The organism is Ornithinimicrobium panacihumi (assembly GCF_052073805.1).
Classification (GTDB): domain Bacteria; phylum Actinomycetota; class Actinomycetes; order Actinomycetales; family Dermatophilaceae; genus Ornithinicoccus; species Ornithinicoccus panacihumi.
Map to the genome: position 1 here is coordinate 167,505 of NZ_JBQGWG010000003.1, position 113,504 is coordinate 281,008.

Annotated in this window: 103 protein-coding genes, 3 tRNA genes and 2 pseudogenes (2 of these 108 cut by a window edge); 50 read left to right on the top strand and 58 right to left on the bottom strand. The window is 71.0% G+C overall.

Annotated elements, in window-relative coordinates; translation table 11 throughout:
• Positions 1-532, top strand: partial view of a polysaccharide pyruvyl transferase family protein gene (locus ACTMMA_RS04635; protein ID WP_441188928.1) — the 3' portion only. Its footprint begins 311 nt before the window's first position; only the last 532 of its 843 coding nucleotides appear in the window; its start codon lies beyond the left edge, outside the window; the stop codon is at positions 530-532.
• 99 nt (positions 533-631) lie between these two features.
• On the opposite strand, the gene ACTMMA_RS04640 is transcribed toward ACTMMA_RS04635, so the two are convergent.
• The 6 genes and pseudogenes from ACTMMA_RS04640 to ACTMMA_RS04665 form a co-directional block, all read right to left on the bottom strand.
• Positions 632-1,612: an ABC transporter substrate-binding protein gene (locus ACTMMA_RS04640; RefSeq protein WP_441188929.1), complete on the bottom strand. Its 981-nt coding sequence runs from the start codon at positions 1,610-1,612 to the stop codon at positions 632-634.
• A gap of 96 nt (positions 1,613-1,708) precedes the next feature.
• Positions 1,709-2,407: an ABC transporter permease gene (locus tag ACTMMA_RS04645; protein WP_441188930.1), complete on the bottom strand. Its 699-nt coding sequence runs from the start codon at positions 2,405-2,407 to the stop codon at positions 1,709-1,711.
• Positions 2,404-3,042, bottom strand: a complete 639-nt coding sequence (locus ACTMMA_RS04650) for an ABC transporter permease (protein ID WP_441188931.1) — start codon at positions 3,040-3,042, stop codon at positions 2,404-2,406. The genes ACTMMA_RS04645 and ACTMMA_RS04650 overlap by 4 nt, the downstream gene beginning before the upstream one ends.
• Positions 3,043-3,104: 62 nt before the next feature.
• Positions 3,105-3,818, bottom strand: a pseudogene (locus ACTMMA_RS04655) (ABC transporter ATP-binding protein); the annotation flags it as partial.
• 116 nt (positions 3,819-3,934) lie between these two features.
• On the bottom strand, positions 3,935-5,095 hold the full coding sequence (locus tag ACTMMA_RS04660; protein WP_441188932.1) for an acyltransferase family protein: 1,161 nt from the start codon (positions 5,093-5,095) through the stop codon (positions 3,935-3,937).
• Between the two features lie 109 nt (positions 5,096-5,204).
• Positions 5,205-6,296, bottom strand: coding sequence for a glycosyltransferase (locus ACTMMA_RS04665; protein ID WP_441188933.1), 1,092 nt, complete (start codon positions 6,294-6,296; stop codon positions 5,205-5,207).
• Positions 6,297-6,442: 146 nt separating this feature from the next.
• Between ACTMMA_RS04665 and ACTMMA_RS04670 the strand changes: the two genes are divergently transcribed.
• Complete coding sequence (locus tag ACTMMA_RS04670; RefSeq protein ID WP_441188934.1) at positions 6,443-8,155, top strand: glycosyltransferase; 1,713 nt, start codon at positions 6,443-6,445, stop codon at positions 8,153-8,155.
• A gap of 17 nt (positions 8,156-8,172) precedes the next feature.
• The gene (locus ACTMMA_RS04675; protein ID WP_441188935.1) at positions 8,173-8,709 is read left to right on the top strand and encodes a hypothetical protein; all 537 of its coding nucleotides are present in this window, start codon (positions 8,173-8,175) and stop codon (positions 8,707-8,709) included.
• A 13-nt stretch (positions 8,710-8,722) separates the two neighbouring features.
• On the opposite strand, the gene ACTMMA_RS04680 is transcribed toward ACTMMA_RS04675, so the two are convergent.
• Positions 8,723-9,874 (bottom strand): glycosyltransferase family 4 protein, encoded by a 1,152-nt coding sequence (locus tag ACTMMA_RS04680; protein WP_441188936.1) that lies wholly within the window; start codon positions 9,872-9,874, stop codon positions 8,723-8,725.
• 326 nt (positions 9,875-10,200) lie between these two features.
• Here ACTMMA_RS04680 and ACTMMA_RS04685 point away from each other — a divergent pair, with 326 nt between their 5' ends.
• A complete protein-coding gene (locus ACTMMA_RS04685) occupies positions 10,201-10,989 on the top strand; it encodes a glycosyltransferase family 4 protein (protein ID WP_441188937.1) in 789 nt (262 codons plus the stop codon).
• Positions 10,990-11,107: 118 nt separating this feature from the next.
• Here the strand turns inward: ACTMMA_RS04685 and ACTMMA_RS04690 are convergent, their stop codons facing one another.
• The gene (locus ACTMMA_RS04690; protein ID WP_441188938.1) at positions 11,108-11,422 is read right to left on the bottom strand and encodes an ATP-grasp fold amidoligase family protein; all 315 of its coding nucleotides are present in this window, start codon (positions 11,420-11,422) and stop codon (positions 11,108-11,110) included.
• A gap of 221 nt (positions 11,423-11,643) precedes the next feature.
• Between ACTMMA_RS04690 and ACTMMA_RS04695 the strand changes: the two genes are divergently transcribed.
• Positions 11,644-12,804: a polysaccharide pyruvyl transferase family protein gene (locus ACTMMA_RS04695; RefSeq protein ID WP_441188939.1), complete on the top strand. Its 1,161-nt coding sequence runs from the start codon at positions 11,644-11,646 to the stop codon at positions 12,802-12,804.
• A 13-nt stretch (positions 12,805-12,817) separates the two neighbouring features.
• Here ACTMMA_RS04695 and ACTMMA_RS04700 read toward each other — a convergent pair whose 3' ends face one another.
• Positions 12,818-14,392, bottom strand: coding sequence for an oligosaccharide flippase family protein (locus tag ACTMMA_RS04700; RefSeq protein ID WP_441188940.1), 1,575 nt, complete (start codon positions 14,390-14,392; stop codon positions 12,818-12,820).
• A 94-nt stretch (positions 14,393-14,486) separates the two neighbouring features.
• Between ACTMMA_RS04700 and ACTMMA_RS04705 the strand changes: the two genes are divergently transcribed.
• Complete coding sequence (locus ACTMMA_RS04705; protein ID WP_441188941.1) at positions 14,487-15,437, top strand: glycosyltransferase family 2 protein; 951 nt, start codon at positions 14,487-14,489, stop codon at positions 15,435-15,437.
• Positions 15,438-15,442: 5 nt separating this feature from the next.
• Here the strand turns inward: ACTMMA_RS04705 and ACTMMA_RS04710 are convergent, their stop codons facing one another.
• From ACTMMA_RS04710 to ACTMMA_RS04735, 6 genes are all read right to left on the bottom strand, one after another.
• Positions 15,443-16,483 (bottom strand): glycosyltransferase family 4 protein, encoded by a 1,041-nt coding sequence (locus ACTMMA_RS04710; RefSeq protein WP_441188942.1) that lies wholly within the window; start codon positions 16,481-16,483, stop codon positions 15,443-15,445.
• On the bottom strand, positions 16,480-17,634 hold the full coding sequence (locus ACTMMA_RS04715) for a glycosyltransferase (protein ID WP_441188943.1): 1,155 nt from the start codon (positions 17,632-17,634) through the stop codon (positions 16,480-16,482). The genes ACTMMA_RS04710 and ACTMMA_RS04715 overlap by 4 nt, the downstream gene beginning before the upstream one ends.
• Entirely contained in the window at positions 17,631-18,647 is a 1,017-nt protein-coding gene (locus tag ACTMMA_RS04720; RefSeq protein ID WP_441188944.1) for a glycosyltransferase family 4 protein, read from the bottom strand. The genes ACTMMA_RS04715 and ACTMMA_RS04720 overlap by 4 nt, the downstream gene beginning before the upstream one ends.
• Complete coding sequence (locus ACTMMA_RS04725; protein WP_441188945.1) at positions 18,644-19,513, bottom strand: glycosyltransferase family 4 protein; 870 nt, start codon at positions 19,511-19,513, stop codon at positions 18,644-18,646. Before ACTMMA_RS04725 ends, ACTMMA_RS04720 begins: the two co-directional genes overlap by 4 nt.
• A 254-nt stretch (positions 19,514-19,767) precedes the next feature.
• Positions 19,768-21,093 carry an O-antigen ligase family protein gene (locus tag ACTMMA_RS04730; RefSeq protein ID WP_441188946.1) on the bottom strand — a complete coding sequence of 442 codons (1,326 nt, stop codon included), beginning with the start codon at positions 21,091-21,093 and terminating at the stop codon, positions 19,768-19,770.
• Positions 21,090-23,096, bottom strand: a complete 2,007-nt coding sequence (locus tag ACTMMA_RS04735; RefSeq protein WP_441188947.1) for a glycosyltransferase — start codon at positions 23,094-23,096, stop codon at positions 21,090-21,092. Before ACTMMA_RS04735 ends, ACTMMA_RS04730 begins: the two co-directional genes overlap by 4 nt.
• A 52-nt stretch (positions 23,097-23,148) precedes the next feature.
• Between ACTMMA_RS04735 and ACTMMA_RS04740 the strand changes: the two genes are divergently transcribed.
• Complete coding sequence (locus ACTMMA_RS04740) at positions 23,149-24,696, top strand: tyrosine-protein kinase domain-containing protein (protein ID WP_441188948.1); 1,548 nt, start codon at positions 23,149-23,151, stop codon at positions 24,694-24,696.
• A 287-nt stretch (positions 24,697-24,983) separates the two neighbouring features.
• On the opposite strand, the gene ACTMMA_RS04745 is transcribed toward ACTMMA_RS04740, so the two are convergent.
• Positions 24,984-25,838, bottom strand: coding sequence for a nucleotidyltransferase family protein (locus tag ACTMMA_RS04745; RefSeq protein WP_441188949.1), 855 nt, complete (start codon positions 25,836-25,838; stop codon positions 24,984-24,986).
• A gap of 88 nt (positions 25,839-25,926) precedes the next feature.
• Here ACTMMA_RS04745 and ACTMMA_RS04750 point away from each other — a divergent pair, with 88 nt between their 5' ends.
• Positions 25,927-27,210, top strand: coding sequence for an NAD(P)/FAD-dependent oxidoreductase (locus ACTMMA_RS04750; RefSeq protein ID WP_441188950.1), 1,284 nt, complete (start codon positions 25,927-25,929; stop codon positions 27,208-27,210).
• Positions 27,211-27,289: 79 nt separating this feature from the next.
• Positions 27,290-28,471: a CaiB/BaiF CoA transferase family protein gene (locus tag ACTMMA_RS04755; RefSeq protein ID WP_441188951.1), complete on the top strand. Its 1,182-nt coding sequence runs from the start codon at positions 27,290-27,292 to the stop codon at positions 28,469-28,471.
• Here the strand turns inward: ACTMMA_RS04755 and ACTMMA_RS04760 are convergent.
• From ACTMMA_RS04760 to rfbA, 3 genes are read right to left on the bottom strand one after another with little or no spacing between them, the layout of a single operon-like run.
• The gene (locus ACTMMA_RS04760; protein ID WP_441188952.1) at positions 28,458-29,990 is read right to left on the bottom strand and encodes an ATP-dependent DNA ligase; all 1,533 of its coding nucleotides are present in this window, start codon (positions 29,988-29,990) and stop codon (positions 28,458-28,460) included. The two genes, ACTMMA_RS04755 and ACTMMA_RS04760, sit on opposite strands and share 14 nt — an antisense overlap.
• 10 nt (positions 29,991-30,000) lie before the next feature.
• Positions 30,001-30,270 (bottom strand): hypothetical protein, encoded by a 270-nt coding sequence (locus ACTMMA_RS04765; protein ID WP_441188953.1) that lies wholly within the window; start codon positions 30,268-30,270, stop codon positions 30,001-30,003.
• 39 nt (positions 30,271-30,309) lie between these two features.
• A complete protein-coding gene (gene rfbA, locus ACTMMA_RS04770) occupies positions 30,310-31,173 on the bottom strand; it encodes a glucose-1-phosphate thymidylyltransferase RfbA (RefSeq protein WP_441188954.1) in 864 nt (287 codons plus the stop codon).
• Positions 31,174-31,283: 110 nt separating this feature from the next.
• On the opposite strand from rfbA, the gene ACTMMA_RS04775 reads away from it, so the two are divergent.
• Positions 31,284-31,841, top strand: coding sequence for a helix-turn-helix domain-containing protein (locus tag ACTMMA_RS04775; protein WP_441188955.1), 558 nt, complete (start codon positions 31,284-31,286; stop codon positions 31,839-31,841).
• Between the two features lie 115 nt (positions 31,842-31,956).
• On the opposite strand, the gene ACTMMA_RS04780 is transcribed toward ACTMMA_RS04775, so the two are convergent.
• Both ACTMMA_RS04780 and ACTMMA_RS04785 read right to left on the bottom strand, forming a co-directional pair.
• On the bottom strand, positions 31,957-33,324 hold the full coding sequence (locus ACTMMA_RS04780; protein WP_441188956.1) for an amidase: 1,368 nt from the start codon (positions 33,322-33,324) through the stop codon (positions 31,957-31,959).
• A gap of 66 nt (positions 33,325-33,390) precedes the next feature.
• Positions 33,391-34,056 (bottom strand): alpha/beta fold hydrolase, encoded by a 666-nt coding sequence (locus tag ACTMMA_RS04785; RefSeq protein ID WP_441188957.1) that lies wholly within the window; start codon positions 34,054-34,056, stop codon positions 33,391-33,393.
• 195 nt (positions 34,057-34,251) lie between these two features.
• Between ACTMMA_RS04785 and ACTMMA_RS04790 the strand changes: the two genes are divergently transcribed.
• From ACTMMA_RS04790 to ACTMMA_RS04815, 6 genes are all read left to right on the top strand, one after another.
• Positions 34,252-36,045 (top strand): carbon starvation CstA family protein, encoded by a 1,794-nt coding sequence (locus ACTMMA_RS04790; protein ID WP_441188958.1) that lies wholly within the window; start codon positions 34,252-34,254, stop codon positions 36,043-36,045.
• A gap of 47 nt (positions 36,046-36,092) precedes the next feature.
• On the top strand, positions 36,093-36,368 hold the full coding sequence (locus ACTMMA_RS04795) for a cory-CC-star protein (RefSeq protein ID WP_441188959.1): 276 nt from the start codon (positions 36,093-36,095) through the stop codon (positions 36,366-36,368).
• 48 nt (positions 36,369-36,416) lie between these two features.
• A complete protein-coding gene (locus tag ACTMMA_RS04800; RefSeq protein WP_441188960.1) occupies positions 36,417-37,490 on the top strand; it encodes an ArsA family ATPase in 1,074 nt (357 codons plus the stop codon).
• Positions 37,491-37,620: 130 nt separating this feature from the next.
• Positions 37,621-39,039: a sensor histidine kinase gene (locus ACTMMA_RS04805; RefSeq protein WP_441188961.1), complete on the top strand. Its 1,419-nt coding sequence runs from the start codon at positions 37,621-37,623 to the stop codon at positions 39,037-39,039.
• 59 nt (positions 39,040-39,098) lie between these two features.
• Positions 39,099-39,755: a response regulator gene (locus tag ACTMMA_RS04810; RefSeq protein ID WP_441189085.1), complete on the top strand. Its 657-nt coding sequence runs from the start codon at positions 39,099-39,101 to the stop codon at positions 39,753-39,755.
• The gene (locus ACTMMA_RS04815; RefSeq protein WP_441188962.1) at positions 39,752-40,474 is read left to right on the top strand and encodes a DUF4097 family beta strand repeat-containing protein; all 723 of its coding nucleotides are present in this window, start codon (positions 39,752-39,754) and stop codon (positions 40,472-40,474) included. The genes ACTMMA_RS04810 and ACTMMA_RS04815 overlap by 4 nt, the downstream gene beginning before the upstream one ends.
• Before the next feature lie 184 nt (positions 40,475-40,658).
• Here ACTMMA_RS04815 and ACTMMA_RS04820 read toward each other — a convergent pair whose 3' ends face one another.
• Together ACTMMA_RS04820 and ACTMMA_RS04825 are read right to left on the bottom strand one after the other, a co-directional pair.
• A complete protein-coding gene (locus tag ACTMMA_RS04820) occupies positions 40,659-44,315 on the bottom strand; it encodes a S8 family serine peptidase (protein ID WP_441188963.1) in 3,657 nt (1,218 codons plus the stop codon).
• A gap of 60 nt (positions 44,316-44,375) precedes the next feature.
• Positions 44,376-45,905: an amidase family protein gene (locus ACTMMA_RS04825; RefSeq protein WP_441188964.1), complete on the bottom strand. Its 1,530-nt coding sequence runs from the start codon at positions 45,903-45,905 to the stop codon at positions 44,376-44,378.
• Positions 45,906-45,961: 56 nt separating this feature from the next.
• Between ACTMMA_RS04825 and rfbB the strand changes: the two genes are divergently transcribed.
• From rfbB to ACTMMA_RS04845, 4 genes are all read left to right on the top strand, one after another.
• The gene (gene rfbB, locus ACTMMA_RS04830) at positions 45,962-46,972 is read left to right on the top strand and encodes a dTDP-glucose 4,6-dehydratase (protein WP_441188965.1); all 1,011 of its coding nucleotides are present in this window, start codon (positions 45,962-45,964) and stop codon (positions 46,970-46,972) included.
• Positions 46,972-48,483, top strand: coding sequence for a sugar nucleotide-binding protein (locus tag ACTMMA_RS04835; protein WP_441188967.1), 1,512 nt, complete (start codon positions 46,972-46,974; stop codon positions 48,481-48,483). The genes rfbB and ACTMMA_RS04835 overlap by 1 nt, the downstream gene beginning before the upstream one ends.
• Positions 48,484-48,667: 184 nt before the next feature.
• Positions 48,668-50,407 carry an ABC transporter ATP-binding protein gene (locus ACTMMA_RS04840; protein ID WP_441188968.1) on the top strand — a complete coding sequence of 580 codons (1,740 nt, stop codon included), beginning with the start codon at positions 48,668-48,670 and terminating at the stop codon, positions 50,405-50,407.
• Positions 50,404-52,500, top strand: coding sequence for an ABC transporter ATP-binding protein (locus ACTMMA_RS04845; protein ID WP_441188969.1), 2,097 nt, complete (start codon positions 50,404-50,406; stop codon positions 52,498-52,500). The genes ACTMMA_RS04840 and ACTMMA_RS04845 overlap by 4 nt, the downstream gene beginning before the upstream one ends.
• A gap of 223 nt (positions 52,501-52,723) precedes the next feature.
• Here ACTMMA_RS04845 and ACTMMA_RS04850 read toward each other — a convergent pair whose 3' ends face one another.
• Entirely contained in the window at positions 52,724-53,677 is a 954-nt protein-coding gene (locus ACTMMA_RS04850) for a hypothetical protein (RefSeq protein WP_441188970.1), read from the bottom strand.
• 88 nt (positions 53,678-53,765) lie between these two features.
• Here ACTMMA_RS04850 and ACTMMA_RS04855 point away from each other — a divergent pair, with 88 nt between their 5' ends.
• Positions 53,766-53,837 carry a CstA-like transporter-associated (seleno)protein gene (locus tag ACTMMA_RS04855; protein WP_441189086.1) on the top strand — a complete coding sequence of 24 codons (72 nt, stop codon included), beginning with the start codon at positions 53,766-53,768 and terminating at the stop codon, positions 53,835-53,837.
• A gap of 146 nt (positions 53,838-53,983) precedes the next feature.
• Here the strand turns inward: ACTMMA_RS04855 and arfB are convergent, their stop codons facing one another.
• From arfB to ACTMMA_RS04890, 7 genes are read right to left on the bottom strand one after another with little or no spacing between them, the layout of a single operon-like run.
• Complete coding sequence (gene arfB / locus ACTMMA_RS04860; RefSeq protein WP_441188971.1) at positions 53,984-54,433, bottom strand: alternative ribosome rescue aminoacyl-tRNA hydrolase ArfB; 450 nt, start codon at positions 54,431-54,433, stop codon at positions 53,984-53,986.
• Positions 54,430-54,639, bottom strand: a complete 210-nt coding sequence (locus ACTMMA_RS04865; protein WP_441188972.1) for a hypothetical protein — start codon at positions 54,637-54,639, stop codon at positions 54,430-54,432. Before ACTMMA_RS04865 ends, arfB begins: the two co-directional genes overlap by 4 nt.
• Before the next feature lie 9 nt (positions 54,640-54,648).
• Entirely contained in the window at positions 54,649-55,005 is a 357-nt protein-coding gene (locus ACTMMA_RS04870) for a hypothetical protein (RefSeq protein ID WP_441188973.1), read from the bottom strand.
• Between the two features lie 3 nt (positions 55,006-55,008).
• Positions 55,009-55,281, bottom strand: coding sequence for a class I SAM-dependent methyltransferase (locus tag ACTMMA_RS04875; RefSeq protein ID WP_441188974.1), 273 nt, complete (start codon positions 55,279-55,281; stop codon positions 55,009-55,011).
• A 19-nt stretch (positions 55,282-55,300) separates the two neighbouring features.
• On the bottom strand, positions 55,301-56,449 hold the full coding sequence (locus ACTMMA_RS04880) for an ABC transporter permease (RefSeq protein WP_441188975.1): 1,149 nt from the start codon (positions 56,447-56,449) through the stop codon (positions 55,301-55,303).
• A complete protein-coding gene (locus tag ACTMMA_RS04885; RefSeq protein ID WP_441188976.1) occupies positions 56,446-57,624 on the bottom strand; it encodes an ABC transporter permease in 1,179 nt (392 codons plus the stop codon). The genes ACTMMA_RS04880 and ACTMMA_RS04885 overlap by 4 nt, the downstream gene beginning before the upstream one ends.
• 2 nt (positions 57,625-57,626) lie before the next feature.
• Complete coding sequence (locus ACTMMA_RS04890; RefSeq protein ID WP_441188977.1) at positions 57,627-58,571, bottom strand: ABC transporter ATP-binding protein; 945 nt, start codon at positions 58,569-58,571, stop codon at positions 57,627-57,629.
• A gap of 105 nt (positions 58,572-58,676) precedes the next feature.
• On the opposite strand from ACTMMA_RS04890, the gene ACTMMA_RS04895 reads away from it, so the two are divergent.
• The 3 genes from ACTMMA_RS04895 (at position 58,677) to ACTMMA_RS04905 (ending at position 62,310) form a co-directional block, all read left to right on the top strand.
• Positions 58,677-59,435: a methyltransferase domain-containing protein gene (locus tag ACTMMA_RS04895; protein WP_441188978.1), complete on the top strand. Its 759-nt coding sequence runs from the start codon at positions 58,677-58,679 to the stop codon at positions 59,433-59,435.
• The gene (locus tag ACTMMA_RS04900; protein WP_441188979.1) at positions 59,432-61,081 is read left to right on the top strand and encodes an FAD-dependent oxidoreductase; all 1,650 of its coding nucleotides are present in this window, start codon (positions 59,432-59,434) and stop codon (positions 61,079-61,081) included. Before ACTMMA_RS04895 ends, ACTMMA_RS04900 begins: the two co-directional genes overlap by 4 nt.
• Before the next feature lie 80 nt (positions 61,082-61,161).
• Positions 61,162-62,310, top strand: coding sequence for a cytochrome P450 (locus ACTMMA_RS04905; protein WP_441188980.1), 1,149 nt, complete (start codon positions 61,162-61,164; stop codon positions 62,308-62,310).
• 27 nt (positions 62,311-62,337) lie between these two features.
• Here ACTMMA_RS04905 and ACTMMA_RS04910 read toward each other — a convergent pair whose 3' ends face one another.
• Both ACTMMA_RS04910 and ACTMMA_RS04915 read right to left on the bottom strand, forming a co-directional pair.
• Positions 62,338-62,769 carry a hypothetical protein gene (locus ACTMMA_RS04910; protein WP_441188981.1) on the bottom strand — a complete coding sequence of 144 codons (432 nt, stop codon included), beginning with the start codon at positions 62,767-62,769 and terminating at the stop codon, positions 62,338-62,340.
• 16 nt (positions 62,770-62,785) lie between these two features.
• The gene (locus ACTMMA_RS04915; RefSeq protein ID WP_441188982.1) at positions 62,786-63,706 is read right to left on the bottom strand and encodes a phytoene/squalene synthase family protein; all 921 of its coding nucleotides are present in this window, start codon (positions 63,704-63,706) and stop codon (positions 62,786-62,788) included.
• Positions 63,707-63,752: 46 nt separating this feature from the next.
• Here ACTMMA_RS04915 and ACTMMA_RS04920 point away from each other — a divergent pair, with 46 nt between their 5' ends.
• On the top strand, positions 63,753-64,883 hold the full coding sequence (locus ACTMMA_RS04920) for a lycopene cyclase family protein (RefSeq protein ID WP_441188983.1): 1,131 nt from the start codon (positions 63,753-63,755) through the stop codon (positions 64,881-64,883).
• Positions 64,884-65,023: 140 nt separating this feature from the next.
• Positions 65,024-65,752, top strand: a complete 729-nt coding sequence (locus ACTMMA_RS04925; protein WP_441188984.1) for a UPF0158 family protein — start codon at positions 65,024-65,026, stop codon at positions 65,750-65,752.
• A gap of 239 nt (positions 65,753-65,991) precedes the next feature.
• Here the strand turns inward: ACTMMA_RS04925 and crtI are convergent, their stop codons facing one another.
• From crtI to ACTMMA_RS04945, 4 genes are read right to left on the bottom strand one after another with little or no spacing between them, the layout of a single operon-like run.
• A complete protein-coding gene (gene crtI, locus ACTMMA_RS04930) occupies positions 65,992-67,470 on the bottom strand; it encodes a phytoene desaturase family protein (RefSeq protein WP_441188985.1) in 1,479 nt (492 codons plus the stop codon).
• The gene (idi, locus tag ACTMMA_RS04935; protein WP_441189087.1) at positions 67,467-69,191 is read right to left on the bottom strand and encodes an isopentenyl-diphosphate Delta-isomerase; all 1,725 of its coding nucleotides are present in this window, start codon (positions 69,189-69,191) and stop codon (positions 67,467-67,469) included. Before idi ends, crtI begins: the two co-directional genes overlap by 4 nt.
• A 56-nt stretch (positions 69,192-69,247) precedes the next feature.
• Positions 69,248-70,528 (bottom strand): glycosyltransferase, encoded by a 1,281-nt coding sequence (locus ACTMMA_RS04940; protein ID WP_441188986.1) that lies wholly within the window; start codon positions 70,526-70,528, stop codon positions 69,248-69,250.
• Positions 70,525-71,787: a glycosyltransferase gene (locus ACTMMA_RS04945; protein ID WP_441188987.1), complete on the bottom strand. Its 1,263-nt coding sequence runs from the start codon at positions 71,785-71,787 to the stop codon at positions 70,525-70,527. Before ACTMMA_RS04945 ends, ACTMMA_RS04940 begins: the two co-directional genes overlap by 4 nt.
• A 177-nt stretch (positions 71,788-71,964) precedes the next feature.
• Here ACTMMA_RS04945 and ACTMMA_RS04950 point away from each other — a divergent pair, with 177 nt between their 5' ends.
• Both ACTMMA_RS04950 and ACTMMA_RS04955 read left to right on the top strand, forming a co-directional pair.
• Complete coding sequence (locus tag ACTMMA_RS04950; RefSeq protein WP_441188988.1) at positions 71,965-72,768, top strand: CPBP family intramembrane glutamic endopeptidase; 804 nt, start codon at positions 71,965-71,967, stop codon at positions 72,766-72,768.
• Positions 72,769-72,771: 3 nt separating this feature from the next.
• Positions 72,772-73,785, top strand: coding sequence for an NAD(P)H-binding protein (locus ACTMMA_RS04955; RefSeq protein ID WP_441188989.1), 1,014 nt, complete (start codon positions 72,772-72,774; stop codon positions 73,783-73,785).
• A 43-nt stretch (positions 73,786-73,828) separates the two neighbouring features.
• Here the strand turns inward: ACTMMA_RS04955 and ACTMMA_RS04960 are convergent, their stop codons facing one another.
• From ACTMMA_RS04960 to ACTMMA_RS04985, 6 genes and pseudogenes are all read right to left on the bottom strand, one after another.
• Entirely contained in the window at positions 73,829-74,401 is a 573-nt protein-coding gene (locus ACTMMA_RS04960) for a protein-L-isoaspartate O-methyltransferase family protein (protein ID WP_441188990.1), read from the bottom strand.
• Positions 74,402-74,419: 18 nt separating this feature from the next.
• A complete protein-coding gene (locus ACTMMA_RS04965) occupies positions 74,420-75,337 on the bottom strand; it encodes an exodeoxyribonuclease III (protein WP_441188991.1) in 918 nt (305 codons plus the stop codon).
• A 14-nt stretch (positions 75,338-75,351) separates the two neighbouring features.
• Positions 75,352-75,693, bottom strand: coding sequence for a hypothetical protein (locus ACTMMA_RS04970; RefSeq protein WP_441188992.1), 342 nt, complete (start codon positions 75,691-75,693; stop codon positions 75,352-75,354).
• 132 nt (positions 75,694-75,825) lie between these two features.
• Positions 75,826-76,410, bottom strand: a complete 585-nt coding sequence (locus ACTMMA_RS04975; RefSeq protein WP_441188993.1) for a PHP domain-containing protein — start codon at positions 76,408-76,410, stop codon at positions 75,826-75,828.
• On the bottom strand, positions 76,410-76,580 hold the full coding sequence (locus ACTMMA_RS04980) for a hypothetical protein (RefSeq protein WP_441189091.1): 171 nt from the start codon (positions 76,578-76,580) through the stop codon (positions 76,410-76,412). The genes ACTMMA_RS04975 and ACTMMA_RS04980 overlap by 1 nt, the downstream gene beginning before the upstream one ends.
• A gap of 32 nt (positions 76,581-76,612) precedes the next feature.
• Positions 76,613-76,681: pseudogene (locus tag ACTMMA_RS04985) on the bottom strand (hypothetical protein); the annotation flags it as partial.
• Positions 76,682-76,965: 284 nt separating this feature from the next.
• Between ACTMMA_RS04985 and ACTMMA_RS04990 the strand changes: the two are divergent.
• From ACTMMA_RS04990 to ACTMMA_RS05000, 4 genes are all read left to right on the top strand, one after another.
• Entirely contained in the window at positions 76,966-77,418 is a 453-nt protein-coding gene (locus tag ACTMMA_RS04990; protein ID WP_441188994.1) for a DIP1984 family protein, read from the top strand.
• 421 nt (positions 77,419-77,839) lie between these two features.
• Positions 77,840-78,664, top strand: a complete 825-nt coding sequence (locus tag ACTMMA_RS04995) for a hypothetical protein (RefSeq protein WP_441188995.1) — start codon at positions 77,840-77,842, stop codon at positions 78,662-78,664.
• Positions 78,657-78,998 (top strand): hypothetical protein, encoded by a 342-nt coding sequence (locus tag ACTMMA_RS18190; protein ID WP_502361875.1) that lies wholly within the window; start codon positions 78,657-78,659, stop codon positions 78,996-78,998. Before ACTMMA_RS04995 ends, ACTMMA_RS18190 begins: the two co-directional genes overlap by 8 nt.
• On the top strand, positions 78,922-79,194 hold the full coding sequence (locus ACTMMA_RS05000) for a GNAT family N-acetyltransferase (protein ID WP_502361876.1): 273 nt from the start codon (positions 78,922-78,924) through the stop codon (positions 79,192-79,194). Before ACTMMA_RS18190 ends, ACTMMA_RS05000 begins: the two co-directional genes overlap by 77 nt.
• 36 nt (positions 79,195-79,230) lie before the next feature.
• Here ACTMMA_RS05000 and ACTMMA_RS05005 read toward each other — a convergent pair whose 3' ends face one another.
• Complete coding sequence (locus ACTMMA_RS05005) at positions 79,231-80,532, bottom strand: serine hydrolase domain-containing protein (RefSeq protein ID WP_441188997.1); 1,302 nt, start codon at positions 80,530-80,532, stop codon at positions 79,231-79,233.
• A gap of 188 nt (positions 80,533-80,720) precedes the next feature.
• On the opposite strand from ACTMMA_RS05005, the gene ACTMMA_RS05010 reads away from it, so the two are divergent.
• A complete protein-coding gene (locus ACTMMA_RS05010; RefSeq protein WP_441188998.1) occupies positions 80,721-81,701 on the top strand; it encodes a hypothetical protein in 981 nt (326 codons plus the stop codon).
• Positions 81,702-82,087: 386 nt separating this feature from the next.
• On the opposite strand, the gene ACTMMA_RS05015 is transcribed toward ACTMMA_RS05010, so the two are convergent.
• Both ACTMMA_RS05015 and ACTMMA_RS05020 read right to left on the bottom strand, forming a co-directional pair.
• Positions 82,088-82,174, bottom strand: a tRNA-Leu gene (locus ACTMMA_RS05015).
• 105 nt (positions 82,175-82,279) lie between these two features.
• A complete protein-coding gene (locus ACTMMA_RS05020) occupies positions 82,280-82,870 on the bottom strand; it encodes a DUF3267 domain-containing protein (RefSeq protein WP_441188999.1) in 591 nt (196 codons plus the stop codon).
• A gap of 135 nt (positions 82,871-83,005) precedes the next feature.
• On the opposite strand from ACTMMA_RS05020, the gene ACTMMA_RS05025 reads away from it, so the two are divergent.
• Genes ACTMMA_RS05025 through ACTMMA_RS05050 form a run of 6 tightly spaced genes read left to right on the top strand, consistent with a single transcriptional unit; the run spans position 83,006 to position 90,862 of the window.
• On the top strand, positions 83,006-83,890 hold the full coding sequence (locus ACTMMA_RS05025; RefSeq protein WP_441189000.1) for an FHA domain-containing protein: 885 nt from the start codon (positions 83,006-83,008) through the stop codon (positions 83,888-83,890).
• Entirely contained in the window at positions 83,891-84,358 is a 468-nt protein-coding gene (locus ACTMMA_RS05030; RefSeq protein WP_441189001.1) for an FHA domain-containing protein FhaB/FipA, read from the top strand. It abuts the gene before it with no gap.
• Between the two features lie 3 nt (positions 84,359-84,361).
• On the top strand, positions 84,362-85,807 hold the full coding sequence (locus tag ACTMMA_RS05035) for a PP2C family protein-serine/threonine phosphatase (protein ID WP_441189002.1): 1,446 nt from the start codon (positions 84,362-84,364) through the stop codon (positions 85,805-85,807).
• Positions 85,804-87,204, top strand: a complete 1,401-nt coding sequence (locus ACTMMA_RS05040) for an FtsW/RodA/SpoVE family cell cycle protein (RefSeq protein ID WP_441189003.1) — start codon at positions 85,804-85,806, stop codon at positions 87,202-87,204. Before ACTMMA_RS05035 ends, ACTMMA_RS05040 begins: the two co-directional genes overlap by 4 nt.
• A complete protein-coding gene (locus ACTMMA_RS05045) occupies positions 87,201-88,658 on the top strand; it encodes a peptidoglycan D,D-transpeptidase FtsI family protein (RefSeq protein WP_441189004.1) in 1,458 nt (485 codons plus the stop codon). The genes ACTMMA_RS05040 and ACTMMA_RS05045 overlap by 4 nt, the downstream gene beginning before the upstream one ends.
• Positions 88,655-90,862, top strand: a complete 2,208-nt coding sequence (locus ACTMMA_RS05050; protein ID WP_441189005.1) for a protein kinase domain-containing protein — start codon at positions 88,655-88,657, stop codon at positions 90,860-90,862. Before ACTMMA_RS05045 ends, ACTMMA_RS05050 begins: the two co-directional genes overlap by 4 nt.
• Positions 90,863-91,036: 174 nt before the next feature.
• On the opposite strand, the gene ACTMMA_RS05055 is transcribed toward ACTMMA_RS05050, so the two are convergent.
• The gene (locus tag ACTMMA_RS05055) at positions 91,037-91,831 is read right to left on the bottom strand and encodes a DUF881 domain-containing protein (RefSeq protein ID WP_441189006.1); all 795 of its coding nucleotides are present in this window, start codon (positions 91,829-91,831) and stop codon (positions 91,037-91,039) included.
• 60 nt (positions 91,832-91,891) lie between these two features.
• Between ACTMMA_RS05055 and ACTMMA_RS05060 the strand changes: the two genes are divergently transcribed.
• Positions 91,892-92,152: a cell division protein CrgA gene (locus tag ACTMMA_RS05060; RefSeq protein WP_441189007.1), complete on the top strand. Its 261-nt coding sequence runs from the start codon at positions 91,892-91,894 to the stop codon at positions 92,150-92,152.
• Between the two features lie 172 nt (positions 92,153-92,324).
• Here the strand turns inward: ACTMMA_RS05060 and ACTMMA_RS05065 are convergent, their stop codons facing one another.
• Together ACTMMA_RS05065 and ACTMMA_RS05070 are read right to left on the bottom strand one after the other, a co-directional pair.
• A complete protein-coding gene (locus ACTMMA_RS05065) occupies positions 92,325-93,158 on the bottom strand; it encodes a rhomboid family intramembrane serine protease (RefSeq protein ID WP_441189008.1) in 834 nt (277 codons plus the stop codon).
• 91 nt (positions 93,159-93,249) lie between these two features.
• Entirely contained in the window at positions 93,250-93,768 is a 519-nt protein-coding gene (locus ACTMMA_RS05070) for a peptidylprolyl isomerase (RefSeq protein ID WP_441189009.1), read from the bottom strand.
• 102 nt (positions 93,769-93,870) lie between these two features.
• On the opposite strand from ACTMMA_RS05070, the gene ACTMMA_RS05075 reads away from it, so the two are divergent.
• The 6 genes from ACTMMA_RS05075 to ACTMMA_RS05100 all read left to right on the top strand — a co-directional run bounded on the left by ACTMMA_RS05075 (position 93,871) and on the right by ACTMMA_RS05100 (position 101,933).
• The gene (locus tag ACTMMA_RS05075; protein ID WP_441189010.1) at positions 93,871-95,073 is read left to right on the top strand and encodes a hypothetical protein; all 1,203 of its coding nucleotides are present in this window, start codon (positions 93,871-93,873) and stop codon (positions 95,071-95,073) included.
• A gap of 314 nt (positions 95,074-95,387) precedes the next feature.
• Positions 95,388-97,763 carry an acyltransferase family protein gene (locus ACTMMA_RS05080; RefSeq protein WP_441189011.1) on the top strand — a complete coding sequence of 792 codons (2,376 nt, stop codon included), beginning with the start codon at positions 95,388-95,390 and terminating at the stop codon, positions 97,761-97,763.
• A gap of 114 nt (positions 97,764-97,877) precedes the next feature.
• Complete coding sequence (locus ACTMMA_RS05085; protein ID WP_441189012.1) at positions 97,878-99,095, top strand: ATP-grasp domain-containing protein; 1,218 nt, start codon at positions 97,878-97,880, stop codon at positions 99,093-99,095.
• Positions 99,085-100,158, top strand: coding sequence for a hypothetical protein (locus ACTMMA_RS05090; RefSeq protein WP_441189013.1), 1,074 nt, complete (start codon positions 99,085-99,087; stop codon positions 100,156-100,158). Before ACTMMA_RS05085 ends, ACTMMA_RS05090 begins: the two co-directional genes overlap by 11 nt.
• Positions 100,155-101,345: an alpha/beta hydrolase gene (locus ACTMMA_RS05095; protein ID WP_441189014.1), complete on the top strand. Its 1,191-nt coding sequence runs from the start codon at positions 100,155-100,157 to the stop codon at positions 101,343-101,345. Before ACTMMA_RS05090 ends, ACTMMA_RS05095 begins: the two co-directional genes overlap by 4 nt.
• Before the next feature lie 36 nt (positions 101,346-101,381).
• On the top strand, positions 101,382-101,933 hold the full coding sequence (locus ACTMMA_RS05100) for an NYN domain-containing protein (RefSeq protein ID WP_441189015.1): 552 nt from the start codon (positions 101,382-101,384) through the stop codon (positions 101,931-101,933).
• A gap of 105 nt (positions 101,934-102,038) precedes the next feature.
• Here the strand turns inward: ACTMMA_RS05100 and ACTMMA_RS05105 are convergent, their stop codons facing one another.
• Both ACTMMA_RS05105 and ACTMMA_RS05110 read right to left on the bottom strand, forming a co-directional pair.
• The gene (locus tag ACTMMA_RS05105; RefSeq protein WP_441189016.1) at positions 102,039-102,266 is read right to left on the bottom strand and encodes a helix-turn-helix domain-containing protein; all 228 of its coding nucleotides are present in this window, start codon (positions 102,264-102,266) and stop codon (positions 102,039-102,041) included.
• Positions 102,266-102,865 carry a DUF2975 domain-containing protein gene (locus ACTMMA_RS05110; RefSeq protein WP_441189017.1) on the bottom strand — a complete coding sequence of 200 codons (600 nt, stop codon included), beginning with the start codon at positions 102,863-102,865 and terminating at the stop codon, positions 102,266-102,268. The genes ACTMMA_RS05105 and ACTMMA_RS05110 overlap by 1 nt, the downstream gene beginning before the upstream one ends.
• Positions 102,866-103,086: 221 nt before the next feature.
• Here ACTMMA_RS05110 and ACTMMA_RS05115 point away from each other — a divergent pair, with 221 nt between their 5' ends.
• Entirely contained in the window at positions 103,087-105,201 is a 2,115-nt protein-coding gene (locus tag ACTMMA_RS05115) for a cell wall-binding repeat-containing protein (RefSeq protein ID WP_441189018.1), read from the top strand.
• Between the two features lie 202 nt (positions 105,202-105,403).
• On the opposite strand, the gene ACTMMA_RS05120 is transcribed toward ACTMMA_RS05115, so the two are convergent.
• The 3 genes from ACTMMA_RS05120 to ACTMMA_RS05130 all read right to left on the bottom strand — a co-directional run bounded on the left by ACTMMA_RS05120 (position 105,404) and on the right by ACTMMA_RS05130 (position 105,779).
• Positions 105,404-105,476 (bottom strand) — tRNA-Ala (locus ACTMMA_RS05120).
• Positions 105,477-105,529: 53 nt separating this feature from the next.
• Positions 105,530-105,661 carry a DLW-39 family protein gene (locus ACTMMA_RS05125; protein ID WP_441189019.1) on the bottom strand — a complete coding sequence of 44 codons (132 nt, stop codon included), beginning with the start codon at positions 105,659-105,661 and terminating at the stop codon, positions 105,530-105,532.
• A 44-nt stretch (positions 105,662-105,705) separates the two neighbouring features.
• Positions 105,706-105,779, bottom strand: a tRNA-Ile gene (locus tag ACTMMA_RS05130).
• 133 nt (positions 105,780-105,912) lie between these two features.
• Between ACTMMA_RS05130 and ACTMMA_RS05135 the strand changes: the two genes are divergently transcribed.
• Genes ACTMMA_RS05135 through ACTMMA_RS05145 form a run of 3 tightly spaced genes read left to right on the top strand, consistent with a single transcriptional unit; the run spans position 105,913 to position 107,947 of the window.
• The gene (locus ACTMMA_RS05135; protein ID WP_441189020.1) at positions 105,913-106,863 is read left to right on the top strand and encodes an ABC transporter ATP-binding protein; all 951 of its coding nucleotides are present in this window, start codon (positions 105,913-105,915) and stop codon (positions 106,861-106,863) included.
• Positions 106,860-107,708, top strand: coding sequence for an ABC transporter permease (locus tag ACTMMA_RS05140; RefSeq protein ID WP_441189021.1), 849 nt, complete (start codon positions 106,860-106,862; stop codon positions 107,706-107,708). Before ACTMMA_RS05135 ends, ACTMMA_RS05140 begins: the two co-directional genes overlap by 4 nt.
• Positions 107,709-107,713: 5 nt before the next feature.
• A complete protein-coding gene (locus ACTMMA_RS05145) occupies positions 107,714-107,947 on the top strand; it encodes a helix-turn-helix transcriptional regulator (RefSeq protein WP_441189022.1) in 234 nt (77 codons plus the stop codon).
• A gap of 48 nt (positions 107,948-107,995) precedes the next feature.
• On the opposite strand, the gene ACTMMA_RS05150 is transcribed toward ACTMMA_RS05145, so the two are convergent.
• The 4 genes from ACTMMA_RS05150 to gyrB all read right to left on the bottom strand — a co-directional run.
• The gene (locus tag ACTMMA_RS05150; RefSeq protein ID WP_441189023.1) at positions 107,996-108,553 is read right to left on the bottom strand and encodes a hypothetical protein; all 558 of its coding nucleotides are present in this window, start codon (positions 108,551-108,553) and stop codon (positions 107,996-107,998) included.
• Positions 108,554-108,883: 330 nt separating this feature from the next.
• Positions 108,884-109,609 carry a DUF3566 domain-containing protein gene (locus ACTMMA_RS05155; protein ID WP_441189024.1) on the bottom strand — a complete coding sequence of 242 codons (726 nt, stop codon included), beginning with the start codon at positions 109,607-109,609 and terminating at the stop codon, positions 108,884-108,886.
• Complete coding sequence (gene gyrA, locus ACTMMA_RS05160; protein ID WP_441189025.1) at positions 109,606-112,416, bottom strand: DNA gyrase subunit A; 2,811 nt, start codon at positions 112,414-112,416, stop codon at positions 109,606-109,608. The genes ACTMMA_RS05155 and gyrA overlap by 4 nt, the downstream gene beginning before the upstream one ends.
• 80 nt (positions 112,417-112,496) lie before the next feature.
• Positions 112,497-113,504 carry the final stretch of a DNA topoisomerase (ATP-hydrolyzing) subunit B gene (gene gyrB, locus ACTMMA_RS05165; RefSeq protein ID WP_441189088.1) on the bottom strand. The gene runs 1,119 nt beyond the window's last position, so the window shows 1,008 of its 2,127 coding nt (coding positions 1,120-2,127); the start codon falls outside the window, past its right edge; its stop codon occupies positions 112,497-112,499.

Here is a 113,504-nt window from a genome sequence, read left to right on the forward strand (position 1 = left end):
CCTGGCGGTCCGAGGCCCGTTGACCCGCGACCTGCTCGACCTACCCGGCTCCACGCCCCTCGGCGACCCCGCCATGCTTGTCTCCCGCTTCGTCGCCCGACCCCGCCAGCGCGGTGGCGTCGCCGCTGTCCCGCACGGACATCACGCCGTCTGGGCCTCCACCTACGACGACCTGATCGCACGCCCCGGCGTGAACCGAGTCCGCTTCAACCAGGGCGTGACCACCGTCGTCCGGCAGATCGCCGCCGCCGACCTGGTCGTCAGCTCGTCCCTCCACGGGCTGATCGTGGCCGACGCCTACGGCATCCCCGCGGTGTGGGCCGTCCCCACCGACACCGACCGCCACGTCGCCGACATGAAGTTCGCCGACCACCACCAGGCGATCGGTCTGACCCGCCCACGCTTCGACCTCACCCCGGACACAACCGTCGACGAGCTGCGTGCCGCAGCGACCGTCGCAGACCCCGACCGCGTCGCCTCCGCCGCACAATCGGTCCGGGCCGCGCTGCTCGCCTGGCGCGACTCCCGCTAGCCCGAGACTGACCGACAGAAGCCCCCGGACGACACGAAGCCTCCGGGGGGCTTCGTCGTGCCCCAGATCGTCCGGTTATGGGTCACCTGAGCACCTCGCTCACATCCCGTCGACGAACTCCCGCGCCACCTCGGCAGTGTCCTGGCCGTCGCTGACGACCTTGACCATCATCTCGGTGAGGTTGTCGGTGGTCAGCGCGGCGGAGACGGCGTTCAATGCCTCTTCCACGGTGGGGTTGACGGCGTCTTTGCTGATCAGCGGCACGACGTTCTGCGCGGCGAAGATCGACTCGGGGTCCTCCAGGACGACGAAGTCGTTCTCCCCGATGGCGGGGTCGGTGGAGAAGATGTTGGCGACGTCGACCTGACCGTTCCTCAGCGCCTGCACGGTGAGGTTGGACCCGGCGGCCAGCGAGCGGAACTGCTTGAACGTCAGCCCGTAGATCTTCTCCAGCCCATCCACGCCGTTGGGCCGCGTCTCGAACTCCGGCGGCCCACCGAGCACGAGGTCCTGCGCCTTCCCCTCGAGGTCGGCGATCGAGGCCAGCCCCAGCTCGTCGGCCGTCTCCCGCGTCACGACGAGGCTGTCCTTGTCCTCCGCTTGGCTGATCTCCAGCAGCTGCAGGCCCTCGGGCAGGTTCTTCTCCGCCTCGGCGAGCACCTCCTCGGAGGAGGTCACGGTGATCGCCGGGTTGAGGTAGGTGGCCAGGCCGCCGGTGTACTCCGGGATGAGGTCGATCGACCCGTCCTCCAAGCCAGCCATGTAGGTCTCGCGGCTGCCGATGTTGAGCTGGGTGCTCACCTCGACGCCGGCATCGGAGAGCGCGGCGGCGTAGATCTCGGCGAGCAGCTCGTTCTCCGGGAAGTTCGCCGAGCCCACGATCACCGAGCCCGCGTCACCATCTCCGGTCGCGTCGGCGCCGGCGTCCGTGCCGGCGGTCCCACCGGCATCGTCGTCGGTCTGACCGCCCCCGGCCGGGGTCTCCGGCGCGTCCGCATCGAGCGGGTCGCCGCCGCCTCCGCAGGCCGACAGCGTGACCAGCGCCGAGAGGGTGAGGGCGAGGACGGGCGTGCGGCGCATGAGGATCTCCCGGTGTGGACGACGAATGGACTTCGTCCAGTCTGACCCGGATCTCGCCTCCGCGCTCCTCGAGCCAGGAGAGGCGAGGGTATGCGGTCAGTGCGCGTCTCGAGCGGACAGCCCCGGGGACACGACCAACCGCTGCGCTCCCGCCAGGGCCAGGTCGACGGCGAGCGCGACCGCTGCCACCACCAGGGCACCGCCTGCCATCTGGCCGTAGTCCCGGCTCGCCTGACCGTCGATGAGGAAGCGTCCCAGCCCGCCGAGTCCGACCACGGCAGCGATGGTCGCGGTGCCGATGATCTGGAGCATCGCCGAGCGCAGGCCGGACATGATCAACGGCAGCGCGCCGGGGATCTCGACCTGGCCGAGCACCTGGGTGCCGGTCATCCCCATGCCCCTGGCGGCATCGCGGGCAGCGGCGTCGGTCGCCTGCACGCCGGCGTAGGTGCCCGACAGGATCGGGGGGATCGCCAGCAGGACCAGCACGATGAGCGCGGGTGCCTCGAAGGCGAGCTCACCGCGCAGCCGGGGCAGCAGGAGCAGCACGGCGATGAAGAGGACACCGAGAGAGGGGATGGCCCGGAAGGCCCCCGTGATGTTCACTGCCAGCCACCGGCCCTTGCCGGTGTGACCCACCCAGAGGCCGAGCGGGACGGCCACCAGCGCGGCGAGCAGCAGGGCGATGAAGGAGTAGCGCAGATGGGTGAGAGTCTGGGCGAGGATGCCACCGGCGCCGGACCAGCTGGCCGGGTCGGTGAGCCACTCCCAGGTGGCCAGGACGGCGGCGTTCATGCGGCCGCCCCGCGACGCAGCCAGGGAGTGAGCAGCCGAGACAGGAGCGCGATGAGGGCGTCCAGCGCCAAGGAGAGAGCCACGCAGGCCACGACCCCCACGACGATCGGCCCCATCGCGTTGCGGTTGAAGCCGTCGGTGAAGAGCTGCCCGAGCTGGGAGACCCCGATGAGGGCCGCGATCGAGACGATGGAGACATTGCTGACGGCCGCGACACGCAGCCCCGCGGTGATGACGGGCACGGCCAGCGGCAGGTCGACCGCGATCGTGCGCCGGAGCTCGCCATAGCCGATGGCCGTCGCAGCCTGACGGACGCTTCCCGGCACCGACGACAGGCCGTCGGCGACCGTCCGGGTCAGCAGGGCGACGCTGTAGATCGTCATCGCCACCAGGACGTTGGCGTCGTCGAGGACGCGCGTGCCCAGGAAGAGCGGCAGCATGATGAAGAGGGCGAGCGAGGGGATCGTGTAGAGCAGGCCGGTGCCACCGACGATCCAGGCTCCCAGCCACCGCACCCGGCTGGCCACCCATCCGAGCGGGAGGCTGATCACCAGGCCGAGGAGCAGGGGCACCCCGGCGAGGTAGAGGTGGCGCACGGCCAGGTCGAGAACCTCGGCCCAGTCGACCCCACGCATCAGGACTGCGCCTCGGCCGAGTCCCGAAGCGTCTGGTAGCGCTCGAACTTATCCATCACGCCGCCGACGAAGCGCCCGACGAAGTCGTCCGCCGGGTGGGCCAGCAGCTCGGCCGGGGTGTCGAACTGCGCGAGGATGCCGCCCTGGCGCAGGACGGCGATCTTGTGCCCGAGGCTCAGCGCCTCGTCGATGTCGTGGGTGACCAGGACGACGGTGATCCCGAGGTCCTCCTGGAGACGGCGCAGCTCGGCCTGCAGATCCGCGCGCACAAGCGGGTCGACGGCGCTGAACGGCTCGTCCATCAGCACGATCTCCGGCCCGCTGGCCAGGGCCCGCGCCACGCCCACGCGCTGCTGCTGGCCACCCGAGAGCTGGGCGGGATAGCGGCGGGCCTGGTCGGCGGTGAGCCCCACCTTCTCGATCGCCTCGAGCGCTGCCGCCCGCGCCCGACCCTTGTCCCAGCCGAGGAGGCGCGGGACGGTCATCACGTTGGCCAGGACCGTGCGGTGCGGGAAGAGACCGGCGTGCTGGATGACGTAGCCGATGCTGCGCCGCAGCTGGGCGGCCGGGCGGGCGGCGACGTCCTGGTCGTCGATGAGGATGCGGCCGGCGCTCGGCTCGACCATGCGGTTGATCATCCGCAGCGAGGTGGTCTTGCCGCAGCCGGAGGGCCCGACGAGGACGGTGATGCGACCACGAGGGATCTCCAGGCTCAGGTCGTCCACCGCGGTCGTGCCGTCGGCGTAGGTCTTGGTCACGCTCTCGAAGCGGATCACCCACCGACCATATTCACCCTGGCCCCACTTGTCCTGCTCCGGCTGTGAGGGCCTCACCTTAGCCCTCGGGTCCGACTAGTCCCTGGGGCACGCTCGTGTCCACAGCTGCAGAGTCCTCACCCGGTCCTCGCTGCTCGCCGACCAGCGGCCTTGGACCATCGGATGCAGGGCTCCTCAACGAGCACATAGAGCACGTAGCCAACGACGAGGACGATTCCCAGTCCTACGGTCCACAGGATGGCGAGCAGGGCGAGCCCATCGGACATGCCCAGGCCCCGCTTCAGGAGCTCGGAGAAGTAGTAGACGATGGGCTGGTGGACCAGGAAGAAGCTGTAGGCCATGTAGCCCACGCGTGAGACCAGGGGGGTCGCGAAGACCGCTTCGACGGGCGCCGCCCCGATCGCCAGGACGATGAGAGCGCAGAACGAGATGGAGAGTCCGATCTCCCGCATCGGGAACCACTCCAGGGCCCCCGAGAACCGGATGGAGACCGCTGCCGCATAGCCCAGCACCACCAGCAGAGCGGCGAGGAGGAGCGGGACCAAGGTGAGCTTGTACCGGTGGCGCATCACGATGACGGCAGCCAACATGCCTGCACCGAACTCGACCAGGCGCCCGATCCCGGTGGCGCCCCACAGGAAGCTCTCGGGAAAGGTGTTCGAGACGAAGAGGGGGCCTAGGAGGTGCCACCCGATGCTGACGACGGCGGCACCCAGCAGGACCCAGACGCCCCACCTGGCCATAGCCAGGACCAGGATCGGGAAGAGCAGGTAGAGCTGCATCTCCAGTGACATCGTCCAGAGGCTTCCGTTGATGCCGGCCCAGTAGTCGGGGAAGAACATGTGGGTAAAGGTCAGGTGCGAGACGAGGTCGCCCCAGGACACCGGCTCCGTCGGAGCAGCCGTCCGGCCGGTGAGGTTGTAGAGCGCCTTCAGCAGGTAAGGCAGGGCGAGGGCCAGCGCGAGCGCGGCGTAGTAGGGCAGGACAATTCGCTTCGCTCGCCGCTCGAGGTAGACACCGATCTTGAACCGGTCATAACGCGTCGGGTCGATGGCAAAGGGCAGGAAGAGCGCGAAACCGGTGATAACGACGAAGAGATCGGGGCGGGTGTTCTGACTGATGATGTCGGTGATCACCGGGATCTGCGGACGTCCGGAGAACTCCCACGAGTGGAAGAGGAATACGAGCATGAAAGCGAGTGCCCTCAGTCCGTCGACAGACCGCACCCGGCCCGGCTGGTTGACTCCCGGCTTCTCGCCGACCCCTATCGCCCACACGCCGCGAATGCTACCGGCTGGTCACCGCCCAATGACCGACCGGTCTTGATCCGCTGAGCTATCAGGAGCGGCCGGTGGGCATAGCCACCTAACGGCCCTTCTGCTGCGCTCAGGACAGGAGCGAGGCGACCTCGGCACGGATCCGCTCGGCAAAGCGCTCTTCGCCGAAGCGGCGTGCGTGCTCCCGCAGGACTGCGGGATCCCACCCCAGCGCCTGGACGCGGTCGAGCGCACTGCGCAACGTCTCGACCTCCAGGCGGTCGAAGAAGACGCCGGTCTGCCCGTCCACGACCGTGTCGAGATAGCCGCCGCCCCTCAGTGCGACGACCGGCAGGCCCCAAGAGTTCGCCTCGATGGGGGTCAGGCCGAAGTCCTCGCGGCTGGGAGCGATCAGTCCCTGGGCCCGGGCGTAGATCCAGCGCAGCTCGGCGTCGCTGATCCCGGAGACGATGCGGACGTTGGGTGGCAGGTCGGCCATCAGCGCGTCTCGCTCCGGGCCGGCCCCCACGACGACGAGACGGTCCCACCTGCCCCGCATGGCGTCGATCGCCAGGTCGACGTTCTTGTAGGGCATCAGCCGCGAGACGACCATCCAGAAGTCGCTGCCGTCCCAGTCGGCCAGGTCGGGGTGGGCGGCCTGCTCGCCCTCGTGGTCGATCCCCGGAGGCGGCGGCACGACGTCCGCCTCGATGCCGTAGGTGCGCGCGATCCGCTCACGGACGACCACGGAGTTGGCCAGGTATCGGTCGGCCTGTTGTGCAGCGACCCGGTCCCAGCGCCGCAGCGCCGGCCCGAGCGCACGCACTCCTAGTCGCCTGGAGGAGAACCGGCCGGCATCACCGAGATACTCCTCGGTCTGGTAGAGCCAGCGCGCCGGGTTGTGGCAGTAGACGAGCAGCCTTCCCGTGCCTTTGAAGCCATGCGCCCAGCCGCTGCTGGAGGCCACGACCACGTCGGCGTCGATCCGCATCCGGCTGGAGGCCGGCGCCAGCAGCGGCAGAGCGACCCGATGGTCGCTGCGGAAGGCGCGTACCGCATTGAGAGGGCTGGTCACGATGTCGTGCTCGGCGAACTCTGGGAAGGTCCCCTCCGGGGAGTAGAGCGTGGTGTGGATCGGAGCCTCGGGGAAAACCCTGCTCAGGGCCAGGACCACACGCTCTGCTCCGCCCTTCTGGGTGAGATAGTCATGGGCGATCGCCACCGGAACGCGCCTGCGCCGACTCACCACACCACAACTCCCTGCTCGTTCGGCCCCAGTTGCAGGATACCCCTGCCTCCACCACCCCGATCTGGAGCCACCGCGACTAGCCTGGTCGCATGGGGAGCCACGCTCACGCCTTCGACCATGTGCTCCTGACACGCTTCAGCGCCGTGCTGAGGCACGGTCAGAGCGCCCCGGACGAGGACTGGCTCTACTACCGGCTCGGCTTCTTCCTCGACGCCTGCCTGGCGTCCGTGCGCTCGCAGCGCGGAGCCCAGCCCTTCGACTGGCTCGTCCTGTTTGACGACCGGTGCTCCGAGGGTTTTCGGGCCGACGTCGAGCAGCTCGCCGACGGCACGTTCACTCCGATCTGGACGCACGAATCCTTCCGACGGGACAGCTTCGCCGAGCACGTCGCCGAGCGGACATCCGCGCCCTACCTGATCACCACGCGGATCGACAGCGACGACGCTCTGGCCGTGGACTTCATGGCGGCGGTGCAGAGGCAGTTCGCCGAGCAGGAGCGACTCTTCGTCAACTTCCCGCGGGGCATCCAGATCGACCGGAGCGGAGCGGTCTACCGCAGCGACATCCTCTCCAGCCCGTTCCTGTCTCTCATCGAGAAGCGCGTGGAGGGACGCCTCCCGGACACCGTCTTCGTCACCAAGCACGCCCGCGCGCGGGGACATGGGCCGCTTCGCGAGGTGCGATCACCGGTCATGTGGGCGCAGGTGCTCCACGGGACCAACCTGTCCAACATCGTCAACGGGACGCGCACCTCTCCACGCGTCGTCGCCGAGCGGTTCGACTTCGATCTTGGGTATGACGCTCACGTCACCGGACGCCGCCTGCGCACAGCGCAGGCAACTCACCTGGGCCAGCTCGTCAAGCTCTGGTCCGCCCATCCGGGCGAGCTCACCAAGTGGGCAGAGGCGAGTGCCCGGACCCTGCGTGGGACCCACGAGCGCCCCCAGGAGGATGGGGCTCCGACACTGAGCGACAAGGTTCAGCAGTGGGAGCAGGACACCCGCACTCGGCTCCGCCACCAGCGCTGGCACCTGACAGAACGGGCAAACCGTGCCCTGCCCGGCCGGGCACGTGTCGTCTCCGGCGACCCAGAGGAAGTGTTGCGCCGGGACAAGGTTGTGGTCTTGGCCGAGTGGTCGAGGAGCTCGACGGTGCGCCCTGACGCCCTCCGGGCTTTGTCAGCGTACGCGGAGGCTGGTTACGGGACCTTGGTGGTTGCCGCAAGGGATCCATGGACACGGCTACGGAGACAGCCCGTCCCCAGGGGCACGGCCGTGCTTCGTCGGCCGAACCTTGCCTACGACTTCGGCTCCTGGCGCGATGCCTTGAGCAGTTACCCACAGATCGCCGCCAAGGAGCTGGTGATCCTCACCAATGACTCCCTCATCGGACCCCTCGGGTCGATCGACGAGCTCTTGCGCCGGATCGAGAGTTCCAAAGAGGACGTCTGGGCGCCCACGTCCGTGCTCCGACCGCGCCCGCACCTGCAGAGCTACCTGCTCGCGTTCAGAGGCGGCGTCCTCGCCAAAGAGCCGTTGCGTGGGTTCTTCGCGGATATCCGCCCCTTGGGAAGCAAGCGAGAGGTGGTCGAGACTTACGAGTTCGGTCTGACGCAACTCATCGACGAGCGCGGCCTGACGTGGCGGGCCGGTTGGTCACATGCCGAGTTAGGACTTGGCACTTCCGTCGACATCCCGCTCTCTGGCTGGCAGAAACTTCTTGATGCAGGCTTCCCCTTCATCAAGCGCACACTGCTCTCCCACCCTGGGTATGCCCATCACCGCGCAGCCGTCGAGCAAGTGGTCTCGGAGCGATGCTGCGATCAGCGCTGACCCCGCCGCGGCGGGTCGTGACGAGCCTTCTGCTCCTCACCCTCACGCTGAGCCTCGTCTGGTTCCTCCTCTGCATCGACAAGATCGCGACGCCCCGGATCGACGAGGTCCAAGAGGTCGATGCGGTTTACGTCATCGGTCCGGTGGAGACCCGTATCGACGAAGTGCTGGCCACGATGGACAGTGGGGTCGCCCCAGTCCTCCTCGCGACGACATCCATCAACCAGAGCACCGGGGAGCCCTACGCCACAGGCCACTGCGGGGAGGAGCGCAAGGGTTACCGCGTCGAGTGTGTTCTGCCAGACCCCTACACAACTCGTGGCGAAGCGAGACTGCTTGGGGAAAAGATCGAGGAGAACGGCTGGGAACGGGTGGCGGTGATGACCAGCACGCCGCACGCCGCCCGAACGAGGCTACTGATGGAGCGCTGCACAGACGCAGAGGTGCTGGTCTGGACCGTGCACGATGGCAAGCGGAGCTGGTCGGGGTGGGCCAGCGCGTTCGTCTACCAGTCGGCTGCGTGGGCGAAGGCTCAGATCGAGCGGGACTGTTGACGCCGAACCTGTCCTACTTTCCCAGCGTGGTCTGGTAGATACGCTCGTAGTCGGCGACCACCCGCTCCCAAGTGAACTGTTTCACCGACGCTCGGCCCGCTTCGGCCAACCGAGCAGCGAAGTCCGCGTCATGGAAGACGCGTTCGATCGCAGCCGCGAGCGCCGGACTGTCCTCCGGATCGACAAGCAGCCCGTCGGCTTCGTTTGTGACGAAGTCCCGCGGACCCCCCAAACAGGTAGCTATCAAAGGAGTGCCGCTTGCCCATGCCTCAAGTGCCACGATGCCGAAGGCCTCCCTGCGGCTTGGCATAACAACAACGGTCCCCTGCGCCATGATTCGTTGGATCTGCTCAGGGCTCTGCTTCCCCAAGAAGTGGACACGGCCGCCGAGACCGAGCTCAGCTGTGAGCTCCTCCAGAGACTCGCGCTGTGGGCCGTCACCCACCAGGACCAGAAGGGAGTCCTTGACCCCCACCTGGGCAAAGGCTCGGATCAGAAGATCAAAGCCCTTCACTTCCACCAGCCGACCCACCGCTACCACTGTCGGGGGCTCCCTGCGACCGTCGGAGCACGGCTCTTCGGGCTCGACGATCTCGACGCCGTTAGGTACCACGACCATCTCACCCACTCCGAATTCGTTCTGGAGATCTTCGACGACGAGAGCGGAGCAGCCAGTTACGACTGCGGCCTGGACGCAAGCCGCTCGAAGACCCTTCCTCAGCAGTGCCGAGCGCTGAAAGGCGCCTCCAGCATCCATGAAGGTTTCGCCATGAGAAGAGACAATGAGGGGCGTGCGGAGGACCCTGGAGAGCACAGACGCATAAATGCCGCTTGGCGCGAAGCAGTGGACGTGGAGGATCTCGGGCCGGAACGCTCGCGCGGCGTTCAGCCATCCCAGAAGGGCATTGGGCATCCTGATCAAGAACCGAGTCGTGCTCTCCAGTCGACGGGCAGGGAGAGGCGTCTGCAGATAGCGGACGTGGATGCCATCGATGACCTGAATGCCCAACCGCTCGCCGCGGTCCACGGTCCAGACCTCGACGTCATGTCCGCGGTCATGGAGCCGCCGGGCGACGTGTCGGACATGTTCCTCGACCCCCCCGAAGTGGGGATGATAAGAACTGGATACAAGTGTCACCCTGCGCGGACGGATCGGAGGCTCCATGTTCACTCCTTTCGCGTCACAGGAATCGACCGTCGCCACGCAACCTTACGAGAGCCAGGGCAATGCCACATCTCGCCATCGCCAAGACCGCCTCTGCCAATCCAATGGGAGCTCAAGCTTACGAGGCCGCCATCCGGCAACGAGCGGAACGGGCACTGCGCCAGCACAGCCCCGACTGGACCATCTCGGATCTTGTGGCGCGATCTCTTCGTTCCCCTCTGCCAGGGAACCGTCGCCTCCCAATGGGCTGGCTGTTCACGGCCACGCCGCGTGCCCGGCGCACGGTAGGCAGGAAGCTCTATCCACTTGGCAGCGTGGTCCACCGGATGGATCTGATCCTTCCGCCACCTCCCGGAGCGAACGTAGTCACACTCCATGACATGGTTTCCTGGGACTTCCGCGACGAGTCAGACCCCGTGCGCGCTGCTATTGATGAGTTGCGCACTGCCGACACTGTGATCTGCGTGTCGCAGTTCACGGCTCAGACAGCGCAGGAGCGGATGGGGCTGAACAACACGGTGGTCGTACCCAACGGCGTCTCCGAAGACTACTTCAACGCGACCCCTCTCCCAGCGGAGATCCGGCGAAAGATGGGCCTGCGTGATCCCTACCTGCTCTACGCCGGGGGGTCGGCCCAACGAAAGAACCTTGCTGGCCTCGCTGATGCCTGGCGACTGGTCGCCCACCGACGTCCAGACTGGCAACTCGCACTGTCAGGCGCGACGAATCCAGGACGGCTCCGGCTGTTCGAGGGACTGCCCCGAGTGGTGCATCTCGGCCGGGTCGCAGATGAGTACATGGTCGGCCTCATGGCTGGAGCGGGCGCCGCCGTCGTGCCGTCTCTCTACGAAGGCTTCGGCCTGCCCGCTCTCGAGGCGATGGCAGCGCGGGTTCCCCTCGTTGCCAGCAACCGAGCATCATTGCCCGAGGTCATTGGTGACGGGGGAACGCTCGTCGACCCCACCCCCGAGGGCCTTGCCGAAGGCATAGAGTTCGTGACCTCCTCCGTAGCCGCCGTCGATTCCTTGTGCGCGGTGGGTTTGGAACGGGCGCGACAGTTCACCTGGGAGCGTTCGGCGGCCGATCACGCCAAGGTTTGGGCGAGCTTGGCTTGATGGAGGTGCCGGCGGGGAGCACGTCGCGTCCAACCAACTCGCCCCCTGGGTCGATCCCGTGACACCTTCTTCGCCCTCGACCGAGCGAGGTCCCGATCTTGTCTGACTAGTTCACTCTTCAAGTGGCTGACAGATCTGGCAGCCGCCAAAGCTCACCCAGCAGTTCATCGACTTGACCGGTGACCCCGCGCAGGCCGCCCGCGGGATAGGCCGTGAGCTCACCAAAGATCGGGATGCCGTCGACCTCGTAGAGATCGACACGGATGTGGTCGAGCCCTGCTCCCAGCAACTCAGCGGTCTCAGCCAACCGGCTCCACGTGCCTGGGAAAGAGCGCGCAACCCCCCTCGGGAGGCGCAACTCGGTCCACGGGAGGTATGAGCCTTCGCCGTCGTACCAAGTGACACCTGCACTCTTGTCCCCGAGCGAAAACACCCGGCACCCGGGCGACGCGCCCGTCGAAGACGAAGAACTTGAAGTCGGTGAGCGGCTGGTCTGGGGAACCGAGCCTTTCCTCCGCGAGGATCACCCGCTCCGCCTGCCCGTAGGCCCATTCACCGGTCCCCGACGCTCGATCTAGCCAGCACCAGGCCAGAATTCTGCCCAAGAAACTGAGCCCGGAGGGCAGGCGCGGGTCGTGCAGGCATAATCGGAGCATGGCCCCGGTGACGTCGACCCCTCCTCCCGCCGAACCGGATGGCCCCGCGGTCGCCGAGACCGGAGGAGAATCCCCCCGTCCTGAGGGAGGCAACCCGGTCCACTACAAGCTGCTGGAGTATGACACCGGAAATATCGGTGACGAGATTCAGAGTCTGGCTGCCCGTCAGTTCTTGCCCAGGGTCGACGGCTATGCCAACCGCGACCACTTAGGCACGCTTACGCGCGGGTGGTCGACTCCGACGAAGATGATCCTGAACGGCTGGTGGCTGCACGGCACGGACTGGCCGCCGGATTCCGAGTTCCTCGACCCGCTCCTGATCTCGATGTTTTTCGACAAGAGGACCGCTGCCGTGCGCGAGGCAGTCTTGGCGCCAGGGAGCCGGGGCTTCCTCACCGAGCATGGTCCCGTCGGAGCGCGAGATCTGGCGACGCTCGATTTCCTTCAGAACAACAACATCCCGGCCTACTTCTCAGGCTGCCTGACGCTGACCCTGCGTCGTGATCCGGCCGCGAGCCGCGAGGACTACGTGCTCGCCGTGGATGTCCCTGACGAGGTCTTGACGGCGATGCGAGCTCGGACCCAGCGAAGGGTGGTAGCCATCTCGGTAGACCACGATGACGAGATGTCCAGAGACCTGCGGTTCCGGCTGGCGGAGCTCTACCTGCTCTTCTATCAGAGCGCTTCGTGCGTGGTCACGACCCGTCTCCACGCGCTGCTGCCTTCACTTGCCCTGGAGACTCCGGTCCTCCACGTGCGAAAGGCCGGGGTCTTCGATCCGCAGCGCCTCAGCGGCCTCTCCGATCTCGCCCATTCGGTGACAACGGAGGAGTACCTCGAGGGTGACGTGTCCTTTGATCTCGATGTCCCCCCACCCAACAGCGGCCGCCACCTTGAGCTGCGAGAAGCGCTGACGCAGAAGGCGCTGGCCTTCTGCGGGACGTCGGCCCCGGTGCCGCCTGCTGTCGCCGGCCTCCTGCGCGACCCCTCCAGCCTGGCTGTCGTGGCCGAGCTGGTCGGCGACCAGGTAGAGCGCGGCTTTCGGGGGAGGTTGGTGCAGCGACGGCTCGATGAACCACCCCGCGATCGACTCCATCGCACCTTGCGGACGTGGCGTCAGGCCTCGCGTGCGACGGCCCGGCGTCTCCTGCGCGGCTGATCGGCACCCAGCATCATTGGTCGGCCCGCGAACCTCGGAGGGGGGTCAGGAGTGCGCCTGTCATCGGCCGCAGCCGAGCGGGGAACGCGCCCGTGATCGCGCGTACATCGGCCGCCGACAACCCGGTCCTGCTGATCCGGAGCCCGGCGATGAAGGCACCCCCAGAGATGCCCGCCACCGCCGCGGCCTGGACCGGTGCGCTGAATCCAGTCGACCGCACCACGAGCCACGCCAGGACCGCCAGGAGGCAGCCGAGGAGCAGCGCCCCCAGGCTCTGGAGGAGTTCGCGCCAACGCACGTCCAAGGCACGCGCTTCGCCCACGGTCTGCATGAGGGCTCGCACGATCATGGCGGCGGCGCAGGCCAACACCGCCCCCCAGACCCCCACGAGGGGGATCAGGGCGAGCGCGACAGCGAGATCGACCGCCAAGCCCGCAAGATTGATGTACAGCATCCTGCCGCCACCAAGTCTCGCCATCAGGAACGCCTGATGCGGGGCTCCAACCAGGGTCACTGCACCCGCGAGTCCTAGGGCGATCGTCATGTCGCTGGCGGGGGCATACTCCGTGCCGTAGATCAGGGGCACGAGGCACGCCATGGCAGGGAGGACCGTGGCAACGACGGCACCTCCCACGGCGCTCGCCGCGCGTGTGGTCCGCAGGAAAGCCCGCCGCACCGCGCCCTGGTCCACCCTCGCCAACGCCGAGACCGCCGGGACCAGCGGTCCCACGAAGGCCTGGGCCGGCGCGTAGACGTGACCAGCGACCCCGAAGGCGAGACCGAATAGCCCCATCGCCACCTCATCGGCGAACCAGTCGAGAAGCACCAGCTCCGTCCGATTGCTGACGAGGGCGCCGATCATGCCGGCGATCCCGGTGGGGATGGCGAACCTCCAGAAGGAGCGGGGTAGGCGCCACGGGGCACCAGGGCGCAGGACGGCCCCCCGGTAGATCTGGGAGATGCTGATGAGCGGGAGTGCCAGCACGAGTCCGCTGACGACGGTTCGGGCGCCCCAGACTGCGTCGGGCGTGCCGAGAGTCAATACCGCGACCGTGACCGCAGCGAGGGACAGGGCGTTGCCGATCATCGCAAGCTGGGCGGTGCGGTCCGTCCGGTTCTCGATCGTCAGGGCTTCCTTTGCCGTGCCGAACAACGCTGGCGCCCCGACACCGAAGACCAGCGCTACCATCAAGAGCCACCAGTCCAGGCGCACGAGGCTGATCACCGCAAGAGCGACGAGGGGGCCGGAGACCAGGAGTCGGAAGCCTTGCGCGCCTGAAAGGAGCCGCTTGACGTCCCCGTGGTCCCCCGCCGCGTGCGCCTTGGCGCCGAACTGGACGAGGGCCGTGGTCACGCCGAGGCCGGCGATCACGCTGGCGATCGTGATGACCGTCGTGAGGTAGGTCAGCCGGCCATAGTCGGCAACGCCCAGGACTCTGGCGACGAGGATGTTGACCAGGAAGGCCAGTGGCAGGGAGACGAGGGTGTGGATTCCGGTCCAGAGCGCCCCGCGCACGGCCCGGCGCTGCAGCTGGCCCCGGTCCAGAGCTTCCGACCGCTCCCCTGCAGCGTCCTGATCCCCGTCCACCGCTGCACCCTACTCCCTCGTGACCCGGTCCCCGGGAATCGACCGCATCACCTTACGCTGGACCTGCCCACTCCCGACCGGACTAGGACGAATTATGACAGACCCCACCTTGACCGTCTGCATCGTCACCTATGAACGGTCCTCCTTCCTGAGCCGATGCCTGGCGGGACTGGCCCCCGAGGCCGATCAGCTCTCCCGCGTTGTGGTGGTCGACGCCTCGGCCGCAGCCTCTCCCCCCACCGGGGATCTTGAGGTCGGCGATCTCAGATACATTCACGCGCCAGAGTTGGCTGGTTGGATGACCAGGTCCCGCAACCGAGCCCTCCTCGAGGTCGACAGCGACCTTGTTGCCTTCCTCGACGATGACGTTGTCGTCCGACCGGGCTGGGCACGGGAGCTGAAGAGCGCCTTCCAGCAAAGCGGAGCCGACGCCGTGGCGGGTCGTACGTGTGACGGCCACCCCGGCGAGGAGGTCGCGGTGGAGCCGATCGGTCTGCTGAAGGCGGACGGCCGGCTCAGCGCGGGTTTCGCCGCCGATACCTCGATGCAGGACGTCGACCACGGCATCGGCGCCAACATGAGCTTCACCCGCGAGGTCCTCCGAGAACTCGGCGGCTTCCGTGACGACTACCCCGGGACAGCGCTGCGGGAAGACACAGACATGTTCCTTCGGGTGAAGCAGCTCGGCAGACGCGCCGTCTTCGCTCCCGGTGCGGTCGTGGACCACCTCCCCGCCCCACATGTGCGGGGGAGCCGATTCGACACCAGATACAAGCTCTACGGTCGACGAAACCACCTGGTGCTGCTGACCCGTCACTCTGGGATCAGCTCACAACTGCCCTGGCGGTGGGTCGGCGGACAGTTCCAGGACGTCCTGCGGGCCCGTGGCCTGCGCCGCAAGGCGGAGCGGCTGGGCGTCGTGACCCTGGGGGTCGGCTTCGGTCTGTCCGCACTTCCCAGGACGTCCCGGTGGGGACCGACCGATCCCCGCCGGAGCGGCCCTGCGGCGGACAGGATCCGGGCTGCCCTGTCACCGAGCGATTGATGTGACTACGTCGTGATGCTGGCGAGGACCTCGTCCGTGTCCGCGAGTGCTCGCTCATCGGTGTAGAGCCCCGCCCGCTCCGAGGCCCATCGACTCTGTTCCGGATAGCGCGCCACCACGGCGGCGATCCTCCTGGCCAGCTCCTTGGTGTCTCCAGGGGGGTAGAGAGCGTCGACGGGGGCACCGGCGAGGATCTCGGCCGGCCCACCATGATCCGTTGCCAGGACCGGTAGGCCAGCGGCCAGTCCTTGGACGATGACCTGGCCGAAGGGCTCCGGGGCAACCGAGCAGTGGACCAACAGGTCGTGCGAGGCGAGCAGCGATTGCACGTCGTCGACGTGCCCGAGCATCACCGCCCCGGGCTGGCTGGCGGTGAGGGCACGCAGGTCTTCCGCGTACCTCTCCTCTCCGAAGTGATGCCCACCGGCGATCGACAGGCTCGCGTCGATCCCGATCTCCTCGCGGAGCACCCTCAATGCCCGGACCGCGACGTCAGGGGCCTTCCACGGAGCGAGGCGGCCCAGGAACAGAAGGCGCAGCGGGGAGCGGGGAGTCGATCTCATGTCGGTAGGGGGCATCTCGGCGGTGACGCCGCACATGCTCTGGATGACGTCGATGCGTTCGATCGGGATCTTCAGCGCTCGGCGAATGGTGGCCGCGGTCCACTCGGAGTTGGCGAGGTAGTGGTGGACGCGCCTGGCCGTGACCTGCTTGGTGAGCGCCAGCGCGAGCGGTGACATCGCGCTGTCGGTGAGGCCGTCGCGAACCCAGTAGACCAACCGGGAGCGCCGGGGCGCGACCAGGGCCGTGAGGAAGGCGGCCCGCATGGAGTTGACCACGATCAGCCCTCCGCCCTTGAGTGCCCGACGGAGCCCGAGAAGGCCGGCTGCTGTCACGGTCTCGGTTTCCAGGCCTTCCCAGACGCCGCCCGGCTCGAGCGTGACCAGACAGGTCGGCAGCGTGGTGGCTTCCAGGTAGCGCCGCAGGGCCAGCTCCCCACCGCCCGGCTTGTTGGTGTGGGAGACGAACGTGACCGGACCCGTCATCTGCCGTGCCCACTCGCCCGGGCGATGACGGAGGCCATCTCCTCGACCCGTCTAGACCAGGTGGGGATGTCCGGCGGCAGCTCACCGGTCCACGGGACCGGGTCCGTGATCAGGTCGGTCACGGCCTGCGGGAACTCCTCAGCCAGGACGCTGCGGACCAGTGGATCAGGGGCGTCGACGAAGCCCGGCACCGGGGTCGAGACCACCGGCCGGCGCGCGGCTCGGTATTCGTAGGCCTTGATCGGGTCGAGCGACGCCGTGAACTCAGTCAGCACATGCGGGACGAGGAGCACGTCAGCATGCTGGAGGTAGGCGGGCACCAGGCTGCTGGGACGTGCCCCAAGCAGGCGCACCCCTGCCTCCCTCAGCCTGCGCAGGTCCTGGTCCGGCAGCGGCGCAGGGCCGACGAGGACGAGGTGGGCCGGCTCCTGCCCGGCCGCAGGTTCGGCCAGCCTGCGCGCTACCTCCAGGCACAGGTCGACATCGACCCGGTCGCGGTGGGCGGTGCCCAGGTAGACGGCGGTCCTGCCGTGGGGCAGGTCGGCCGGGCGAGGCTGTCGTGTGCGGTAGGGCTCGACGTCCACCGCGTTCGGGATGAGGTTCACCCGCCGGTGGGCGGACTTGCTCCGTCGCAGGCTCTCGGAGCAGACCACGACCTCCTGACAGTGGGAGAGCAGGGCATCCTCCTGGCGCCGGAGGCGCACCAGCTCGGGCTCGGGACGGTCTGCCAGCAGCCAGTCGTCCGTGATGTCGTAGAGCGCGGGCCAACCCGTCAACCTGAGCACCTCGGCGCCGCCCGGATCGTTCACCCAGAGGCATGGCCGGGTCATTCCGAGCCGGTCTGCCTGCCTTGCCACCGCTCGGGCTCGACGCTGGTCCCCACGCGGGTCGATACGGCGGGGAAGCAGCTTGCGCGGTCGATAGGCCCACAAGCGCCCGCTTGCCACACCGTCGAGATGGATCTCGCGGAGACCGGCGTCCCCGTCGCGGGGGAGCCGGCCGCTGCGGATGGCGTGCAGGTCGTCGATGGCTGGCTCGACGAAGAGCACGCGGTCGACCGCACCCTGGCGCAGGAGACCGGCGACGAGGTGCTGGTTGCGGCGCCACACCTCGTCCCACACCTCGAGCGAGACAACGACCAGGTCCGTCATGCCAGCACCTTCGCGTAGATCGCGTCCGTCCCCCGGACCTGAGCCTCCACCGTGAACCGCTCCCGCTGCACCGCCTGGAGCGCCCCCCCGTAGCGCTTGAGCCGGCCCGGATCGGTGGCGAGCTCGCGGAGCAGGCGACCCCCAATTCGATGGTCCCCGGGAGGGAAGAGTTGAGCGTCCGGCGCGCCGCCGACGGTCTCCAGATAGGCTCCCGAGGCTGCGGCGAGGACCGGCAGTCCGGAAGCCATTGCCTCGAGCACACTCAGGCCCAGGCCTTCGACCCGGCACGGGGCCAGTAGCACCGAAGCACGTTGCATCAGCTCGCCGACGTCGTCACGGAAACCCAGCCAGTCCACTCGATCACTCATCCCCAGGTCCCGGGCCAACTGAGCCAGGGCGTCTCGCTCAGCCCCCCGGCCGACGACCTGCAGACGCCAGGCATCCCCGAGGGCTGCCTCAGCGAAGGCGCGGAGGGCGACCGCAGTCTCCTTCTCGGGCTGGAGACGCTGCACGACGAGGACCACAGGCTCACGGGGAGCTCGCGGCGCGGCGACGGTGGAGACCCCTGGGTAGACCACGGTCGGATGGGTGTCGGCGTGCTCCGCGACGTACTCGCTGATCGCGATCTCGGCCGCGAGGCAGCGCCGAATCAGCGGCGAGATCAGCCTGGTACCGGTTGCTGTCCCCCTCGGTCGGGCGAAGTGCCGGGTGGCGACGAGCGGAGGCCGGGAGCTGAGGCCCCGGCCCAGGACGGCCGAGACCTCGCCGGCGGTCATGTGCGCATGGATCACGTCGGCTTGTCGCCAGCGACGCACCTGCATGGAGGTCTCACGGACCGTCTCGCCCGTGACGTGCTGCACCCCGCCGCCGGTCAGCACCGGGGTCATCGCTGCCTGGCCCCCACCGATCACGGTCACCTGGTGGCCAGCCTCGACCTGGCCCAGGGCCAGGCTTGCCACATGCCGCTCGACCCCGGCGAACCCGTCGGAGCGGATGACGTGAAGGACCTTCATGCGCCCTCACGCTCGACAAGGTCGCTGAACAGCTCAAGGTAGCGCGCTGCGACGAGCGGCCAGCTCGACCTGGCGGCGAGCTCCCGGGCTCGTTCGGCGATCTCGGCCCGGGGCAGGGGCACTGCGGCGAGCTCTTCGAGGCCGGCCCGAACCGCTCCGGACTTCCGGTCCACGATGCGGCACACCATCGGGTCAACGAGGGTCTGCGGATTGGATCCGACCGGGGTGGAGACGACCTGGAGGCCGGTGGCCAAAGCCTCCAGAACCACCAGGGGGTTGGCCTCGTAGGCGCTCGGGAGGACGAGGACGTCGGCGGCCGCCAATGCCAACCGCGGGTCCGGGACCCTCCCGAACCAGTGGACGCGCGCGGCGAGATCGCTGGTCAGCAAGGCACGCTGGGCATCGACCTGCTGAGAAGTGCCCCCGACGACGATGACATGGTGGTCGGCCAGTTCGCTCGCCGCCTCCAGGAGGAGGGGAAGCCCTTTGCGCTCGAACTCGTGGCCGACGAAGGCCGCCACCCGGGCCTTGCTAGGAATCCCGTGGGCAGCGCGCGCCGCCTTCCTCTCAGCCTCCGTGGGCGGCACGAAGCGGTCGAGGTGCACGCCGTTGGGGATCACCCAGGCACGGGCTGGCGTCAGTCGGTAACGGTGCACGACCGTGGCCTGATCCGCCTCGCTCAGGTTGACCACGACCCGGTGGGTTCCGGCGCGGTAGCGGTAGATGTCACGTGCAGTGGTGAACAGGTGGAGGGGGTTGCGGACCATCCGCCAGGCGAAGTAACCACGGGCCCGCATCGCCGACGTGAGAACGCCGTGGTTGACGTACACGTCACCTGCCAGGGCGTCGTTATGGCAGATGCTCACCGCCCCCGCGGGAAGGGACGACACCGCGCGACGCGCCCGGACCGTGCCGACGGTGGAGAACCAGAGGACACGCCCGGCATGCCTGAATCTCCCCCTTAAACCGGGAGCCGGATCGGCGAGGAAGCCGCACCCGGCCTCCTTTGGGCCGAAGCGGCGAACGTCGTGACCCTGCTCCTTCCACTGCTGCTCCAACGCCCACGCCACTCCGCCGACCCCCGTGCCGGGCGCGAATTCGGGAGAGATCTGAAGAATGATCATGCCGCCACCGGCGCTCGAGGTGCCTTGAGCGCACCGTCGTAACGCCTCGCCGAGGCATCCTCGTGCGCTTCCACCCCCAGGCATACCCCGACGATGAGGAAGGGGACCGAGACGGAGATGCTCACCCAGAACAGGTCGAACTGCGCCTGGGCCAGCCTGGCCAGGACGAGGGCCAAAGCCACTGTGCCGACCGTCGGGCTGAGTTGCCAGGTGCGTCTGAGCAACACGACCCACAGCACGAGGAACCCGGCCAACCCGACCAAGCCGGTCGAAGCCATGACCTCAAGGAAGGCGTTCGGCGGCTGGAAGGCACCAGGAGCGTCGGGCTGGGTCCAGTAGCGCAGCCCGTGCCCGAACCAGGGGGACCGGGTCCAGATCTGGAAAGACTCCACATACCATTCCAACCGCTGGAACCAGGAGTTGTGCTGGTTGCCGGAAGCGATCTGGCCCTGGACCATCGTGACGACGATGTAGCCGATCGGGAGCACGGCCGCCAACGCGAGGCCAAGGCGACGGCGCTCGTTGTGCTTGCGCAGCGAGACGACGAGGAGTCCGACGGCTAGGCCAATCAGCGCCTGCCTAGCCTGAGATGCCGCGATGGCCGCCACCAATATCACCATCGCGGGCACGGCCCAGCCCCTCGTCCATCCCATCCAGGCCGGTCGCGCGTAGAGCAGGATGGCTGCCACCGTCAGCAGGGAGCCGATGAAGTTCTTGTGCATCGGCCATGGCCACCTCGGGTAGACCGCGCCGAAGTTGCCGGAGGCAAACTGCAACACCGCCTGGGCCAGGGTGGGGAGCGCGAGCAGGAGACACGAGACGAGAAACACGGTGAGCCCCACACGGGCATACCCTGCGCGCCCGACGGCCCACCCGACGATGAGTGCCCCGCTGACCAGGAGCCAGGCGTGGACCCACTCGACGGCGTTGGCGCGGAACGGGTTGGCGATCAGGGTGAAGATCGTCAACGCCTGGTAGGCGGCGTTGGCCCAGAGAAGGTCGCGAAGGGGCTTGCTGAAGGGTCGGGGCGAGAAGATGAGGGCCGGCCAGAAGGCGAGCGCCAGGGCCCAGTCGGAGACGGTCATCTCCAGGGGGCCCCCGCCGGCCCGCTTCACCACGACGATGAGTCCCATGGCCACGAGGGGCAGCACGGCCGGGTTGGCGAGGGCGACGATGCCAATCAGGACGATCATCACGCCGGCGAGGACTAGGGCGGGCTGATCCGGCACCGCCATCCCCACGCCGATGGCCAGGGCGGCGGCGGCGCAGCCGACGAGGACGAACGCCGCGATGCGCAGCCACTCGCGCCGGTCCGGACTCATGTGCCCACCTTCTCGCGCTCGAGCCGAAGGGGTCGAGGGTGGTCCCGCGCCTCTACGGCCCGCGGCCCTTGGCGGAGGACCCTGGCGCGCTCGCGGGCGTCCTGCCCACGCTCACCCCTGAGCACCAGCGTGCGCAGCATGGATCCCTTCCACTGACCCAACCGGGCCAGCTGCCAACCAAGGGGCCCGAAGTGCTTGCGGAGATAGCGCTCCTGACCCGCCTGGAAGTAGACGCCCCGACGCACCGGGTCGCTGCTGGTCGCCGCGCCCACGTGCACGGCCTGGACCTCGGGGACGAGAAGGTGCCGCCAGCCGAGCAGGCTCGCCCGCCGGGCCCAGTCGGTCTCTTCGGCATAGAGGAAGAAGTCCTCGTCGAAATGCCCGACCTGCTCGATCGCCTCGGCGCGCAGCAGCAGGACGGAGCCGATGACGTAGTCCTGGTGCCGGTCGTTGAGCCTCCCGAGGCCAGCCGCCTCCAGCCAGGAGCGCAGCGGGGAGGGGAACGGCCAGGCGACGCGCGACGGCCGCCCCTCGGCGTTGACCTGCGCCGGGGCCGCGCTGGCCAGGTCCGGCTCGGCACGCAGCCGGTCGTGCAGCGCCCGGACACCGTCGACGTCTATCACCGCGTCCGGGTTGAGTAGCAGGACGTCGGCCCCAGGACGCAGCCGGTTGCCCAGGACGTGGTTCACGCCCGCTCCGAAGCCGCCGTTCCAGCCCGGGTCGAGGTAGCGCACGCCCAGATCCGCGCACAGGTCGCGGATCTCCGGCAGAGAGGAGTTGTCCACGACCGTGACGTCCAGCCCACGGACGGGGATCAGCGCAGAGCGCAGCAACTCGGCCGAGCCGTACGCGACCACGACGACCTCAGGGTCCTGGTCGTCGGCCACGGCCGACCGGGACGCCTTGGTCATCCGCCGGTAGGTCGCGTCGTAGGCCTTCGCCACCTCACCCCAGGAGCATTCACGGGCTCGTAGTAGGCCCGCCTCGCGTGCGGTGCTCCACCGATCCGGGTCCCGGCTCAGCTCCAGGAGGGCCGAGCCCAGCGCCGCCGGATCGCCCTCTGGCACCAGGATGCCCACGCCGCCCACCACGTCGGACAGCGCGCCTGAGTCGCTGGCGACCACGGGTATCCCGGCGGCCATCGCCTCGATGGCGACCCGGCCGAACTGCTCGACCCACCCGGCAGTGGTCAGCGACGGGATGGCGAGCACGTCTAACTGCTGCAGCAGTGCGGGCAACTCGTCCTGAGTGGCAGCCCCGTGGAAGCAGACTCGCCCCGCGAGGTCAGGCCTGGCGGCACGGGTGCGCAGCTCCGCCTCTTGGGGCCCTGCGCCGATGACAGTGAGCTGCAGCTCGGGCCGGCAGGCCACGGCCTCGAGGAGCACGTCGACCCCCTTGTGGCTCGCGAGCCGACCCACGTAGCCGACCCGAACGTCGGCATTCCCCGTCGGCGGCGTGCGATCGGCCGGGGTGAACCGCTCGACGTCCACGCCGAGGGGGATCACGTCAGGGACGCCGGGGAATCCCTTGCGGACGCAGATCTCTCCCGCCTCGCTGTTGCAGACAATGAGCGCCCTCGCGTGCCGCAGCGCCCACCGTTCCCACCAACGGAACGGAATGGGATAGCGCTTCTCAATGTTCTGGGCCGAGTAGAGCGCGTAGGGGGCCGGGTTTCGCCTGAGTCTTCTGAGGATGAGCGCTTGGAGCGTGCTGACCGCGAAGGGCTCCTCGTGAAGATCGAGGACGTCCCACTCCTCGCCCATCGCACGCCATAAGGGGCCCGGCTCGTAGGCGAAGAGCGCGGGATGTCTACCCGTGGTCCCCACCGGCACCACGGAGCCCGAGGGCTCGGAGGGGTCGGGCGTGTAGGTGACGACCGCGCCGCCTTCGTTCCAGCGGCGTGCTGTGAGGAGGCGAACCTGATGGCCCAGCCCCCTGAGCCGGCCCTCTCGCGCCCTCCATGCGGTCATCACCCCGCTGTGGAACAGGCGGAGCACCCTCATGCGCATAGACTACGGGAGGAATAGACCGTCCATTTCGCGGGAGGAGGGCCCCGTGACCATCCGTGAGTTCTTGGAGACGCTGCGCCATAGGTGGCGGATCATCGTGGCGACCATGCTGATCGTGCTGGCGGCGACCGCGTGGGTGACGATGCAGACACCGGCCGTCTACGAGTCCAGCACCAGGGTTTATCTGCTCGCGGGCGGAGAAGGGACGCAGGGCAACCTCTACAACATGCCCGGCAGCGAGAAGGAGACCCTGATCCAGGTCGCGGCGTCTCCGATCGTGCTCGACCCGGTGCGGGAGCAGCTCGGCCTCGGCGCCGGGACCCCGATGAGCGTCAGAGCCAGCACCGTCGGGGACACGAACCTGCTCGACGTCGTCGCCCGCAGCGACGACCCGCAGAGGGCCGCCGACATCGCCACTGCGGTCCCGCAGCAGCTCGCGACCATCGCCCGCAACTACGCACCCAGCCTCTCTCAGAGCGGCCAGACCGTGGAGGCCCAGGTGGTTTCTCCCGCCGGCCCGCGATCGACACCTGTGACGCCGAACGTGCCCCGCAACCTCACGCTGGGTGCCTTGGCGGGACTCATGCTCGGTGTCGCCTTCGCGCTGGCGCGCCAGGCGATGGACCTGCGGGTCCGGGAGCCGCGGGACATCGAAGCGATCAGCGAGCGTCCGGTGCTGAGCAGCATCCCGCTGCGCAAGAGCGGGGACCCGCACGGCATCTATCTCGACCTCGACCCGTTCGGCTCCCAGGCCGAGGCGATCCGCCGGCTCCGCACGAACCTGATGTTCGTCGACGTGACGACCGGCAAGCACTCCTTCGTCATCAGCTCCACGTTGCCGGGCGAGGGCAAGACGACCACGGCCATCAACCTCGGCCTGGCAATGTCTGACGCCGGTACGAAGGTGCTGCTCATCGACGCCGACCTGCGCCATCCCTCCGTCGCCACCTCGATGGGCCTGGAAGGCGGGGTCGGGCTGACGACCGTCCTGCTCGGCGAGGCCGAGGTGGACGACGTCATCCAGCGTTGGGGCGGGACCAACCTCCACGTCTTGGCGGCGGGCGAGATTCCTCCCAACCCCAGTGAGCTGTTGGGGTCGGCCAAGATGCAGGCGCTGTTCGCCGATCTGAGCGAGCGTTACGACTTCATCCTGGTCGACACTCCCCCCGTGCTCCCGGTCACTGACGCCGTAGTCATGGAAAAGCTCACGGGCGGGATCCTCATGGTCGTCGCGGCCGGAGACACCCGGAAACGCCATGTCTCGGAGGCCCTGCGTGTGCTGAGCACCGCTGACAGTCACGTGGCTGGGTTTATCCTGACGAAGACCGCCGGATCGATCAACGACTACTACTACCAGTACCACGGCAACGACCGTCGCGACCGCACGCGCACGAAGGTCAAGGGGCCGCGGTCGCAGCGCACTCGCCCCTCGCGTCGAGACAAGAAGATGCAGGAGTCCCACCCACACGCGGCCACTGCTGCGGCTCAGCGGGAGCAGCGGGCCGTCGAGCCGTTGCCTGGGTTCTCTACGGAAGCGGTCGAGGTCCGCAGCCGCAGCCGTGAGCGGATGGATCGGCGAGCGGGTCGCGGCTGAGGTTCAGCCCGCTGCGACCAAGAACCCGAGATCGCGCAACTCCTGCAGCACCTCGTCGACGACCTGCATGTCCAGGGCGTCCTGCGACACGCCCAAGTCCTCCGCGACCCTTGTCAGGAGGTCAGGGCCCTCGGCTCCCCCCAAGGCCGCCCGCGCCACTACTGCCAAGGGCCCCGAAATCGCGTGGAGGGACCCATCCGCAAGGTCTGCGGCATACAGGACTCCGCCATGGTCACCGTCCCCAGGCCGATCGACAATTCCCCAAGCGGGGTGCTGGCGCCAGAGGGTCATCGCCGCGCCTTCCTGCTCCGAGCCATCTCCACCGCAGCCTGACGCCCTCTGCGGACGAACTCACGGGCCACTTCCCGCGGAGAAGGTCGATGGCCGCGGATGTTGGCGAGGTGGTCGGTGTTGACCAGTGGAGCACGGGCGATGAGGACCGCCTTGGCCACCACGGTGGGGGCCGCCTTGATGCGGGCACGCCATTCCTCCACCCGCCCTGCGTCGTGGGTGACCGCCCACCAGAGATCGTGCTCACGGTGTTCTGTGAAGCGGTCCAGCTGACCCAGCGCCGCAGCCCAGCCGACCTCGGCACCCAGGCTCGACACGATGGCCGCGACCTCTCGCCCCCGGTCGCTGGCGCGAAGCTCCTCAACCCGGGGAGATGGCGCAGACTGGGCCGAGTTGCGCGCCTCGTTGACGGCGAAGATGAGCGCCTGGGCCGTGAGCGAGGGGACAGGGCAGGTGAAGGAGGCGAGCTGCACGTCCTCCCGGTCGACCCACAGACGATCGAACGTGGTCTCGTCGCGGCCGAGTCCGGGAAAGAAGCGGTGGACGTCGGCATAGCCGAAGTGCGGGTGCCAGTAGGTCTGTGCGTGGCCGAAGGGGGACCCGGTGTGGAAGCGGGAACGTCGCTCCCAGGGGCCCTCCTCAAGAGCCTTGATGAAACGCTTGACGTGCGAAGGACGCACCAACACGTCGGCGTCGCTGCCTGTACCGCGGGAGCGCCACTCCGGCGCGAAGGCCATGCCCTTGACATGGAGGACGTCGAGACCGTGCCGTCGGGCCAGGTGCTGCAGGGCGGCATGGCAGAACTCCACGCGCACAGCGAGGTCCACCTCCGGTGCCCCGTTCGCCTCCACCTCCCCATCGTGCCACGGGCACGTCGAGTCTCCACGCCGCCACCACCCGCAACAGGACAACGGAGCAAACGCGACATAACCTCGCTTCATGCGTGATACAGAGGTTCTCGTCGTCGGCGCCGGCCTGGCAGGGCTCACCTGTGCCCTCAGGCTTGAGGCTGCCGGGGTCGACGTGACCGTGATCGAGGCGGGGGACGCGCCAGGTGGCCGGGTCCGGACCGACCGGGTGGACGGCTTCCTGCTCGACCGCGGCTTCCAGGTGCTCAACCCCATCTATCCCCGAGTCCGGCACTACGCCGACGTCGACGAGTTGGGGCTGCGGAGCTTCACCGCCGGCCTGGCGCTGCGCTCCTCACGCACCCCCGACCTCCAGATCCTCGCCGACCCCCGGCGCGAGCCACAGCTGATCCCCCAGACCCTGCGCTCGGGCAAGCTCCACCCGGCCAGCCTGGCCGCGCTGACCCGCTGGGCAGGCTCCGCCCTGGTCTCCGACTGGGCGATCGAGAATCTCACCGGCGACGACGACACCCGCGCCGAGTCGATGGACCGCTCCGGCCTCATCGGCCCGCTGCGCAAGGTCATCGACCGCTACCTGGCCGGCGTGCTCCTTGAGGACGAGGGCAGCACCTCCACCGCCTTCACGCGCCTCATGGTCCGCAAGCTCTACCGCGGCGTCCCCGGCCTGCCCACCGGCGGCATGCAGGCGCTCCCCGACCAGCTGGCGTCCAAACTCGTCCGCCCTGTTGAGCTCAACACCCGCGCGGTCGAGATCAGCCCCGGCCGAGTCCGCACCGAGGATGAGCAGGAGATCACCGCCGACCTGGTGGTCGTAGCGACCGACCCGATCGCCGCCGCAGACCTCGTCGGAGCACCCGTCCCGCAGGGCAAGGGCGTGACGACCCACTGGTTCAGCGCGGACGAGGCTCCCACGGACCTGAAGATGATCGTCCTGGACGTCCGGGACGAGCACGGGCCCGTCGTCGACACCTGCGTCATCTCCAACGTGGCCCCCGACTACGCCCCCGAGGGCAAGCACCTGATCCAGGCCAGCTCCCTGCTGCCCACCAACGGCAGCCCGGTCGCCGACGACGAGGTGCGTAAGCACGTCTCAGAGATCTACGGCGTCGATGCCTCCGGCTGGCAGCTGCTGCGCCGCGACGACATCCCCTACGCCGTGCCCGCCCAGCCAGCTCCGTTCGTGGCCAACCGGGGGATGGAGATCGAGCCCGGCCTCATCGTCGCCGGCGACTGGGTCGACCACGCCTCGATCCAGGGCGCGATGGTCAGCGGCGAGCGCGCCGCCGAGGGCTGGCTGCACCGGCTCGACGGCGGCCAGCGCGAGATGCAGGACCCCGTCGACACCGGTCTCTGACGCCGCTCGCCCCGGCTGCGGTGCCGTCCCTGCCCTGCGCCAGAATGGGCGGAGACGCACCGCATACAAGGAGATCGCCGTGGCCGCACACCCTGGACCCCTCGCCGGAACCGTCGTCCTGGACCTCACCCGCGCCCTCGCCGGGCCGCACGCGGCGATGATGATGGCCGACCTCGGCGCACGCGTGATCAAGGTGGAGTCGCCCGGGACCGGTGACGAGACGCGCATCTGGGGCCCCCCCTTCGTCAAGGACTCCACCGGCGCGGACGTGGCGACCTACTTCCTGTCCTGCAACCGCAACAAGGAGTCCATCGCCCTGGACCTGAAGTCGGAGGAGGGCAAGGAGATCCTCACCGAGCTGATCAAGCGCAGCGACGTGCTGATGGAGAACTTCCGCCCCGGCGTCCTGGACCGTCTCGGCTTCCCCACCGACACCCTGCTCGAGCTCAATCCCCGCCTGGTCGTCCTGGCCATCTCCGGCTTCGGCCACGACGGGCCCGAGGGCGGGCGGCCCGGGTACGACCAGATCGCCCAGGGCGAGGCGGGACTGATGTCGATGACCGGCTCCGGCCCGGAGGACCCGCAGCGGGTCGGGGTGCCGATCGGTGACCTGCTCTCGGGCATGTATGGCGCCTACGGCGTCCTGGCCGCCCTGCTGGAGCGCGAGCGCACCGGCAAGGGCCAGGTCGTGCGCACCTCGCTGCTGGCCTCCTTCGTCGGCGTGCACGCCTTCCAGGGCACCCGCTGGACGGTGGCCAAGGAGGTGCCCCGCGCGCAGGGCAACCACCACCCCTCGATCTGCCCCTACGGCCTCTTCCGCGCCGCCGACGGCGCCGTCCAGATCGCCTGCGGCAACGAGGGCCTGTGGCGCAAGCTGTGCGCCGAGTTCGGCATCGACGCCGAGACCCCGGGCATGGCCACCAACTCCGAGCGGGTCGCCAACCGGCCGGCCGTCATCGAGCTGCTGGAGCGGACCTTCGCCGACATCTCCGGCGAGGAGGTCCTGGCCCGCGTCGCCGCAGCAGGCGTCCCCTCCGGGCGGGTCCGCGACCTGCAGGAGGTCTACGAGTGGGACCAGACCCGGTCCCAGGGCCTGCTCATCGACGTCGAGCACCCCACGCTCGGCCCGATCCAGCTGCCCGGGCCGCCGCTGCGCTTCTTCGAGGCCGACGGCACCGAGGTCACCAAGACCGACCACGCGACCCCGCCGCTGCTCGACCAGCACGGCGAGTCGCTGCGGGCCTGGGTCAAGGAGTCCTGAGCGAGTCCAGGGTGTCCGCCTCGTCGGCGGTCTTGTCGTCCCGGTAGCGCAGCACGCGGGCGAAGCGCAGCGCGATGCCGCCCGGATAGCGCCGTGAGGTCTGCACGCCGTCGTAGGCGATCTCCACGACCTGCTCGGGCCTGACGCGCACCACCCAGTCGTCGCGGGAGGTCTCGAGCTCCAGGAAGCGCTCGGTCTGCCACGCCAGCATGGCGTCGGTCATGCCCTTGAAGGTCTTGCCGACCATGACGAGCTCACCGCTGTCGGGGTCTCGCGCGGCCAGGTGGATGTTGGACAGCCGGCCCTTGCGCCGCCCGCTGCCCCACTCGACGGCCGTGACCACGAGGTCAGCCGTGCGACGCGGCTTGACCTTGACCCAACCCGCCCCGCGTCGACCGGCCGCGTAGGGCGCCTGCGGGTCCTTCACGACCACGCCTTCGTGGCCCCGGTCGAGGACCTGACCGAAGAAGCTCTCCGCCTCTTGGATGTCGGCGGTGAGCAGACGGTCCACGACCAGGCCCGGGGCCAGCCGGTCGATCTCCTCCCACCGGGTCGTCGCCGGCTCGTCGACCAGGTCTCGGCCATCCAGGTGCAACAGATCGAAGAGGTATGTGGTGACGGGAGTCGTGCGGGCCAGCTCGGCCGGGTCGGCGCTCGAGGCGGTCCGCGCCCCGGTGACCTGGAAGGGCTCCGGCCTCCCGTCGGGGCGCAGCGCGATGACCTCGCCGTCCAGGACGGCACGGGCCGCAGGGAGGGAGAGGACGGCCTCGACCACTTCGGGGAGGCGGTCGGTGATCTCGTCCAGGCTGCGGGTGAAGAGCCTGACCGGATGCTCGGCCTCGCGGTCGAGGTGGATCTGGAGCCGGATGCCGTCGAGCTTGGTCTCGACGGCCAGCTCACGATCACCGGGCACCGCGGCCGCGACGTCAGGCTCGGACCCGGCCAGCATCGGCCGCAGGGGTCGTCCGACCTCGAGCGAGATCTGCTCCAACGCCGGGGCGCCCCCGGTCAGGGCAGCGGCGGCGACGGGTCCGGTAAGACCCGCCAGCATCACGGCACGGCGCACGAGCGTCTCGGGGACGTCCGCGGCCCGGGCGATGGCCGGCAGGAGCACACCGTCACCGGCGCCCTGACGCAGCTCCCCGGTGATGAGCCCGACGAGCCAGCGCTGCTCCTGCTCGGTGGCCCGGGAGAAGAGGTCCCGGACCGCAGCACCACGGGCGCCCGCAGATCCCTGGCCGCTCAGGGACCGCAGTCGGGTGAGCGCCTCGTCCACCTCGAGGACCGTCAGGGTGGGTTGGGTCGCCGGATCTGGCAGGGAGCGCAGACCTCGCCAGCTCACGCCGACGGTGCGCTGCGGCAAGGTGCCGGCCAGGTAGTCCGCGACGATCTCGATCAGGCGGTCCTCGCCCTCTGCCCCCGCGAGCCGGAGGGTGTCGGCCAGGAGCGCGGTCTTGTCCGTCCTCGATCTGGTGGCCGAGACCGCCGCGGAGGTCTCCATGATCGTGGCCAGACGCATCGTGGCCTCGTCAGGCCCGCCGGCGTGCCGCCGAGGCGGCAGCCACCACCCCGGCAGCGACCAGCGTCGTCAGGCAACCCAGGGGCAGGGGCAGGCAGCAGCCACCGACCGTGACCCGGGTGTTGCCCTTGGCCCAGGTGCGGCTCGGGATGGGGCCCATGCCACCCTGCTCGGAGACCCAGCGGTCCTCCTGCTCCGCACGTCGGCGGGCCTCATCCTCGGCCCAGGGATCGAGGGGTTCGTCACCGGGGCGGCGGGTGTCGTCGAAGGGAGCGCTCATAGGTGACGATCCTCCACCCGTCGTCCGCTCCGCGCGACGTCAACCGTCCAGCAGGCCCAGCAGGTACTGGCCGTAGCCGGATTTCAGCAACGGTTCGGCACGCTCGGCGAGCCCGGCGTCGTCGATGAAGCCCATCCGCCAGGCCACCTCCTCGGGGCAGCCGATCTTCTGCCCCTGCCGGGCCTCCAGGGTGCGCACGAAGTTGGACGCGTCGTTGAGCGAGTCGAAGGTGCCGGTGTCCAGCCAGGCGGTGCCGCGAGGCAGGACCGTGACCTCCAGCTCCCCGGCCTCCAGGTAGCGACGGTTGAGATCGGTGATCTCCAGCTCGCCACGTGCGGAGGGCTTGAGCTCCTTGGCCCACTCCACGACCCGGTTGTCGTAGAAGTAGAGGCCGGGGACGGCATACCGGCTCTTCGGGTCGGCCGGCTTCTCCTCCAGCGAGATCGCGCGACCTGTGTCGTCGAACTCGACGACGCCGTACTCCGAGGGGTTCGAGACCTGGTAGCCGAACACGGCAGCACCGGTGATGTCCTGGTGCTGGCGCAGCTGTGTGCCCAGGCCAGGTCCGTAGAAGATGTTGTCGCCGAGCACCAGGCAGGAGGTGTCGTCGCCCACGTGGTCCTCGCCGAGGATGAAGGCCTGCGCCAGCCCGTCGGGGCTCGGCTGCTGCGCATAGGTGATGTTGATGCCGAGCTGCGAGCCGTCCTGCAGCAGCCGCTCGAACTGGGGAGCGTCGTGCGTCGTCGTGATGACCAGCACGTCCTGGATCCCGGCCAGCATGAGCGTGGACAACGGGTAGTAGACCATCGGCTTGTCGTAGACCGGCACCAGCTGCTTGCTCACCCCGATCGTGATCGGGTGCAGCCTCGAACCCGTCCCTCCTGCCAGCAAGATCCCGCGCATGGCCCCAACCTACTGGGACCGTGTCCACAGGCTCCGGGCCCTCTCCTGCGGGAATGCCCTCATCCGTGGCTCAATCAGGTATGCAGCGACCAGATCTACCGCAATCAGGTATGCAGATCGTCTCCACGGAGCCCGTGGGGCCCGATCCAGGCGCCATCCTGCGCGCAGCCCGCCATCGCAAGGGTCTGACCCAACGGGCCGCGGGTCGACTGTGCGGGATCGCCCCCAGCGTCTTCTCCGACTACGAGAGGGGTGCCAGGGATCCGTCCCTGGGCACCCTGCGCCGCCTCCTGCACGGACTGGGCTTCGACGTCGCCCTGACGCTCGTCCGCCGGGTGACCGACGACACGCAGCTGGGCGGCCCGCTGGGAGCACTCGTCCTGCGCCACCAGGATCAGCTCGTCGAGGCGCTGCTCGCCATCGGTGCGACCAGGGTCTGGGTGGTGGGACGGGTGGTCGAGGGTGACGAGGGTCCCGATGACGGGATCCGCTTCCAGGTCGACGTGCCGTCCGAGCGCTTCACAGATGCCTACGGCGCGATCATGGATGTGCTGGGCCCGCTCCCCTTCTTCCTGGACACGGTGGACCCCCGCCTTCGGTCGGTCGACGAGGCCCTCCTCCTGCCGGAGCCGCCCTACGTCGAGCTGACCGACCTCTCGACGGACTGATCGACGATCCGCGAGATCCCCCCACCCATGGGGGTGTGGCTGCCACGCCCTCCGGGCCGGAGCGCCCGCCCGGACCGGCACCAGCGCTCCGGCGCCTGATCTCGCGGATCGTCGATCAGGCCTCCAGCCACCGCGTCGCCCGCAGAACGCCGACGTCGTCGAACGGACGCCCGACCACCTGGACCCCGACCCGCCGGCCGTCAGCCATCGCCCCGGCGTCGACGGTGCCAGCCGGCTGGCCGGTCATGTTCCACGGCATCGTGAAGTTGATGTGCCACATCCCGCGCCCGTGGTCGGGATATGGCATCGGCTGCTCGGCGGGGAAGGCCGCGCACGGCGCGACCGGTGAGACGATGAAGTCGGGGTCGCCCGCGGCGGCCCAGGCCGCGACCGTCCGGGCCTGCACCGCCCCGAAGCAGTGGTAGGCGTCTATCAGCGCCGTCCCGTCCACGTCGGCGCCGCGCCTCACCCAGTCGGCGATGTAGGGCAGCACCCGCTCCTGCGCCTCCGGTGCGAGCCGGGAGAAGTCTGCCCACGACCGCGCCTGCCAGAACACGTCGACCCCGTCGAGCAGGTCCTGGGTCAGCCACGGGCGCACCTCCACGACCTCGGCCCCGGCGGCGGCCAGCCGCTCGGCGCTCGCCCGCACCACGGCGACGATCTCGGGGTCGGGAGCTGCCCCATACCCCGAGTCTGTCCAGACCCCGACCCGCACGGAGGTGAGATTCGGCTCCCCACCCAGCCAGTCGATGTCCTGCGCCGGCAGGCTGGTCCAGTCGACCGGGTCGGGCCCTGAGAGCACCGACATCAGCAGGGCGCAGTCGGCGGCGCTGCGGGCCATCGGGCCAGCGACGCGACCCAGATACGGGCTGTGGAGGGGTATGCGGCCCGCGCTCGGCTTGAGCGTGGCCAGGCCCAGCCAGGTGCCCGGGAGCCTGATCGAGCCACCGATGTCGGTCCCGACGTGCAGCGGCCCGTAGCCGGCGGCGGCCGCGGCACCCGCGCCCGAGCTCGAGCCGCCGGTGGTCAGGGTCGGGTCCAGCGGGGAGCGGGTGATGCCGTGCAGGCTCGACACCCCCGAGGAGAGCATCCCCCAGTCGGGCATGACGGTGGAGCCCAGCACGAGCATCCCCGCCTCGTCGACGCGACGGGCGATCGGGGAGTCGACCTCGGGCACGACCGGCGTGACCCCGGCGTTGCCGGCGGGCATGGGGCGGCCGGCGCGGGCGATGTTCTCCTTGAGCGTGACCGGCACGCCGTCGAGCGGACCGCGCTGGGTGCCGCGCGCCCAGCGGTCCGCTGACTCGGTGGCGCGGGCGTGGAGGAGGTCTGGGTCGTCCCGCTCGTAGAGCGCGTTGAGCTCGGGCTCGCGCTCGTCGATCACGGCCTGGACGTCGGCCAGCACCTCGACCGGCGAGAGCTCCCCGGTGGCGTAGGCGGCGCCCAGCTCGACGGCGCTCAGGAGGGCGGGGCGGGTGGTCATGGTCGGACCATACGCCCAGGGGTGCGGTGGTCGCTGGCTGTCGGCCGGGTCAGCGTAGGTGGCGCGTCAGGCGGTCTGCGCGGCCTCCTCGCCCTTCATCGCGACCAGGTAGAGGAAGGTCTCGATGCGGGTGGCGAGCGCGATGGGCGTCTCATACATCGGGTAGTGACCGCAGTTGGTCAGCACCTCGACCTCGCTGTCCGGGTGCAGCGGCAGCCACGTCTGGCGGATCGACTCCTCGGTCGCGATCGGGTCGTACTCACCCGTGATCGCCAGCGCCGGGACGCGCCCCACCGGCACCTGCGCCGCGTGGTCGGTGTCGGCCCAGGCGTGGAAGTAGCCCTCGAAGGCCTCGGCGTCGCTCTGCGCGTGGCTCCAGTAGACGAGCTTGTCGATCCACTTGGCGGACAGGCGGTTGCCGGTCGTGATGTCGATGATGGCCTCGCGCCCGGTGTCGTCGCGGGCGGCCGACTCGTAGAGCTCGCGGCCCTCGTCGTCCAGGACCCGGCCGGAGGCGGGGGTCGGGCAGATGCCGACGATGGCCTCGACGCGCTCGGGAGCCAGGGCGACCACGCGCTGGATGACCGAGCCACCCATCGAGTGACCGACGAGGGAGAAGGTCTTGGCGCCGATGTCGTCGGCGAGCTCCAGGACGTCCTGGGCCATCTGGTCGATGGTGTAGGGGCCGCCGGAGCCACGGCGCTCGCCGTAGCCGCGGTAGTCCGTGTCCAACCTACGCCTGACGCCGCGTCAAGGAACCGGCGGGGTATGGGGTTCTCGCGCCGGTTTTCCTGCTGCGCAAGGGGGTGAGGTCACAACTGCATAACTTTTTCTCAGGTTTCTCACTGGATGACTTTCGTCACACTGGCCCCTCGATATGGTCGGACCGTTCGTTGCCCCCTATCCCCTGAGCAGATCGGCACCGCCATGAACTCCTTGGTCCTCGCCCTCATCGGTGTGGCGATGATCCTGGCCGGCTACTTCCTCTACTCGAAGTTCCTCGCGTCCAAGATCTACGCCCTCGACGACTCGCGTCCCGTGCCCTCCCACGAGCTGGAGGACGGGGTCGACTACGTCCCCACCAACAAGTACGTGCTGTGGGGCCACCACTTCACCTCGGTCGCCGGCGCCGCCCCCATCGTGGGCCCGGCCGTGGCCGTCATCTGGGGCTGGTTCCCCGCCTTCCTGTGGGTCACCATCGGCACCATCTTCTTCGCCGGCATGCACGACTTCGGCGCGCTGTGGGCCTCGGTCCGCAACAAGGGCCAGTCGATCGGTGCGCTCTCGGGCCGCTACATCGGCGCCCGCGGCCGCAACCTCTTCCTGGTCGTCATCTTCCTGCTGCTGCTCATGGTCAACGCGGCCTTCTCGGTCGTCATCGCCAACCTGCTCATCGCCACCCCGAGCGCGGTCATCCCGACCTGGGGCGCGCTGTTGGTCGCGCTGCTCGTCGGCCAGGCGATCTACCGCTGGAAGATGAGCCTGCCGCTCGTCTCGGTCGTCGGCGTGGTCGCGCTCTACGCGCTGATCTGGATCGGTGACAACAACCCGCTGGCGCTGCCCGAGACCGTCATGGGCCTGCCGGCCAAGTCGGTCTGGATCATCCTGCTGTTCGTCTACGCCGCCATCGCCTCGATGCTGCCGGTGTGGATGCTGCTCCAGCCGCGCGACTACATCAACGGTCTGCAGCTGTTCATCGCGCTGGGCATCCTCTACGGTTCGGTCCTGCTGGCCCGCCCGGAGATCGTGGCCCCGGCCTACAACGAGAACGTCCCCGCCGGGACACCGTCGCTGGTGCCCCTGCTCTTCGTGACGATCGCCTGTGGTGCCATCTCCGGCTTCCACGGGATGGTCTCCTCCGGCACCAGCTCCAAGCAGCTGGACAAGGAGAGCGACGCCCGCTTCGTCGGCTACTTCGGTGCCGTCGGCGAGGGCCTGCTGGCCCTGGGCGCGATCATCGCCACCACCGCCGGCTTCGCGACCCTGTCCGACTGGGAGGGCGTCTACCAGAAGTTCAACGACGGCGGCGTCGCGGCCTTCGTCGAGGGTGGCGGCAACATCGTCGAGGCCGGCCTGGGCCTGCCGCAGTCGCTGTCGGCCACCATCATGGCGACCACCGCGATCCTCTTCGCGGCCACCACGATGGACACCGGCGTGCGTCTGCAGCGCTTCGTCGTCCAGGAGATCGGCGAGATCGCCGGCGTCAGCCTCAAGAAGGGCATCGCCACCGTCATCGCGGTCGGCATCGCCCTGGCGCTGACCTTCGGCGCGGGCGCCGACGGCTCGGGCGGCATGCTCATCTGGCCGCTGTTCGGCACCACCAACCAGCTCATGGCCGCGCTGACCCTGTCGATCATCGCGATCATGCTGCTGCGCCGTGGCCGCACCGCCCTGCCGGCGCTCATCCCGCTGTTCTTCGTCGGCGTGATGACGATCTTCGCGCTGGTCATCCAGCTGGGCACCTTCTGGGAGGCCAAGAACTGGCTGCTCCTCGTCCTCGACATCGTCATCCTCGTGGCCGCCCTCTGGGTGCTCGTCGAGGCCGGTGCCGCGATGAAGAGCGCCCGCGACTACCAGGGCGACGACGACAAGGAGCTGCTGTCGATGTCGGCGGCCGAGATCGCCATCGGTGGCGAGGGTCCGTCCGACCACGACGACTCCGACGCCGGGCACCACCACCTGCGGGGCCAGGGCGACCGTCGCCCGGGCGACCACAGGTAGAAGGCACCGAGGGAGTGCGGGGCGAGAGCACCGCATACCCTCGAGGCATGACGAACGACCCGCAGCCCCGCAGCCGCCTCTCACAGGTGGCCGCGGGGCTGCGCGACTTCTACAGCGGGCCGTATCGGCGGACCTTCGCGCGCGCGCAGCAGGACGAGGACGACCTGTTCATGGTGATCGTGATGGCCGAGGCGCTGGGGGTGCCGAACCCGGTGAGCTACTACACGGTCGAGCTGCTGCCGATCGTCTACGAGCAGTTCCACGACTGGCACCGGCGAATGGGGCTGGACCGCTCCCCGCTGGACCACTTCTCCTGCTGCTGAAGCCCCGGCCCCACCGCCGCCCGATCGCTGCCCACCCGAAAGGCGCCCATGACCTCCCCGACCACCACCGGCGTGCTCCAGCAGCTGGCCTCCCAGCGCGAGGTCCTCTTCATCGGCGGCAAGGGCGGGGTGGGCAAGACCGCGGTCGCGTCCGCGCTCGGGCTGGCGCAGGCGCGCGCGGGGCGCCCGGTGCTGGTCGTCTCGACCGACCCGGCGCACAACCTGGGGCACCTGTGGCAGCGGCGGATCGGGGACGTGCCGGTCGAGCTGGCGCCCGGGCTGCGGGGGCTGGAGCTGGACCCGCAGCGCACCACCGAGGAGCACCTGTCGGCCGTGCAGGTGACCATGCAGCGGTTGATGCCCGAGCACCTGCAGGGGGAGGTCAAGAAGCACCTCAACCTGGCCCGCGACGCTCCCGGCACCCACGAGGCGGCGCTGCTGGAGCGGATCGCCGAGGTCGTCGCCGACCGGCGCGAGGGCGAGCTGATCATCTTCGACACCGCCCCCAGCGGGCACACCGCGCGGCTGCTCGCGCTGCCCGAGCTCATGCAGGCCTGGACCGAGGGGCTGCTGCGGCGGCAGGACCGGTCGGCGCGTTTCGGCGCGGCGCTGCGGGGGCTGGAGGGGGCGGACTACGACGCGGCCGAGCTGATCGGGTCGCGGCGACTGCCGGATGCGACCGGGGTGACGGGCACCCCCGGCTCGCGGACCTCGATCGGGCCGCGCAGGACCCAGGACCGGCGGGCGCGGCGGGACATGGAGATCCGGGAGATCCTGGACCGGCGGCAGGCCGGCTTCCGGGCGCTGCGCGACGTGCTGCAGGACCCCGCGCGGGCGTCCTTCGTGATCGTGCTGGCGGCCGAGCGGCTGCCGGTGCTGGAGACCATCGAGCTGGCCGAGCAGCTGTCGCGGGCCACGATGCAGGTCGCGGCGCTGGTGGTCAACAAGCGCTCGCCCATGGACGGTGGCGAGCTGCTGGCGGCGCGGCACGAGGTGGAGAACGGCTATCTCGCCCAGCTCGCCTCGTCGCTGCCGAAGCTGCCCGTGGTGGAGGTGCCGCTCCTGCCGGGCGAGGTCGTCGGGGCCGAGGGGCTCATGGCGTTCGCGCGGCACCTGGCCTGATCCCCCCCTACTTTCGCGACCGGCGACACGGTCTGTATGACGAGAGATGGCTGCGGACGGGGGTTATCCCTACCCCGGTCCGGTGGTGAGCGCCCTGCCCGTCAGGGCGGAGGATCACTACGGTTGAGACATGCTCACGCTCACGCCGTCCACCGACGGCCCCCGCGACCCCGTCCCTGCGGACGCGGTGCTGCCAGGAGGCCCGGCGGGCTCCGACGCCCGACGGTCCGGAGACCTGGCGACCAAGCCTGCCCGTGACCTGACTCCTCGCCCCGCCAGCGGGGTCGTCGGGTGGGTCGCGCGCTGGATCGACGGCTGGTGGGCGGTGGCCCTGCGGGGGCCGAGCGCCCTGATGTCCGTCCTCACGATCACCCTGCTCGCGCTGGCGACCGTCGGGTTCTTCAGCATCCCGGCCGCCGGGGTCGGGCTGCTCATGCTGGTCCCGGCGATCTGGGGCTTCTGGGGGCTGGGGCGTCTCGAGCGACACGTCCTGCGGGCCTTCACCGGGACCGACATAGGGCCGCCGGCCCCGGGCACGACGGTGCGGTGGCGGCGGGCGCTCGGGCTGGACCAGCCCCGTCTGCAGGCCGTCGGGTGGGGTGCGCTGCAGGGCCTGTGGGGACTGCTGGCCGGGGCGATCGTGCTGGGGCTTCTGACCCAGGCGGTGAGCCTGGTCATCGTGCCGTTCATCGCCACCGCCGCTCCCGACGGCGCGGTGCGGATCTGGCTGACGACGGTGCAGGGCCCGGTGGGGTATGCGGCGGCCGTGCTCGTCGGTCTGGCGCTTCTGGTCCTCGTGCCCTTCCTCGCACGGGGTCTGGCGATGGTCGACGTGGCCCTCGGACGCTGGCTGCTCGGGGTCGACCCTCAGCGGCAGCTGCGCGAGATGAGCCAGCGCGTCGACACCCTCACCACCACCCGTGAAGAGACCATCGACTCGGTCGAGGCCGAGCGGCGCCGGATCGAGCGCGACCTGCACGACGGCCCCCAGCAGCGGCTGGTCTCGATCGCGATGACCCTGGGCCTGGCGCAGACCCAGCTCGACCGCGACCCCGAGGCGGCCCGGGCGCTGCTGGACGAGGCGCACGCCGCGAGCAAGGAGGCCATCACCGAGATGCGCCAGGTCGCCCGCGGGATCGTGCCGCCCATCCTGGCCGACCGTGGCCTGGACGCCGCCGTGTCTGCGCTCGCGGACCGCAGCCCCGTGCCGGTCACGGTCAACAGCCGGCTGCACGAGCGGCTCGACCCGACGATCGAGGCGATCGCCTACTTCTGCGTGTCCGAGTCGCTGACCAACATCGCCAAGCACGCCGGCGCGCGGCGGGCGACCGTCGACCTCGGTCTGGCCCGCACCCTGCAGGGCGACCGGCTCGCGATCACCGTCACCGACGACGGCGCGGGCGGGGCCGTCGTCGGCGCGGGCAGCGGCCTGACCGGTCTGAAGCAAAGGGTCGCCTCCGTCGACGGCGACCTGCACGTCCACTCACCCGTCGGCGGTGGCACCACCGTCGCCATCACGCTCCCGGTGCGGGGCCGGAGGAACGCATGAGCCAGCACGCACCCCATACCCCGCAGACGTCGCCGGAGGAGAGCCAGGCAGAGGCGCCGCTGCGGGTGATCCTGGCCGAGGACTCCGTGCTGCTGCGCGACGGGCTCGTGCGGCTGCTCCAGGCCGCGGGGCTGCAGGTCGTCGACGCCTGCCCGGACGCGGAGACCTTCCTGACCAGAGTGCGCGAGCACCGTCCCGACCTGGTCGTCGTCGACGTGCGGATGCCCCCGACCTTCACCTCCGAGGGGATCGAGGCCGCGCTGAAGGTCCGCGCCGAGCTGCCGGAGACGGCGGTGCTGGTGCTGAGCCAGTACGTCGAGGAGCGCTATGCCACCGAGCTGCTCGCAGGGCGCGCCAAGGGCGTGGGCTACCTGCTCAAGGACCGCGTCGCCGACACCCAGGACTTCATCGACGCGCTGCACACGGTCGCCGGGGGCGGCACCGCGTTGGACCCGGAGGTCGTCAGCCAGTTGATGTCGCGCGCCCGCAACCAGGACCCGTTGGAGCGGCTCACGCCCCGCGAGCACGACGTGCTGCGGCTCATGGCGCAGGGACGCAGCAACAACGCGATCAGCAAGGAGCTGTTCATCGGGGAGGGTGCGGTGGAGAAGAACGTGTCGTCGATCTTCGCCAAGCTGGACCTCGCGCCGACGAATGTGGACCACCGGCGGGTGCTGGCGGTGCTGCAGTGGCTCGAGCACGGGGAGGATGAGTGAGCAGGGCGGGATATGGGGCAGGCGCGGGCTACGGGACGCTGCGGGCCTTCGGGGCCGGCCTGACCGCGCTGATGGTGGCCGGGAGCGTGGTGTCGGCCACGCCGGCGCTGGTGCGCAGCACCGAGCTGGTCGAGCTGGCCTGGCCCGAAGGATCGACGGGCCTGCGGCTCACCCCTGGGCCGGGGACCGTCACGATCCGGGAAGGCTCCACGCCGGGGATCGAGATCGAGCAGACGACCTCGTTCACCGACCCGCAGGCGCGGGTGACCGAGGCCGCGGACGGCACGACGGTGCTGGACCTGTCCTGCCCGCAGGGTGTGCTGAAGCGGTGCCACGCCGACTGGTCGATCGTCGTGCCCGAGGGTGCCTCCCTGGACCTGACCGAGGTCATCGGGGACGTGCGGCTCGAGGAGGTCACCGGTCCGGTGGCTGTGTCGGGGTCGGTCGGGGACGTGTCGCTCACCGGCAGCCCGTCGACCGTAGACGTGCGGTTGTCCGTCGGCAACGTGGACGTGGATCTGGCCGATCCGGCCTCGGAGGTGACCGTGCAGACCAACGTGGGCGACGTCGAGCTGAGGCTGCCGGGCGAGGTGGCCTACGACGTGCGGACCCGCTCCGACGTGGCCGCAGAAGTGGTGGAGGTCGCGCGTGACGCCGACTCGCCATACCGGGTGGACGTGAGCACCAACGTGGGCGACATCCGGATCACGAACGACTGAGATCGCGGCTCTGGCGGCGACGGAGCCCTCACCGGGCCCCTACGGGTTTGCTCGCTGTGGGCGAGCAAACCCGTAGGGCGTGCAGAGGGGGTCAGTGGCAGGGGCCGGGACACGCGCGGGAGCCCCCCGCACCGGTGTGGTGCGGGGGGCTCCCTTGGTGTGGTCGGTCAGCTGAGAGCCGACCTCACGGGTAGACGAGCTCGCCGAGCTGGTCCTGGATGGCCTCGGAGACCGAGGCGTAACCACCGGCGATGTGGATCTCGTTGGGCTGCAGGTCCATCAGCGCCGACAGGGTCACACCCGGCAGCGACGTGGGTCGCGTCAGGAGGACGGGGCTGTCGTTGATGGCTGCGATCGGACCGGCGGACAGGGCGTCCGGGTAGTCCGTGCCCTTGGCGATCCACGCCTGGGCCGTCGGGGTGTCGTACAGCTTCGCGACGTTGGCGGCCACCGCGTAGCGGTCCTTGCCACCGATCCGGACGACCTCGTCGGCGTAGGCGGCCAGCTCGGCCTCGACATCGGTGGAGATGGTCGCAGGACCACCCACGATGACGATGCGCTCCGGGGTGAACCGGTCGAGCTGGGCCTTCGTGACACCCGGCAGGGCACCCTCACGGGTCAGCATGACGGGAGCACCCTCCATGCCGGCGCGTGCCGCAGCGGTGAGCGCGTCCGGGAACACCTGACCACTGGCGATGAAGACGGTGCCGGTGTTGGTCGGGTAGTTCGCAGCCACGTTCGCGGCAACCGCGTAGCGGTCCGCGCCACCGATCCGGCTGACCGCGCCGTAGTTGGCGAGGTCGGCCTCGACGGCACCGGAGATGGTCGCCGGCCCACCCAGGATCACGATCTCGGACGGAGCGAGCTGCTGCAGCGCCATCCGGGTCGGCGCGGGCAGCTTGCCCGAGCGGGTGAGCAGGATCGGGTGCTCCTCGGTCCCGGCCAGCGGGGCGCCGGCCAGAGCGTCGGGGAACACGTGACCCGAGGCGATGTAGACCTTGTCGGTGCCCTGCGGGAAGTGCTCGACGGCAATCTCGCTGGCCACGGCGTAACGGTCCTGACCCAGGTAACGGGTCACCATCGACTCCTCGGCGGTGTCCTCCCAGGCGATCCCGAAGGCCGGGCTCTCCCAGGACTCGACGGCCGCGGTGCGGGTGTCGTTCCAGGCCTGGGCCTTGGTGACCTCGACCTGGAGGATGTAGTCACCCGAGGGGACCTGCACCCGGGCGCCGTTGTCCGCGACGACCTTGCCGTCCCAGACGTAGACACGGATGCTGTTGATCGCCGCGGTGCGGGAGAGGTAGTCCTCCTCCTTCACGACGCCCAGGGACGCGCCCTTGGTGCCGTCGGCGTTCGCCTCGAAGGCGGTCCAGACCATCTTGCGGGCCTGGTGCTGGAAGGACATGGCCACGCTCGGGACGTCACCGTCGGTCATGGTGTAGTCCACGCCACCCTCGGGGAAGACGTTCCAGCTGCCGTTCTCGTCGGTGCACTCGACGCCGACGAAGTACTCGCAGCCGGTGAGCTTGGCCAGGACCGGCAGCTCGAAGTCGACGACGGTTTCGCCGGCCTCGTTGGTCGTGTAGTAGTCCGTGAGGACCTCGACGTCCTGCAGGTCGCCCGAGTAGCCACCGTAGGCCACGGTGTAGACGTCCTCACCGGAGGTGAAGTGGACGTAGCCGCCGTAGATGAGGTCGGGGTCGACCTGGCTGATCGTCACGTCGACCGTGGCGGTGCCACCGGCGGGGACGGTCACGCTCTCGGCGCCCAGGGTGACGTCGGCCGCCGCGATGTAGTAGCCGTAGTCGTGGGCGGTGCCGGAGGTGGCCAGCGCCGACTCGGTGGAGACCGCGTAGGTCTGCTCGCTGTCGGTGCGGTTGGTCAGCGTGATCGTGTGCGTGGACGTGACGCCGGCCGCCTGCTGACCCAGCTGGATCAGACCCGGCTCCAGGGTGATGTCGGCCAGGATGGCGTCGTCGACCTGGATCATGCCCGCGCCCTGCTTCTGCACGGTGTCGATGAAGCCCGAGCCGGGGGCGATGTAGGACTCGAGCTGGACCGAGGTGTTCTGCAGCCGCTCCTTGATCTCCATCGGAGCCTGGCCCGGCTCGGCCTCGAGCATCAGCGCGACGGCGCCCGCGACGTGCGGGGAGGCCATCGAGGTGCCGGAGAGCGAGGCGTAGGGGGCCTTCTCCAGCGGGTAGGTCGCGTAGATGGAACCACCCGGGGCGGAGACGTCCGGCTTGAACCGCATGTCGGCCGTCGGGCCGTAGGAGCTGAAGTCGCTCATCCGGCCACCGGTCGGGTTGGGGGCCGAGGTGGTCTCACCGGTGAAGGTCGCGGTGACCTCCTCGCCGGCGAGGGAGCGGTTGGCCAGCGCGATGCCGTCGGTCTGGGAGACCATGATGACGGGGACGGTCACGGGCGGGTCGCCGGCGACGGTCGGGTTGATGACGCCGGGCGCGTTGTTGTAGATGACCACGCCCGCGGCGCCGGCCTGCTGCGCGTTGTAGGACTTCTCGTAGAACGAGCAGCTGCCACGCGACACGAGGAGCCACTTGCCGGCGATCTCAGCCTTCTCGGCGTCCGTGTAGGGGTCGGTGCTGCAGCCGAACGACTCCGGGGAGCCGGCCTCGCGCACGGCCACGAGGGGAACGGTCTGGTCCATCGGGACCGGGCCGGCGTCCGCCTCGACGTAGGGGATCTCGTTGCCCAGCTCGTCGGTGAAGGCGGCCGACATGTAGGCCACGTTGTCGACGGAGCCGACGCCGATGGTCTCGGTGCCGACGCCGGGCGAGCCGGCGGCGTGCAGACCCAGGTCACCCTCGTTGCCGATGGAGGCGACGACGACGACGCCCTCGGCGGCGAGCGCGTCGGTGGCCCGCGAGGTCGGGTACTCCGCCCAGGAGGAGAAGGCCGAGCCGACGGACAGGTTCAGCACGTCCATGCCGTCCTCGAGGGACTTCTCCATGGCGTGCAGCATGATGTCGGCGTCGGTGGAGCCGCTGCAGCCGAAGACGCGGTAGGCGCCGAAGGTCACGTTGGGGGCGACGCCGTCGACCTCACCGCTCGCGCCGACGATGCCGGCGACGTGGGTGCCGTGGCCCTGGCAGTCGTCAGGGTTGTTGTCCGGGAAGGGCTTGGGCTGGTAGGCGCCCGTGGAGGGGTCGGCGTTGTAGGTGTCGCCGACGAAGTCGTAACCGTGGGTCACGCGGGCGCTGGGGAAGGGGGTCGAGCCCGGCGTGCCGTTGCCACCCAGGTCGGGGTGGTCGATGTCGATGCCGGTGTCGAGGATGCCGACCTTGATGCCCTCACCGGTGAAGCCCAGCTCGGAGACCACGATGTCCGCGCCGGTCATGCCGCGCGCGGTGAACATCTCGGGGTCGACGGTGCCCTCGGGCAGCTCGGGAGCCTCGATGATGCCGACCGGGAAGATCGCCTCGACGACCTGGGAGGCGGCCAGCGCCTCGAGGTCGTCGGCCTGGGCGGTGACGGACACGCCGTTCCACAGGGAGCCGAACTCCTGGCGGACCTCGACCTGGACGTCGGCCTCGGCTGCGTCGGCGAGGAAGGCCTCACGCTCGGCCTGGATGGCGCCGATCGAGCCACCCTCGGTGACGGACGCGCCGGCGAATTGGATGAAGTAGGCGTTCGGGGTCTGCTCGACACCGGAGAGGACGTTGTCCTGGATCTTGCTCTCAGGCGCCGGGGTGGGTCCCGGCGCGATGGGTCCTTCGACCGCGGCGGCCGTGAGCGGAGCCAGCGTGGCCCCCATCAACGACAGCGCGGCGAGACCCGTGAGAGCACGGCGGGGGCCGGAGCCCCTGTGTGCTGATGTCACGCGTATATCTCCCTTGAATTCGCAACGAGGTCCACGGCAGAAGCCGCGGCCTCTTGCAGCCTATGTCGCTGTGCGCAACCTGGGAATAACGTTCTGGTAACGATCAACCACACGCGCCACTCGGAGAAGATCGAGGTCGCGACCGGGGGCGGCGACGAGCTGGACGCCCACGGGGAGGCCGGTGGCGGCGTCGGCGCCGACGGGGACGGAGCCAGCCGGGACGGAGTTGGCCGGGACGGCTCCAGCGGGGACGGAGATGGCGGGGACGGCTCCAGCGGGGACGGAGATGGCGGGGCAGCCGGTCGCGGAGATGAGCGAGCACGAGCGCATCCACTCCACGTAGGTCCTCATCTCCTGCCCCGCCAGGGTCCGCGGCCAGCGCTCCTCGACGGGGAAGGGCAGCACCTGGGAGACCGGCACCACCAGCACGTCGAAGCGCCCGAACCACCGCGCCACCTTGGCGTCGAGCCGAGCGCGGGCCACCGTGGCGTCGACGACGTCGGCACCGGTGAGCTGGAGGCCGCGGTCGACATTCCACAGCACCTCCACCTTGACGGTGCCGTCGTGGCGGTGGTCGCGCACCAGGTCCCGCAGCGACAGCGCCATGTCCAGGGCCCGGTGCACCTCGAAGACCCGGTCGGCGCCCCGCAGGTCGGGACAGTCCTGCTCCACCGCGGCACCGAGGGAGGTGAGGAGCTGCGCCATACCCTCCACCGCGGAAGCGGGCCCAGGATCGACCGGGACGTCCAGACCGAGGTCCGTGCTCCATCCGACCCGCAGTCCGTCGAGGTCGTCGCGGACCGGCTCGGTCAGGAGCGCGCCGACGTCGCCGACGGGGCACGGGAGCGGGACGTCCGGGTGCGGGCCGGCGACCGCCGCGAGCATGAGGATGATGTCATCGACCGTGCGCGCCATCGGACCGGTGACGGACAGCCAGGCGCGGGGGTTGGGGTTGGGACCCATCGGGACGACGCCGGCGCTGGGACGCATCCCGACCACGCCGTTGAAGGACGCCGGGTTGCGCAGGCTGCCGCCCATGTCGGAGCCGTCTGCGAGGGTCTGGATGCCGGTGGCGAGGGATACCGCCGCGCCGCCGGAGGAGCCGCCGGCCGAGAGCGCGAGGTCGTGCGGGTTGCGGGTGACCCCGAAGACCTCGTTGAAGGTGTGCGAGCCGGCCGCGAACTCGGGCACGTTGTTCTTGCCCGTGCTCACCACGCCGGCCCGCTGGAGGCGCTCGACGATGATCTCGGAGCGGGCGGGGACGTTGTCGCGCAGCAGGGGGGAGCCCATCGTCGTGCGGATCCCGCGGGTGAGGTGGGTGTCCTTGTGGGTCATCGGCAGGCCGTGCAGGAGCGGGAGGTCGGTGCCGTCACGGGCAGCACGGACGGCGGCCTCGTCGAGCTCGTGCGCGCGGGCGTGGGCCTGGTCGGCGACGACGGTCACGATGGCGTTGACCTGCGGGTTCACTGCGTCGATGCGGGCAAGGTGCTGGTCTAGCGCCTCACGCGCGGAGATCTCGCGGCGGCGGAGGGCGGCGGTCAGCTCCAGGGCGGTGGGGGTTTCCTCGGGCGCGAGGAGGGTATGCGGCATGCGCCCACTCTCCCAGGGGGCGGGCGCCGTCGGGGGTGCTGGCTAGGGTTGTGGCCATGCGGAGGCTTCTGGTGACCGGTGGAGCAGGGTTCATCGGGTCGAATTTCGTGCACTACCTGGTCGAGCAGACGGACGTGCACGTGACGGTGCTGGACAAGATGACCTATGCGGCGTCGCGGGAGGCGCTGGCGGGGCTGCCGCCGGAGCGGGTCGAGCTGGTCGTGGGTGACATCTGCGACGCGGCCCTGGTCGACGAGCTGGTCGGGGGGCTGTCCGGCGAGGGTGATGCGCTGGTGCACTACGCGGCCGAGTCGCACAACGACAACTCCCTCAACGATCCGTCGCCGTTCGTGCAGACCAACATCGTGGGGACGTTCACGCTGCTGGAGGCGGTGCGCCGGCACGGGGTGCGGATGCACCATGTCTCCACGGACGAGGTCTACGGGGACCTGGAGCTGGACGATCCGGAGCGGTTCACGGAGGCCACTGCGTATGCGCCGTCGTCGCCGTACTCGGCGTCGAAGGCGGGGGCGGACCATCTGGTGCGGGCGTGGGTGCGCTCGTTCGGGGTCGCGGCGACGTTGTCGAACTGCTCCAACAACTACGGGCCGTGGCAGCACGTGGAGAAGTTCATCCCGCGGCAGATCACCAACCTGCTCTCCGGTGGGCGGGTCAAGCTCTACGGGTCGGGTCAGAACGTGCGCGACTGGATCCATGCCGACGACCACTCCTCGGCGGTGTGGACGATCCTGGAGAAGGGCCGGATCGGGCAGACGTACCTGATCGGCGCGGACGGGGAGAAGTCCAACCTGGAGGTCGTGCGGTTGATCCTGGAGGCGATGGGCCACGCCCCGGACGACTTCGACCACGTCAACGACCGGCCCGGACACGACCTGCGCTATGCGATCGACTCGACCAAGCTGCGGACCGAGCTGGGCTGGAGGCCGGCGTACGGGTCGTTCGAGGAGGGCCTGGAGCGGACGATCGAGTGGTACCGGACGCACCAGGACTGGTGGGCCCCCAAGAAGGCGGCCGTCGAGGCGGCCTACGCGGCCCAGGGGCAGTGATGGGTGAGGGGCGTGCGGGAGGTGAGCGGCCGCATACCCAGGTAGCCGTGCGGGAGACCGCCATCCCCGGGCTGCTGGTCGTGGACCTGGTGGTGCACGGGGATTCGCGCGGCTGGTTCAAGGAGAACTGGCAGCGGGCCAAGATGGTCGCCGCCGGGCTGCCGGACCTGGGGCCGGTGCAGCACTCGGTGTCCTACAACGCGGCGGTGGGGGTGACGCGGGGGATCCATGCCGAGCCGTGGGACAAGTTCGTCTCGGTGGTGCACGGGCGGGTGTTCGCGGCGTGGGTCGACCTGCGCGAGGGGCCGACGTTCGGGGCGGTGCACCACGAGGAGCTGGACGAGCACACCGCGGTGTTCGTGCCGCGCGGGGTCGGCAACTCGTATCAGGCGCTGAGCGAGGACGTCGTCTACTCCTACCTGGTCAACGACCACTGGAGCCCGACGGCGACCTACACGATGCTCAACCTGGCCGACGAGACCGTGGCGGTGCCGTGGCCGATCCCGATGGAGGAGGCCGTGGTCTCCGAGAAGGACCTGGGGCATCCGCGGCTGGACGAGGTGGTGCCGATGGCGCCGGCGCAGGTGGTCGTGCTCGGCGCTGGTGGGCAGCTGGGGCTGGCGCTGGCTGAGGTGCTCGCGGAGGTGTCGCCGGGGGCGCGCCTGGTGGGGCGGGACGAGCTCGACCTGGGCGATGCCGCGGCGGTGTCGGGCTTCGACTGGTCCGGGGTGGGGACGGTCATCAACGCGGCGGCGTTCACCGCGGTCGATGCGGCCGAGACCCCCGAGGGGCGGCGGACGGCGTGGGCGGTCAACGCGAGCGGTGTCGCGGCGCTGGCGCGGGCGGCGGTGGAGCACGGGTTCACGCTGGTGCACTACTCCAGCGACTACGTCTTCGACGGGGAGCAGGACAGGAGTGGGGGCTCCGGCGAGGGTGCGGCCCTGGCTCCGCTGGGGGTCTACGGGCAGTCCAAGGCGGCCGGTGACCTCGCGGTCTCGGTCGTGCCGCGCCACTATCTGCTGCGCACGTCGTGGGTGGTCGGCGAGGGCAAGAACTTCGTGCGGACCATGGCGTCGCTGGCCGACCGGGGGGTGAGCCCGTCGGTGGTGGCCGACCAGGTGGGACGGTTGACGTTCACCGACGAGCTCGCCCGTGCGACGGTGCACCTGCTCGGGCTGGGACGGGGGTCTGGGCCGGAAGGGGCCGGGCCGGAGGGGGCGCGGACGGGGCGTGCGCCCTACGGGACCTACAACGTGACCGGCAGCGGCCAGCCGCAGACCTGGGCGCAGATCGCACGGGCCGTCTTCGCCCACTTCGGACGTGACCCCCAGGACGTCAGCGACACCACGACAGAGGCGTACAGCGCCGGGGCGAGCGGGCCGGTGTCGCCGCGCCCGGCGGGGTCGGTCCTCGACCTGGCCAAGATCGAGGCGACCGGCTATCGGCCGGGAGACCACCTTGAGCGGCTGGCGGCGTATCTGGATCGTCTGGACGAGGTGTCAGGGGCCTGATCGCTCCTGCCCCGTGGGCGTCCGGGGAAAGCGCGCATCTGTCCTGCGTTTCTGGTCCTGCACCTTTAGGGCCATAGCGCGAATAGTGCAGGACCAGGCCTGCAGGACCGGTCCATAGGGCGAAGCGCCGGGTCGGTCGGCGGTGAGGGATCGGATTGTCGGTGGGAGGGCGCACAATGAGCAGGTGCTCACCCGACTCCTGCGCCGCCAGCTGCGGCCCTACCTCGGGCTGGTGGCGCTCGTGCTGGTGCTCCAGCTCGTGGCGACGCTGGCCAGCCTGTGGCTGCCCTCGCTGAACGCCGACATCATCGACTTCGGCATCGCCCGGGGCGACACGGACTACATCTGGCGGACGGGCGCGGTCATGCTGGCCGTCAGCGCCGTGCAGGCGGTCGCGCAGGTCGCCGCCACCTGGGGCGCGGCCAGGACCTCGATGGGCGTGGGCAAGGACCTGCGGGCGGGGGTCTTCGACCGGGTGCTGAGCTTCTCCTCGCGCGAGCTGGGGCAGTTCGGGGCGCCGACCCTGATCACCCGCAACACCAACGACGTGCAGCAGCTGCAGCAGCTGACCTTCATGGTGCTCGTGATGCTGGTCGCCGCCCCCATCACCGGCATCGGCGGGGTCATCATGGCGATGCGTCAGGACGTGGGCCTGTCCTGGCTGATCGCGGTCGCCGTGGTCGTCCTGCTCGGCGGGATGGCGCTGATCATCCGCCGCATGGTGCCGCTCTTCCGCGCCCAGCAGAAGGAGCTCGACTCGGTCAACCGGATCCTGCGCGAGCAGATCACCGGTATCCGCGTCGTGCGCGCCTTCACGCGCGAGCCGGAGGAGACCGAGCGCTTCCGCACCACCAACCACGCCCTGACCGGGATCGGCCTGCAGGTCGGTGACCTGATGGCGCTGATGTTCCCCTTCGTCATGCTGATCATGAACCTCTCCAGCGTCGGGGTCATCTGGTTCGGCGCCCAGCGCGTGGACTCGGGGGCGATGGAGGTCGGGGCGCTGACGGCCTACATCAGCTATCTCATCCAGATCCTCATGTCGATCATGATGGCCACGATGGTGGCCACCATGATCCCGCGGGCGTCGGTCTCGGCCGAGCGCATCGGCGAGGTCCTGGAGACCTCCACCAGTGTCGAGGAGCCCACCGCCCCGCACCGCCCGGGCGAGCTGCACGGGGTCGTCGAGCTCAAGGACGTCGACTTCAGCTATCCCGGTGCCGAGGTGCCCGTCCTGCACGACGTCTCCTTCACCGCCCGCCCCGGCACGACCACCGCGATCGTCGGCGGCACCGGCTCGGGCAAGACCACGCTGCTGCGGCTGCTGCCCCGCCTCGCGGACGTCAGCGACGGCCAGATCCTCATCGACGGCGTCGACGTGCGCGACCTCGCCCCCGCCGACCTGTGGTCCCGCGTCGGGATCGTGCCCCAGCGCCCCTATCTCTTCTCCGGCACCGTCGCGACCAACCTGCGCTTCGGCAACCCCGACGCCACCGACGATGAGCTGTGGGAGGCGCTGCGCGTGGCCCAGGCGGAGGACTTCGTCCGGGCCTTCCCCGAGGAGAACCCGCTCGACCACCCGATCGCCCAGGGCGGCACCAACGTCTCCGGCGGCCAGCGGCAGCGGCTCTGCATCGCCCGCGCCCTCGTCGCCCGTCCGACGATCTACCTCTTCGACGACAGCTTCTCGGCGCTCGACCTGGCCACGGACGCGCGGCTGCGAGCCGCGCTGAAACCGCATACCGAGGAATCGACGGTGATCGTCGTCGCCCAACGGATCTCGACGATCGTCGATGCCGAGCAGATCGTCGTCATCGACGAGGGACGCGTCGTGGGCATCGGCCGGCACGAGGAGCTGCTCGACAGCTGCCAGGAATATGCCGAGATCGCCCGCTCCCAGGAGCACGCGGAGGCGTCGGCATGAGCGAGCACGAGAAGGACCGGCCGGTGGAGGACGTGAAGAGCGAGGCTCCGGTGGGCGACGGTGCGGTGGGCGACGGTGCGCAGCAGGACGAGGGCGAGGAGACCCAGGCCCCGCCGCCCCGCCGCGGACCGGGCGGGGGCGGGCACGGCTTCGGCCAGCCGGTCGCCAAGCCCTCGGACTTCGCCGGGTCGGCCAAGCGGCTGCTGGGGCGGCTGTCGCCCTACCGCGGGCTCATCGCGCTCAGCGTGCTGCTGACCATCACCGGCGTGGTGCTGAGCACGCTCGGGCCCAAGGTGCTGGGGCGGGCGACCGACATCGTCTTCGCAGGCTTCCTCGGCTCGCGGATCCCGGCCGGGGTCAGCGTGGAGCAGGCGGCCGAGGCGATCCGGGCGCAGGGCAACGACACCTTCGCCGACATGCTCGAGGGGACGCCGCACCTCGTGCCCGGGCAGGGGATCGACTTCGACGCCCTCGCCTGGGTGATCCTGCAGGTCATCGGCCTGTATGTGGTGTCCGCGGCGGTCATGTGGATCTCGATGCGGCTGGTGATGCGCATCTCGATGTGGACGGTGCGTGACCTGCGCTCGGACGCCGAGGACCACCTGCACCGGCTGCCGCTGAGCTATTTCGACAAGCAGCCGCGCGGGGAGACGCTGTCGCGGGTGACCAACGACCTGGACAACCTGCAGCAGTCCTTGCAGCAGACGCTCGGGCAGCTGCTCAACGCGCTGGTCACGGTGCTGGCGATCCTGGCCATGATGCTGTGGATCTCGCCGCTGCTGACCCTCATCGCGGTGGCGACCATCCCGGTGTCGGTCATCGTCACGATCCTCATCGCCAAGCGCAGCCAGAAGCTGTTCAAGGCCCAGTGGAAGCACACCGGGACGCTCAACGGGCAGGTCGAGGAGGCCTTCACCGGGCACGAGCTGGTGACCGTCTTCGGCCGTCGCGAGGAGATCTCGGCGGCGATGCGGGAGACGAACGAGCAGCTCTACGACGTGACCTGGCGGGCGCAGTTCATCAGCGGCGTGATCATGCCGGCGATGTTCTTCATCGGGAACCTCGGCTATGTCCTCGTCGCCGTCGTCGGTGGGCTGCGGGTGGCCACCGGCACGCTGTCGCTGGGGTCGGTGCAGGCCTTCATCCAGTACTCCCGCCAGTTCACCCAGCCGGTCACCCAGGTCGCCTCGATGGCCAACCTGCTCCAGTCGGGCGTCGCCTCGGCAGAGCGGGTCTTCGAGCTGCTCGACGCCCCGGCGCAGAGCCCGGACCCGGCCGACGCCGCGCCGGTGGAGGCCTCACGGGGTCGGATCGAGTTCAGGGACGTCGACTTCTCCTACGGGCCCGAGCCGCTGATCGAGGACCTCGACCTGGTCGCCGAGCCGGGCCAGACGGTGGCGATCGTCGGCCCGACGGGCGCCGGCAAGACGACGCTGGTCAACCTGATCATGCGCTTCTACGAGCTGGACGGCGGGCGGATCACCCTGGACGGGCGCGACATCACCACGATGACGCGCCACGACCTGCGCTCCCGGATCGGGATGGTGCTGCAGGACGCGTGGCTCTTCGAGGGCACGATCCGGGACAACATCGCCTACGGCCGGCCGGGCGCGACCGCCGAGGAGGTGCAGGCGGCGGCCGAGGCGGCCTATGTCGACCGGTTCGTCCAGCACCTGCCCGACGGCTACGACACCGTGCTCGACGACGAGGGCTCCAGCGTCTCGGTCGGCGAGAAGCAGCTGATCACGATCGCGCGGGCCTTCGTGTCCCAGCCCTCGCTGCTGATCCTGGACGAGGCGACCTCATCGGTCGACACCCGCACCGAGCTGCTGGTGCAGGAAGCGATGGCCCGGCTGCGGGCCGACCGCACCAGCTTCGTCATCGCCCACCGGCTCTCGACGATCCGCGACGCCGACGTGATCCTGGTGATGGAGGACGGGCGCATCGTCGAGCAGGGCCGCAGCACCGTCGGCCCGGACGGGCGGGCGCTGAGCGCGCACGACGTGCTCATCGAGGCCGACGGGGCCTACCGCCGGCTGCACGACGCGCAGTTCAGCGGCGCCGCCGTGCAGGTGGACGCGGTCGGCGACTAGTCGCTCCACCCACGGTCGAGGTGGACGCGGTCGGAGAGTGGTCGGCGCGCCGGTCGCCCGACTTCCTGCGGGCAGCCCGAGCGCACCCTTTCCCCCGACCTCCCGCGGGCTGCCCGAGTGCGTCCATCCACCCGACTTCATGCGGCTTTTGGACCTAGACGCCGGTTATAACCGGCGTCTAGTGGGCTACCCCGCATGAAGTCGGGCAGATGGTCCAGTCGGCTCAGCGGCCGCCGTCACCACCGGAGCCACCCGCGCCGGGGAGGACCTCCTCGATCGGGGTGGCGTCCTCGGGCGCCTCGATCGCCTCGACCGCGTCCCAGTCCTTGGCCTCGATACGGAGCTGCTCGGCGCCGTTGCTGGCCGAGTCGCCCAGCTCGACCTTGAGCAGGTAGGGCTCGCCCTCGGCGGCCACCCAGATCTCGGCGTCCTCGGTGGAGATCGAGTAGTGGTAGGCGGGCTCGCCATCCAGGTCGGTCAGGACAGCAGAGTAAGTCTGCAGGTCGCTGGTGCTCCGGGGGATCTCTGAGATGAAGTCCTCCCACAGCGAGGCCATCGAGAACGCGTCGGCGAAGCCCATGTCCTCGGGGATCTGCACCCAGGTCCCGGCCAGGGACTCGGTGCCCGGCCCACCCGCCTCCGCCCAGAAGGTCTCGTCACCCTGGACGAAGTGGGACCCGTCGGCCTTGACGATGCTCACCTCACCCTGGGCCATGACGACATTGGCCTCGTAGTTGGAGTCGTCGAGCTGGCCGCGCAGCGTCACCTCCAGCTCCTCGCCATCCATGACACCCCCCATGGTCACGTCGACGGACTCGGCGCTCTCCACGTTGTCCATGACCTGCGGCCACACCTCTTCCAGGGGCGGGACGTCGCCGGCCACGGTGCCGCCATCGCCCGAGTCGTCGCCGGTCGCGGCGTCCGCGTCCTCGGTGCTCGCGCTATCCCCGGCTCCTGCGCCGGCAGAGGCGTCGTCGCTCGTGTCATCCCCCGTGGCAGACCCCGCGTCCTGCGTGTTCTGCTCGGCGTCCTGGTCCGGAGGCGCGAGCCGGTCGTCCGCGGTCGAGGCTTCGGTGGCAGGAGTCGTGGGCTCCTCGGTGTCGCCGCCGCAGGCGGTCAGGGCGAGGCTGAGCGCGCCGGCCATGGCGAGCGTGCGGAAACGTGCGGTGCGGTGCATGTGGGTTCCCTCCCGTCAGGTGCCCGCCGCCCCGGCGGACCCGTCCACCGTAGCCGCCCGGACGGCGACGGAAAAAAGGTGAGACGAGATGTGCAAGAAGGACTTCTGGCGGGACAAGACCGACGCCCAGGACAAGAACCCCAACGCCCGCTGCTGCTGACGACGGGGGTAGCGCCCGCGGACAGGTCCTCTTCGGCCCCTACGGGTTTGCTCGCTCCTGGCGAGCAAACCCGTAGGGGCTGCTCCATGGGTCTCTGGCGGCCCCCGGTCCGACCGATCGGTCGCCGGGGATGGTGGCAGCGCCGATCAGTCGCCGGGATGGGGGCGGGCGCGGTGGGCCTTGAGCTCCGAACGTTGCCGCTTGGCATCGAGACGCCGGCGCTGCGATCCCTTCGTGGGGCGGGTCGGCCGGCGGGGCGGCGGTGGCGGGGCCAGGGCCGCGCGGAGCAGGTCTGCGAGGCGCTCGCGGGCTGCGGCGCGGTTGCGACGCTGGGAGCGGTGCTCGGCCGCGTCGATGGTGATGACGGTGCCGACGAGGCGGTCGGCCAGCCAGCGCAGGACCCGCTCCCGCTGCGCGTCGGTCAGCCCGCTGGTGGTGGCCAGGTCCAGGGACAGCTGCACCCGCGAGTCCGTGGTGTTGACCCCCTGACCGCCCGGCCCGGACGCCCTCGAGAAGCGCTCCAGGAGCTCGGCGGCGGGCACGAGCAGACCGCGCGGCACACCGGGGCCGGGAGGCACCCGCAGGTCACCGCTCACGACCGGTCGTTCCGCTGCCTCCGCGGCCACAGCACGAAGTAGTCCACCAGGCCCAGGATCACGCCCAGCCCCAGCGCGGCCAGCAGCACCTCGCTCCAGGGCTCGTGCCGGCCCAGCGGCGTCAGGTCGAGCACCCGCCGGTAGAGGATCCACGCCACGGCGAAGACGCCGACGTGCGTCAGGGCGGAGGTGAGGCGGGGCGACATGGCGGCAGACTACTCCGGGAGCTGTTCGGGGCGCCGTGCCACGACGCCGTAGAACTGCCCGAGCCGCCGGTAGGGCTCGCGCCGGGACAGTTCCAGCTCCAGCCGCTCCCAGTCGGCGTAGGAGCCCGGGTCGGACTTGGGCCCGTTGTCGAGCATCAGGTCCCCTAGGATCCGCCCTCCGAAGATGTCGACGACCTCCAGCCCGGCCGTCCCGACCGCCTCCAGCAGCTCCGGCAGCGGGATCTTGCGCATCCGGGTGCCGAAGGTCACCGTCGGCGCGGTCGGTGCCACCAGCTCGGCCAGCGCTGCGGCGGGCCCTTCGCGCAGGAAGCTCGTCAGCACCCGGTGGTCGGGATTGGGCAGCACCACCTACACCACCCCGCCGGGGCGCACGGCCGCGGCAAGCAGCTCGGGCGCGGGGTCCAGGACCATGACGTCGTGGCCGAGCTCGGCGACCGCGAGCGCGTCCAGCCCGTCGGCCCCACCGACGTCCAGCACGCTCAGGGGCGGCGCTCCCTCCGACACGCTCCCGAGGTGGGTGGCGAGGAGGTGACGGAGCACGGCATACCGGATCCGTCCCCAGGGGGTCGCGGTGTAGGCGCGCCACTCCTCACGGTGGGTGTCGAAGCGGCCGGTGCTCATGGCGCCATCCTGGCAGCGGTCACATAGTGCGCTCGAGGCTGCGGCGCAGGAAGAAGGCGCCGAGCAGCAGCACGACCGCCGCCATCGCGGCCAGCACGCCGAGCTGCGGCAGGATCTCGGCCACGCCCGCGCCGCGGCGCTGCACCTCCGCGATCGCCTCGTAGGCCCAGGCGTGCGGGGTGAAGTGCGCGACCGTGCGCATCGTGTCGGAGAAGAACTCCAGCGGCACCATGCAGCCGCCCAGCGCCGCCAGGATCAGGCCGCCGCCGACGGCGATGCCGCTCGCGGGACCTTCGCCGTCCATGAGTACGCCGAGCAGCAGCGCCAGCCCGGCGGCCACGAGCCCGAAGACCGCGAGCACGGCCAGGGCCGCCCAGATGTTGCCCCAGTCCACGCCGAAGAGCAGGCTGCTGGCCGCCATGATGTAGCCGCCCTGGAAGAGGGCGTTGACGAACCGGCCCAGGGCCAGGCCGGTGATCGCCTGACCGCTGGTGATGGGGGCGGCCATCACGCGGCGCAGCGCTCCGGTCCGCCGCGACTGGATCGTGGCCGCTGCCGCGGTGAGGGTGTTGAGGAAGACGAAGACGAGCAGCTGCCCGGCCGCCCCGATGTCGAAGCGGCCCATCGCCGAGAGCTCCTGGATGACCGGGTCACCCTCCTCGACCTGCACCTCGGCGCGGGTCCAGCCGTCCGGGCCGGTCGTGACGACCTGCTCGGCGGTCGCGGGCTCGACCCCGGCCTCTGCCAGGGCGGCTGCATGCCCGTTTGCGAGGACGACCTCCTGGGCCGCGGTCTGCACGATCGGCTCCAGCACCGGGTGCGGCGCGCCATCGACGGCCAGCAGCTCGATCTCGAGCGCGCCGCTGTCAGCAGGCTGGTCGGGCACGACCACCCCCAGCTCCGCACCGCCCGAGCCGACCTCCCGGTCGACGGCCGAGCGATCGTCATACCTGTTCGCCACGATGTCGGCGCCCTCCAGCCGCTCGGCCAGGGCGGTGGTGGACGGGCCGCTGCCGGTGAGCGCGATCCGCGCCTCACCCTGCCCCTGGGCCTGCAGGCCGAGGACGACGACGAGGATGAGCGGGAGGACGAAGACGAAGAAGAGGTTGAAACGGTCGGCGAGGAAGCGCTTGAGCTCCAGCCAGGCCAGCGAGAGGACGGGTCTCACAGCGCGTCCTTCCTGCCCGGCATGACCCGGGCGAGCACGAGGGTGACCACGGTGAAACCGACGAGGACGCCCAGCACGGGCGCGATCTCGACCAGGCCGCCACCGCCGGAGGTGATGCCCAGCCCACGGCCCAGCGCCGCGATCGGGTTGAGCTGGAGCACGGCGCCCACCCAGCCCTCGGTGGGCACGCGGAAGAAGGTGCCGCCCGCCACGCCGAGCGAGATGGCGATGACCGACATGGCCAGGCTGGCCTGCTCGGAGGTGCGCGCGACGCGCAGGATGATCGCCATCACCGAGGTCGCGGCGGTCACCGTGGCCAGGATGAGCAGCATGACCACGCCCCAGTTGCCGAAGTCGACGCCGTCGAAGAGCAGCTGGCCGGAGGCGAGCAGCACGGTGGTCGACACCACGCCCAGGACGATCCCCACGACACCCTTGGCCGCCGGCACCATCCAGCCCGGCAGCGGCATCGTCCGCAGCCTCGGCAGCGTGCCCCACTCCCGCTCGGTGAGCAGGTTGAGCAGGGCGAAGCCGACGGTGAAGAAGAGGAACATGCCCGCCTGGCCGGCCACGATCCCGGCGGCCAGGGACAGCTGCTCCCCGGTCACCTCGCTCACCGTCGTCGCGACCTGGGGCTGAGCCTGCTGGACCTGCTGGGCCAGCGCTCCGATCACGGCCTGGTCCAGGCCCGCCCCGGCGGCACCCGCGACGGTCGCGGCGTCGGTGTCGAGCCGGGTCAGCACCGAGCTGACCACCCCGGCGACGATGTCGCCGGTCAGGCCCACGTCCTCGCCCTGGGAGACGTCCACGACCGCGCCCTCCCCGGCACGCAGCGCCTCGGTGAAGCCCTCCGGGACGACCACTCCGACCCCGGCCTCGCCGGAGTCGACCAGGCCGGCGACCTCGTCGGGACCGACCTCGCGCACGGTGACCGGCACCTCGCCCCCGTCGGCCATGCCGTTGAGGGCGCCACGCAGGGCCTGCCCGGCGCCATCGCCCTCGGGGACCGAGATCGCGACGGTGGTGGGATCGAGCTCGACGTCGGTCAGGCCGGAGAAGGCGAAGTTGAAGACGGCCGAGAGGACCGCCGGGATGACCAGCGCGAAGAGCAGCACCGCCTTGTCGGTGACGTGCTGGCGCAGGTCGTGCAGGACCAGTGTCAGGAAGGAGCGCATGGTCAGTCCCGCAGCGCCTTGCCTGTCAGGTGCAGGAAGACGGACTCCAGGTCGGGACGCTGGATCTGGACGTCGGTCAGGGTCATCCCGGCGTCCGTCGCCGCGCTGACCACCCGGGTCACCGCGGTCGGTGCGCCGTGGACCGACAGCCGCAGCGCGCCGGTCTCCCGGACCACCTGCTGGACGGCCGGTATGTCGTTGACCGCCGCCTCGGCCGCAGCCAGGTCGCCGCTGCCGCCCAAGATCAGGGTGTCGATCCCGCCGACGAGGTCGATGAGCTCGTCCTGGGTGCCCTCGGCCTGCACGGTGCCGTCGTCCATGATGGCGATCCGGTCGCAGAGCCGGGTCGCCTCCTCCATGTAGTGCGTGGTGTAGAGCACCGCCATGCCCTCGCCGGTCAGGGCCTCGACCGACTCCAGGATCGCGTTGCGGGACTGCGGGTCCACGCCCACGGTCGGCTCGTCGAGGATGAGCAGGTCGGGTCGGTGGAGCAGGCCGATCGCGATATTGAGCCGGCGCTTCATCCCTCCCGAGAAGGCCTTGCTCGGCCCCTTGGCCCGGTCGGCCAGGCCGACCACGTCCAGGACGTGGCCCACGCGGTCCTTGAGGTCGGCGCCGCCCAGCCCCTGGAGACGTCCGAAGAAGGTCAGGTTGTCGCGCGCGGAGATCTCGGGGTAGATCGCCAGCTCCTGCGGCACGAGGCCCAGGTGCTTCTTGGCCTCGATCGGGTCCTCCCACATCGAGATCCCCGAGACCTCCACGTGGCCCCCGTCCGGGCGCAGCAGCCCGGCGATCATCGAGATCGCCGTGGTCTTGCCCGCCCCGTTGGGCCCGAGCAGCCCGACCGTCTCCCCCGGACCGATCTGCAGGCTCACGTGGTCCACTGCGGTCAGCTTGCCGAAGCGGCGGACCAGGTCGCTCGCCTCCAGCACCGGTGTCGTCGTCATGACGACAACGCTAGTCACCCGGGGCGAGCGGCGCATATGACATCTGTCGTGGTCTGGGTGTGCACTCTGCGGACCGGCTCCGGTCCTGGCCCGTAAGGTGGAGCGGTGCCCGCACCCGCCACCGACCTCGCCCTCGCCGAGGAGTTCGACCGCGCCTCCGGGCGCTACGACCTGCTCACCCGGCTCAACCCCGGCTACCACGGCGCGCTGCGCGGGGCCGCGACGTCGCTGGTGAGACGCCTGCGGGACCGGCAGGGAGCGGGTCCGTTGCGCTTGTGGGACCTGGGGTGCGGGTCGGGCCTGTCCACCCGCGCCCTCGTGGAGGCCGCCGGCCCCCATGTCGAGATCGTCGGCCTGGACGCCTCGGCGGGCATGCTCGAGCAGGCGCGCGCCAAGGGCTGGCCGGCCGGGGTCAGCTTCGTCCAGGCGCTGGCCCAGGACCTGCCCGAGGTGGCCCGCGAGCACGGTGACGGGCCTGCGGACGGTGCGTTCGCGGCATACCTGATGAGGAACGTGCCGCAGGACCAGCGCGACGCGGTCGTCCGGGCGATCCACGACCAGGTCCGCCCCGGGGGGTGGGTGGCGCTGCAGGACTACCACGTCAAGGGCGACCGGGTGGCGACCGCCGTCTGGACCGTCGTGTGCTGGGGGATCGTGACGCCGCTGGCCGTGGTGCTGCGCGGCAACCCGGCGATCTACCGCTACCTGTGGCGCAGCGTGCTCGACAACGACTCGACGAGCGAGCTGCACGCCCGGCTGGAGCGCGCCGGCCTGACCGAGATCGGCTGGTCCACGGCCCGCGGGTGGCAGCGGGGGATCCTGCACACCGTCCTGGCCCGCCGCCCCGAGGGAGAGCGCCCGTGACCCGACCCGTCCCGCCCGGCCGCGACCACGGCGCCGTCCTCCACCCCGCACCCGAGGGGGCGGCGCGGGCCAGCGCAGGCCAGCACGTCGTCGTGGTGGGTGGTGGCATCGCCGGGCTGGCCGCCGCGACGATCCTGGCCGAGCGCGGGGTGCGCCTGACTCTGCTCGAGGCCTGCGACGAGCTCGGCGGGCGGGTGCGCGCCTGGTCGCTGCCCGGCGACGACGGCCGCACGATGAGCCGCGGCTTCCACGCCTTCTTCCGGCAGTACTACACGCTGCGCTCCCTCCTGCGCCGCGCCGACCCGGCGCTGGAGCGGCTCGTCCCGGTGCCGGACTATCCGCTGCGCCGCGGTGACGGGCTGACCGACAGCTTCGCGGCGCTGCCCTCGACGCCGCCGGCCAACCTCGCCGCCTTCGTCGTGCGCAGCCCCACCTTCCCGATCCGCGAACTGCCCTCGGTCCACATCCCCAGCGCGGTCGAACTCATCTCGGTGTCCTATCCGCAGAGCCACGAGCGCTATGACGGGGAGTCCGCGCAGGACTTCCTCGACCGGCTGCGCTTCCCCGAGGGGGCCCGCCACCTCGCACTCGAGGTCTTCGCCCGATCCTTCTTCGCCCACCCCACCGAGTTCGGCGCGGGCGAGTTGGTCGGGATGTTCCACACCTACTTCACCGGGTCCTCGGAGGGGCTGCTCTTCGACGTCCCGGACGACGACTACGACACTGCGCTCTGGGCGCCGCTCGGGCGCTATCTCGCCGGGCTCGGGGCGCAGGTGCGGACCGGGGTGCGGGCGGACGAGATCGTGCCGCCGGTCGCCGGTGAGGACGATGGCGCGGTATGGCGTGTCCGCGCCGGTGATGAGGAGCTCACCGCCGACGCGGTCGTGCTCGCGACCGACCCCCGGGTCACGCGTGAGCTGGTCTCAGGTCTGCCGTTGTCGTCCGACGCGGGTCTGGCTGCGGCGCAGCAGGACTGGCACCGGCGCGCGGCCGCGGGACGCAACGCCCCGCCGTTCGTGGTGCTGCGGCTGTGGCTGGACGGGACGGTCGACGCCGGGCGGGAGGCCTTCCTGGGGACCAGCGGCTACGACCTGCTCGACAACGTGACCGTGCTGGAGCGCTTCGAGGCGGGGGCGGCCCGGTGGGCGGAGGAGCACGGCGGCTCGGTCGTCGAGCTGCACGGCTATGCCGTCGACTCCGCGCGGGATCCCGAGCTGGCCGGGGACGGCCCGCTGGGGCTCGATGTCGCCGCCGTGCGCCGGCGCCTGCTCGACGCGCTGCACGACGTCTACCCCGAGACGCGGGGGCTGGAGGCGGTGCACGAGGAGCTGCTCGTCGAGGACGACTGCGGGCTCGTCGGCACCGGGCCGTGGCGCGAACGGCTGACCGTGGACACCCCCTATCCCGGGCTCGTGCTGGCCGGGGACGGGCTGCGCGTGGACTGGCCGATCGCGCTCATGGAGCGCGCCGCCGTGACCGGGGTGCTCGCGGCCAACCAGCTCCTCGACGCGTGGGGCGTGCGCGGCGAGGACATCTGGACGGTGCCGCTGCAGGGTCTGCTCCGGCGCAAGCCCGACCTGACCGCCGCCCCCGGTGCGGTCGCGCGGGCGGTGCGCAACGTCATACCTGCTGCCCGTCGGCGATGACCTCGCGACGGCTGGCGATCCGGCCCGGTGAGCCGGACGGACCGCGCGTGGAGCGCCACGGTTCACAGGGTCGGCCGGGGGTGAGCACGGTCTGGCGGATCCGCTCGCTGGAGGCCGCCCGGCAGGTGCTGCGGGCCCGGCACGCCACCACGCAGGCCGGGTTCACCGCCGAGGCGATCCCCAAGGGGCGGCTCAAGCACCACCCGATCCTGATGTCCGACGGGCCGTTGCACGACGAGCAGCGCAGCAAGGTGGCGCGCTTCTTCGCCCCGGCGGTGGTGGCCGAGCGCTACACCGGGCAGATGGAGGAGTGCGCGGACCGGCTGCTCGGGGAGGCCGCCGGGCGTGCGGGGGGCCGGTTCGCCCTCGACGAGCTCGCGCTGCACTACACGGTCGAGGTCACCGCCGAGGTCGTCGGCCTGACCGAGTCGTCGGTGCCGAAGATGTCCCGGCGGCTGGTGACCTTCTTCGCCCAGCCGCCGTTCGACATCACCCGGAAGGATCTCGGACGGACCCCGCGGCAGTGGATGAAGGCCGCGGCCAACGGGTTGCTGCCGATCGGCCGCTTCTACCTGGCCGACGTGCGACCGGCGATCCGCGTGCGGCGCAAGGCATCCGGTGACGGGGCGCGGGACGACATCATCAGCCACCTCATCGCAGAGGGCTACACCGACGTCGACATCCTCGTCGAGTGCGTGACCTACGGGACGGCGGGCATGGTGACCACGCGCGAGTTCGTGACCATGGCCGCCTGGCACCTGCTGCGCGACGACCGGCTGCGGGAGCGCTACCTGGTCGCCGGGCAGGAGGAGCGCTTCGCGATCCTGCACGAGATCATCCGGCTGGAGCCGGTCGTGGGGCACTTCTATCGCCGGGCGCAGGAGGCGATCACGGTCACCGACGGCGACGAGGAGCACCGGATCGAGGCGGGGGACCTGGTCGACGTGTGCGTGCGCCCGGCCAACGCCGATCCTGAGGCAGTCGGGGAGGGGCCGCTGGACCTCTGCCCGGGGCGCGAGCTGCCGCGCGGGGTCAACGCCACGGCGCTGAGCTTCGGCGACGGCGCGCACAAGTGCCCCGGTCAGCCGCTGGCGATCCTGGAGTCGGACGTGCTGCTCACCCGGCTGCTCGCGCGCTCGCCCCGGGTCGTGCGTGAGCCGGAGATCGGCTGGGACGACCTGATCGCGGGCTACACGTTGCGGGGCTTGGAGCTGGCGCTGGACGGGTGAGGTGGCCGCGGGCAACCGCGTGCCCGGTCAGGAACGAGCGCGTGGCCGGTCGCGGACAACCGCGTGCCCGGTCGTCTCAGGCATCCGGTGCCGGTAGGTCCACGACGTCAGCGCCGTGCCGAGCATGGCCAGCAGCACCCCGAGGAAGATGTGCAGAGCCCGGTGGTCCGGCCCCAGCTCGCCGAGGGTGAACTGCGCGACCACCGCCAGCACCGTCACCACAGCCAGCCACAGGTTGACCGGACCCGCGGACCGGCGCAGCACGGCATACACCAGCGCCGTCAGCACCGCGACGGCCAGGGTGACCCAGGCACCGACGCGGTGGTGGACGGCATACTGGCCCTCGCCGCCGAGCAGCGCCGCCGCCCAGCCAGCCTGCCCGATGATGCAGCTGAGCAGGAGGGTCGCGGCGCTGCGCAGCCAGATCAGGTGCGGGTGCGGCATCGGGGGCAGGCGCATCAGCGCACCCGACCGGTCATGCGTGCCGCTCCTGCGCGATGCGCGGGATGACGCGGTAGGGGCCGCGGGTCAGGACGTCAGCGACGATCCCAACCTTGGTGAGCCGCTCCACGCGGCGCCGCGCGGTGAAGACGTCGTAGTCGGCGTCCTCGATGCGGTCGAGGATGAGGGAGTACATCCGCAGCGCCGTCGCCACGCAGCGCGCGCTGGGCGGCGGCAGCAGCCACAGGCCGCTGCCCGCCTCGTGGTAGAGCTCGCGGTTGCGGACGATCTGGCGCGCCATGACGGTGCGCCAGGCGGGCGTGACGACACGGGCGTGCGGGTCGGCGCCGGCCGCGGCGAGCTCGTCCTGGGGCAGGTAGACGCGGCCCCGCTCGAGATCTTCGCCGACGTCGCGGAGGAAGTTAGTGAGCTGGAAGGCCAGCCCGAGGGCGCGCGCGGCAGCCTTGGCGGCCGGCGAGCGCGGCTCGAGGACCGGCAGCATCATCTCGCCGATGACGGCGGCCGAGCCCTCCATGTAGCCGTCGCGCAGCTCCTCCCAGCTGGCCCAGGTGTCCTGGACGAGGTCGAGGGCCATGGCATCGAAGAAGCGGTCGAAGCACTCGGGGTCGGTGCCGCGGCGCTGCAGGCTGTCGACGACGGCGGCCATGACCGGCTCGTCGCTGCCGCCGTCGTGGAGGGCGGTGAAGAACCAGCGGCGGAAGGTCGCCAGCCGGACGGCCGGGTCGGGGTCGTTCGGCAGGGAGAGGTCGACGATCTCGGGCTCGTCGACGATGTCGTCGGCCAGGCGGCACAGGGCGTAGACGGCGTAGACGTCGATCCGTTGCGTCGGCGGCAGCAGCCGGGCGCCCCAGTAGTAGGTGGTGCCGTGCCGGCGGGTCAGCTCCTCGGCCCGGCGGTATCCCTCGGCGAGCAGAGGGTCGGTGGCCGGGGACATGCGTCCACCCTAACGGCGTCTAGGGTCGATCCCAGGAGGTCAGGGCATGTATGACGTGGCGGTGGTCGGTCTCGGCCCGGCCGGACGGGCGCTGGCGTCGCGGTGCGCGGCGCACGGGGCGTCGGTCCTCGCGGTGGACCCGCGGCCCTCGGCGGTGTGGGCGCCGACATATGGGATCTGGGGGGAGGAGCTCGGCGCGCTGCCCGAGCGGGTCGTGCGGCACCGGGTGCGGGACCCGCAGTTGCGGGCGCGGGGGCAGCATTCGTTGGGGCGGGACTATCTGGTGCTGGACAACGCTGGGCTCCAGGCTGAGCTGCCGCTGGAGGGGGTGTCGGTGCGGCGCGACCGGTTGAGCGATGCGCGGGTCGCGGCGCTGCGGGCGGAGGCCCGGGTCGTGGTGGATGCGCGGGGGGCGCGGCCTGGGGGTGTGGTGGTTGACGACCCTGCGCCGGCGCAGACGGCGTTCGGTGTGGTGGTCTCTGAGGAGGTCGCCGCTCCTGCGCTGCAGGGAGCGGAGGGGCTGCTCATGGATTGGCGGAACGACTGGACCGACGATCCGGAGCCGGCGGGGCCGGCGACCTTCCTCTACGGCATACCCCTCGGGGAGGGGCGGGTGCTCCTGGAGGAGACCTGCCTGGCTGCGGCGCCCGGCCTGCCGATCGAGGAGTTGCGCCGTCGGCTGCGGCACCGGCTGGGCTCGCGCGGGGTGGACCTGGCGGCGGTGGACAGCCCGTTGGAGCGGGAGATCGTGCGGATCCCGATGCGGGGGCGGGGTGCGCCTCCGGTCGAGGGCACGCTGGCGGTGGGCGTGGCCGGACGTGGGGGTCACGTGGTGACCGGCTACTCGATGGCGCACTCGCTGGGGATGGCCGACGGGTTGGCGCGTTCGATCGTCGAGGGGCGGGCGCCCGAGGAGGTCGATCCGCGGGGGGCGGATGACCTGGTGCGGGAGGTTGGGCTCCGGGCGTTGCTGCGGCTGGACGTGCCCGGCACGGTCGAGCTCTTCGAGGGCTTCGGGCGGATGCCGGTGGAGCTGCAGAGGGCCTTCATGTCGCGGGACTCGGGGAGCGCTGAGCTGGTCCGGGCGATGTGGGAGATGTTCGAGGTGATGCCGGTGCGGGCCAAGGCCGAGCTGGTGCGCGCGACCCTCGGCTCCCCCTGGCGCCGCACCCCCTGACCCCTCACCCCACCGAGCGTCTCGTAGGGACCATCCCAGCCCCACCGAGCGCCCCGTAGGGACCCTTTTCACCCCACCGAGCGTCGCGTAGGGACCGTTGCCTCCCCACCCTTCCCACCCTGGGAGGGCCACAATTGGGCATGTCACTCAAGGAGTTCAGCGCCACGCTGCGCGGAGCGACATACCGCGCTGACGTACCTGAGGTGATACGCCTCCTTGAGGAGCGCGCCTGGCCGGAGCAGACGCTCCAGCTCACCGGTGACGCCCTCTTGGTCGCCGTCACGTCTCGCGCCGTCAACGCCCATGACCTGGCCAGAGCCTGTGTCGAACGACTGGATGAACGGGGATGGGACGGTGATGCCGACCTGTCTGAGGCGCTCGCTGGGCGGATCGGCGACCGCCCCCAGCCACTGCTCAGACCGCTCCGTGTCGATCTGGCGGAGCTCGCCGACGTGCGAGAGGGCGACCCCACCCGCGGAGGCGGGCGAGTCAACCTGGCCACGGGGCAGGTCTGGCCCCAGAGCGTCTACGAGGACTTCGACGCTGATGAGAGCGACGAAGAAGCAGAGGAGGAACAATCAGCCGGCTCGCGGTGGCTATTCGTCGACCCGGTCGGCTCGCGACCGGGTTATCGCGACATGGAGGTTTTCATCGCCACTCTCGCGGATGAGCACCTGGTCGAGGTGCTCTCCGATGCGATCAGGGGGCGAGGTGCTTTCCGTAGGTTCAAGGACGCGCTGGCACGCGACGCGGAGGCCCACGATCGCTGGTACGCATTCCGGGATGACCGCATCCGCGGCCGCGGCCGAGAATGGCTGGCTGACCAGGGCTATTCGCCATACCCAGGTCCACCTCCATCATCGACATGACACCCACGTGCCGCAGTCCACACGCGGCGTCCGGTGGGGTGGGAACGAGCCACACGCGGCGTCCGGTGGGGTGAAAACGGTCCCCACGAGACGCCCGGTGGGGTGAAAACGGTCCCCACGAGACGCCCGGTCGGGTGGAGACGGTCCCTACGAGACGCTCGGTGGGGTGAAAACGGTCCCTACGAGACGCCCGGTCGGGTGGAGACGGTCCCTACGCGACGCTCGGTCGGAAGTTGGGGTCAGCCGAGGAGCTGGCTGACGCGCTCGGCGGCGAGGCGGCCGGAGGGGAGGACCATCGGCACGCCGACGCCGGGCACGGTGCCGGACCCGGCGAACACCAGCCTAGGCACGCGGCGGTCGACGTTGCCCGGCCGGAAGGGGCCGGTCTGGGGGAAGGTGTGCGCCAGGGCGAACGGGGTGCCTGCGGCCATGCCCTGGGCTTGCCAGTCGAGCGGGGTGACCAGCTCCTCGGTGACGATGTCGGTGGGATAGCCGGCCTCGTCCAAGAATCCGAGCAAGCGCTCGCGCATCGGCTCCCGCTCCTGCTCCCAGTCGACCGTGCCGATGTCGAGGTTGGGCACCGGCTCCAGGACGTAGAGCGTGCTGCAGCCAGGGGGCGCGGCGGTCTCGTCGTCGAGGGAGTGCACGGTCACCAGCCGCGAAGGGTCGCGCATCATCCGGCCGTGGTCGAGCAGGTCGTCGAAGGCGCCGGCCCACTCTTGCCCGAAGTGGATGTTGTGGTGGGCCTTGCCCTCGGGCTCCCCGCGCACGCCGACGTGCCAGACGACGGCCGACGGGGAGTAGTTGCCACCGAGCACGCCTGAGACTGCGCGGGGTGGTTTCACATCGGGCAGCAGCTGGCGGTATGCCGTGGGCAGGTCGAGCGTGCACACCACCGCGTCGGCGGCGATCCGCTCGCCGTCCTCGGTGGTCACGCCGCGCACCTGACCGGCGGAGTCGCGGACCAGCCCCGAGACCGAGGTGCCGTAGACGAACTGCGCCCCAGCGTCGGCTGCGGCACCGGCCAAAGCGTCGGGCAGCGCCCGGATCCCGCCGCGCGGGATGAAGACGCCCTGGATCGAGTCCATGTAGGTGATGACCGCGTAGATGGACAGCGCATCGTCGGGGGACAGGCCGGCATACATCGCCTGGAAGGAGAAGAGCCGGTGCAGCCGCTCGTCGTCGAAGCGGCGACGGATCATCGGGCCGATCCGCCCGAAGGCCCGCAGTCCCAGCAGCTGGGCCGCCGCGCGAGGGCGGGCGAGCAGCCCGAGCGGGCCGTCGAAGTTGCGGTCGATGAAGTGCGGCATCTCGGCCTGGTAGAGGCGCTCCAGCCAGGGGACGAACTCGTCGAACGCCCCCGCGTCGTCCTCACCGCACTCGCGCCGGATCTCCTCGCGCATCGCCTCGTGCCCGTGCCGGACGTCGAGCGTGGAGCCGTCGGCGAAGAAGCCGCGGTAGGCCGGGTCGAGCACGGTCAGTTCGAGGCGCTCCTCCAGGCTGAAGCCGGCGGCGCGCAGCGGCCGATCGATGAGCTCGGGCATGGTCAGCACGGTGGGCCCGGTGTCGAAGGTGAACCCGTCGCGGGCCAGCCGCCCGGCGCGACCGCCGGGGACGTCCTCGCGCTCGAGCACCGTGACCCGGTGGCCGTCGCCGACGAGGTGGCAGGCGGCCGACAGCCCGGCCAGGCCCGCGCCGATGACGACGACGTGGCTCATGCGGAGCGCCAGGCGATGGATCGGGCGGTCGACCGCAAGCCGGCGACGCCCTCGGGAGTCAGCGACGAGTCGTCGAGCACCGCGTCCGCGGCCTCTAGCTCGGCGGCGATCCGGGCCTCCAGCTCCTCGCGCACGCCCGCCTCCTCGAGGGCCCGCTGGAGCAGGGGTATGTCGTCCGCCCGCGCCTCCGGGGTCCCCACCCTGGCCATCGCGGCGGCGGCCTCTCCCGTGAGTCGCTCGGACCCGAGCACCCAGATGAGCGTGGCCTTGCCCTCGCGCAGGTCGTCACCGGACGGCTTGCCCGTGACGGTGTGGTCACCCCAGACGCCGAGCACGTCGTCGCGCCAGGCGAAGGCACGGCCCAGGTGCCAGCCGTAGCGCTCCAGGGCCTTTCGCTGCTCGGCCGTACCGTTGGCCGCGAGCGCCCCGAGCTGCAGGGGCCGCTGGACGGTGTAGGAGCCGGACTTGAGGGCGGCGACGGCCTCGGAGTGGGCCAGGTCGGTGCGCGCGCCGGCGGCTCCGGTGAGGTCGGCGCGCTGGCCGACGATGAGCTCGAGGTTGAGCTCGTACCAGTATGTGCGCATCTCGCTGGGCAGGGTGTGGACCATCCGGTCGGCCTCGCAGTGCGCGAGGTCACCGAGGAGGATCGCGATGTTCTCCCCGAACCGGTCCGCGCTGCCGTGGGCGTCGGCCTCGCGGTGACGCTGGGCCGCGACGACGTGGGCGGCCGGGGCGCCGCGGCGCTCGTCGGACTGGTCCATCACGTCGTCGTGGATGAGGGCGAACAGGTGCAGGGTCTCCAGCGCGGCCGCGGCCCGGACGATGGTGTCGTGGCAGCGGGTGTCGACCCGGCCGCCGGAGGCGATGAAGCCCCAGTGGCACATCTGCGGCCGGATCCGCTTGCCGCCACGGCCGAGCAGGCCGTGCAACCAGGTGGGCAGGTCGCCCGGCTCGGTGCCGAGGACGTCGGGCGCACCCGCGGGAGCCAGGGTGCTCCATACCCCCTCGATCCAGGAGCACTCCTCGCGGAGGAGGTCGTCGACCTTGTCCAGGGTGAGGGCAACGTCGGTCCCGACCCCGGCCTCAGAGGACTCCGGGTCCACGGGCCCACCGGGCAGCGGGTCCAGCGGCAACCGGGTGCGCTCGGCGTCGAGCTGGGGCAGCTGGAGGATCGACCACGGGCTGTAGACGGCGGGGGTGGCGCGGGCGGCCACGACGAGGTCGCCCCAGTCGACCCAGGCGTGCTCGGCGACCTCGGCGGGGTCGGGGTCGAGCTCGCCCACGAGGCGGCCGACGAGCACCGGGCAGAGCTCGTGCTCGACGACGCCGCTGGCATCCACTGCGCGGTAGCGGAAGTGGGGCAGGATCAGCTGGAGGTCGTCGACCTGCACCCCCAGCTCCTCCTGGAGCCGGCGCCGGACCGCCTGGCCCAGCGGCTCGTCGGGGCGCGGGTGCCCGCAGCAGGCGTTGGTCCACACGCCGGGCCAGGTCGTCTTCTCCAAGGCGCGGCGGGTGATGAGCACACGGCCCCGGTCGTCGAAGAGGTGGAGGGAGAAGGCGCGGTGCAGGGGGGTGTCGGTCCCGTGGACGCCGAGGCGGTCCGCGGTGCCGATCTGCTCCCCGGCGTCGTCGACGAGCACGACGAGATCGTCCGGGGCGGGCGAGGAGTCGTGCGTGGGCTCGCGCTGCTCGTGCTCGTGCTCCGCGGTCATGCCCCCCATCGGCACCGGCCCATCCTCACGCCCTGCGTCACTACGTCGCCCTCTCCTCGGAATGGTCACTGTAACCGCGGCCCTGTCTGCTCTCCACCTGAGAACAGAGCGGTGATCAGCTCCGCCCCGTCCCGCGCAGGGTCACGCTCGGCGAGGGCCGCCGCGATGCGCCGAGCACCGGTCCGGATCGCCGGGTCCTGCTCGATCCGGTCCAGGGCCCGCCCCAGGTGAGCGGCGGTGGGGCGTGGCCCCAGGTGCAGACCGGCCCCGGCCCACTGGACCCGCCGGCCGATGTCGGCCTTCTCCTCGCTGCGGCCCACCTGGACCACCGGCACCCCGTGCGCGAGGGCGAGCAGGACACCGGTCCAGCCGCCGTTGGTGATGAGCACCGATGCGTGCGGCAGCACCTCCGCATAGGGCACGAACGACTCGACGGCCACGGCTGGACCGACGAGCCCGGGCCCGCCCAGGAGGGCCGAGTCGCCCGAGCCGGTCGTGACGACGCCGGGCCGGCCGGTCTCCTGGAGCATCTGCACCGCCGGTGCGAGCAGCTCGGCCGGGTCGTGGCGCAGCGTGCCCTGGGTGGCGAGCACGACCTGGCCGGACCGACCGGACACGACCCCGTCCCACCAGGGTGGCGGCTGCCAGCCGGTGGCCGGGGCCGGGCGGATCGCCCCCACGAAGTGGACGTGGTCGGGGAGCCCGGCGCGGCGGGGATACTCCAGCTCCGGAACCCCGCAGTGCAGGTGGAGATGGGGCGAGAGCGCGGCCTCGACGACCGCGGTGCTCGTGGGGGGCAGGTGCAGGTCGGCGCGGAGTGCGGCATACCGCTGCTGGGCCCGGCGCATGACCAGCCGCCGGCTCGCCGCCTGGACCACCAGGTTGCGCCAGACCCACGGCGTCGGGGTGCGGTAGGGCAGCCCGGCGCCGAAGGGGGGCGTGCGCTCGTCCGGGTGGTGCAGCGGGCCGTCGCCGAAGCTGATCCAGGGCAGGCCGGTGACCTCGGCCGTGAGCGCGGCGGCATGGCCGAGGGAGTCGGTGAGGATCAGGTCGGGGCGGAGGTCGTCGACCAGACGCCGCAGCGCGGGCAGCCGGGTCGCGGCGTCGCGCAGCAGCCAGTCGTAGCGGGTGGAGACCTCCCGGATCCTCCCGCCGCGGGGCAGGTAGGGCTCGACGGTCCCCGTGTCGTGGACCGTGTCGGGGTCGCTCAGCCGGCGCACCGTGTCGAGGAGCGGCTCGGGCACCCCCCAGGCCACCTCGGCGCCGCGGGTCCGCAGGCCGGCGACGAAGGGGGAGGCGTTGACGGCGTGGGCGTAGATCGGGCTGCTCAGCACCAGCACCCTCACGCCAGCATCTCCCTGATCTCCTCGACGGCCCGGGTCAGTCCGTCCTCCCCGCGCATCGAGCCTGCGACGAGCGCGGCCCGCCCCCGATGGCCGGGGTCCGAGACCGCCTGCGCGATCCGGCGGGCGAGGAGCGCGCGGCCGGCGAGCGCCGCGGGGACCGGGGCCGGACCCAGGCCGAGGGCGTGGACCCGGCGGGCGTAGTGGCCCTGGTCACCCAGGTGGGGGACGACGACCTGGGGTATGCCGTGCGCCGTCACCGCGTGCGTGGTCCCGGAGCCGCCGTGGTGCAGGACCGCGTCGACCCGGGGCAGGAGGGCGCGGTGGTCGACCTCGGCGGCGACGAATCCACCGGCCATCGGGCCGGGTGGGGGGCCGGAGACCTGGACGACGGCTGGTCGGCCCGCGTCGGCGGCGGCACCGAGCAGGCGGGCCACCTGCCGGGCGGGGCTGGTCAACGGCAGGCTGCCCAGGGCCAGGAGGATCGCGCCCGGGTGCGCGGCCAGCCAGCGGTCGAGGTCGGGCGGGAGCCCCCGGGTCGGGGTGGGGTCGGCCCACGCACCGGTCTGCAGCAGGGCGGGTGAGGGGTCGGGGTCGAGGACCGGGCTGGTGGTCAGGAGCGGAGGCTGGAGGGGGTCGTCCAGGCGGTCGTGCCAGTCGGCCTCCGCGACATCGGTGAGGTCCGCGAGCGCGCGGGCGCTGGCGGACGACAGGCCGGTCGTCATCCGCCACATCGCCCGCTGCCGCCGGTCCTCGATCTGCGGGGGGAGGAGGTCGAAGGGAGGACGCCCCCAGGCCGAGACCCCCTCCAGGCTCGGGACGAGCGGCGCGTGGAGGACCAGCCGTGCCGGGGCACGCAGGCCGGCTCGGCGCAGCACGGGCACGAGACGCGCCGTCGCCAGTCCGCTGAGGATGACGTCGGCCCCGTCGAGCCACGGTCGGACGGTGCCCACGAGACGACCGGCACCGGCGGCCATCCGGGCGCGCTGCTGGAGGTAGTGCAGGCCGGGGTTGAGCTGGGAGATACCCCGCGCCACCGAGGAAAAGGGCCACATCGCCTCTGCGGCAGGAGGACCGACGACCAGGGGCGTGGCCCCGGCCCGTCGGACCCGATCGGCACCATCGGCCAGGACCGTGACGCACACCTTCGCCCCCGACCCGGCCAGGGTGTGCGCGAGCCGGGCCGCCGGCTCCACGTCCCCGCGGGTCCCGACGGCCAGCAGGAGGACTCGCCTGCCGCGCAGGGGGGATCGGTCGGGCACACGACCACGCTGCCTCGTGGCAGGAGATTGAGCAACCCGAGCACCCACCACCCACCCCACCGAGCGAGCCGAGCGGTTGCCCTCAGCGCAGCGGGGCAAGACGTGTGAGCAGGTGAGCTCGGCACGGCTCGCCTAGGGTAGGGCCATGCCTGGCGCGGAGAGCGGAGCCCCCCGCCCGTGAGCCGCGCCCTCGCTCCGGTGACCGAGCTGCGCCGCTTCCTGCGTGCCTCCCTGGTCACGCCCGTGCCGCGGGACCACCAGGACTCTCCCGCGGCGCTGCGCCGCCGCCGCGTCGTGACCGCGCTCACCCTCGTCGTGGGCACCGCCCTGCTGTGGTGGTCCCTAGCGCTGCGTCCGGGCGACCCGCTCTTCTACGTCGGCACGGCGGCGCTGGCGCTGACCTGGATCGCCGGCGCCCTCCTCTCCGGGCCGCTCTACCTCGGCCGCGGCCACCTCCGCACCGGCTTCCTGCAGGTCGACCACGCCGAGCAGCCCGCCACCAGCGGCGGCGAGTTGCGTGCGGACGGGGAGCGGACGGCATACTCCCTGCCGATCCTGCAGTCCCTCGCCCTGGGCACGCTGCTCCTGCCGCTCTTCCTGGCCGGCGCCCTCGTCGTCGCGCAGGTCCCGCTCCTGGCCGGCCCGGTCGAGGATCTGCTCGACCACGCACGCTACGGCGCGCTCCCGCTCGTGCTGCTCATCACCGTCGTCAACGGCATTGCCGAGGAGCTCTTCTTCCGCGGCGCCCTCTACGCCGCGATCCCCAGACGGGTGACCGTCATCGCCACCACGCTCATCTATGCCGCGACCACCGTCGTCGCGGGCGTCCCCCTCCTCGTCCTCGCCGGGGTGCTGCTCGGCCTGGTCTGCGGCCTGCAGCGCCGCGTCACCGGCGGGATCCTCGGCCCCGCCATCACCCACATCACCTGGTCCTCCGGGATGCTCCTGCTCCTTCCCCCACTCATGGAAGCACTGAGGTAAGACATGCCTGCCACCCACCGCACGCTGGTCACCGGCGCCACCGGCTACATCGGCGGCCTGCTCGTCCCCCGCCTGCTCGACGAGGGGTATGCCGTGCGCGTGCTCACCCGCTCCGGCGACCTGCCGCAGGAGTGGGCCGACCGGGTCGAGGTGGTCGAGGGGGACGCAGGGTCCGCCGACGACCTCGCCGAAGCCCTGGCCGACGTGGACGTCGCCTACTGGCTGATCCACTCGATGGACGGGGAGGGCGACTTCGCCGAGCGGGACCGGGAGATGGCGCAGGGCCTGGCCAGCGCCGCCCGGGAGGCCGGGGTCGGGCGCATCGTCTATCTCTCCGGTCTGCACCCCGAGGGCGAGGAGCTCTCCGAACATCTGGCCTCGCGGGTGGAGGTGGGCCGGATCCTGCTGGGCTCCGGCGTGCCGACCGCGGTCCTGCAGGCGGCGACGGTGATCGGGGAGGGGTCGGCCAGCTTCGAGATGTTGCGCTACCTGACCACGCGGCTGCCGGCGATGGTCACGCCGCAGTGGGTCGACAACCACATCCAGCCGATCGGCATCGACGACGTGCTCCACTGGCTGGTGGCCAGTGCCGGGCTCCCGCCGCAGATCAACCGGGCCTTCGACATCGGCGGGCCGGACGCGCTGACCTACCGCGAGATGATGCAGGGCTTCGCCAGGGTGACCGGGCAGCGGCGCCGACTCATCGTGGCGCTGCCGGTGCTCACGCCGGTGCTGGCCAGCTACTGGGTCGGGTTGGTGACCCCTGTCGACGCGGGGGTGGCGCAGCCGCTGGTGGGCTCGTTGGTGCACGAGGTGGTGTGCAGCGAGAACGACCTGGCCGGTCTGGTGGGGCAGCCCCCCGGCGGTCCGACGCCCTGCCTCGAGGCGGTGCGCCGGGCGATGGAGGGCGTCGAGCCCGACCCGCGCCACGCCACGACCTGGGTCGGTGCCGGTGCACTCGTGCTCGCCGGGGTCGCCGCGGTCGCGGCGCTGGCGTCGAGGCGCGGACGGGGCTGAGCCGCGGTCGACCCCACCGCCAGAAGGCCGCCGCTCCCTGGTCTCAGCGCAGCGGCACGAACCGGTAGTGGCCCGGTGCCCGGTGTATCCGCACCTCATCGCCGTCCCGGTCGACGACCGTCATCCGACCAGCCACCGGCAGCACCAGCCGACCACTGCCGGAGAGCTGCCCCACGAGCTCCTCCGGCACCTGCGAGGCCATGGCCGACACCAGGATCCGGTCGAACGGCCCGTCCCCCGGCCGGCCCAGCACCCCGGGTGCGGCGACCTCGATGCCGGCCCACGGCATACCGGAGTCCTCCAGGCGAGCAGCGGCCGCCTCGACGAGCTGCGGCACCAGCTCCACCCCCAGGACCGAGCCGTCGGGACCCACGAGGTGGGCCAGCAGCGCCGTCGTCCACCCCGAGCCGGCCCCGACGTCGAGCACCCGCTGCCCGGGATGGACCTCCAGCAGCTCGAGCATCCCGGCGACGGTGCTGGGCTGGGAGCTGGTCGCGCCGTGACCGATCGGCAGCGGCACGTCCTCACCGGCCAGGCCCACGAGCGCGGCGGGCAGGTAGGCGGCCCGCGGCACGTCCGCGAACGCCGCCTCGACACGACTGCGGGGCGAGGTCATCCCCCCATCATGGGCGCCTCAGAGGTCGTAGTCGACCACGACCGCCCCGTGGTCGGACAGGCGCACGCCCGCGTGCTCGCGGTCGACCGCCGCCGAGACCGCCGTCCTCGCCAGCCGCGGCGTGGCCAGGTGGTAGTCGATGCGCCAGCCGTCGCCGCGGGCATAGGCCTGCCCGAGCCAGCTCCACCAGGAGTAGGGCCCGTCCTGCTCCGGGTGCAGCCGCCGCACGACGTCGACGAGCGTCCGCGGCGAGATCTGGGCGGCCATCCACTCCCGCTCCTCGGGCAGGAAGCCCTCGGACTTCTGGTTGCGCCGCCAGTGGGCCACGTCATACCTGGTGTGGGCGAGGTTGAGGTCGCCCATCAGCAGGTACTCGCGCCCCTGCGCGAGCGAGGCCTTGCGCGAGCGGGCCAGCTGCCGCGCGAAGGCGGCCATGAAGGCCTGCTTGCGCGCGTGCTTGGCGCCGCCGTCCGGGGCCTCGCGCATGCGGCGCGGGTCCTGCAGCTCGGCGGGCAGGCCACCCTTGGGCAGGTAGACGCTGGCGATCGTCACCGGCGCCTCGGCGAGGTCGACCTCGACGTAGCGACCCTCGTGCGCGTATCGGCTCAGCCCGCGCGCCAGCGGGATGCGGTCGGGGGCAGGCTCGGTATGCAGATGCTGCTCGCCCGGCGCGCGGACCAGCACCTCGGCGTCCCAGGTGCGGATCGCGGCCGGGCGCTCGCGGGTGAGGACGGCGACACCGTTGCGCCCAGGGATCTGGCCGGGCTCGTAGACGACGTGGTAGTCGCCGAAGGCGTCCTCCGGCAGCGCACCGATCGGGGCGCGGACCTCCTGGAGGGCCAGGACGTCCAGGCCGCGACCGGCCAGCCAGTCGCCGAAGCCTCGCTTGTGGGTCGCCCGGATGCCGTTGATGTTGAAGGTCGCGATCCGGAGCACCCGGCGATCTTAGGTCAGGCCTGGTAGTCGTCCTCGGCCCGGATCGCGTCGGGGTCGTCACCGCCGAGCATCTCGTCGTTCTCCGGGTTGTCGGGTCCGTCGAGCATCCCGCCGGACTCCGGCGCGCCGTAGGCCGTGCCCTCCTCGGGCACCTCCTGGGCGATGCGCTGGTCGATCGTCTCCTCCTCGGGCTCGTCCGGGAACTGCATACCCATCGGGGCCTGCTCCGGCGGGCTCCACGGGACGTCGTCGGTCGAGTCGGGCTGGTCGAGGTTGATCTGGGCGTCCGCCGCCTGCTCGGCGTCGTAGGCCCGGTCGTCGATGTTCTCGCTGTAGATCTCTGGCTGGTCGCTCATGGGTCCAACCTCTCCCGCCGAGGTCGGCTCGGCAACCGGGGAGGGTCCGGACCGACCTGAAAGAGGGTCCGTCCCGCAGACCGGCCAGAGGGGGTCCGTCCCGCAGACCGGCCAGAGGGGGTCCGCCCCGCCCTACGGGTTTGCTCGCTCCTGGCGAGCAAACCCGTAGGGGTCACCGGTGGCCACGAACCCACCCAGGCGGGAGTCCGCACCCAGCAGGACCACGGCGTCGCGGCCGGCACATTGGGCTGCGATGAGTTCGACGGTGGCCACCGGGTCCGAGCGCTCCCCCGAGAGGTGGACGTGGGTGATGAGCTGGCACAGCGTGCCCAAGCCCCGCCGGGAACTGGCCAGCACGACGGCACGCGGCAGCCGCTCGTCGCGGAGTTGCCCGCCCCGGGCCGCGGTGGGGCGACGGACCGGGGCACCAGCGGAGCCGACGGCGAGGTCCACCCCCACCACGGGTGAGATGCCGGCCTTGAGGCAGGCCTTCGCGAACCGGACCGCCCCGTAGAGCCCGTTGCGGTCCGTCAGTGCGAGGGTGTCCATGCCGTGCTCAGCCGCGGTGGCGACGAGTTCCCCCGGGTGGGAGGCGCCGTACTGGAAGGAGTTGCGGCGCGGCGATGCCGCGATCACCTTCAACGCCACCTGCTCGGCCTGCCGGTGCGCCCGGACGTAGCGGTCCGCCGGCCGGGGGTCCCTGAGTTCGGTGCGCATCAGTCGCTCACCGCCTGCAGCACCCAGTCCTCGTCGCCGACGGAGTGGGCGAGTTCGTAGACGCCGCGGTGGGAGCCGTTGCCGGCTTCGACGCGCCACACCTCCCGCTCCCGCAGGAGGTCACCGGGGCCGGGTTCCGGGTGCTGCCACCACGCGTCGAGCGGCTCCACCTGCCTTGGACCTCCTTGACCAGCAGCAGCCGACCCCGCCAGATGAACTGCCTGGGCTGCTCGTGGAACAGCACGTGGATGGGTTCTTCATAGCTGCGCATGTGGGCCTCCGGGGGATCGTCCGCCCGGTCTGCCCGGGCGTTGGTGTGTTGTGAGATTCGACCCTCGTCGGGAAGCTTCGGGTCCGGCGCAGGGGTCGAGTCCACGCCGGACCCGAAGCGGCCCAGTCGTACCGAGACCGTCCGACGGAGCCCTTCCCCAAGATCTTCGTGATTCGAACGGTTGTTCGATACGTTCACCACTGTAACCCCACCTTCCGACAAGAGGTCAAGACCTGCCCCGACTTCGAGGTCCCGCAGCACCCCTGCCCCGTAGACTCGGGACCGTGAAACTCGCCGAAGCGCTCGCGGAACGCGCCGCCCTCACCACCCGCCTCACCCACCTTGCGCAGCGTGCCGCGCAGCACGCACAGGTCCAGGAGGGTGAGGAACCGGTGGAGGACCCGGCGGCGTTGCTGGTCGAGCACGACCAGGTGGCCGCGCAACTGGCCGAGTTGATCGCCCGGATCAACCGCACCAACCTGGCCACCACGCTCGCCGACGGCACCACGCTCACCGATGCCCTGGCCCACCGGGACGTCCTGCGCCTGAGCCAGCAGGCCTGGGCCGCGGCAGCCGATGCGGGGGCCGCTCGCACCGACCGGTACTCCCGTTCCGAGATCCGCCACGTGGCCGCCATCGACGTGGCCGCCACCCGCAAACGGGCCGACGAACTGGCCCGCGAGTGGCGGGAGTTGGACGTCCGTATCCAGGAGGCAAACTGGTCCAACGAGATCTGACGCCGAGCTTTGAAGTCGGTAGTCCAGGAGTGCGAGCGCAAGCCCATGCCGCCGGGGTCAAACGACGGCACTGCAGGGCCGACGAGCCGGCCCACCGGGTGATCCCCGGTGACAGCGCACGCTCGGCACTGTGCACAACCGCACCACGCGCCATGAGGCGTTCATCCTGCACACTGCACCACCACGCGCTGGCTCCCGGACGAGGGTGGGCACGGGGACTCCATCGGCAAGCAGATTGTCACTGGCCGGCACCAAGGTCTGGCGCATGACGTTGATCGTGCGGGGAGCCGCCATCGCCGGAATGGCTGCTGCCGCACGGCTGGCCCGGCTGGGCCACCGGGTCACGTTGGTCACCGATGGGGAGCCATTCGGGACACGTTAGGCCCCGTCGCCCGGGCCGGGTGGCCACCTCGTGGACGCCATGCCCCAGGTCACCAGGCTACCGGCCACGTGGCGGGACCTGTTCAAGAAGTCCGGCGGGCACCTGCAGGCCGAGCTCAACCGGGCTGGGCTGGAGTGGGCCGAGGCCCCGGCCGCCGAACATCTCTTCCCCGACGGCACTGCGGTCACGCTGCCCACCGAGCGGGGCGCGCAGACCCGGGCGGTGCAGCACGCCTTCGGGGCTACAGCCACCGGGCGCTGGCGCGAGTTCACCGACAGTCTGGACGGACTCTGGAAGGCCTACCCTAGGCACGCACTCGAGGGCGTGGCCCCCGTCACGACGCGGGCACAGCGTCGCGCACTCTGGCTGGACCGCACGCTCGGCGACGTCGCCGCTGACCTGTCATCCCCGCTGGGGCACCTGGTCTCCGGCCTCGGGGACTCCCCCCGCTCCCCCGCGCTGCTGGCCGTGGGCATCCACGCGGACCAGCTCTTCGGCCGCTGGCAACTGATGGGGGCCAACGGCCTGCCCCAACGCCCCTCCGTCCTCGTGGACCTCCTTGCAGCCCGCCTCCGGGAGCGTGGCGTCACCATCGTCGATCACGCCTCCGGCCGGGTCGACGTCGACTGTCGCGTGGCGCTGCCGGAGCGGACCTGGCGCGGCCGGGGCCCGGCACCCGCAGCAGCCCCTGCGGTGACCCACGCCCTCACCGACGGCACCCGGACCGGGGTTGGCGAGACCATCGACCACACCGGTGACCGGCCTGTGACCACCTGGCTACGGCCCGTGGCCGACGGTGTCCTGGTCACCACCCACAACCACCTGCACCCCACCCCGGACCTCCGGTGGGGCCTGGATGCGTGAGGAGGACGGCACCGCCCTGTTCGAACGCGACGCCTTCGCCTACCAGGCGGCCAAGCGGCTGGCGGTGCTGGACGCGGAGCACGAGGGACTGGTCTTCGGCAGGCTGGACATGTCTGACCCCGACGGCGAGGTCCGCCTCGGCGCGCCGTGCCCCAGGCGCATCCCATCGCGCTCGACATGTCCCGGCCCCTCAGCCGTGACAGGCTGGGCGGATGAGCACGGACATCAGCCGCCAGACCGGCCCGGACCGTTTCGAGATCACCGTCGACGGGCAGGTCGCCGGCTTCGCCCAGTTCGTCGACCACGACGGGCGCCGGGTCTTCTTCCACACTGAGACCAGGCCGGAGTTCTCCGGGCAAGGTCTGGCCGGTCAGGTCGTCGAGCACGCCCTGGCGGCCACCCGCGACGAGGGTCTGCGGATCGTGGCGGTGTGCCCCTACGTGAAGAAGTGGCTGGAGACCCACGAGGGCTATGGCGACCTGCTGGACGCGGCGACCCCCGACCTCCTGGGCGCGATCCCGCGCTCCTGAGGCCGGGCGCCACCCGTCAGCTGCGTCGCCGCACACTCACGAGCACGACGCCTGCAGCGCCGGGACCAGCACGTCTCCGATGTTCCAGCGCGGCTGCTCCCCGACCAGCTCGCTGGCCAGGTCGCGCCCGGTGACCCCGAGCGTCACCTGCCGCTGCCCGTCCGCCGAGCCCAGCGACACGCTGAAGGTCCCGTAGGACGCCCCGTCGTGCCCCCACAGCAGACCGGGCGAGGCGGGGTCGGAGGAGCAGGGGTCGGGAACCGCATACAGGCCCAGGCCGTAGAGCATCGGCCCCTCGGCGGCGGGCGTCATCATCTCGGCGAGCAGTCCCGGGTCGACCAGCTCACCGGTCAGCAGCGCCTCGTTGAACGCCGCGAGGTCCGCCGTGGTGCTCACCGCGGCGCCGGCGTGGCTGAAGACGTCGGGGTCGAAGCCGTCCAGCTCCAGCCAGCCGTCCTCCCAGCCCTCGCCGACCCAGGCGTCCTCACGCAGGGCCGGCCCCTTGAGCCCCGGCTCGTCGGGATAGGACGAGTGCCTCATCCCGGCGGGGCCGAAGACACGCTGCTGCAGCAGGGCCCCGACGTCCTGGCCGTTGACCTCCTCGAGCAGCATCCCGAGCGCGACATATCCGGCGTTGGAGTAGAAGAACTGCCCCGGCTCGCCCCACTGCCCGGCGTTGATGGCGTCGACGTGCTCCTGGTCGGCATAGTCCTGCCCCAGCGCGGCGAGCATCTGCTCCAGCGAGCTCGGGTCCTCGATCCTCGTCATCAGCAGCTCGGCCGTGCCGTTGGGCGCGCCCGAGGTGTGCGACAGCAGCTGCCGGATGGTCACGTCCGGGTGGTCCGGGAAGAGCCCGGGGATGACGTCCTCGACGGGGGTGTCGAGGGTCCAGGTGCCACGCTCGACCTCCTGCAGGACCAGCGTGGCGATCATCGTCTTGGTGTTGCTGGCCACGCGGAAGCGGTCCTGCCAGCCCGCCGGCGGCTTCCCGTCGACGTCCCGCAGGCCGGCGGAGCCGCGCCAGTCCAGGCCGGGGCTCTCGACGCGGACGGTCACGCCCACGGCCCCGTCGGTGACGACCTTCTCCATCCCGGCGTCGAGGGCGTCGGTCGCCGGCGTCGACCGCCCCGGCGGCGTGCCCTTGACCTTGATCTTCGCCTGCTCGGCCGTCGCCTGCTCCGCCGCGCGCGAGACCTCGAGGCTGCGGGCCTGCTGGTCGGGCACGGCCGGCCCGTCGGGACGCTCCGGCGCGGCGACCGCGGCGGGCGCCACCAGCGCGAGCGAGGCGACGGCGGCCACCGCGGTGGCGGCGCGGGTCGAGCGTGTGGTGCGGTGCATCTTCATACCCCTCCTGATCGTGGATGACTGCCCTGCCAGTCTCGCGACCGCGGCGCGCCGGCACATCGGGAGGACGACGGAGATCCGTCTCCGTCCTGCGACGGAGACCAACGACGCCGGGTATGAGACGAACGACGCGGAGGTATGCGGTGCACGTCGCCTGCCCCCGCGCACGGCAGGATGGACCCATGAGCTATGACATCCTCCTCTACCCTCGCGAGCCCGGACAGGACTGGCAGGCGATCCTGGACGCCGACGAGGCCGACACCCCCCAGGAGCTGCTGGACGACGAGGCGGCGATGAACGCCGGGGTCGAGACCTTCCGCCGGATCGAGTCGCGGCTGCGGCGGTTCGTCAGCGGCGAGACCGAGACCTGGGTGGCCGAGGAGACCGGTGGCGACGTGCTCGGGGAGTTCACCGACCTGGCCTCCGGGCTGCAGGTCGCGGTCTACCACGGCTCGGCCGCGGTGACCTTCCCCTACCGGCCCGTCGACAACCTGGCCGGCTTCCACATCAAGGTGCGCGAGGCCGTGCGGATCGTGGCCGAGGAGACCGGCTACGAGGCCTACGACCCTCAGCGCGGCGTGGACTTCGACGGCACGATCGACGACGGACCCGGGCGCGAGGCCGCCGCGAAGCTCGCCGCCGAGGGTGGCGCGCCCGCGGGTGAGGCTGGGGACGGCGCCGCGGGTGGCGGCCTAGGGGCGGAGGACGGCCTGGATCGCGGGCTGGACCGCGGCATCGACGACGCCGACACCTCCGACCTGGCCCCGCCGTCCTCCGCGGCCGTGGTGCACCCCTCCTCCGACGAGCCCGCACTCGGGCTGGACGGGCAGCCCGTCGCGGCCGAGCCGGAGCGCGAGCTGACCCCGCGCGAGCAGCGGCTCCAGGCGATGATCGAGGCCCGTCGCGACCCGGTGCGCGTCCGCCGCCGGGCCTACTTCGACCTGGCGCTCGCCGTCGCGGTCGGCATCTGGGCGTTCATGCGGCAGAGCTCGGGCGAGACCGGCTTCCTGACGACGGTGCTCTTCTTCCTGGCTGCGCTCAACCTGTTCTCGGGCCTGATGGCCCTGCGCGCGGCCAGCAAGCTGGAGACGGAGAAGGCTGCGGGCTCTCCGACGGACCCGACCGGTCCCACCCCGCCCACCGACCCGACCGACAGGTCCTGAGCTCCCGCACGTGCCCCACTTTTCGCGGCGAACTGGCCTCCAGACCACGAAAGGTCCTGCACGTGCCGCCAACCCGCTGCCATCACGCCCGCCAGACCTGCTGACAGGCCATGCTGACAGGCCATGCTGACGCCCTACGGGTTTGCTCGCTGTCAGCGAGCAAACCCGTAGGGCGCCACAGGGGCCTGTGTAAGGGCCTGCCGGGCCAGGGAACAGACGGCCAGCCCGGATCCCAGGGGAGGAGGGATGGGAGCGGGATGGGAGCGGGATGGAGGCGAGAGCGAATCCCAGGGGACGATGGAGCTGGGCACCCGGGAGATGGGCCAGCAGGCAACAGAAAACCCCCGAGCCTGGGGCTCGGGGGTTGACGTCCTGTGCAGGACATCTGGTGCGCGAGGGGGGAGTTGAACCCCCACGCCCTTTCGGGCACACGGACCTGAACCGTGCGCGTCTGCCTATTCCGCCACTCGCGCAAGTAGCCGGGCAAGATTAGCACGCACCCGCGGGAGCGAAGAAATCCGCAGGGCTCAGGGATCCAGCACGGCTCAGGCATCCAGCACGGCTCAGGCATCCAGGGCTCAGGCGGGGTCGTGGAAGGCGACGCCGATCTTGCGGTCCTCGACCAGCGTGCCCCTGGGCTGACGCAGCGCGAGCATCGTCAGGCCTACGTCACCCACGCAGCCGGCGAGGTGGACGGCCGCGGGAAGCACGACCCACCCGCCCCAGGGGCCGGCCCAGACCCACCACAGCAGCAGCGGGCCGAGGACGACCAGGGGCGCGAGTGCGACGAGGGCGTACTGCTCCCGCGTGAACAGGTGGCCGGGTGCCGTCGTGTAGAAGAACGCCACCGCCCCGCTCTCGCTGCGCCCCGCCCCGAACGTCGGCCGCCCGCCCACGAGCACGATGACCAGGCCGTGCAGCAGCTCGTGGACCACGACCAGCACGATCCCCACGAGCACGGCGACGAGCACTCCCACCACCAGCTGGACCAGGTGAGCGAGCGCCGCAGTCAGACCCAGCGCGGCGGGCACGTCGGCATCCCGGGACACCGCCCACAGCACGGTGTGGAGCACCACCCCGACGAACAGCACGACGAGGGAGGCCACGACGAGGCCCTGCTCCGTCCGCGCGTCGGGCTCCCACACCCGCACGTCACCGTTCTCACTCACCCCGGCACGATCACTCACCCAGGCACGATCCCACACCCGGACCAGCGCAGATCCAGGGCCCTGCCAGCAGCGGCAAGTACGATCGGACGGGCATAAGCCAGCTCTTCTTCCGGGACCGAACATCAAGGAGTGGCCGTGGGTGTCTTCGACAGGCTCGAGCGGGGGCTCGAGCGTGCGGTGAAGCAGCCCTTCGCCCGCGTCTTCAAGGCCGAGGTGCAGCCCGTCGAGATCGCCTCGGCGATGCGTGACGCGATGGACGACCGGGCCGCCGTGCTCGGCCCGGGCCGCACGATGGTCCCCAACGTCTTCACGATCCAGCTCGCCGAGACCGACCACGAGCGGCTGGCCTCCTACGAGCGGGCCCTGACCGACGAGCTGGTCGCCGCCGCCGAGGACCACGCCGACGCCCAGCGGTATGTGGCTCCCGGCCCCTTCGAGGTCCGTCTCACCGCCGGTGACGACCTGGAGACCGGGATCTTCCGGGTCGCGGCGGCCGCCAAGGACGGTCGGCCCGGCCGCGGGGGCTCCCGGCCCGACGACCGCGACCGACGCGACGACCGCGCCCGACGCGACGACCCGCGCGGTCGTGGCCCGGCCGCCCCGCGCGGACGCGAGGAGCAGGACGACCCGCATGCCGCATACCGTCGGCCCTCGGACCCCCGAGCAGGAGGCGAGGGCGGCACCCGGGCCTTCGAGACCCAGGAGCGTCAGCCGGCGCGCGGTCGCGGACCGCGGCCCGTGCTGGAGCTCGACGGGCGGCGGATCCCGCTGACCCAGGCCGTGACCGTGCTGGGCCGCGACGCGCAGGCCGACGTGACCCTCGACGACCCGGGCGTGAGCCGCCGGCACGCCGAGCTGCGGATCACCCACGACGGCCCCCACCTGCAGGTCATCCTGCGCGACCTCGGCTCGACCAACGGCAGCTATCTCAACGGCGAGCAGGTCGGCTCCGAGGAGCTGCGCAACAACGACCGGCTCACCATGGGTCGGACCCACCTGATCTTCCGCCTGGAGGGCTAGATGGGTGAGCTGACCCTCAACCTCGTCCGCCTCGGCGTGATCGTCCTGCTCTGGGCGTTCGTCTTCTCCATCGTCGGTGCGCTGCGGGGGGACCTCTACGGCACGCGGGTGCTCAGCCGCAACGCCGGGCCGCCGCGGTCGCGGGAGTCGCGCAGCGAGCGCAAGCAGCGCAAGAACGCCCCCAAGCACCTGGTCGTCACCGAGGGCAGCCTGCGCGGCACCTCCATCCCGCTGCACGAGTCCGGCGTGCTGATCGGCCGCAACCCGGAGTGCTCGCTGGTGCTGACCGACGACTACGCCTCCGGCCGCCACCTGCGGATCTATCCCGGCGCGGACGCCTGGTATGCCGACGACCTCGGCTCCACCAACGGCACCATCGTCAACGGTCAGCGGATCACCACCGGCGCCCGCCTCGAGCCCGGTGCGCAGATCCGGATCGGCCAGACCGTCATCGAGCTGCGCCGCTGACCCATGCCCGTCTCCCTGCGCTACGCCGCCCGCTCCGACCTCGGTCTTGGCAGCAAGTCCCGCAACGAGGACTCCGCCTACGCCGGCCCGGAGCTGCTGCTGCTGTGCGACGGGATGGGCGGGCACGCCGCCGGTGACGTCGCCTCGTCGCTGGTCGTGGCCGAGCTGGCGCACCTGGACGGCGAGTCCCACGGCGCCGACGACGCCCTCGACATCCTCGAGCGGGCGCTGGAGGAGGCCAACAGCCGCCTCGCCGACGTCATGGAGGTCTATCCCGACTCCGACGGGATGGGCACGACCTGCATCGCGATGCTGCGCGCGGGGACCAAGCTGGCGGTGGCCAACATCGGCGACTCCCGCGCCTACCTGCTGCGCGGCGGTCGGCTGACCCAGATCACCAAGGACCACAGCTTCGTCCAGAAGCTGCTCGACGAGGGACGGATCGAGCCCGAGGAGGCGCTGCACCACCCCCAGCGCTCGCTGGTGACGCGGGTCTTCACCGGTCGGCCGGAGGACCAGCCGGACCTGTCCCTGCGCGAGCTGCGCCAGGGCGACCGGATCCTCATCTGCAGCGACGGCCTGACCGACTACGCCGCCGAGGAGACGGTCGGGGAGATCCTGGCCCAGACGGGGCGGACCCCCGGGCAGATCGCCGACGAGCTCATCCAGCTGGCGCTGCGCGCCTCCACCCGCGACAACGTGACCGTCATCGTGGCCGACGCCGTGCCCTCCGGCGACGGCACCACCAAGCCGCAGGTCGTGGGCGCCGCCAGCGAGCGCCGCTCGACCCGTCGGCCGACCGAGCTCACCCCCGCCCAGAAGGCCGCCCAGCTCTCCCGAGAGGCCTCGGGCGTGCCGGTCGCCGACCAGGGACCGGTGCTGGCCGAGGAGGGTCCGACCAGCCCCTTCCTGCGGTGGCTGCGGCGCGGGCTCGTCGGGGCGGCGCTCGTGGCGGCCCTCGGCGGGGCCGGCTACCTGGCGTGGGGCTGGAGCCAGACGCAGTACTTCGTCGGCGAGCAGGACGGGATGGTCACGATCTACCGCGGCCTGGCCCAGGACCTGGGACCGATCGACCTGAGCGTGGCCGAGGAGGAGACCGACCTGGCCCTGGAGGCCCTGCCGGGCTACTACCAGGAGCGCGTGCGCCGCACCCTGGCCGCCAGCGACCGCGCCGGCGCCGACACGATCGTGGCCGAGCTGCGCTCCCTGGCCGGCACCGAGCAGGTGCAGCCGGTCGACGACGGGGCCGCCACCAGCGCACCCGGGACGACGGGCGCCCCCGGCACCGGGACCACCTCCACCGGGACCACCTCCACCGGCGGCGTCTCCACCAGAGACCTCTCCACCGGGGACATCGCGACGGTGACGATCACCGCCCTGCCCGGCAACCGCTCGCTGGCCGACCTCCTCGACCTGGGCGTCACCCTCGGCGAGGAGGTGTCGCCGTGAGCACGGCCACCCGCTCCGGCCCCTCCCCGGTCACCATCTCCAGCCTCAAGGTCCGCAGCGGCCGGACGCTGGAGCTGCTGCTGGTCCTCTTCGCGATCGGCATCGTCGCCCTGGCCTATGTCAACGTAGGCCTGGCGACCGCGGACGCGCTGCCCACCGACGTGTGGTGGCACGTGGGGATCTTCGCGGTCTTCCCCCTCGCCCTGCACGTCGTGCTGCGGTGGCGGGCCAAGTATGCGGATCCGCTCCTCCTCCCGCTCGCGACCCTCCTCAACGGGCTGGGTCTGGTGATGATCCACCGGATCGACCTGTCGATGGGCCTGGAGGCCACCTCCGGGGTGGCCAGCCGCCAGCTCATGTGGACCGGCCTGGCCGTCGGGATGGCGGCGGCGGTGCTCATCGTGCTGCGCGACCACCGGCTGCTGCGCAACTTCACCTACATCGCCATGGCCGTCGGTTTCCTGCTGCTGCTCATGCCGATGCTGCCGGTGATCGGGCACGAGGAGAACGGCTCCCGGCTGTGGATCCGCGTGGCGGGCATGAGCTTCCAGCCCGGTGAGCTGGCCAAGATCGCCCTGGCGATCTTCTTCGCCGGCTATCTGGTGAGCACCCGTGACGCGCTGTCCCTGGTGGGCCGGCGCATCCTGGGGCTGCAGTTCCCCCGCGCCCGCGACCTCGGGCCGATCCTGGTGGCCTGGATGCTCTCAGTGATGATCCTGGTGCTCCAGCGCGACCTGGGCTCGTCGCTGCTGTTCTTCGGGCTGTTCGTGGCCATGCTCTACGTCGCGACCGAGCGGACGAGCTGGATCGTCATCGGTCTCTCGCTCTTCGTCGGTGGTGCGGTGCTGGCCTGGCGGGTCTTCTCCCACGTCCAGACCCGCGTGACGCTGTGGCTGGACCCCTTCGCCGAGGGGCAGTCGGACCAGGTCGCCAAGGGTCTGATGGGCCTGGGGCACGGCGGGATCTTCGGCACCGGGCTGGGGCAGGGCTTCCCCTACATCACCTACTTCCCCGCCAGTGACTACGTCATCGCCAGCTTCGGGGAGGAGCTGGGGATGATCGGGCTGTTCGCGATCCTGGCGCTCTACGCGTTGTTCGTCGAGCGCGGCCTGCGGGCGGCCATCGGCGCCCGTGACGGCTTCGGCAAGCTGCTGGCCGCCGGCATGGCGTTCACCGTCGCGCTGCAGGTCTTCGTCATCGTCGGCGGCATCACCCGCGTGATCCCGCTGACCGGTCTGACCACGCCCTTCCTGTCCTCGGGCGGCTCGTCGCTGCTGGCCAACTGGATCATCGTGGCCCTGCTGCTGCGGATCAGCGACCACGCCCGGCGGCCCGTGTCCGAGCGCCGTCAGGACCCCACGGTCGACCTCGCCGAGGGACGGGCGGTGGGCCGGTGAACACCCCGATCCGCCGGCTCGCGGTCGTCGTCTTCCTGATGTTCACCGCGCTGCTCATCGCCACCACCTGGATCCAGTTCGTCCAGGCCGGCGACCTGCGCGAGCGCCCCGGCAACCGCCGCACGCTCATCGACAGCTACAGCCGCGAGCGCGGGGCGATCCTGGTCGACGGCGACCCGATCGCCCGGTCCGAGGCCACCGACGACGAGCTGAGGTGGATCCGCCGCTACGACCAGGCCTCCCGCTACGCCCACGTCACCGGTTACTACTCCTTCACCTACGGCGCGGGCCTGGGGCTGGAGCGGGCCCGCAACTCGGTCCTGGCCGGCACCGACGACAGCCTGTTCTACCAGCGGCTCGTCGACGTCGTCGCAGGTCAGAAACCTGTGGGCGCGAGTCTGGAGCTGACCATCGACCCCGAGGTGCAGGCCGCCGCGGCCGAGGCGCTCGGCGACCGTCGGGGCGCGGCCGTGGCCGTCGACCCCAGGACCGGGGCCATCCTGGCGATGGTGAGCCACCCGACCTTCGACCCCAACGCCCTCTCCAGCCACCAGCTCACCGCGGTCGACGAGGCCTACGTCAGGCTCACCGAGGACCCGGCCCGTCCGCTGGTCAACCGGGCGATCGCCGGCGACCTCTACCCGCCCGGGTCGACCTTCAAGCTGGTCGTCGCTGCCGCCGCTCTGGAGAGCGGCCGCTACGAGCCCGACAGCGAGCTCGAGGGCGAGCGCACCTACACCCTGCCGGGCACCAGCACGACGCTGCCCAACTTCGGCGGCGCGGCCTGCGACCCCCAGGACCGCCCGACGCTGCACGAGTCGGTCCAGGTGTCCTGCAACACCTCCTTCGCCTGGCTCGCCGGCGAGCTCGGGGCGGACGCCCTGCGGGAGCAGTCGGAGAAGTTCGGCTTCGGCCAGACCCTCCAGGTGCCGATGACCGTCACCCCCAGCAGCTATCCCGACGGCCCGGACGAGGCCCAGCTGGCCCTGACCGGGATCGGTCAGCACGACGTGCGGGAGACCCCGCTCCAGGTGGCGCTCATCTCCGCCGGGATCGCGAACGACGGGGTGGTGATGACCCCATACCTGGTCGACACCGTGCGCAACGGCGACCTGGAGGTCATCGAGCGGACCGAGGCCCGGCCGCTCTCCCGCGCCGTCTCCGGCGAGACCGCGGCGGCGCTGACCGCGATGATGGTCGACGTGGTCGAGAAGGGCTCGGGGTATGCGGCAGCCGTCCCCGGTCTCTCGGTCGCCGGCAAGACCGGCACCGCCGAGTTCGGCACCCAGGGCGCGGCCCACGCGTGGTTCACCGGCTTCGCCCCCGCCGACGACCCCAAGATCGCGGTGGCCGTCATCGTCGAGTCGGCGACCGACAGCTGGATCGGGGAGACGGGCGGGCGGATCGCCGCCCCGGTGGCCAGGGCGATGCTCGAGGCAGGAGCGGACCGATGAGCGACGACGCCACCCACGTGGGCCCCCCGCCGCCGGAGAAGGACGCGCCCCGCGTCCTGGGCGGCCGCTACGAGATCGGCCCGCTGGTCGGGCGGGGCGGCATGGCCGACGTGCACGCGGGCGAGGACCTGCGGCTGGGCCGGCAGGTCGCGATCAAGATCCTGCGCACCGACCTGGCGCGCGACTCCTCCTTCCTGTCCCGCTTCCGCCGCGAGGCCCAGTCCGCCGCGGGTCTGAGCCATCCCTCGATCGTGGGCGTCTACGACTCCGGGGAGGAGTCCGTCCCGCAGCCCGCCGGCGCTCCGGTGCAGGTGCCCTACATCGTCATGGAGTTCCTCGACGGCAAGACGCTGCGCGAGCTGCTCAACGAGAGCCCGGACAAGATGCTGCCCCCGGACGAGGCGGCGCGCATCACCGCGGCGGTGCTGTCGGCGATGGAGTACGCCCACGCCCGCGGCCTGGTCCACCGCGACATCAAGCCGGCCAACGTCATGGTCACCCCCAACGGCGCGGTCAAGGTCATGGACTTCGGCATCGCGCGGGCGCTGGCCGACACCGCCGCCACGATGACCCAGACCTCGGCGGTCATGGGCACCGCGCGCTATCTGTCGCCGGAGCAGGCGCAGGGGCTGGACGTCGACGGCCGCTCCGACCTCTACTCGGTCGGTTGCCTGCTCTACGAGCTCCTCGCCGGCCGGACGCCTTTCCAGGGCGACCCGGTCTCGCTCGTCTACCAGCACCTGGGCGAGATGCCCAAGCTGCCCTCGACCTACCGGCCGCTGCCGGAGGGCATCGAGGCGATCACGCTCCACGCGCTGGAGAAGGACCCCGACCAGCGCTACCAGACCGCGGCGGACTTCCGCGCCGATCTCAACGCCTTCCGGGCCGACCGCCCGGTCTCCGAGAACGCGATGGCCAGCCTGGCCGCGGTCGTCGGAGCGGGGCAGAAAGGCCCCGGTGGCGGAGACGGCGCCGGACCGGCCGCGGGCGGCGTCGGAGCCGGCGACTTCGGGACCGGTGACTTCGGCGCCGGTGGTGCCGGGGCCGGTGGTGTCGGGGCCGCGGGCGGCGTCGGCGCGGCTGCCGCCGCGCGATCGGCGCGGGCGATGGCCCAGACCGAGGCCGTGCCCGTCCCTGGCCGGGGACCCGGCCAGGGCGGCGGCGACGGCTACGACTCCGGCGGTTACGGCTCGAGCGCTTATCGGGGCGGCGACGACCGGTGGGAACGCACAGACGAGCTGCCCGTCCGGGAGAAGCGCCACCGCGGCGCCGGACTCCTGCTCGGCGCCCTGGCCCTGCTGGCCGTCGCCGGCGTCGCCTGGGTGCTCTTCCAGGTGCTCGGCCCCGGATCGGGTCCGCCCGAGCCGGTCCAGGTCGCCGTCCCCAGCACCGTGGGCGAGACCGAGGCCCGGGCCCGTGAGATCCTCGCGGACGCCAGCCTCCAGGTCGGCGGTGTGGTGCCGCGGCACAGCGACCGCGAGCAGGGCACCGTCATCTCCCAGAACCCCGAAGGCGGGATGGCCCCCGAGGGCACGGCCGTAGATCTGGTCGTCTCGGCAGGTCCGGAGGCGATCACCATCCCGGACCTGCGCGGGTGGGAGGAGCAGGCCGCCCGCGACGAGCTCGCCCGGCTGGCGTTCACCAATGTCGTCGAGGAGGCGCAGGAGACCGACTCTCCCGACCATGAGAAGGGCGAGGTCATCTCCACGACGCCCGGTGGCGGGCGGGCCGTCGACCCCTCGACCGAGATCACGCTCGAGGTCGCGACCGGCAAGGTGAAGATGCCCGACCTCGTGGGCAGGACGAGGGACGAGGCGGTGCTGCTCGTCCACGACTCCTCGCTCGTGATGGAAGAGGTCCAGCTCCTGGCGACCTACGACCACGAGCCCGGGACGGTCATCGAGCAGTCGCGCCAAGAGGGCGAGCGCCTGGACCACGGGACCAAGATCACCATCATCGTCGCCGAGCAGCCTCCGCAGACGGCGATCATCACCACCGAGATCACGGTTGAGCCGGCACCCCCGCCGACCACCGAGCCGCCGACCACCGAGCCGCCGACCTCGGACGACCCGACGACCCCACCGCCGAGCGACCCGCCCACGACGGACCCGGCCGAGCCGACCGGACCTCCGACGACTCCCCCCGTCGACCCGCCCGGCCGCCCCAGCCCGCCCCCGACGGATCCGCCCACCGAGACCGGCTGACCACACCCCCGACCGGCGACACGCTCTGCTGCCCACCGGCGACACGCTCTGCTCCCGACCGGCGACACGCTCTGCTCCCGACCGGCGACACGGTCTGTCGACCCTCGACCCTGCGCGGGACGCGCGCGACCCGAGACAGGCTGGCGCGACCGAAAGCGGAGGGGTGGTGAGGGCTCAGCCGGCAGGGCTGGGCGTCGGGTCCTCGGAGGGTTCTGGCACCTCGGCCACCGTGGCGTACTGCGGTCGCACACCACCGGCGAACGCCGGCACCTCCACCGTCGCCAGGTCGTTCACCTCGTAACCCAGGCCGATCACCTCCGCCCACTGGCGGTAGATGCTCACCGTGGGGTCGGCCTGCAGGGAGGCGTGCAAGCTGTTGGGATCACCGACGGCGGTGATCGTGTAGGGCGGGGAGTAGACACGTCCCTGCAGGTAGAGCGTGTTGCCCACGCACTGGACCGAGCTGGTCGAGACGATCCGCTGGTCCTGGACCATGATCGCCTCGGCACCACCGGCCCAGAGCGCGTTGACCACGGCCTGGAGGTCCTGCTGGTGGACCACCACGTCGTCCACCGAGTAGCCCTCCGGGAGGGTCGAGAGGGTGTAGCCGGCGTCGTCGAGCGTCACCTGGACGGCCGGACCGGAGACTGCGGCCATCCCGACCCCAGGGGCCATCTTGTCGGCGTTGCGTGAGGCAGTCCTGGCCTGGCTGCTCTCGGCCCTGGCCTGCAGGTCGTCGACCTCGGTGCGCAGCGCTTCGACGCGCTCGTTGAGCTGATTGACCTGCTGGTCACGTGCCTGGATCAGCGAGACGAGGTCGAGCGGCGCTGCGGCCGGTGGGGTGTTGCGGGCCAGGGCGGCGCTCGTCCCGAAGAGCAGCCCGGCCAGCACGCACACGACGGTCACGCCGACGACCCCCGCAGGGCGCCGCGGCGTGCCTTCGGGTGCGTTGGGGGCCGTGGTGCTCATCCCCACCAGCGTAGCCGCGTATCCTGCGGTGACCACCTTGTTCGACGAAGGAGATCCTCCGTGCCCAAGTCCCGCGGGCGTGCCGGCGCCAAGGAGCGCGCCCGGCGCAGCTCCGAGCTGCCCCAGACGCAGAAGATCAAGTCCAACCCGTCCTGGTTCGTCCCCGTGATGTGCGGCCTGATGATCCTGGGCGTCCTGTGGGTGGCCACCTTCTACATCACCAGCGGCGCCCTGCCGATCGGCGCGATCGGCTACTGGAACCTCGCCATCGGTATGGGCCTGATCATGGCGGGCTTCGTCATGGCCACCAACTGGCGCTAGCCCCGAGAGTTCCCGAGAGTTATCCACAGAAACCGAGTTACACGGGTGTAATTATCCCCAGAGTGGGGAAAGCCTGTGGATAACTTGCTGGGTCGGCGATCGACGGGCAGATCGTGTCCCCGGTCGGCAGCAGAGCGTGTCGCCAGTGGGGAGCAGACCGTGTCGCCGGTCGTCAGATGGTGAAGTGGAGGGCCTGCTCGCCCAGGACGCTGAGGATCCGCCAGGCGGCGAGCGCGATGAGCACCACCGTCACGGCCGCGAGGCCGGGCCAGATCAGGCCGCGTCGCCGGTTGGCCTCCTTGGTGCGCCCGGGAGCGGAGGTCAGCGTGAGCAGCCCGCCGATGATGGCGCCGGTGATCGCACCGCCGACGTGCGCCTGCCAGGCGATGCCGCCCACGAAGAACGGCAGGGCGAGGTTGATGCCGATCATCACCAGCAGGGTGGTGGGTGACTGTCCGGAGCGGAGCACGAGCACCACATACAGGAACAAGAGCCCGAAGATGGCGCCGGAGGCGCCGACGACCTGCACGAACCAGCCGGGATCGGGGTTGGCGAGCAGGAGCACCCCGACCGAGCCGCCGATCGCGCAGATCAGGTAGACGACGAGGAACTTCAGCCGCCCCAGCGCCGCCTCGAGGGCCGGGCCGAAGGCATAGAGGATGTACATGTTGAAGGCGATGTGCAGCAGGCTGCGGGGCGAGTGCACGAACGCCGAGGTGATGAAGCGCCAGGGCTCGCTGGCGGCCAGCACCCCGATGAAGGACAGGTCCAGGGTGAGGCCGGCCAGCGTCCGCTGACCGAGGTAGACGAGCACGCACAGCCCGATCAGGGTGTAGGTCACCACTGGCGGACCCTGCCGCACCGCCGCGCCGTAGCGCGTCCGCGGCACCGGCGTCGTGCGCGCGCCCTCCCGGACGCAGTCGACGCACTGGATGCCGACGGCGGCGGGGCGCTGGCAGTCCGGGCAGGTGGGTCGGTCGCACCGCTGGCAGACGATATAGCTCACCCGGTCCGGGTGCCGGGGGCACGTCGGAGGGGTATGCGGTGTCCCGCCGCCCGGGTCTGCGGGCGGCCCGGGGGGCGGGGTGCTCATCCGGTCAGCGGTCGACGGTGATGCGCTCGATGACGACGGGCTCGACCGGCTTGTCGTTGGCGCCGGTGCGGACGGCCGCGATGGCGTCGACGACCTTCTTGGACTCCTCGTCGGCGACCTCGCCGAAGATCGTGTGCTTGCCCTGGAGCCAGGTGGTGGGCTCGACGGTGATGAAGAACTGGGAGCCGTTGGTGCCCTTGCCCATGCGCTTGCCGGCGTTGGCCATGGCGAGCATGTAGGGCTGGTTGAAGTTCTTGTCGGGGCTGATCTCGTCGTCGAAGGTGAAGCCGGGGCCGCCGAAGCCCTCGCCCAGGGGGCAGCCGCCCTGGATCATGAAGCCGGGGATGATCCGGTGGAAGGTGAGGCCGTCGTAGAAGGGCTGGGGGTTGGTGCGGCCCGCGTCGTCCTTGTAGTCCTTCTCGCCCGTGGCCAGGCCGACGAAGTTGTCGACGGTCTTCGGGGCCGCGTGCTCGAAGAGCTCGATGGCGATGTCGCCGTGGTTGGTGTGCAGCGTCACGTTCATGGGGTCCAGTCTTACACGTCCTTCCTGGGCCCCCCAGGTGGAGACGAGCGGCCGCACAAGGCAGGATTGGGGGGAGGACCCCACTACCTAGGAGGGACAGTCGTGTTCTTCAAGACCGACGCCGACCGTGCAGCGGCCCAGGGCGGCAAGGCCCGTCATGACGCTGCCACCGCCGGCTCCAACGCCGCGGACGGCGCCCGCAACCTCGGCGCCGCCGTCGTGGCCGCGATCGCCGAGGCCACCGCGCCGCAGGACGACCGCAAGACCCGCCGGCACGCCCACAAGACCCGCGCCAAGGCCCTGAAGGCCGCCGGCAAGGACCGCACCGCCGCCGAGAAGGCCGCGGCCAAGGCCGCCAAGCACGGCCGCAAGGCCGCCGACCACTCCAAGGTCGCGCTGGGCAAGAAGAGCGAGGCCGCCGGGGGCACGGTCGCCGCGCTCGCCGGTGTCGCCGGCGCCAAGGCCGGCAAGACCGCCCACCACGCCGCCGAGGTCGCCCGTGAGCAGGGCTCGCACGCCGCGGAGGTGCTGCGGGAGCAGGGCTCGCACGCCGCCCACGTCGTCAAGGACAAGGCCGGCCCGCTGGGCGAGGCCGCCGCCGAGAAGGCCGGCATCGGTGCGGCGATCGTGGCGGCGCTGGCCGCCGCCGCCCGCGAGAAGGCGGCCGAGACCCGGGACCGCGCCGTCGTCGGCATGGACCACGGGATCGACGCCGCCGTGCCCCGCGCCCAGGAGGGCGTGGCCGCCGTCGCACCCAAGGTCGACCACCTGCGCGACCTCATCAACGAGGAGCTGCTGCCCAAGATCCAGGCGATGCTCGGCGACGTCCAGACCGGCAAGGACCGTGTCCTGGCCAAGGACGAGGGTGTCGTCGCCAGCCTGACCGGCGGCCCGAAGACCACCGGCCGCAAGAAGAAGGGCGGCACGATGATCACGCTCGGCCTGCTCGCGGCCGCGGGCGCCGGCGTGGCGTGGTACCTCTCCCGCCAGCAGCAGGCCGTGGCCACCGACCCGTGGGCCAGCCAGGCCGGCTCGGCCGACCCGTGGGCCTCCCGCGCGCCCGTCGCCACCGAGGTCGCCCCCGTGGCCGACGTGGCCGTTGCCGACGTGACCACTACTGACGTGACCGCCGCCGCCCCGTCGGCCGAGGTCGCCTCCGGTGAGGCGCACATGTTGACCAACGAGGAGATGGACGAGCTGGGCTCCGAGCAGCCGCCGACCATGGACGAGGTCAACGACGGGCTCGACGAGGTCCGTCAGGAGCTCGAGGACGAGGACGACCGCCCCGGTCGCCACCGCGCCTGAAGGTTCCGGCCCGGAGCACGCTCTGGGCGCTGAGCACCGAGGACGCCCCCGCCACTTCCGGCGGGGGCGTCCTGCTGTCCTCCGCCGCCCGACCGTGCGGGGTTTCGGGGGACCTACGGGTTTGCTCGCTCCTGGCGAGCAAACCCGTAGGGCCGAGCGAGCCCGCAGGTACGTGCCGCGGCGGGTGGGTTCGCGACACACCGGATCGGGGCCGCGTCGTCGCTGCTCAGCGCACCTACGCTGGCGTCGGGGAGCGGACCGCACTGCTGGTGGTCCGGCCCCACCACGTGGACGAGCCGGGAGGAGAGCGCGGGATGTCGCTGCCAGTGCACCGTGACGACCCCTCCGCACCCCGCCGGGCCAGCCGACCTTCCGCCCGTCCTGCCGACGGCCCCGAGATGCTCCGGGCCCCGGCGCGCACCCACGAGCGCCGACTGACCGCGGACCGAGGCCCGGACCTGCTCGAGCGGGGGGAGACCGCATACCCCCAGGGATCCCGACCCGCGCCACAGCGCAGGCGAGGCGGCCGCGGACCGCGCGACCTCGATCCCCGTCCCGGCATCATCCCCGGCCTCGACGGCATCCGGGCGATCGCGATCATCGCCGTCCTGATCTTCCACTTCACGCCGACGGTGCTGCCCGGCGGCTATCTGGGCGTGGACGTCTTCTTCGTCCTGTCCGGCTTCCTCATCACCACGCTGCTGCTGCGCGAGGTGGACCGGAAGGGCCGGATCGACCTGCTCGGCTTCTGGCGGCGGCGGGCCAGACGGCTGCTGCCGGCCCTGGTCCTCGTGGTCGTCACCACGGTCACGGTGGCCCGGCTCATCGGCGGCGACCTGCTGGTCGGCATCGGTCGGCAGGCGTTGGGCGCGCTGACCTTCACCACCAACTGGCTGGAGATCGCGGCGGGGGCGAGCTACTTCCACAGCACCAGCCCGATCCTGTTCGTCAACTTCTGGTCGCTGGCGGTGGAGGAGCAGTTCTACCTCCTGTGGCCGGTCTCGCTGGTGCTGGTCCTGGCGCTGACCCGGACGGCGCGGCAGCGGGTCATCGCGGTGGCCGCGATCGGGCTGGCCAGCGCGGTGGCGATGGCCGCGCTCTACACCCCGGGGGAGGACGCGACCCGCGTCTACTACGGCACCGACACTCACCTGATGGGCCTGATGGCCGGCGCCGCCTTCGCCCTGGCGTGGGCCGACCCGCGCAGCCGCGCAGGACTGCGCTCGCGGGCGTGGCGGCGCTGGCGCGGGGTCGCCGTGCTGGGCGCCTGCGTGATGCTCGCCGCCCTGATGCGCTGGATGAGCGACACCAGCGCCCTGACCTTCCGCGGCGGCATCCTGCTGGCCTCGCTGGCCACCGTGGTCCTCATCGCGGGCCTGCTGGAGTCGCCGAGCCTGTGGCGGCGGCTGGCCGAGCTGCGGCCGGTGACCTGGCTGGGGGAGCGGTCCTACGGCATCTACCTGTGGCACTGGCCGGTCCTGATCATCATGGGCGCCCTGGTGCCCTTCGCCCCCGGCACGGGCCACGGGGCGGTCGTGCTCGGCACCGCGCTGGCGATCACGCTGGGGCTGTCGGCGCTGTCCTACCGCTTCCTGGAGCAGCCGGTGCGCCAGCTCGGGCTGCGCGCCAGCATCCGGCGGTTCTTCGGCTGGCTGGCCACCCCGTGGCAGGAGAGCAAGGGTCCGCGGATCATCGCCGCCCTGCTCGCGCTGATGCTCATCGCCACCGTGGTCGCGGTCGCCACCGCTCCGGACAAGTCGGCCACCCAGACCCAGATCGAGGAGACCGAGGCCCGGCTGGCCAGGGGCGCCGGCACCGACGGCGCCGACGAGGCGAGCGGGGCGAAGGAGAGCGCCGACGCCGGGGCCGCCGCGGGCGCGGCGGGTGGCGACGTCCGGGGGCTGGACGGCGCCGCGATGGGTGGCGGGCTCGGGCTGGACGGCGAGGTCGCCGGCGGTGCGGGTGCGAAGGCCGACGGCAAGGACGGCAGCGACGAGAACGCCGACTCGGGCAAGGACTCCGGCAAGGACTCGGGCAAGGACTCCGGGAAGGCCGACGAGAAGTCCGGCACGGACGACGCCGCGAGCGACGAGGGCAAGGACGACGAGGGCAAGGACAAGGACGCCGACGCCAAGGACGCGGCCCCCGGCGCGGTCACGGTCAACGGCTCGGAGTTCACCCCCGACGCCGAGGACCTGCTCGTGCCCGACAGCGCGACCATGACCGCCATCGGCGACTCGCTGGTGGTGACCAGCGCCGACGGTCTGACCTACCGCTTCTCGGACATCAACTACCTGGCCAAGTCCAACCGCAAGTGGGCCGACGCCGAGCCGCTCATCACCGCCGGGATCGCCGAGGGCGCCGTGCGCGACAACGTGGTGCTCCACCTGGGCAGCAACGCCGGCGTCGACGAGAAGGCGCTGCGCCGCACGCTGGAGGCGCTCGGTCCCGACCGCAACGTCGTGGTCATGGACCTCTACGTCGTCTCCTCCTTCACCGACAGCTCCAACAAGGCCATCCGGGAGATCGTGGCCGACTTCCCCAACGCCGTGGTCGGCAGGTGGAACGCCACCATCAGCGAGCAGCCCGAAGCCCTCCAGGCCGACAAGGTCCACCCCGACATCGAGGGGATGCACGTCTACGCCGAGGTCGTCGCCGAAGCCTTCGACGAGCTCGCGCGACGGGGCTGAGGACGCGCGCCACCGCATATCCCTCAGAAGTCCCGTCGGAAGTCCTCCCAGAACTCCCACCAGAACTCCCACCAGAAGTGGTCGGTGCCCGGCCGCCTGTGGCAGGCTCGACCCGTGAACATCATCTTCGTGGAGCCCCACTTCCCGCGGAACCAGCGGGAGTTCCCCCGGGCCCTGGCCGCGGTCGGCGCCAACGTGATCGGCATCGGCGAGACCCCCTGGGACTACCTCGACGACGAGCTCAAGAGCTGGATGGTCCACTACGAGCAGGTCGGCTCGGTGACCGACCGCTACCAGATGACCGAGACCGTGCGGCGGATCCAGGGCATGGTCTGGGTCGACAAGCTCGAGTCCACGATCGAGGCGCACCAGATGGTCGCGGCCCAGGTCCGCGAGGACCTCGGCATCCCCGGCACCTCCGTGCGCACCACCTGGCTGTGCCGCGACAAGCCCTCGATGAAGGACGCCCTGCGCGCCGCCGGCGTCCCGACCGCAGTCTCGACCGGGGCCGACAACGCCGAGCAGGTCTGGGAGTTCGCCCGCCAGGTCGGCTATCCCCTCATCGTCAAGCCGCGTGACGCGGCCGGCGCGGCCGGGACCAGCCGGGTCGACAACGACACCCAGCTCACGGCAGCCCTGGAGTCGATGGGGGGCTACGACTCGATCGCGGTCGAGGAGTTCGTCGAGGGCCACGAGGGCTTCTACGACACGATCACCATCGACGGCCAGATCGTCACCGACTTCGCCTCCCACTACTTCCCCGGGATCCTCGAGGCCATGCGCACGCGGTGGATCTCGCCGATGTTCATCGCCACCAACCGGGTCGAGGGCGGCGGGCTCTACGACGAGATCCGCGAGATGGGCCACCGCGTCAACCAGGCCCTGGGCATCACCACCTCGGCCACCCACATGGAGTGGTTCCACGGCCCCAAGGGGCTGAAGTTCAGCGAGATCGGCGCCCGGCCGCCGGGCGTGGGCTGCTGGGACCTCTACAACGCGGCCAACGACATGGACGTCTACCGCGCCTGGGCCGAGGCGATCGTGCACGGCCGCGTGACCCAGACCCCCAGCCGCAGCCACTCCGCGGGCATCGTGGCGCTGCGCCCCGACCACGACGGGCAGATCAAGGGCTACTCGGGCCTGGAGGAGATCGAGAACCGCTACGGCCGCTGGATCATCGACGCCCACATCCCGCACGCGGGCACCGGCACCCAGCCGATCGAGGCCGGCTTCATGGCCAACGCCTGGATCCGGATGAAGCACCCGGACTTCGACCAGCTCAAGGCGATGCTCGACGACGTCGGCCGGACCGTCCACGTCTATGCCGGCTGACGGGACGACGCCCGACGGAGCACGGTCCGACGCAGCACGGTCCGACGGAGGATCCGACCAGGCAGGAAGCGCGCAGCAGGCCTGCATCACCCTCCTCGGCCCCCAGCGCAACCCGCGCCTGCGCAGCGTCATCTCCACGCTCGACCTCGAGGGCCGGCACTTCGCCACCATCACCGCCGGCTGGCGCGACCGGGAGGACGAGGACGCGCTGCTGGTCGAGGAGCTGGGCGGACGCACCACCAACCTGCTCCTGTGGAATCTCATGCAGCAGGTCTGGGAGGCCGACCCGGAGCTGGCGCGCGCCGACCGCGAGCGCCGGACCCGGATGGGCGAGCTGCAGTCGCTCTACCTGATCGGCGTCGAGCAGGCCGCCGCCGGGCTGCAGCGGATCCACGGCCACCAGGGCAGCGACGAGCTGATCCGGGAGATCGCCGTCCGCGACGCCTTCGCGATCATCCGCGACATGGACGAGCGGCACCTGGCGCGGGTCGAGGAGCTGCACCACGACTACTTCGACCGCTACCAGCCCCAGCACCGCGACGCCGTCGCGCACGCCCGCTATCTGGTCGGCGAGGCGATCAACGGCACCGACGCCGTCGTCATCACCGGCGGGCACGTCGGGGTCCTGCTCGGGGCGATGCACCTGTTCAACATCGGTCCGGCGCTGGCCGGGATGGACGCCGACGTGGAGGGCCGCGCCGTCTCCACGCCCAATCTCTACCGGCCGATCATCGCCTGGGGGGCCGGCGCGATGGTGCTCACCGAGCGGGTGCTGCTCTTCTACGACAACTCGGTGACCAGCCCCGGGGTGTCCGAGATGCTCATGCGCGGCCTGGGCCTGACCCGCGGGATCGTGGCCCTCCCGTCGGCGCGGGACCGCCTCGATCTCAAGGACTCTCTGCGTATGCGGCTTCTCGCCGAGCGCTGCCGACCCGCCACTCCTCTGCTCCTGGACGAGCACGCCGAGGTGACGCTGCGCCCGGACGGGACCCTGCCACCGGGAGCGCGGATGGTCGCGCCCGACGGCACGGTGACCGTCGACGAGGGTGAGGGGGCCGCATGACCCTGCCCACCCCATACCCCATGCCTCCGCGGCACAAGGGCAAGCTGGCCATCAACACCCTGCGCTCGCAGGGCCGTCCGACGGCCGCCGACATCGACCGCTTCATCGCGCGGCGGCAGGTGCCGATCGTCGAGGGGCCGAAGTGCACCTTCCTCTACCGCGGCGAGGCGGACGCGGTCGCGGTGCGGCACCGGATCGTCAACCAGCCGCAGCACGTGCCGATGAAGAAGATCGAGCCGGTCGACGGGCTGCCGCTGTGGTTCGTGACGATCGAGCTGCCGGCCCACTCACGGGTCGAGTATCAGATCGAGGTGCGCACCGGCGCGGCCTACGAGACCTTCAACGACCCGCTCAACCCGCACGTGGCGCACAGCCCCGTGGGCTCCTCGAGCGTGCTGCAGGCTGCCGGCTACGAGACCCCCGAATGGGTGCTGCCGCAGGCCGACGCGCGGCCGGGGGAGATGATCGACTTCCGGATGCACTCGCGGGCGCTGCGGCGGATGACGCACAACCGGATCTACCTGCCGGCGCGCTTCCGTCGCTCCAGCGAGTATCCGCTGCTCATCGTGCACGACGGCGACGACTACGTGACCTATGCCGCGATGCAGACGGTCCTGGACAATCTCATCCACGACCTCGACATGGCCTCCACGATCGTGGTCTTCTCCAACCCCGGCGACCGGCTGCGGGAGTATCCGAACTACTCCCCGCACGCGGGCCATCTCGTGCGCGAGCTGGTGCCGGCGATCGAGGAGCAGCTGCCGGTGCTGCGGCGGGCCGACGCGCGGTGCCTGATGGGCGCGAGCTTCGGGGCGGTGGCCTCGCTGTCGACGGCCTACCGCAACCCCGGCGACTTCGGGAACCTGCTGCTCCAGTCCGGGTCGTTCGTCTTCACCGACATCGGCAGCGAGCACGGCGGCGGCCCGGCCTTCGACCCGGTCGTGAAGTTCATGAACCGGTATCGCGAGCGGCCGCGCAAGGTCGCCGACCGGATGTTCATCAGCTGCGGGGTCTACGAGCCACTGATCACGCACAACCGCTCGATGGTGCCGGTCTTCGAGTCCACCGGTGCGCAGGTGCGCTATGTAGAGTCACGGGACGGACACTCGTGGGAGAACTGGCGCGACCGGCTCCGTGAGGGTCTGTCGTGGGTCTTCCCCGGCCCGCAGAAGCTTGTCTACGAATAATCTGATAACCCTCTATATCGACCTAGGAGGCCCTCGATGGCCATGACCTACCTGCTCGTCGACGGCGAGAACATCGACGCCACGCTCGGCAACTCGATCCTCGGCCGGCGCCCGACGCCGGAGGAGCGCCCGCGCTGGGACCGGCTGCTCGGCTTCGCCCAGGACACCTGGGGCCAGCCGGCGCACGGGCTGTTCTTCCTCAACGCCAGCTCGGGGCTGCCGATGTCCTTCGTGCAGGCGCTGCGGGCGCTGGGCTACGTGCCCGTGCCGCTGTCGGGCTCCGGCGACCAGAAGGTCGTCGACATGGCCATCCAGAAGACCCTCGAGGCGCTCGCCGACCGTGACGAGGACGTCATGCTCGTCAGCCACGACGGGGACTTCCTGGAGACGGTCGAGCCGCTGCTGGACGGTGAGCGCCGGGTCGGGGTGGTGGCCTTCGAGGAGTTCCGCAACAGCGGGTTCGCCCCGCTGCGGGCCCAGGGGTTGGAGTTCTTCGACCTCGAGCACGACACCAAGGCCTTCAACGCGCCGCTGCCGCGGCTGCGGATCATCCCGATCGAGGACTTCGACCCGCTGCAGTTCCTCTGACCTGCCGCCCCCGGACCGGGGGTGCGGACGAGGCGGTCTCGCGCCCTCCGACGGCGAGGGTATGCGGTCGCGCGAGCGGCTGCATACCCTCGCCTTCGGGCTGGCTCAGGGCTGCGGGGCGAGGCTGAGGAGCTCGCCGACCTCGCAGCCCAGGACGTCGCAGATGGCGGTGAGGGTCGAGAAGCGCACGGCCTTGGCCCGGTCGTTTTTGAGGACCGAGATGTTGACCGGCGTGACGCCGACGGCCTCGGCGAGCGCGGCGACAGTCATCCCGCGGGCGGCCAGGATCTCGTCGAGGTGGCAGACGATGCGGTGGCCCTCCTCGGGGGGCATCAGACCAGTCCGTCCACGTCGGAGCGCAGCCGGGTGCCGGTCGCGAAGGCCTGCGCGATCGCGGCGACCAGCAGGCCCGCGGCGATCCAGCCCAGGCTGAAGCTGAGGGCGAAGCCGGCCTCGGCGCCGGCGGCCTCCAGGATCTCCGCGCGGGCGATCGCGATGACGACGGAGGCCACGAGCGGCACGACGAGCAGGAGTGCCGCCACGATCCGCAGCCGGGTGACGTTGGCGGGCACGAAGGGCTCGCCGTCGGCCAGGTTGCCGAGGAAGCGGGTCAGCAGGATGGCCGCCCAGACGGCTGCGGCCACGGTCAGGAGGCTGCCGACCAGGAGCAGGGCGAAGTGTCCGGCCCCGACGTCGTCGACCAGGACCTCCGCCCCGACGGGGTTGAGGACCCGGCCGGCACCCGCCGCGTCCTCGGCGGTCTCGACCGGGACCCCGGTCAGGGTGACCTGCCGCCGCAGGATCCAGTCGATGGCGACGAAGGCCGGGTACGCCGCGCTCGCTCCCACGAGCAGCCACAGGATGAGCTGCGTGGCGATGGTGTCGCTCCGGTCGAAGCGCATCCGGTCGCGGCCGGTGCTGGTGCTGGACATGGTCCCTCCCTGTTGGTCGAGGACGGATGGTCCGCCCTATCGTTTTTCGATGCTATCGAGAAACGATAGGAGACGTCAATGGGTTGGGTCGGGCGACGGAGGGCGCGACCACGTACTCGTAGCTATGCCTAGTGACAGAAGGGGCTGATGTGACTATCGTGGTTGCGTCCCTCAGCCAGTCGCACCCCGTCCCTGTCCCCAGGGGTGCACCAGGAGCCCCCATGTCCCGACCGCTCTCCGCCCTGCTCGCCGCCGTCCTCTCGGCCACGCCTGCCACCGCCGGAGCCGGTCCCGTCGCCCCCGCACTGGCCACGACGGAGACCACGACCACCGGCACGACCGAGGCGTCCACCGAGGCGACCCATCGCAGCGCCGAGCTCGGAGCGGTCGAGGCGCCGCTGAGCGATCTGACCACAGGATCCGCCGACGCAGTCCCGACCACCTCCGGCGGTGCCGAGATCTCGGGCGGTGAGCTACCGGATACCGCAGACCCGACGTTGCGGGCGGAGGTCGACACCCCCGAAGGCGTCACCGTCGTCGGGCTGGTCTGGGAGGGCGAGGCGGCCGTCGTCGACCCGGTCACGGGCGTGACCAGCGGGGCGACCGCCAGCGTGCGCGTCCGCCAGGGCGGCGAGTGGGGGCCGTGGCAGAGCCTGGGGGAGTCGATCCCGGCGGACGGCACCGATGACGGCGACGGGCGCTGGGCCACCGACGCGACCGTCGTCGTCGACGCCGAGGACGTGCAGGTCGAGCTCAGCGGTCAGGTGGCCACGGCCCGGGTCGAGACCTGGACCAACGCCGTGACCAGTGATGACATCGCCCGGGTGGCCGCCCTTCCGCCCGTCTCGAGCACGTCCAAGACGCTGCCGATCGGCACCCGCGAGGACTGGGGCGTGGACCGCAGCATCCGCGACACCCCCATCATCTCCAGCACCTCCAAGCTGGGCGTGACCCTGCACCACACGGTGACGGCGCCGGTCTACGACCCGGAAGAGGTGCCGGCCACGCTGCGATCGATCCACAACTACCACGCGCGCACGCTGGGCTGGGGCGACATCGGCTACAACATGTTCGTCGACCAGCACGGACGGGTCTGGGAGGGCCGTGACGGCGGGCTGGAGAAGAATGTCCAGGGCGCCCACGCCGTCGGGATGAACACCGACTGGTTCGGGCTGAGCGTCATCGGCGACCACGAGACGCAGCCGGTCAAGAGCTCGCAGCACACCTCCATCGCGGCGTCGGCGGCCTGGGTGCTCAACACCCACGGCGCCGACGTGCGAGAGACCCGCAGCTACTACAACCGCACCCGTGGGTGGACGCGGACGTTGCCCATCTTCCACGGGCACAAGGACGTCGACTACACCCTGTGCCCGGGCATCAACCTCATCGCGATCATGGACCAGCTCCGGGTCAAGATCGCCACCGAGCAGCTCGCGAGGCGGACCGCCGCGCACCGCGTCGGCGGGGCCGACCGCTACGCCGTGGCTGCGGGCATGGCGCGGGAGGCCTTCCCCCAGGGGACCAGCACCGCTTACCTCGCTGGCGGATACGCCCTGGCCGACGCCCTCGGGGTCGGCCCGGTAGCCGCGCGCAGCGGCTCGGCGGTCCTTCTCACCAAGAGCAGCAGCGTCCCGTCCACGACCTACCAGGCCCTGTCTGCCCTCGGCGTCCGCGAGGTCGTGATCGTCGGTGGCACGGCGACCGTCACCGACGACGTCCGGGCCGCGTTGGTCGCACGTGGCTACACGGTCCGCCGCATCTCCGGCGCCGACCGCTACTCGCTCGCCGCAAACCTGAGCACCCGGCTCCCCACCCTGGGCGGCACCGTCTACGTCGCCAGCGGGGCCACCCAGACGGACGCGCTGAGCGGCTCGGCCGCCGCCGCGGTGAAGGGCGCACCCATGCTGCTGACCAAGAAGGAGGTCGTGCCGTGGGCGACCGAGCGTCGGCTGCGGGAGATCGGCCCGTCCCGGGTGGTCGTGCTCGGCGGGCCGACCACGGTCACCGACGATGTCCTCACCCGCCTGCGGTCAATCGTGCCCTCCGCGCGGGTCGAGCGGATCGGCGGAGCCGACCGTTATGCCGTGAGCGCCGCGGTGGCCAGGGACGCCTTCGGCAGTGCGGGTGCGGCGGTGGTCGCCGCCGGCACCGCTCCCGCGGACGCGATGACCGGGACGCAGGCGGCGGCCCGCCGGAACGCCCCTGTGCTGCTGGTCAAGCAGTCCTGCCGCCCGGCCTCCGTCGGGTCGGCCATGGGCGCGCTCGGGGTCTCCCTGACCGTGCTCGCCGGAGGGACGAACTCGTTGCAGTGGCAGGCCGGCTCGACCAGCTGCTGATCGAGGGGCCACAGGCCTTCTGACATCTGTCGATCACGTCGATCTCGGCAATCTCGGCGACTACGTCGATCTCGGCGACCACGCTGTCCGCCTCCTACGGGTTTGCTCGCCAGGAGCGAGCAAACCCGTAGGGGCCAAGAGGCACGTCTGCGGGGACGTCAAAGGCCCTTCCTGCTGGGCGGGAAAGGCCTCTGACCACGGGTGGAGGCGACCGGACTCGAACCGACAACCCTCTGCTTGCAAAGCAGATGCGCTACCAATTGCGCCACGCCCCCGTGCTGCCCGGTCGAAACCGGGCGGGGTATTCAGTTGGTGATCGGGCAGCTGCTCACTGGCCGGGGGTGGCCCCGACGTCGTCGGTGGCCTCCGCCCAGAGGTCGCGCTCGGCCTGCTGGTCCTGCATCTTCTTCAGGGCGGCCAGGCCGACGGCGGCGGCTGCGAGGACGATGAGGCGCTTCATGACTGTCTCCGTAGGTCGTTCTACTGGGCAGCTGGGGTGGTCGGTGGGCCTAACAGGACTTGAACCTGTGACCTCTTCCTTATCAGGGAAGCGCTCTAACCGTCTGAGCTATAGGCCCGATCCCGCGTGTTCACACGCGAGGACCGAGATTACCCCACCCCTGGCACCCTCTCCAAAATCGCGTCACCGCCGCCGGTCCTCCTTGCACAACTTCTTGCACAGTACGTAGTAGTTGTACTACATTCAGTTACATGACCACGACAGGGGAGATGGTGATCAGGACCCGGGGGCTGACGATGTCCTACGGCGACAAGGTGGTGCTGGACGGCATCGACCTGGACATCCCGCGCGGGCAGGTGGTGGCCCTCCTGGGCCCCAACGGCGCGGGCAAGACGACGACAGTGGAGATCCTCGAAGGCTTCCGCCGGCGCTCCGGCGGGCAGGTCGAGGTCCTCGGCGTCGACCCGGCCACGGCGCCGGAGTCCTGGCGCTCGCGGGTCGGCGTCGTCCTGCAGAGCTGGCGCGACCACGGCACCTGGCAGGTGCGCGAACTGCTCGACGTGATCAGCGCCTACTACCGGCCCTACTCGACCGACGCCGTGCCGCGACCCTGGCCGATCGACGATCTCCTCGAGCGGGTCGGCCTGATCAGCCACGCCACGCACCGCATCGACAAGCTCTCCGGCGGACAGCGTCGTCGGCTCGACGTCGCCGTCGGCCTGGTCGGCCGCCCCGAGTTGCTCTTCCTCGACGAGCCCAGCACCGGACTGGACCCGGCCGGTCGCCGGGACGTCCACGAGCTCATCGCCGACCTCGTCGACCTGGACACCACCATCCTGCTGACCACCCACGACCTGGCCGAGGCCGAGAAGGTCGCCGACCGGCTCCTCATCCTGGCCGGTGGCGGGATCGTCGCCGACGGCAGCCCCGACGCCCTCCGCACCCGCCTCTCCCGCTCCAGCGAGGTCCGCCTGCGTGACCTGACCACGGGGGAGGTGAGCGTGCACGCCGATCCCGATCCGACCGCATACCTGACCCAGGTCCTGACCACCCGTCCCGGCGAGGTGCAGGTCGTGGAGGTGCGCGCCGCCTCGCTCGAGGACGTCTACCTCGACATCGTGCGCCGTGCCGAGTCGGGGGAGGACCTCAGCGGACTAGACGAGATCACCGCGACGACCCACAACCCGGAGGTGGCCCGATGAGCATCCCCACGACCGTGCTGAGGGCCTCGTTGCGACAGGCCCGCACGACGTTGCTGCGCAAGTACACCGCCGCGGGCGGCATCGGCACGATCATCACGTCGGTGATCTTCATCGCCGTGCTGTGGTTCGTCCGCGATCTCGACTTCATCGACGGGGCCGTGATGGCCGGAGGGTTCCTCTTCGCCGGCTTCCTCGCCTTCAGCGTCATCGCGGCGGCCGTCATCGGCATCTCGGCCGAGCTGCAGACGGAGCGGGAGGACGGCACCCTGCTGCGCGCCAAGGCCGTGCCCCACGGCATGACGGGTCACCTGGTCGCCAAGCTCTTCATCACGCCCTTCGACGCGCTGATCCCGGTGCTGCCGATGGTCGTCGCCGGTGTGCTGATGCTGCCCGGTCAGATGCCGTCCAGCGTTGCTGACTGGGCACTCTTCGTGGTGCTCTTCCTGCTCTCGGTCGCCGCGATGATGCCCTGGGGTGCGGTGCTCGGCTCGGTCTTCAAGACCATGATGGGTCTGGTGTGGTCGATGATGGCGATCTATGCGCTGGCCGCCCTGTCGGGTCTCTTCTTTCCCCTGAGCGCGATGCCAGGGTGGCTGCAGTGGCTGGGCCAGGCGACACCTCTCTACTGGATCGGTCACGCCTTCCGCGCGGTGCTGCTTCCGCCGGAGGCGGCTGCGGCCGAGCTCGGTGGTGAGTTCCGGCTGGGGCTGGCGCTGCTGATCCTGCTGGCCTGGGCCGTGGTCGGGCTGATCGTCGCCCCGGTCCTGCTGCGTCGGATGGCGCGGCGCCAGTCGGGCAGCACGGTCGCTGCGGCCCGGGACCGCGTGCTCAGCAAGGGATACTGACCTCGATGACGCCGACGCCAGAGCAGGTCCACAACCGGATCGCGATGCTGCGCGCCGAACGAGGGATCTCCCGCCGTGAGCTCGCCGAGGCGCTCGGGGTGCACTACCAGACCGTGGGCTACCTGGAGCGGGGCGAGTACAGCCCCTCCCTGCACCTCGCGCTGCGCCTGGCACGCTACTTCGAGGTCCCGGTGGAAGTGGTCTTCTCCCTCGAGGAGTTCCCCCGGCTGGGCAGCTGACCGCGCAGTCGGCCCTGGGCCGTTGGGAGCCGTCCAGCCGGTGGCCGGTCAGGCCGGATAGCGTCCCGGCGCCGGCTCGCTGGTCCAGTGCGGCCCGCGCTCGAGGAAGGTCTGCCCGGTCTCGGCCAGCCATCGCGGCTCACGGGTCAACCTGGCGGTCGGGGCGTGGGCCCGCAGCCTGCGGCCGTCGGCGGTCCGTGCCAGTGCCTCGTCGGGGCGCAGCTCGGCGCCCGTGAGCGCTCCTCCCGGACCGACCACCTGCAGGTCGTAGCCAGCGGCGTGCAGCACGTCCAGGACGGCCCCCAGCTTGAGCTGGGCCGGATCCTTCTCGGCACGGATGATCGTCGACAGGGTCAGACGCCAGCACAGGGCCGCGGCGCGCTGGGACACTCTGGCGACGGCTCTCCCGCGGCGGACGGCCACCGGGATCATCGCGATGACGTCTGCGGTCCCACGGGCCTCGACGAGCGCGTCGCACCACGTGGGGTGCACGCGACCCCTGCCGGCCACCACGGGCACGCCCGGACGGAGCCGCCGCAGCTCGGCCGCATACACAGCCGCCAGGACGCCATATCGGGGCCATCTCTGCCCATCATCAGTGCTCATGGCTGACATGGTGAGGCGGGCTGGCCACGGTCGTCACCCGCTGAGGAGGGCGCTGTGCATGACCTGTGGAAGACCTGTGTGGTTGTGGACAAGTGCGCCGCAGGGACTCGCCCGATCGCGGGGATCGATGGCCAGCGGGGAACGGCGGGGTCTGCGGGACTCTTCGGGCCAGGGCGCAGGGGCCATCAACGCCCCTACGGGTTTGCTCGCTGTCAGCGAGCAAACCCGTAGGGGGCGAGGAGCAGGGTTTTCGGGCGTGCGAGAGAGCGGATCTACGCGGGGAGCGGCCCCCGACCTCGCTCGTCTGAGAGGGTCACTCGTCGAAGGGGGTCACTCGTCGGAGAGGGTCAGCTGGGCGCCGCCGACGAGCGCCGCGCAGATGTTGTAGAGGAAGGCGGTGAGGGTGGCCAGCGCCGTCAGGAGGAAGACGTTGAGCACGCCGATGACGGCCGCCAACGACAGCACCCGGCTCAGGCCGAGGTAGTCCATGAGCTCGAAGGAGGGCCCACCGGCCTCACCGCTGGTCACCTTGGTGAGGAAGTCGCTGATGATCGAGAAGACGTTCATCCCCGACAGGACCGTCCACAGCACGCCGACCATGACCACGCCGGCGATGCCGAGCGCGACCGAGACCAGGAAGCTGATCTTCAGGACCGACCACGGGTCGATCCGCTGGGCGGTCAGCCGCACCCGACGCGGGCCTCCGCGGCGGGGGGCACGCTGGCCGCTGCCGGTGCGGGCGGTCGATCCCGGGCGGGCGGCGGGGCGGGCGCCCTGGCCACGACCGGCACTCGCGCCAGCCGCCGAGCCGGAGGCCAGGCCCGCGGTCGCGCCGCGCAGGGCGCGGGCCTTGCGGGCGGCGAGATCGCGGCCCTGGGCGGTGCGCGCCATGGCGCCGTCCTTCATGGCCGCCGCCGTCGACCGCATCCCGGTGCCCTCGCCGGAGGAGCTCCCGGTCGAGGAGCTCCCGGTCGAGGAGTCTGCGGTGGATCCTGCCGGGGACTCCGTGGACTCCGTGGCCTCGGCGGAGGCGGTGCTCTGCCCGTCCGTGCTCATGCATCGCCTCCGGGAGTGGTCTCGTCGGTCTCGCCCGACTGGTCGTCGGGCTGGTCATCGGACTTGTCGTCAGACTTGTCGTCAGACTTGTCGTCGGTCATGTCCTGGGCGTCGGTGACGTCCGTGGACGTCTCCGACGGTACGCCATCTGCCCCACCTGCAACATCATCCGCGCCGTCGAGGGCCTCCTCGATCAGCTCGTCGGCCTCGCCGTTGTCGATGTTGCGGGCCACGGCCACGATCGAGTCGTTCTTGCCGGGGGTGGCGAAGATGACGCCGGAGGTGTCGCGCCCGGTGACCCGGACCTGGTCGATCCGGGAGCGGGTCACGTTGCCGCGCTCCATGACGACCATGACCTCGTCGCCCTCGTCCACGGTCAGGGCGCCGACGAGGTCACCACCCTTGTCGCTGGCCTTGGCCACCTTGATGCCCAGGCCGCCACGTCCCTGGACGCGGTAGGCCGAGACAGGGGTCCGCTTGGCCATGCCCGACTCGAACACCACGAAGACGAAAGGGTCCTCGCCCTGCGGGACCACGGACATGGAGAGCAGGTGGTCCTCGGCGCGGAACTTCATGCCCGTCACCCCGGAGGTGGCGCGCCCCATCGGGCGCAGCGCCTCGTCGGTGGCGGTGAAGCGCACCGACTGTCCCTTGCGCGAGACGAGCAGGATGTCGTCCTCGGCGGAGGTGAGGGCCGCCCCGACCAGCTCGTCGCCGTCGCGCAGGTTGACGGCGATGAGGCCGCCGCTGCGCGGGGAGTCGTAGTCGGTCAGGCGGGTCTTCTTCACCAGGCCGTTGCGGGTCGACAGCACCAGGTAGGGGGCCGCGTCGTAGTCCGGGATGGCCAGGACCTGGGCGATCCGCTCGCCGGGCTGGAAGGCCATCAGGTTGGCCACGTGCTGACCCTTGCCGGTGGGTCCGCCCTCGGGGATCTCGTAGGCCTTGGCCCGGTAGACCCGCCCGGAGTTGGTGAAGAACAGCAGCCAGTGGTGGGTGCTGGTGACGAAGAAGTGCTCCACTACGTCGTCGGCCCGCAGCGCGGCGCCGCGCCGGCCCTTGCCGCCACGGTTCTGGGCGCGGTACTCCCGCACCGGGGTCCGCTTGGCGTAGCCACCGCGGGTGATCGTGACGACCACGTCCTCCTCGGTGATGAGGTCCTCCATCGACATGTCGCCGTCGTAGGGGACGATCTGGGTGCGGCGGTCGTCGCCGTACTTGTCGACGATCTCGGCCAGCTCCTCGGAGATGATCTCCCGCTGCCGGGTCGGCGAGGACAGGATCGCCTCGAACTCGATGATCTGGGCCTCCAGCGCGTCGTGGCGCTCCTGGATCTCCTGACGCTCCAGCGCGGCCAGGCGGCGCAGCTGCAGGTTGAGGATCGCGATGGCCTGGTCGTCGTCGATGCCCAGGAGCTCCTTGAGCCCCTCGCGGGCCTGCTCGGCCGACGGGCTGCGACGGATCAGGGCAATGACCTCGTCCAGGGCGTCCAGCGCCTTGAGATAGCCGCGGTAGACGTGGATCGCGCGCTCGGCCTCCGCCAGCCGGTGCTGGGTGCGGCGGACGATGACGTCGATCTGGTGCTCGACCCAGTGCCGGATGAAGGCCGACAGCGGCAGGGTGCGCGGCACCCCGTCGACCAGGGCCAGCATGTTGGCGCCGAAGGTCTGCTGCAGCTGGGTGTGCTTGTAGAGGTTGTTGAGCACGACCTTGGCGACCGCGTCGCGCTTGAGGACGACCACGAGGCGCTGGCCGGTGCGGCCGGAGGTCTCGTCGCGCAGGTCGGCGATGCCGGTGACCCGGCCCTCGTTGACCAGCTCGGCCATCTTGCGGGCCAGGGAGTCGGGGTTGACCTGGTAGGGCAGCTCGGTGATGACCAGGCAGGTGCGGCCCTGGATCTCCTCGATCTCCACCACGGCGCGCATGATGATCGAGCCGCGGCCGGTGCGGTAGGCCTCCTCGATGCCCTTCTTGCCCATGATGAGCGCCCCGGTGGGGAAGTCCGGCCCGGGGATGATCTCCATGAGCTTCTCGAGCAGCTCCTCCTTGGAGATGTCGGGGTTGTCCAGGAGGAACTGGGCGCCGGCGGCGACCTCGCGCAGGTTGTGCGGCGGGATCTGGGTGGCCATCCCGACCGCGATGCCCGCCGAGCCGTTGACCAGCAGGTTCGGGAACCGGGAGGGCAGGACCGACGGCTCCTTGTTCTTGCCGTCGTAGTTGTCGACCATGTCGACGGTGCTCTCGCGGATGTCGCGGACCATCTCCATGGCCAGCGGCGCCATCCGGCACTCGGTGTAGCGCGGGGCCGCGGCGGGGTCGTCGCCCGGCGTGCCGAAGTTGCCCTGCCCGTCGATGAGCGGGTAGCGCAGCGACCAGTCCTGGACGAGCCGGACCATCGCGTCGTAGATCGCGCTGTCGCCGTGCGGGTGGTAGTTGCCCATGACGTCGCCGACGACGCGGGCGCACTTGTTGAAGCCGCGGTCGGGGCGGTAGCCGCCGTCGTACATCGCGTAGAGCACCCGGCGGTGCACGGGCTTGAGGCCGTCGCGCACGTCGGGCAGCGCACGAGCCACGATGACGCTCATGGCGTACTCGATGTAGCTCTTCTGCATCTCGGCGTTGAGGTCGACGACCTCGACCTTGTCGGTCTCACCGGGGCTGCGGTCCACGGGGGCGAACGTGGGGTCGGGGTTCTCCGCGTCCTGCTCGGCCACCTCGTCGCCGTCGAGTTCCTCGGTGGCCTCGTCGGGGAGGTCGCCGGAGGTGGTGTCGTCGGGGGTGATGTCGTCGGGGGTCTCGTCGTCAGCCATGGGTTCCCTTGGTCAGTTCAGGCACAAGATTGTGGGGGTATGCGGTGCCACGCACCCGGGTGCGTGGCACCGCATACCGATCAGATGTCGAGGAAGCGCACGTCGCGGGCGTTGCGCTGGATGAAGTTGCGGCGGGACTCGACGTCCTCGCCCATGAGCACGGAGAAGATCTCGTCGGCCGCGGCCGCGTCGTCGAGGGAGACGCGCAGGAGCACGCGGGTGTCGGGATTCATCGTGGTCTCCCACAGCTCGGTGTAGTCCATCTCACCCAGACCCTTGTAGCGCTGGATGCCGGTGTCCTTGGGCAAACGGCGACCCTTCTCCAGGCCGGCCTTGACGAGGGCGTCGCGCTCACGGTCGGTGAAGGCGAACTCGTGCTCGGCGTTGGTCCACTTGATGCGGTAGAGCGGCGGCTGGGCGAGGTAGACGTAGCCGGCCTCGATGAGCGGACGCATGAAGCGGAAGAGCAGCGTCAGCAGCAGCGTGCGGATGTGCATGCCGTCGACGTCGGCGTCGGCCATCAGCACGATCTTGTGGTAGCGCGCCTTGGAGATGTCGAAGTCCTCGCCGATCCCGGTGCCGAAGCCGCTGATCAGCGCCTTGACCTCCTGGTTGATGAGGATCTTGTCCAGGCGGGCCTTCTCGACGTTGAGGATCTTGCCGCGGATCGGCAGGATCGCCTGGTTGTGCGGGTTGCGGCCGCGGACGGCCGAGCCGCCGGCGGAGTCACCCTCGACGATGAAGACCTCGGAGATCGTCGGGTCGTTGGACTGGCAGTCGCGCAGCTTGCCGGGCAGGCCGCCGGACTCCAGCAGGCCCTTGCGTCGCGTGGCGTCGCGGGCCTTGCGGGCCGCCATCCGCGCGTGCGCGGCCTGGACGGCCTTGCCGATGATGGCCTTGCCCTCACGGGGGTGGGCGGTGAGCCAGTGGCCGAGCTGGTCGCTCATCGCCGACTGGACGAAGCTGCGGACCTCGGAGTTGCCGAGCTTGGTCTTGGTCTGGCCCTCGAACTGCGGCTCGCCGAGCTTGACCGAGATGACGGCGGTGAGGCCCTCGCGGATGTCCTCGCCGGTGAGGTTGGGGTCCTT

Bases quoted from the DNA above. Each gene is read 5' to 3' on its own strand.
- ACTMMA_RS04760 (WP_441188952.1), bottom strand. From the start codon at position 29,990: ATGCGTCTGGCCACGATCATGGAGACCTCCGCGGCGGTCTCGGCCACC.
- ACTMMA_RS04705 (WP_441188941.1), top strand. From the start codon at position 14,487: ATGACAGACCCCACCTTGACCGTCTGCATCGTCACCTATGAACGGTCC.
- ACTMMA_RS04640 (WP_441188929.1), bottom strand. From the start codon at position 1,612: ATGCGCCGCACGCCCGTCCTCGCCCTCACCCTCTCGGCGCTGGTCACG.
- ACTMMA_RS04750 (WP_441188950.1), top strand. From the start codon at position 25,927: ATGCGTGATACAGAGGTTCTCGTCGTCGGCGCCGGCCTGGCAGGGCTC.
- ACTMMA_RS05145 (WP_441189022.1), top strand. From the start codon at position 107,714: ATGACGCCGACGCCAGAGCAGGTCCACAACCGGATCGCGATGCTGCGC.
- ACTMMA_RS04845 (WP_441188969.1), top strand. From the start codon at position 50,404: ATGAGCGAGCACGAGAAGGACCGGCCGGTGGAGGACGTGAAGAGCGAG.
- ACTMMA_RS04645 (WP_441188930.1), bottom strand. From the start codon at position 2,407: ATGAACGCCGCCGTCCTGGCCACCTGGGAGTGGCTCACCGACCCGGCC.
- ACTMMA_RS05135 (WP_441189020.1), top strand. From the start codon at position 105,913: ATGACCACGACAGGGGAGATGGTGATCAGGACCCGGGGGCTGACGATG.
- idi (WP_441189087.1), bottom strand. From the start codon at position 69,191: ATGGGGGGCATGACCGCGGAGCACGAGCACGAGCAGCGCGAGCCCACG.
- ACTMMA_RS04800 (WP_441188960.1), top strand. From the start codon at position 36,417: ATGACCTCCCCGACCACCACCGGCGTGCTCCAGCAGCTGGCCTCCCAG.
- ACTMMA_RS04970 (WP_441188992.1), bottom strand. From the start codon at position 75,693: ATGAGCGACCAGCCAGAGATCTACAGCGAGAACATCGACGACCGGGCC.
- ACTMMA_RS05050 (WP_441189005.1), top strand. From the start codon at position 88,655: ATGAGCGACGACGCCACCCACGTGGGCCCCCCGCCGCCGGAGAAGGAC.
- ACTMMA_RS04765 (WP_441188953.1), bottom strand. From the start codon at position 30,270: ATGAGCGCTCCCTTCGACGACACCCGCCGCCCCGGTGACGAACCCCTC.
- ACTMMA_RS04850 (WP_441188970.1), bottom strand. From the start codon at position 53,677: ATGCACCGCACCGCACGTTTCCGCACGCTCGCCATGGCCGGCGCGCTC.
- ACTMMA_RS04915 (WP_441188982.1), bottom strand. From the start codon at position 63,706: ATGTCCCCGGCCACCGACCCTCTGCTCGCCGAGGGATACCGCCGGGCC.
- ACTMMA_RS04720 (WP_441188944.1), bottom strand. From the start codon at position 18,647: ATGAAGGTCCTTCACGTCATCCGCTCCGACGGGTTCGCCGGGGTCGAG.
- ACTMMA_RS05155 (WP_441189024.1), bottom strand. From the start codon at position 109,609: ATGAGCACGGACGGGCAGAGCACCGCCTCCGCCGAGGCCACGGAGTCC.
- ACTMMA_RS04805 (WP_441188961.1), top strand. From the start codon at position 37,621: ATGCTCACGCTCACGCCGTCCACCGACGGCCCCCGCGACCCCGTCCCT.
- ACTMMA_RS04825 (WP_441188964.1), bottom strand. From the start codon at position 45,905: ATGCCGCATACCCTCCTCGCGCCCGAGGAAACCCCCACCGCCCTGGAG.
- ACTMMA_RS05035 (WP_441189002.1), top strand. From the start codon at position 84,362: ATGCCCGTCTCCCTGCGCTACGCCGCCCGCTCCGACCTCGGTCTTGGC.
- crtI (WP_441188985.1), bottom strand. From the start codon at position 67,470: ATGAGCCACGTCGTCGTCATCGGCGCGGGCCTGGCCGGGCTGTCGGCC.
- ACTMMA_RS04910 (WP_441188981.1), bottom strand. From the start codon at position 62,769: ATGCGCCTGCCCCCGATGCCGCACCCGCACCTGATCTGGCTGCGCAGC.
- ACTMMA_RS04890 (WP_441188977.1), bottom strand. From the start codon at position 58,571: ATGACGACGACACCGGTGCTGGAGGCGAGCGACCTGGTCCGCCGCTTC.
- ACTMMA_RS04920 (WP_441188983.1), top strand. From the start codon at position 63,753: ATGTATGACGTGGCGGTGGTCGGTCTCGGCCCGGCCGGACGGGCGCTG.
- rfbA (WP_441188954.1), bottom strand. From the start codon at position 31,173: ATGCGCGGGATCTTGCTGGCAGGAGGGACGGGTTCGAGGCTGCACCCG.
- ACTMMA_RS04680 (WP_441188936.1), bottom strand. From the start codon at position 9,874: ATGGAGCCTCCGATCCGTCCGCGCAGGGTGACACTTGTATCCAGTTCT.
- ACTMMA_RS04795 (WP_441188959.1), top strand. From the start codon at position 36,093: ATGACGAACGACCCGCAGCCCCGCAGCCGCCTCTCACAGGTGGCCGCG.
- ACTMMA_RS04975 (WP_441188993.1), bottom strand. From the start codon at position 76,410: ATGCGCACCGAACTCAGGGACCCCCGGCCGGCGGACCGCTACGTCCGG.
- ACTMMA_RS04710 (WP_441188942.1), bottom strand. From the start codon at position 16,483: ATGACGGGTCCGGTCACGTTCGTCTCCCACACCAACAAGCCGGGCGGT.
- ACTMMA_RS04835 (WP_441188967.1), top strand. From the start codon at position 46,972: ATGGGTGAGGGGCGTGCGGGAGGTGAGCGGCCGCATACCCAGGTAGCC.
- ACTMMA_RS05010 (WP_441188998.1), top strand. From the start codon at position 80,721: ATGAGCTATGACATCCTCCTCTACCCTCGCGAGCCCGGACAGGACTGG.
- ACTMMA_RS04735 (WP_441188947.1), bottom strand. From the start codon at position 23,096: ATGAGGGTGCTCCGCCTGTTCCACAGCGGGGTGATGACCGCATGGAGG.
- ACTMMA_RS05070 (WP_441189009.1), bottom strand. From the start codon at position 93,768: ATGAACGTGACGCTGCACACCAACCACGGCGACATCGCCATCGAGCTC.
- ACTMMA_RS04960 (WP_441188990.1), bottom strand. From the start codon at position 74,401: ATGACCTCGCCCCGCAGTCGTGTCGAGGCGGCGTTCGCGGACGTGCCG.
- ACTMMA_RS05110 (WP_441189017.1), bottom strand. From the start codon at position 102,865: ATGTCCAGCACCAGCACCGGCCGCGACCGGATGCGCTTCGACCGGAGC.
- ACTMMA_RS05140 (WP_441189021.1), top strand. From the start codon at position 106,860: ATGAGCATCCCCACGACCGTGCTGAGGGCCTCGTTGCGACAGGCCCGC.
- ACTMMA_RS04790 (WP_441188958.1), top strand. From the start codon at position 34,252: ATGAACTCCTTGGTCCTCGCCCTCATCGGTGTGGCGATGATCCTGGCC.
- ACTMMA_RS05115 (WP_441189018.1), top strand. From the start codon at position 103,087: ATGTCCCGACCGCTCTCCGCCCTGCTCGCCGCCGTCCTCTCGGCCACG.
- ACTMMA_RS04925 (WP_441188984.1), top strand. From the start codon at position 65,024: ATGTCACTCAAGGAGTTCAGCGCCACGCTGCGCGGAGCGACATACCGC.
- ACTMMA_RS05095 (WP_441189014.1), top strand. From the start codon at position 100,155: ATGACCCTGCCCACCCCATACCCCATGCCTCCGCGGCACAAGGGCAAG.
- ACTMMA_RS04695 (WP_441188939.1), top strand. From the start codon at position 11,644: ATGGCCCCGGTGACGTCGACCCCTCCTCCCGCCGAACCGGATGGCCCC.
- ACTMMA_RS04995 (WP_441188995.1), top strand. From the start codon at position 77,840: ATGCCCCAGGTCACCAGGCTACCGGCCACGTGGCGGGACCTGTTCAAG.
- ACTMMA_RS04685 (WP_441188937.1), top strand. From the start codon at position 10,201: ATGGATCTGATCCTTCCGCCACCTCCCGGAGCGAACGTAGTCACACTC.
- rfbB (WP_441188965.1), top strand. From the start codon at position 45,962: ATGCGGAGGCTTCTGGTGACCGGTGGAGCAGGGTTCATCGGGTCGAAT.
- ACTMMA_RS04955 (WP_441188989.1), top strand. From the start codon at position 72,772: ATGCCTGCCACCCACCGCACGCTGGTCACCGGCGCCACCGGCTACATC.
- ACTMMA_RS05100 (WP_441189015.1), top strand. From the start codon at position 101,382: ATGGCCATGACCTACCTGCTCGTCGACGGCGAGAACATCGACGCCACG.
- ACTMMA_RS05080 (WP_441189011.1), top strand. From the start codon at position 95,388: ATGTCGCTGCCAGTGCACCGTGACGACCCCTCCGCACCCCGCCGGGCC.
- ACTMMA_RS05030 (WP_441189001.1), top strand. From the start codon at position 83,891: ATGGGTGAGCTGACCCTCAACCTCGTCCGCCTCGGCGTGATCGTCCTG.
- ACTMMA_RS04775 (WP_441188955.1), top strand. From the start codon at position 31,284: ATGCAGATCGTCTCCACGGAGCCCGTGGGGCCCGATCCAGGCGCCATC.
- ACTMMA_RS04865 (WP_441188972.1), bottom strand. From the start codon at position 54,639: ATGTCGCCCCGCCTCACCTCCGCCCTGACGCACGTCGGCGTCTTCGCC.
- ACTMMA_RS04875 (WP_441188974.1), bottom strand. From the start codon at position 55,281: ATGAGCACCGGCCGCTTCGACACCCACCGTGAGGAGTGGCGCGCCTAC.
- ACTMMA_RS05055 (WP_441189006.1), bottom strand. From the start codon at position 91,831: ATGAGCACCACGGCCCCCAACGCACCCGAAGGCACGCCGCGGCGCCCT.
- ACTMMA_RS04650 (WP_441188931.1), bottom strand. From the start codon at position 3,042: ATGCGTGGGGTCGACTGGGCCGAGGTTCTCGACCTGGCCGTGCGCCAC.
- ACTMMA_RS18190 (WP_502361875.1), top strand. From the start codon at position 78,657: ATGCGTGAGGAGGACGGCACCGCCCTGTTCGAACGCGACGCCTTCGCC.
- ACTMMA_RS05105 (WP_441189016.1), bottom strand. From the start codon at position 102,266: ATGCCCCCCGAGGAGGGCCACCGCATCGTCTGCCACCTCGACGAGATC.
- ACTMMA_RS04715 (WP_441188943.1), bottom strand. From the start codon at position 17,634: ATGACGGACCTGGTCGTTGTCTCGCTCGAGGTGTGGGACGAGGTGTGG.
- ACTMMA_RS04780 (WP_441188956.1), bottom strand. From the start codon at position 33,324: ATGACCACCCGCCCCGCCCTCCTGAGCGCCGTCGAGCTGGGCGCCGCC.
- gyrA (WP_441189025.1), bottom strand. From the start codon at position 112,416: ATGGCTGACGACGAGACCCCCGACGACATCACCCCCGACGACACCACC.
- ACTMMA_RS04885 (WP_441188976.1), bottom strand. From the start codon at position 57,624: ATGCGCTCCTTCCTGACACTGGTCCTGCACGACCTGCGCCAGCACGTC.
- ACTMMA_RS04730 (WP_441188946.1), bottom strand. From the start codon at position 21,093: ATGAGTCCGGACCGGCGCGAGTGGCTGCGCATCGCGGCGTTCGTCCTC.
- ACTMMA_RS05090 (WP_441189013.1), top strand. From the start codon at position 99,085: ATGCCGGCTGACGGGACGACGCCCGACGGAGCACGGTCCGACGCAGCA.
- ACTMMA_RS05005 (WP_441188997.1), bottom strand. From the start codon at position 80,532: ATGCACCGCACCACACGCTCGACCCGCGCCGCCACCGCGGTGGCCGCC.
- ACTMMA_RS05150 (WP_441189023.1), bottom strand. From the start codon at position 108,553: ATGAGCACTGATGATGGGCAGAGATGGCCCCGATATGGCGTCCTGGCG.
- ACTMMA_RS05125 (WP_441189019.1), bottom strand. From the start codon at position 105,661: ATGAAGCGCCTCATCGTCCTCGCAGCCGCCGCCGTCGGCCTGGCCGCC.